Consider the following 115,343-nt stretch of genomic DNA (forward strand, 5'->3'; position numbering starts at 1 on the left):
TTAAGATTTCAAGAGATCAACAGGATGAATATGCTTTAAATTCACAATTCAAAGCAAAAAAAGCAATCGATGAAGAACTTTTTAAAAGTGAATTAATAAAAATTTCTGATCAAAATAATTCAATAATATTAGAAGAAGATGAACATCCAAGAACGGATTTAAAAATCGCTGATTTAAAGAAGTTAAGTACTGTTTTCAAAAAAAATGGAACCGTTACACCAGGAAATTCCTCAGGAATTAATGATGGTGCTGCAGGAGTAATTATAACTACAAAAAAAATAGCTGAGTCAAAAAATTTAGAAATATTAGGAAAAATTGTTTCTTGGAGTTCAGTTGGGGTTGATCCATCATTAATGGGCTTAGGACCAATTGATGCAATTAGAATTGCATTAAAAAAAGCTAATTGGAAAATTGAAGATGTTGATTTGTTTGAAATAAACGAAGCTTTTGCAGCTCAAAGTATTGCAGTTATCAACGTACTAAATTTAAAGCATGACAAAATAAATGTAAATGGTGGTGCTATTGCGTTAGGTCATCCAATAGGTGCTTCTGGAGCAAGAGTTGTTGTCACATTGCTACACGAAATGAAAAGAAGAAATGTTAATAAAGGTTGTGTTTCACTATGTATTGGTGGTGGTATGGGAATAGCGATGTGTTTTGAAAGAAATTAAAAGTTAAAAACTATTTTTGAATTTTTCTGTCAGTAAACTTTTTTGTATCCAAAATTTAGCGTCCAAAGTGTTAATTTTTGAATTCCATAATTTATTTAAGAATTTTTTTATCATTATTCTAATTTCTTTAGAAAGATTGTCAGAAAAATGTACAGATTGTGTTATATTTAGACACAATTAAAATTTAAAGTGTATAAATCTTTTCAAAATGAAGAATAAATTATTAGTACCAGACATTGGAGATTTTGAAAATGTTGAGGTTATAGAGCTCCTTGTTAAAGAAGGTGATCAATTAAGTGAAAATGATCCTGTTGTTACAATAGAAAGTGATAAATCAAGTGTAGAAATACCATCCACACTAAGCGGAAAAATAGAGGAAATAAATATAAAAATTGGTGACAAAGTTTCAAAAGGGGATTTATTATTAACATTAAGTTCATCTAATAAAAATAAAAAAAATGATGATGTTCCTAAAAATACTGAAAATTTAATTTTAGAAGCTGAAAAAGCTATTTCAAATGAAAACAATGAAAAAGAAAAAATTATATTAGAAAAAAATAATATAAGAGAAATCATTCAAGTTGTGAATGATGCTGATAACGATCCTTTAGAAACACAAGATTGGATAGAGTCACTTAATGCGGTGATACAAAAACAAGGAAATCAAAGAGCACATTATTTAATTAAAGAGTTAATCAACAAAGCTTATATGGAAGGCGCAAATATTCCATATACACAAAATACACCCTACATAAATACTATTCCAGCCAATGAAGAAAAAAAATCTAATGGTGATCAAAACATAGAGAGAAGAATTAGATCATTTATTAGATGGAATGCAGCTGCGATGGTTGTAAGAGCCAATAAGAAATTTCCAGAATTAGGAGGACACATAGGAACTTTTGCGTCAGCAGCTACACTGTATGATGTTGGTATGAATCATTTTTGGAGAGCTAAAAATAATAAATTTGGTGGAGACTTAGTTTATTTTCAAGGTCACAGTGCACCAGGCATGTATGCCAGAGCTTTTCTTGAAGGAAGATTAAGTGAAAAACAATTAGATTCTTTTAGACAAGAGGTAAAACCTGGTGGATTGTCATCTTATCCACATCCATGGCTAATGCCTGATTTTTGGCAATTCCCTACAGTCTCTATGGGCTTAGGACCAATGATGGCTATTTATCAAGCAAGGTTTATGAAATATTTGATTAACCGTGGATTAATTAAAGATGAAGGAAGAAAAGTTTGGGCTTTTCTTGGTGATGGTGAAATGGATGAACCAGAGTCTCTTGGCGCTATAGGTTTAGCTTCTAGAGAAAATTTAGACAATTTAATCTTTGTAGTTAATTGTAATCTTCAACGATTAGATGGTCCAGTTAGAGGTAATGGCAAAATTATTCAAGAATTAGAGGGAATATTTAGGGGTGCTGGTTGGAATGTTATAAAAGTTATTTGGGGATCTTATTGGGATCAATTATTAGCTAATGATAAAACAGGACATCTTGTAAAAATTATGAATGAGACTGTTGATGGTGAATACCAAGCTATGAAAGCTAGAGACGGTTCATACGTGAGAGAAAAATTTTTTGGAAAATATTCTGAAACATTAGATTTAGTTTCAAGTATGTCTGATAAAGATATTTGGAGATTAAATAGAGGTGGTCACGATCCTCATAAAGTATATGCCGCTTATGATAAAGCGATGAAGAGCAATGGAAAACCCACAGTCATTATAACTAAAACTATTAAAGGCTATGGAATGGGAAAATCGGGTGAAAGTGTAAATACTACACACCAAACAAAGAAATTAGATATAGATGACTTGATGTATTATAGAGATAGATTTGATGTTCCTTTAACAGATGAACAAGTTAAAAATATAGAATATTATAAACCCAGTGAAAATTCTCCAGAGATTAAGTACATAAAAGAAAAAAGAATGAAGCTAGGAGGTTTTATTCCTGAGAGAACTAGTTTTGCAAAATCTATTAAAGCACCACCCAAAAACATTTTTGACAATATGAAAGAGACAACTGGTGAAAAAGAAATGTCTACAACTATGGCTCTTGTCAGAATGTTAACAAGTATATTGAGAGATAAGAATGTTGCACCAAGACTAGTGCCAATTATTCCTGATGAAGCAAGAACGTTTGGTATGGAAGGTTTTTTTCAAAAAATAGGTATTTATGCGCATGAAGGCCAAAAATACGAACCAGAAGATGCTGCTCAGTTGAGTTCTTATAGAGAAGATAAAAGTGGTCAGGTTTTAGAGGAAGGTATTAATGAGGCTGGAGCAATGTCATCTTGGATTGCGGCAGGAACTTCTTATACAAATCATGATATCGAAATGATTCCTATTTATTTATTTTACTCAATGTTTGGATTTCAAAGAATTGGAGACTTGGCGTGGGCCGGTGCTGATAGTCAATCAAGAGGTTTCTTAATTGGTGCTACCGCAGGAAGAACAACGCTTGCAGGTGAAGGCTTACAACATCAGGACGGTCATAGTCATTTAATGGCATCCACAATACCAAACTGTATTTCATATGATCCTACTTATCATTATGAATTAGCTGTAATTTTCAGAGAAGGTCTTAAAAGAATGCATGAAAAGAAAGAAAATATTTTTTATTACATTACTACGATGAATGAAAATTACCCACATCCAGCCATTCCTAAAAATAAAGATTGTGAAGAGGGTATCTTGAAAGGCATATATAAAATTAAAGAATTTAACAAACATAAGAAAACAAAAATTCAATTTTTAGGCTCAGGTACAATTTTGAGAGAGATGATTGCTGGTGCTGAAATTCTTCAAAAAGAATATCAAATTGATAGTGAAGTATGGAGTGTTACAAGTTTTAATGAATTAAGAAGAGATGGCATGGAAACAGAAAGATTTAATTTACTTAATCCTGATAAAGATCAAAAAATTTCTTATGTTGAAAAATGTCTTGGAAAAACTGAAGGACCTATTTTAGCAGCATCTGATTACATGAGGGCAAACTCAGACCAAATTAGACCTTATATTGATAAAAGCTTTTATTCATTAGGAACAGATGGTTTTGGAAGAAGTGATACTAGGAAAAATTTAAGAAATTTTTTTGAAGTAGATAAAGAGCATATAGTTGCTTATGGTCTAAGTGTTCTATCTAGAGAACAGCTTATTGCTTCTAAATATGCGGCAGAGGCTATAAAAAAATATAAAATAAACCCAGATAAAAAAATCCCTACAAAATTATAATGTCACTAAATGAAATAAAAGTTCCAAATATAGGAGATTTTAAAGATGTTGAGGTAATTGAGGTATTAGTCAAAGAAGGTGATGAGATTAAAAAAAATGATCCTTTGATTACAATTGAAAGTGATAAATCTAGTGTTGAAATTCCAAGCACTATAGATGGTAAAATTATTAAGCTAAATTGTAAAATTGGTGACAAAGTTTCAGAGGGAGACAGTATTTTAAGTATTGAAAACAATACCAAATCTAATGAACAACCACTCAAAAGGGATGAACCAAAGAAAGAAAAAAAGATCATTCAAAAACAAACTGAAGAAGTAAAAGCAAGTTCAGTTGTAGAGTTAAATACGGATAGTGGTATCGTTTTAGCATCGCCAAAAACCCGGAAATTTGCCAGAGAACTAGGAGTAAACATTAACTTAATAAAAGGCAGTCAGTTAAAAGGAAGAGTAGATGAAACTGATATAAAAAAATTTATTTCATCTGGAAATAACAATTTAAATCGTGAAGAGAAAAAAAATAAAAAGTTAGAATTAGAATTTCAACATAATGAATTTGGGTCAATTGAAGTAAAAGACATTCCTCGAGTTAAAAAACTAGCATCTACCTACCTATCAAATTCTTGGTCTAATATTCCTCACGTAACAAATCATGATGAGGCAGATATAACTGAACTGGAAAATTTTAGAGCTTCTTTGACAGATATTTATACTGGAGAAAAAAAAAAGATAACTCCATTAGCGTTTATTGTTAAAGCCCTAACCGCATCATTAAAAAAATTTCCTAGTTTTAACTCTTCAATTGATGAAATTGAAAATGGAAAAATGACATTAAAAAAATATTTTCATATAGGTATTGCTGTTGATACTAAGCATGGTTTGATGGTGCCTAAATTAAGAAACGCAAATAACAAAAGTATATCTAATATAGCTGCTGAGCTAAAAAATTTGAGTGAATTATGTAAAAATCTTAAAATAGATAAAAAAGAATTATTTGGCGGATCTATGACCATTACAAGCTTAGGAGGTATCGGTGGTTCATTTTTTACTCCTATTATTAATTATCCAGAAGTTGCCATTTTAGGGATTGGTAAAGCAGAAAAAAAGCAGAAATTTATAAATGGAAAGTTTGAAACAAGAACAATTCTACCAATTTCACTATCATATGATCACAGAATAATTGATGGTGCTGAAGCAGCGAGATTTAATAATGATTTAAAAGAAAATCTTGGTAAAAATTTTGCGTATAAACTTGCTGTTTAAATGTCTAAATCAATATCTTTATTTAGTGCTTTATTATGTACCTTCATATGGGGAACAACATTTATTGCTCAAGACATTGGAATGGACGATATTGGTCCGTTCACATTCAACTCTGTAAGGTTTTTTGTAGGTTTTTTGGCTATTCTTCCATTGGTTTTTCTCTTCGAAACAAAAAAATATAGTTTTGAATTTAAAAAAGATAAAAAACTTCTTCTAAGATTAACTATTATAATTGGGTTTTCTTTATTTTTTGGTTCAGCTTTACAACAAGTTGCCCTGTTATACACAGATGTTGCAAATGCAGCTTTCTTTACAATATTTTATGTTCCTCTTGTTCCAATTATAGTTTTTTTATTCAGAAAGAAAAAAATTCATTGGAGTGTTTGGCCATCAGTTTGTTTATGTTTGATTGGAGGATATCTATTAACAAATTTTTTTGATGCAACTGTAAGACTTGGAGATAGTTTAGTAATATTAGGAGCGCTTTTTTGGAGTTTTCACATCATTTACACTGACATATTTATTAAAAAATTTAATTTACCTTTAACTCTAGGAGCTGCACAAACATTGATTGTAGCGTTGTTATCTTTTGTTGTTGGCTCAATATATGAAGAATTTATCTTAATAAATATCTTAAAGGAAATAGTACCAATTTTATATGCAGGAATATTGTCTGGTGGTTTTGCATTTGTTTTACAAATTTATGCACAAAAAAATATTTCCCCAGCACCTGCTGCAATTATATTTTCTTTAGAAGGAGTTTTTGCAACTATAGCTGCGTGGATTATTTTGAGTCAAATTCTTGAAATAAATAATATTCTGGGCTGTATATTTATTTTGTGTGGAGTTTTGATTTCACAACTTGTTCCTTTAATAAATCAAAAAAAGCAGAACCAAACCTAAAGTTATTCTATAAACAACAAATATATTCAAAGAAAATTTCTTTATAAATTCAAGAAAAAACTTCACTGTAATGAATGAAAAAAAGAATGATAAGACTATTGCTAAAATAACTAAATAATTAAACTCTACATTTTGTTTTAAAATATCATTAAAACTTAAAACACTAGCTCCACATAAAGCTGGTATTGATAATAAAAAAGACATTTTTGCAGAATCTATCCTGTTATATTTTAAAAACCTTGCACCAGTAATTACTATGCCTGATCTGCTAACACCTGGAATTAATGATAATACTTGAAATAAACCTATGATAAAAATTGATTTCATCGATAATTCTTTGTCAATTGATAATTCTAATTTATTTTTATCTGCAAAATATAGTAAAATTCCAAAAGTAATTGTTGTCCAGGCAATTATCTTTACATCTCTTAAAATCTCGATAACGCCTGTAATATAAATTACAAAACCGAACACTATTAAAGGCATTGAACCAAAAAAAATTAAAGAAAGAAATTTTTTATTTGTTTTAAAATTAAAAATATCGTTTTTATAAACGAACAGTATTGCAAACAAAGAACCAAGATGAAGACTGATGTCTATTAGAAGAGAACTTGATTTAAATTCGTATAATGTAGATACAATTATTAAATGTGAAGAAGAGCTAATGGGGAGAAATTCTGATACACCTTGAATTAGAGAGAGAATAAAAATTTCTATTATATTTTCTAACATTTAAAATTTTTCGTACCTTATAAAAATTTAATAACAACAATACAATTTAAGCATATTAGGTATGCAAAATTTAAATTAATCATATTTTTCAATAAAAAATGATTATTTTAAGTCAATAATATTGACCTTTATTTTACTTTATATTGAATTTTCAATGTATATGTTGCGCAGTTCAGGAATTTTTATGTCAGAAAAAATGCTAAAATTTGTAAAAATAGGTCAGCAAACTCCACCTAAAAGAGATGTAAATAATAGAAAAGATGATTTTAATGAGATCTACGATGAATTTATTTCTGATAAAGCCAAATTACAATCAAGTAGGTGTTCTCAATGTGGAGTGCCTTTTTGTCAAGTTCATTGTCCTCTAAGCAATAATATTCCTGACTGGCTTAAATTAACAGCTGAGGGGAGACTTCAAGAAGCATACGAATTATCTCAAAGCACAAACAACATGCCAGAGGTTTGTGGAAGAATTTGTCCTCAGGATAGATTATGTGAAGGTAACTGTGTAATCGAGCAATCTGGTCATGGAACAGTCACCATTGGTTCAATGGAAAAATATATTACAGATAATGCTTGGGAACAAGGTTGGGTTAAACCAATTAAAGTAACAAATGAAAAAAAACAAAGCATAGGTATTATTGGTGCAGGACCTGCTGGACTGGCAGCAGCAGAACAGTTAAGAAAAGATGGATATCAAATCACGGTATATGATAGATATGATAGACCTGGTGGTTTATTAATTTATGGGATACCAAATTTTAAATTAGAAAAGTTTGTTGTAGAAAGAAGAACTAATCTTCTTAAAGAAAGTGGAATAAACTTCGTATTAAATTTTGAAGTTGGGAAAGATTTAACGCTAGATCAATTAAGAAAAAAACATGATGCATTGTTAATTGCAACTGGAGTGTATAAAGCTAGAGAAATAAATATCCCTGGTAGTGATCTAGATAATATTTTTCCAGCTATGGATTTTCTAACAGCATCAAATAAAAAAGGTTTAGGTGATCAGGTTGAAGCTTTCGATAAAGGAACATTGAATGCAGAGGGTAAAGATATTGTAGTGATAGGTGGAGGAGATACAGCAATGGACTGTGTTAGAACATCGATAAGACAAAAAGCAAAATCAGTAAAATGTTTATATAGAAGAGACAAAGAAAATATGCCTGGGTCAGCTAGAGAAGTAGCTAATGCAGAAGAGGAAGGTGTAGAATTTGTGTGGCTCTCATCACCTAAAGAGTTTAAAGGTAAAAATAAAATTGAAAAAATTATAGTTGACCAAATTGAATTAGGCGAACCTGATGAGACAGGAAGAAGAAAACCCAAAATTAAAGATGGTTCACAATATGAAATAAAAGCAGATATGGTTATAAAATCTTTAGGTTTTGATCCCGAAGATCTACCTAATTTATTTGGTAACCCTAATTTAAAAGTTACACAGTGGGGAACTATTAAAGCTGACTTTGATACTTTAGAAACAAATTTAGATGGAGTTTTTGCAGCAGGTGATATTGTAAGAGGTGCATCACTAGTTGTTTGGGCGATTAAAGATGGAAGAGATGCGGCAGTATCAATCAAAAAATTTTTACAATCAAAAGAAGTTGAAAAAAATAAAGTTGCCTAATGAAAAATTATTTTAAAAATAAAGAATTATTAAAAAGCAACCACGTATACTCAGAAGAAATGGAGCATGATGCTTGTGGCGTGGGAGTGATTGCATCAACAGAAGGTAAAAAATCTAGATCAGTAGTTGAGTATGGCATAGAAGCATTAAAAGCAGTTTGGCATAGAGGTGCAGTTGATGCTGATGGAAAAACAGGCGATGGTGCTGGTATTCATGTTGAAATACCAAAAGATTTTTTTATAGAAAAAATTGAAGTAACAGGTCATCAGCACGATAACTCAGAGATTTGTGTTGGAATGATATTTTTGCCAAGAAATGATTATGGAGCACAAGAGGCTTGCAAAACTATTGTTGAGAGTGAGCTTACAAAAAATGACTTTAGTATTTACGGATGGCGACAGGTACCAGTTAATCCAAGTGTTTTGGGTGAAAAAGCCTTTTTAACGATGCCAGAAATAATTCAGGTTTTATTTAAATCAAACAATGAAAATTTAATTAATAAAGAACTTGAAAGAAAAATTTATGAAACAAGAAGAAAAATTGAAAATGAAGCAATTAAACAATCATTAAGCAATTTTTATATTTGTTCTCTGAGTTCTAAGTCAATTATTTATAAGGGTATGTTTTTAGCTGAGGGAATTGCAGATTTTTATTTAGACTTAAAAGATACAAGATTTGTATCTAGGTACGCAATTTTTCATCAAAGGTTCTCGACTAACACAGCTCCTAGCTGGAATTTAGCTCAACCTTTCAGAGCGATAGCTCATAACGGTGAGATTAATACATTTAGAGGTAACAAAAATTGGATGAAAGTTCACGAGCAAGAAATGAATAGTCCTTTATTTGACAATGTAAATAATTTAAAACCAGTTATTCAACAAGGAACATCAGACTCTGCTGCACTTGATAACGTTTTTGAATTATTAAATATCTCAGGTCAACCAGCACCTTTAGCTAAATTAATGTTAGTTCCAGATGCGTGGTCTAAAAAAAACAAAACACTGCCAAAAAATCATCAACAATTATTTAATTTTTTAAATAGTACAATGGAACCCTGGGATGGACCAGCCGCTATAGCAGGGACAGATAATGAATGGGTAATAGCAGCTAATGATAGAAATGGATTAAGACCCCTTAGATATGCAATCACTAAAGACAAACTTTTATTTGCAGGATCTGAAACTGGAATGATTGAATTAAATGAAAAAAGAATTGTTGAAAAGGGAAGATTAGGTCCTGGTGAAATTATTGGCGTTAGAATAGAAAAAGGCAAAGTATTTACCAACCAACAGATTAAAGATTACTTAGCTAAAGAATATAAACATTTTAATTCACAAATTGTAGATTTAGATGAAAAACTATCAATCTCTAACGAAAAAAATTGTTTCAGCGGACAAGATTTAAGAAAAAGACAACATGCTTTTGGTATTACATTAGAAGATATAGAATTAATTCTTCATCCAATGGCTGAGGATGCAAAAGAAGCAACAGGTTCAATGGGTGATGATACACCTTTGGCTGTGCTTTCAGATAAGTACAGACCTTTGTACCATTTTTTTAGACAGAATTTTAGTCAAGTTACAAATCCACCAATTGACTCGTTAAGAGAAAATAAAGTTATGAGTCTTAAAACAAGGTTTGGAAATTTGGGAAATATTTTAGACTTTGATACTCTAACAAAAGAGAACATTTATGTATTAAATTCTCCAATTTTATCTAATTCTCAATTAGATAAGTTCATTGATTTTTTTGGGAAAAATTCAACAATAATAGACTGTACTTTTTCAAAAGAAGAAAATCTAACAAGTGCAATAGACAGAATTCAAAAAGAAGCAGAAATTTCTGTTAGAAAAGGTGTTACTCAACTTATTTTAAGCGATAAAGAAATTTCATCAGATAAGCTTCCAATCCCAATGCTTTTGTGTGTTGGAGCAATAAATAGTTTTTTAATAGAAAAAAAACTAAGAGGCTACGTTTCTATAAACGTCCAATCAGGTGAAGCTTTGGATACCCATTCTTTTGCTACATTGATTGGCGTCGGTGCTACTACTGTAAACCCATATTTAGCTTTTGATGGCTTATATCAAAGACATGAAAAAAAACTTTTTGGACAATTCAGTTTTGATGAGTGTGTTGAAAGATACATTAAATCAGTTAACGCTGGTTTGTTAAAAATAATGTCTAAGATGGGAATTTCAGTATTAAGTTCATACAGAGGAGGGTGTAACTTTGAAACTGTAGGCTTAAGTAGAACTATTGTTTCTGATTATTTTCCAGGAGTTGTCTCGAAAATTTCAGGTATTGGATTAACAGGTATAGAAAAAAAAGTAAGACATATACATCAAGAAGCTTTTGAAAATTCTGAAAACATATTACCTATTGGTGGCATTTACAGATATAGAAAGAACGGCGAAACTCATCAGTATCAAGGTCGATTAATTCATTTACTACAAAGTGCAGTTGGATCAAATTCTTATGAGGCTTATAAAAAATATGCGGAAGGTATATATAACCTTCCTCCAATTAATTTAAGAGATCTCATAGATTTTAGAAAAAAGAAATTAGGACCACAAATAGATATTTCTGAGGTAGAGCCTATAGAGAATATTTTAAAAAGATTTGGTAGTGGAAGCATGTCTCATGGCGCTTTATCTAAAGAAGCTCATGAAACATTAGCTATGGGAATGAATAGAATTAAAGGTGCTTCATGTAGTGGAGAAGGTGGCGAAGATGCAAAAAGATTTAAAGTTCTAGATAACGGGGATAGCGCAAACTCAAGAGTTAAACAAATTGCTTCTGCAAGATTTGGGGTAACAGTAAATTATCTTAATAATTGTAACGAAATTGAAATTAAAATTGCACAAGGTGCAAAACCTGGAGAAGGCGGTCAATTACCTGGGTTTAAAGTAACTGAAGAAATTGCAAAACTACGTCATTCAACACCAGGTGTAACTTTAATTTCGCCTCCGCCTCATCATGATATTTATTCAATTGAGGATTTGGCTCAATTAATTTATGACCTAAAACAAATTAATCCTAAAGCCAGAATTGGAGTAAAACTTGTAGCTTCATCAGGAGTTGGAACAATTGCTGCTGGTGTAGCAAAAGCTAAAGCAGATATTATTTTAATTTCTGGTCATAACGGTGGTACTGGGGCCACTCCACAAACAAGTGTAAAATATGTTGGTATTCCATGGGAAATGGGATTAACGGAAGCTAATCAGGTTTTAACCCTAAATAATTTAAGACACCAAGTAACTTTGAGAACAGACGGTGGGATTAAAACCGGTAGAGATGTTGTTATGGCTGCAATGATGGGGGCTGAAGAATATGGGGTTGCAACGACTGCTTTGGTCGCCATGGGATGTATAATGGTTAGACAATGTCATTCTAATACATGTCCTGTTGGAGTGTGTACACAAGATGAAAAATTAAGAGAAAAATTTACTGGAACACCTGATAAAGTTGTAAATCTATTTACTTTTATTGCTACAGAAGTAAGAGAAATTTTAGCAAGCCTAGGATTTAAATCTTTAAATGAAGTAATTGGGAGAACAGATCTTTTAATGCAGGTAAGTAAAGCATCTCCAAACTTAGATGACTTAGATCTTAATCCTTTATTTGTACAAGCAGATCCAGGTAAAAATAAAAGATACTGTGAAACTCAAGAAATAAATGCAGTACCAAATACACTAGATCAAGAAATTTGGCCTATTATAGAAAAAAAATTAGATAATAAAGAAAAGGTTGATCAACTTTTTACAATTAAAAATACAAATAGAGCCGTAGGAACAAGAATTTCACATTATTTATACAATAAGTTTGGTTATGAAAAGTTAGATGAAGAATTTTTAACTTTAAATTTTAAAGGTTCAGCCGGTCAATCATTTGGTGCTTTTTCATCAAAAGGATTGAAGTTAGTTTTAGAAGGTGATGCAAATGATTATGTTGGAAAAGGATTATCTGGCGCAACAATTTCAATTAAACTTCCGGAAGAAAGTAATTTAATATCAAACGAAAATACCATAATTGGAAACACAGTTTTATATGGCGCAACATCAGGTAAATTATTTGCTGCAGGCCAAGCCGGAGAAAGATTTGCTGTACGTAATTCTGGTGCTACTGCAGTAATTGAAGGTTGTGACTCAAATGGATGTGAATATATGACTGGAGGAACAGTTGTTATTCTAGGTTCTGTTGGTGATAATTTTGGTGCGGGTATGACAGGTGGAATGGCTTTTGTTTATGACATTGATAAACAATTTGAAAATAAAGCAAATCCAGAGAGCATAATTTGGCAAAACGTAGAAACAAATTATTGGAGAGATTATTTGAAAAATCTTTTAGAAAAACACTCAAATGAAACTAATTCTAATTTGTCAAAAAAAATCTTAGAAAATTTTGATGGTGAGCTAGAAAATTTTGTTCAAGTTTGTCCAAAAGAAATGTTAGAAAAGTTGGATAACCCTATAACCTTAAAACCTTCGACTAAAGCTGTAAGTTAGAGCATTTGCTCAATTTCTTTTTTTATTATCTTTAAATTTTTTGGACTTGATAAACTATGATCACCATTTTTTATTACAATCAATTTTTTTTTGGCGTTATTGAATACTTTTAAAACTTTTCTAGAATAAGTTACAGGCACAGACTCATCTTTGCTTCCATGTATCATTGTGACCTTAATTTTTGAATTTATTTTTTTATTTAGAACTTTATTTTTTTTCCCATCTCTAATTAATTGTAATGCGATTGGATATTTATAACTTCCATGTTTGATATAGCTTATTTTCTTCTTTAATATTTCATTTTTTATTTTTCTTGGAAATTTTTTCCACATTAAATTTTCTAAAAATTCTGGAGCAGAGCCGATACCAACAAAACCTTTAATTTGATTTTTAAAGTGTTTAAATTGATTTAAAGAAATCCAAGCGCCCATACTTGAACCAACTAAAATAAAATTGTTATTTTTAACAATCTTTTTTATTAATAATTTTGTTTGATTTGACCATTTTGAAATATTGCCATCTATAAATTTACCACTTGATTTTCCATGACCAGAATATTCTAAAGCTAAAAATCCAACTTTATTTTTTTTGGCAAGTTTTAAAAATGATGAAGGTTTTTTTCCCTCTAAATCAGACATAAAACCATGAAGAAAAACAATATAAGTTTTACTTTTAGAAATATTTTTTAAATATCTTATTTTTGTATTTTTTGATGTATTGTAAAAACTAAAATTAGTCATAATTGTTTGTATGATATAGCTCATATATTATAATGAGTAAAATGACATCCAAATTTAATGTTCTACAAGTAATTCCTAAATTAGGTTATGGAGGAGCCGAAACTGGCTGTTATGATATTGCACATTATCTTCCTGAAAATAATTGTGGATCCTACATTGTAACCAGCGGTGGACCTTTAATAAATTTTATAGATAAAAAAAAAGTAAAACTTATTAGGCTTCCTGTTCAAAGTAAAAACCCACTTTTAATTTTAATTAATGCAATAATTTTAATTTTAATAATATTGATATTTAGAATTTCAATTGTTCATGCAAGAAGTAGGGCTCCTGCTTGGTCATGTCTATTAGCTGCAAAATTTACTGGCAGAAAGTATGTCACTACTTTTCATGGCACTTATAATTTCAAAAGTAACTTAAAAAAATTCTACAACTCTGTAATGTTAAGATCAGATTTGATAATTGCTGGATCAAATTTTATTTTTTCTCATATTCAAGAAAACTATTCAAAATATCTTAATTTGAAAAATAAATTATTAGTAATTTTTCGAGGAATAAATGTCGATTATTTTGATCCAACGACAAAACTTGAAAAGGAAGAGGATGAATTGTTAAAATCATGGGGTATAGAAAAAAAAAATAAAAAGATAGTTTTGTTGCCAGGAAGATTAACTTCCTGGAAAGGACAAGAATTGTTTATAGAAGCGATAAACAAAGTTAATATTGAACTTGGCTATGAAGCTTTTTATGCAATTATTCTAGGAAGTGATCAAGGAAGAGAATTGTATAAAAAAAAATTAATACGATTGTCTGAGCAATATAGACTAACTAATCAATTAAAATTTATTGATCATTGTAAAGATATGGCTTTGGCTTATAAAATCTCAGATATTGTTATATCATCATCAATAGAGCCTGAGGCCTTTGGGCGTGTTGCGGTAGAGGCACAATCAATGGAAAAAATAATAATAGCAAGTAATATAGGTGGCTCAAGAGAGACCGTTGAAAATGAAAAAACAGGTTTTTTATTTGAGTCTGGAAGCTCTTTATCATTGAGCAAAACAATTTTAAAAGTTTTGAATATTGACGAATCCACATTGAAATCAATAGGTATTGAAGGTAGAAAAAACATCAAAAAAAAATTTAATGTTGAAAAAATGTGCTTTTCTACTTATTCAGAATATAAAAAATTATTAAATTAAATGCCTAATATTACCCTACCAGATGGAAACAGTCTAAGTTTCCCAAAAAAAGTAACAGGATTAGAAATAGCTGAAAAGATTAGTAAGTCTTTGGCTAAACAAGCTTTAATAATCAGTGTAGATGGTGAACAAAAAGATTTAGATTATATTATTGAGAAAGATTGTTCAGTTAAAATTCACACATCAAAAGATAAAGAGGGTTTAGAAACAATAAGACATGATACTGCTCATATAGCAGCAATGGCAGTACAAGAATTATTTCCAGGAACACAAGTAACCATTGGTCCTATAATTGAAAATGGTTTTTATTACGACTTTGCTAGAAAAGAACCTTTCACTGAAGAAGACTTAGAAAAAATAGAAAAAAAAATGAAAGAAATAGTAGATAGAGATGAAATTACAAAAAGAGAAGTTTGGGAAAGGAATAAAGCTGTAAAACATTTTAAGGATAAAGGTGAAATTTATAAAGCGGAGTTGATTGAGAGCATTCCTGAAGGTGAAGATGTATCAATTTATTTTCATGGAGAATGGCATGATCTTTGTAGAGGCCCTCATTTGTCTTCCACAGGAAAAATTGGAAAATACTTTAAATTAATGAAAGTGTCAGGAGCTTATTGGAGAGGCGACTCTAACAATGAAATGCTTCAAAGAATTTATGGAACTAGTTGGTCTAGTCAAAAAGATTTGGATAATTATTTAAAAAGATTAGAGGAAGCTGAAAAAAGAGATCACAGAAAACTTGGTAAAGAAATGGATTTATTTCATTTCAGAGAGGAAAGTCCAGGTTCAGTTTTTTGGCATGAAAAAGGTTGGGCTCTTTTTCAAAAATTAATAAATTACATGCGTGGTAGACAAAATGAAGCCGGATACAAAGAAGTTAATACTCCAGAAATTTTAGATAGATTATTATGGGAAAAATCAGGTCATTGGGAAAAGTACGGAGAAAATATGTATACATCTGAAACTCCAGATGAAAAAGTTTTTGCAATAAAACCAATGAATTGTCCAGGTCATATACAAGTTTTTAACCAAGGTTTAAAAAGTTACAGAGACCTACCATTAAGAATAAGTGAGTTTGGAAAAGTCCATAGATATGAACCTTCTGGTGCACTACATGGTTTATTGAGGGTAAGAGCCTTTACACAGGATGATGCACATATCTTTTGTTCGGAGGATCAGATAGCAAGTGAGTGTTTAACTGTTACTAATTTAATTTTAGATATTTACAAAGAATTAGGTTTTGAAAATGTAATACTAAAATATGCTGATAGACCGGAGGTGAGAGTTGGAAGTGATGAAGTTTGGGATAAAGCAGAAGCATCTTTGTTAGATGCGGTTAAGGCTTCAAAGTTAGAATATAGTATTAATAAAGGTGAGGGTGCTTTTTATGGACCAAAGATTGAATTTGTCTTAAGAGATGCAATAGGAAGAGATTGGCAATGCGGTACACTCCAAGTTGATTTAAACTTACCAGAAAGATTAGGTGCATCCTATGTTGATAAAGATGGAGTTAAAAAAATTCCAGTAATGTTACATAGAGCTTTATTTGGATCACTAGAAAGATTTATAGGTATTCTAATTGAACATTATGCAGGTAAATTTCCTTTTTGGATATCACCATTACAAACAGTAGTAATACCTATTTCAGAAGATTTTAATGATTATGCAACTCAAGTTTCTACTAAACTAAAAAATGCTGGTATCTCTTCTATTACAGATTTAAAAAATAATAATTTGAATTATAAAATACGGGATCATTCTTTAGCAAAAATACCTCTTTTATTAATTTGTGGTAAAAAAGAAGTTGACTCTAATTCAGTAACTATTAGAAGATTGGACTCTAACAAACAAGAAAATATGGATTTAAATTCTTTTATAAAAACATACTCTGCTTTAAATAAAGCATCTTCAAATTAAGTGGCAGATTTCAAACAAAACTATTTCCAGAGAAGAACTAAAGATCGTGGTCCTAGATCAAATAATAGGATTACATCTCCAGATGTGCAGGTAATTAATAGTGATGGAGAAAATTTAGGTGTAGTTAACACAAATGAAGCAATATCAATGGCAAGAAATCAAGGGTTAGATTTAATTGAAATCGCTCCAAACGCCAATCCTCCTGTTTGTAAAATTATGGATATGGGTAAATTTAAATATGATGCCCAAAAAAAAGCTAACTTAGCAAAAAAGAAACAAAAAATAATTTCTTTAAAAGAAATAAAAATGAGACCTGTAACAGAAACACACGATTATGAATTTAAAGTTAAAAATGCGAAAAAATTTATAGCCAAAGGTGATAAAGTTAAATTTACAATTCGTTTTAAAGGTAGAGAATTACAGCATTCACACTTGGGGAACGAACTAATGAACAAGATCAAAGAAGACATGAAAGATATAGGAAAAGTTGAGTTAAATCCTAAGTTTGATGGAAAACAAATGATTATGGTGATTCAACCCCTATAATAAAGCCATATTATTGTTGTAAATTTTTTACATTCTTTGTATAACACCGCTCAATTATGCCAAAATTAAAGACCAAAAGCTCAGCAAAAAAAAGATTTAAAATCTCTGCAAAAGGCAAAGTGATTTCTGCTCAAGCAGGAAAACGTCACGGCATGATAAAAAGAACAAATTCACAAATTAGAAAATTAAGAGGCACTACATCTTTATCAAAACAAGATGGTAAAATAGTTAAATCGTACATGCCTTACAGTTTAAGAGGATAAAATGGCAAGAGTAAAAAGAGGTGTAACTAGCAAAGCAAAGCACAAAAAAGTTTTAAAAGCTGTCAAAGGTCAATGGGGCAGAAGAAAGAATACTATTAGAGTTGCTAAGCAAGCAATGGAAAAGGCTATGCAGTATGCATATAGAGATAGAAGAAATAAAAAGAGAGACTTTAAATCTTTATGGATACAAAGAATTAATGCTGGCGTAAGAGCTGAAGGATTAACTTACTCAAAATTTATTAATGGCCTAAATAAGTGTGGAATTACAATAGATAGAAAAATTCTGGCAGAAATAGCTTATGATAGTCCTGAAGCGTTTAAAACTATCGTTCATAAAGCACAATCAGCTTTAAATTAATCTTCTCTATTGTTTTTATTTCTTAAGGAAATAATCTAACATTATGTCAGACTTAAAAAATATTCATAAAGAATATATTTCAAAACTTAATGAAACTTTAAACGAAGAACAAGTTAATCAGATTAAATCTGAATTATTTGGGAAAAATGGACTTATATCCTCTCAGTTTAAAAAACTAGGGTCACTAGATGAAAATGAGAGAAAACAATTTGCTTCTGAATTAAACAAAATCAAAGATGAGTTACAAAATATAATTACAAACTCACTTAAAGATATAGAGCTCAAAAAAATTAATGAGAAATTAGAAAATGAAAAAGTAGATATCACTCTACCAGAGAGACCAATAACCAGAGGTAAAATTCATCCAGTTTCACAAACTATAGATGAAATATCATCTATATTTTCAGAAATTGGGTTTAGTGTTGAAGAAGGACCGGATATTGAAAATGAATATAATAATTTTTCAGCATTAAATACCCCAGATCATCACCCAGCAAGAGATATGCATGACACTTTTTATCTTGATGAAAAAAAAGAAATACTACTTAGAACTCATACATCCCCAGTTCAAATAAGAACAATGATAAAGGATAAACCTCCATTTAAAATTATAGCACCAGGCAGAACATATAGATCTGATAGTGACCAAACACATGCACCAATGTTTCATCAAGTTGAAGGCTTACATATAGATAAAGATGTAAATATGGGTCATTTAAAGGGATGCTTAAATTATTTTATAAAAGAGTTTTTTGAAGTTGATAAAATTAAAATGAGGTTTAGACCAAGTCATTTTCCTTTCACAGAACCATCTGCAGAAGTAGACATTGGTTATGAAATAAAAGATGGCAAAATTGTTATTGGTGAGGGCGATCAATGGTTAGAAATTTTAGGGTGTGGAATGGTACATCCTAATGTTTTGAAAAATGTAAAAGTTGATCCTGAAAAATTTCAAGGATTTGCTTTTGGTATAGGTATAGATAGGCTTGCAATGCTTAAATATGGAATTAATGATTTAAGAGCATTTTTTGAATGTGATTATAGATGGCTAAATCATTTTGGTTTTGATCCTTTGGATGTTCCATCAAATTATAGAGGATTAAGTCGATGAAAATAACCTATGACTGGTTAAAGGATCATTTAAAAACAAATCATCCTGAGAAAAAACTATTAGATCAACTGACAAACGTTGGTTTGGAAGTTGAAAGTGTTGAGAGCATATCTGAAGGTTCAGATTTATTTAAAGTTGCTAAGATATTAAAAACGGAAAAACATCCAGATGCTGATAGGTTAAAAGTTTGTGATGTAGATGTTGGTGAAAAAGATACAAAAAAAGTTGTTTGTGGTGCTCCAAATGCAAGAGAAGGCTTATTAACAATCTATGCGCCACCTGGAGCAAAAATACCTAAAAGTGGATTAAAATTAGTAGTGGCCAAAATTAGAGGTGTAACCTCTTATGGTATGCTTTGTTCTGAATCTGAACTTAATCTCTCGGATGAAAGTGAGGGTATAACAGAGCTTCCTGCATCAAAATACTCAAAAAAAATTGGAGAAAGTTATTTTGAAAAACCAAGTTCAAACTTAATTGATCTATCAATCACGCCTAATAGACCAGATTGTTTAGGAATAAGAGGAATAGCTAGAGATCTGGCAGCATCTGGTTTTGGAAATTTAAAAGATATAAAAATAAAAAGAATAAAACCTACCAATAAACGAAAAATTAAAATTTCTGTAAAAAAAGAAAAAAATCAGGCATGTTCAGTTTTTGGAAGCTGTTTGATAACGAATGTTAAAAATACAGAAAGTCCTGATTGGTTAAAGCAAAAATTAATTTCAATTGGTCAAAAACCTATTTCAGCAATTGTAGATATAACTAACTATATGATGTTTGATAACAATAGACCTTTGCACGTTTTTGATGCAGATAAAATTGAGAATGAATTAATAGTAAGAAATTCTAAAAAAGGTGAAAAATTTGATGCGTTAGATAATAAAATATACAATTTAGATGAAAACATGTGTGTAATTAGTGATGATAAAGGACCACTGGCACTTGGTGGAATAATGGGCGGTATAAGATCAGGAACACAGATGGATACAAAGAATGTATTGATCGAGTCTGCTTATTTTGATCCAACAATCACAAGAAAAACTGCAAAAAAACTTAATATCGATACAGATGCTAAATTTAGATTTGAGAGAGGTATTGATCCTTTATCGATTGAGGAAGGACTTATGAGATCAGCAAGTCTGATCCAAGATATATGTGGCGGTGAAATTGGCAAAATTGAATTAAAGAAAAATGAAAATTTTAAAAATACTGAAATAAATTTTGATCAAAAATTATTTGAGAAAATTATGGGTGTCAAAATCTCAAATTCAGAGGTTTTGAAAATTTTAAAAGATCTTGGATTTAAAATTAAAAAGAATAAAAAATTTTTAAAATTAATAGTACCTTCATGGAGACCAGATATATCACAAGCAATAGATATAGTAGAAGAATTAGCAAGAATAAAAGGTTATGATAAGATTGAAACTATTGAGCCTAAAAGAATAAGATCAAAACCAACTTTAAATAATACTCAAAAACTTTTCCATTTTTTACAAAGAGCTGTAGCATCAAAAGGTTATCATGAAGTTGTAACATGGTCTTTCACAGACTCTAAATTTAATGATTTGTTTAGAGCTGACAAAAAAGAAATTAAAATTATTAATCCAATTAGTTCTGATTTAAGCGTTTTAAGAAACTCAGTTTTTTCTAATTTGGTTATGTATTTGAATAAAAATATAGATAGAGGTTATAAAGATATTTCTTTATTTGAAATTGGACCTGCATTTACTGGAAGAAATCCTGGTGATCAAATAACAGTTGTATGTGGAATAAGTACAGGAAAAAAATCAAGACTGTCTTGGATTGAGAAGGAGAGAGATATTGATGTTTTTGATATTAAAAGAGACGTAATTCAAACACTATCAGAAGCTGGTTATAAACCAGAAAAATTTGTAATAGATGACGAAACACCAAATTACTATCATCCAGGAAAATCAGGAAGAATATTTTTAAACGCTGGAAAAGATAATGTAGCAGCTTATTTTGGTGAGTTACACCCAAGTATAATGAAAAATGTAGATATGAAAACGAATGTTCTTCTTGGCTTTGAAATTTTCTTAGAAAATTTAAAACAACCAAAAAAATCATTAAATGATCAAAAAACAAAATATTCTGTTTCTGATTATCAAAAATCAGAAAGAGATTTTGCATTTATAATTGATAAAAAAATAAAGGCACAAGAAATTATAAAATTAATTTCTAACATAAATAAAGATTTAATTCAGAGTGTTAAAATTTTTGATGTTTATGAAGGAGAAAACATTCCAGATAATAAAAAATCTATAGCCTTAAATGTTACAATTCAATCAAGCGAAAAGACTTTAAAAGATAAAGATCTTGAGGATTTAAATAATTTGATAATTAAATCTGTTGAAGAAAAAACTGGTGCCAAAATTCGTTCTTAAAATAAATGAGCACAATTGATCACATAAGAAATTTTGCAATTATTGCTCATATTGATCATGGTAAATCTACTATTGCTGATAGAATTATCCATCTTTGTGGAGGATTGACTGAAAGAGAAATGAAAGCACAAGTTCTAGATTCCATGGATATTGAACGAGAAAGAGGAATTACAATTAAAGCTCAAACAGTTAAATTAAATTACAAAGCTAAGGATGGAAAAAATTATATTCTTAACATTATAGATACACCTGGACATGTTGATTTTAGCTATGAAGTTAGTAGATCACTCTATGCTTGTGAAGGATCGATTTTAATTGTTGATAGTACGCAAGGAGTAGAGGCTCAAACATTAGCCAATGTTTATCAAGCATTAGATATAGATCATGAAATTATACCTGTATTAAATAAAATTGATCTACCAGCTTCTGATTTGGATAGATCAAAAAAACAAATTGAAGATGTAATTGGAATTGAAACCGATGATGCTGTTCCTTGCTCAGGAAAAACAGGAGAAGGTGTAGATTTAATATTAGAACAAATAGTAAATAAATTACCAAGCCCAAAAGGTAATCTTAAAGAAGATTTAAAATGTTTGTTGGTTGATAGTTGGTACGATACTTATCTAGGTGTAGTCATTTTAATTAGAGTGATTAATGGAAAAATTAAAAAAAATATGAAAATTAAAATGATCTCAACTAATAGAGAATACATAGTTGAAAAGGTAGGTGTCTTTACGCCTAAGCCAAAAGATTTAGAAGAATTACAAGCAGGAGAAATAGGCTTTATTATTACTGGTATTAAAGTCTTATCAGAGACAAAAGTGGGAGATACTATTTGTGACTCGTCTAAAACTGATGTTGAACCTTTACCAGGGTTTAAACCAAGTAAACCAGTGGTATTTTGTGGTTTATTTCCAGTTGATAGTTCTGAATATCAAAAATTAAAAGATGGTTTAGCAAAGTTACAATTAAATGATGCAAGTTTTTCATTTGAGGCTGAATCTTCTTCTGCATTAGGATTAGGATTTAGATGTGGTTTTTTAGGATTATTACATCTTGAAATAATAACAGAAAGATTAGAAAGAGAGTTTGATGTAAACTTATTAACAACTACACCAGGCGTTGTTTATAAAGTTCATTTAAACAAAGGGGATATTATTGATTTACAAAATCCATCAAGTTTACCTGATCCAACTCTTATCAAAACTATCGAAGAACCTTGGATAAAAGCTACTGTAATTACTCCAGATGAATATTTGGGTTCAATTATTAAACTGTGTCAGGATAAAAGAGGGATACAAACAAATTTAAGTTATTCAGGTAATAGAGCTGTTTTATCTTATGAGTTACCTTTAAATGAAGTTGTTTTTGATTTTAATGATAGAATTAAATCAATGACAAGTGGCTATGCAAGTTTTGATTATGAAATTATAGGTCATAGAGAAGGAGATCTTGTTAAATTAGGAATTTTAGTAAACGGAGAACCAGTTGATGCATTGGCTATGATGATACACAAAGATTTCGCTCAAAGAACTGGAAGAGAAGTTTGTGAAAAACTAAAAGACTTGATTCCACGACATAATTTTATGATACCTGTTCAAGCAGCCATAGGAGGAAAAATTGTTGCAAGAGAGACAATTAAAGGTTTTAAAAAAGATGTATTAACTAAAATCCATGGTGGAGGAGCAACAGATAGGAAAAGAAAATTATTAGAGAAACAAAAAAAAGGTAAGGCAAGATCAAAACAGTTTGGAAGAGTAGAGATTCCACAAGAAGCATTTATAGGAGTTTTAAAAATTAATAAAGAATAACTGGATGGAAAAAATAAATTGGGGAATAATTGGCCTTGGTGATATTGCTAATGCTCATTTAAATTGTTTTAGTAAATCAAGTAATTTCAAATTAAAAGGCATAGCAAGTAAAAATTTGCAAAATTTAAAAAAATTTAAAGATAATTTAGATATCGAAAACCGATTTTGTTTTAATAATTACGAAGATTTAATTCGAAATCCAGAAATAGACATTATTTATATCGCATTACCTAATTCTTATCATCATCAATGGATTAATAAGTGTATAGATTTTAATAAGAGTATTTTAGTTGAAAAACCAATTACAGAAAACTTTTTTCAACTTGAAAATATTAAGACAAAACTAATACATAAAAATTTAAAAATCTCAATTTATGAAGGTTTCATGTACAAACATCACGCTCAAATAAAAAAAGTCTTGGAATTAATATGCGATGATGAAATAGGTGAAATATTAAAAATTGATTCAAGCTTTGGTATAAATTTACTTACAAAAAAAAAATTTTGGTTTTTTCAGAAAAAAAAAAAAATTAATAAAAATGGAAGACTTTTCAACAAAGATCTTGGTGGTGGTAGTATATTAGATTTAGGTTGTTATCCAGTGTCTCTAATTACTATGTTAATGGAAACTTTAGGCTATACTACTTTTGATATGTATGAAATTTTTAAAAAAAATATTGAACTTGGAGAAACAGGTGTTGATATCGACTCTAAAATTGAAATGAAAATAAATAATAAAATTCATATAACATTATCATCATCTTTTAAAAAAAATATTGGAACATTGACAAAAATAGTCGGATCTAAAGGAATTATTGAAATACCAAATTTATGGTTTGGTTCTTCTGATATAATTCTTAAAAAAAATAAGTCAGAACATATAATTAAATTTGATAAAATCGATGATCCATATTTCAATCAAATAAATGAAATTTCAAACAACCTTCTGGAAAACAATATTAATCAAAACTTGGACAATATGTTGTTAAACATGAAAATAATTGATCAATGGTTAAACTAAGAAAAAATAAGCTGTTAGATTGTGTTACATTTTTTGATAATAATTTTATGTTTCAAATTAGGTATAATATTTTAGTTGATTATGTTGATTTTTTCGTAATCTGTGAATCCTTGTTTGATCACAAAGGCAAAGAAAAAAAACAAAATTTTATTTGGAAAGATGAGTATAATAGAGACAAAATTAAATATTTTTTATTAGAGGAACCCTTTCCAACAAATAATAATCCTTGGGATAATCAAGCAATACAGAGAGAATATCTCTTAAATTGTACCGATTTTGCAAATGAAGATGATTATATTTTTTTTTCAGATCCAGACGAAATAATTAGACCTGAATTATTAATCAATTTTGAATTAAAAAAAAAATATGGAATTTTTTTGCATGATTGTTTTAATTACAAGTTCAATTTATATAATTCCTACGAATCTCCTTGGGAAGGAACTAGAGTAGTTAAAAAAAAACACCTTAAATCAATAGATTATATGCGTCAAAAAATTAAAACAAAGAACTTAGATTATTCTTTTTTTAGAATTGATAAAGAAAAAAATATTGAAGTTTTTGAAAAAGGAGGATGGCATTTTAGTAATATTATGTCAGCAGAAAATATTTCTCTAAAATTAAAAACTTTCGCACATGAAGAATACTCTGATGAAAAATATTCATCAACAAATATTATCCAAGAAAAAATTGAAAAAAAATTAGATTTATTTGGCAGGGGACATACTTATAAAAAAATAGAAATTGATGAAAATTTTCCTGATTATATAAAAAAAAATTTATATAAATTTAATAAATATATTATCTAATAAAATAATTTAAATTTTAAATATGCACTAAGTCTTGCATAATATCTTGTAAAATTTACAATATTAAAAGTAAATAAACATAAAAAAATCTTAATTAAATAACTTTTAACTTTCGACTCTAGGGTATTTATTTTATTTTTGTTAATATTTTTAAAATAAATTAATTCATCCAAAGTATAGTAAAATTCCCTCAAATAAATTCCTTTAATTTTATTTCTAACTTTACTAATTCCATGAATATGAATAGATTTTGAATTGAAAACTTGCACTATATGTTTATTAATGCCCTTAATTTTTTTGCATAAATCGTAATCAGAAAAAAAAATGAATAAGTTTTCATTAAACATTCCAATTTTTTTAAGATCTTCTGTTTTCAAAAACATAGATGAACCTAAAACTTTTTCTACACAAACATTTCCCTCAATATTTAAAACTTCATTTGTATTTCCATTTTCTGGTAGCGTACCAGAATTATAGCTAAGATTTCCATACTCGTCGTAACTTGTTGGAGATACTAGACCACACATTTTATTTTTTTTGATATAATAATAAAGTTCAGCAATATTATCTTGATTAATATAACAATCTGCATTTTTTATGAATGCATATTCTGTTTTACAAAAACTTATAGCTTTATTAAATCCTTTAGAAAAGCCAAGATTTTTATTACTTAAATAATATTTAGTAATTTTGAACTTACTTAAAATTTTATCTTTTAACTTTTTATTGTTTTTATTATCAACAATAATAATTGGAAATTTTTTTATTTCTTCTAAAGTTCTAAAAATAATTTCTTCTGGCTCATCATAAAGAACCATCAAAATTGATATTTCAGAGATATAATTCATCAAATTTTTTTATAAATAGTACCAGTAGTCCTTGCAGAGCGATATTAATCCGATAATATTAAAAATCATGGAAATTGTAAATAAAAGACAATGGAAAATAAATAAAATACTTTATTATCTATTTAAAGAGAGATTTAAAAAAAAAATTAATTTTGATTTTCCAAATAATTTGAATCGTTGGGATTTAATTAATCAAGTAATAAATCAAAAAAAATTTAATTCTTATTTAGAAATAGGTTGTGACGATGATTATGCGTTTTCTCAGATAAAATTAAAAGATAAAATAGGAGTAGATCCAAGTTCTGGAGGTAACTTTAGAGGGACAAGTGACGAGTTTTTTCAAAAAAATAACAGAAAATTTGATTGTATTTTTATTGATGGCCTACATGAGTACGATCAAGTTAACAAAGATATAATAAATTCATTAGAAAATTTAAATGAAAATGGAATTATATTGTTGCATGATTGTTTACCTAAAAGCTTAAATCAACAGGCAGTGCCTAGATATCAATGGGTTTGGAATGGCGATGTTTGGAAATGTATCGTAAAATTTAGATGTAGAGAAGATTTAGACATAGTTACATGTAAAATTGATCATGGAATTTCTATAATAAGAAAAATTAAGAATAAAGATAAGCTTAATTTAATAATAAATGATTTTAAAAAACTAAAATTTGAAAATTTTTATTACAATCACAAAGAGTATATGAGAATTATGGAATATAATGAGGTGTTAGAGTATATTAAGTCTTAATTATTTTATCTAATTTCATTAAATCAACAAAAATGTCTCCATTTTCTTTATTAAGATATTTTTTTTTTGATACAATTGAATTATAATTTAGCTGGTTAAGTTTTGATATAGTTTGAAAATATTTTCCAATGTGCCCAAAAGGTTTGAATTCAATTACTTTTGTTTTGGGTCTACAAAAAACTAAATTAGTTAATCCTGCACCGTGAGCTCCAATAACAAAATTTGCATTCCAAAATATAAAGATCTGTTTTGAAAAGCTAAGATTTGATAGTTTTACTATTTCAAATTTTTTTTTAATTAGATATTTTTTTAACTCTAAATTATTAATTATCTGACAGTGCGAAAATTTAGAATCAGATCTATCTATGTAAATTTTCTTACTAATTTTAAATTTACTTTTAAATTTAATAAATTTTTTTTTTAGCCAAAAAACTTGCCATTTGGGAAGATTTAGAGAGTGATCATGGAATTTACCCTTTGTATACCATGGATGTGTCACAAAAAATAATTTTTTAGCAAGAATATGTTTATATTTCCTGCTATTTATTATTTGACTACTTTTTATACCAATGTATTTCAAACTTTGTCTTTGAGATAAAGTAAGTCTACCCAGGTAAAAATAGTCAATTTGACTAATTGGAAATTTAGAAGAAAAGATTTTTATTTTTGGCAATATATCCATTAACCAATGAAAATAATTTTCTGTGCTAGCACCTTGTACCAAGGAAAGCACATTACCGTTATATGTTTTTCTAAAATTAGTTAATCCAGTTCTTAGAACAGGACTATATTTAGGTGAAATAATTTTGTCTTTACTATGTATGAATGATGGCTTGATATGCAATTTATTATTATTAATTACAGATACATTTTGAACGTTATCTGTATAAACTATTCCGTTATCAAGTAAGTATACAGAATATTTTTTTGAGTTAAATAATTTATTTATTACTTTAAATTCTGTAATTGAGTTAGGATTTTTGTTTAATTGAATATGACCATATATACTTTTGAAAATTTTTATAATTATTATTTTATAAAATTTTTTTAAAATATACTTCATCTGTAATAAAAATTATTCTTTAAGCTTAAAAGCAATTAAAACATTTCCATCTTCTACTAGATTAGGGTAACCTTTTTTTAAAGTACTGCCACCACTAGAATGTAAAACAAAATACTGCTCACCTTCATAAAGATACGTTGATGGGGGCGCTGATCCAATAAATGGCAATTTTTTTTGAAATAAAATTTCACCGTTTTTACTGTCAAAAACGTATACTTTTTTATCTAACGTACCAGTTGCAATTGCTATGTTGCCTGCAGTTGCAGTTACACCACCAAAATTTTCAGTTCCAGTTTTTGGAATACCTAGTTTTTTAAGATAATCAAATTCTCCAAATGGAACTTGCCAAATAATTTTTCCGTCATTTAAATTTAAAGCTGTAAGAGATCCCCAGGGTGGTTTTATTACAGGATAGCCATTTATATCTAATGCTCTGGTAAAATTACTAGAATAATTTGGTATAAGACTTTTGTTATCTTCAATTTCAGTAATTCCGGTCTCCCATAATGTATTATTACTGGTAACATACATTATACCCTTAGCATGATCTATTGATCCTCCCATCCATTCAGCGCCACCGTTAAAATTATATTGGAGAGTTTTTTTTTGTAGAGAGTAAGGTTCATAAAAGCCAAAATTAAAATTCTTATATTTTTTATTTATTTCTTTTTGATAACCAAGATCGTAAGACCATAAATCGTCTTTCTTAAATATATTTCTACCAAATGGTTCTGGTATCTCCAAATCTGGTTGATATCTACTTGTTTTTTCCCCTGGTAACTTTGACTTTGGTGCTTTTCGTAGTCTAAAATCAAAAATTGGTTCTCCAGTTATCCTATCAAGTATTAATGTATTTGATCGTTTTGTTGGGGTAACAACAACATCAATTTTTTTATTATTTTTAGTTATTGAAGTTAAAATTGGTGGAGCTGGTAAATCAGAATTCCATATATCATGGGATGTTTCTTGAAAACTCCAGAGAATTTTCTTCTTCTCTAAATCTATCGCAATCAAACTACATGAATTTGGATTACTCCCCGGTCTTTGAGTGCCATCAAAATAATAATGAGGATTACCGGTAGTAAAATATAATATTCCTCTATTTTCATCTAAAGAAATTCCACCCCAAGAATTTGAACCGTCATTATTAAATTTTTTCCCCCCATATCTTTTTGATATTTCTTTTAAATATTTGAATTTCCACTTAGTTTTGCCAGAGTATAAATCGTATACTTCTATAGCTCTGTCCCAAGTAACAATAATAATATTATCTTTATATATAACTGGTGTAGTAACATTAAGACCAGTTCTAACCTGACCATCGCCATCAAAAGATTTAATAAATTTACCATTGTCAGCATTTAAAGAAATTAATCTTTCTCTATTAGAAAAAATTAATCTTGGGATTTTGTCATCTTGATTTTTATGATAAACCAAGCCTCTTCTTGCTACGGAACTTGTAAATTTATCTGATTTCCAAATTAATTTTCCAGATTTTCCATCAATAGCAACAATATAACCACCAGCTATTGGTGTGTATATGATACCATCTACAATTATAGGATTGGCCTGAATATCTCCTTTGTGTTCTTTCATCTCAAAAGTCCATGCAATTTCTAGATTTGATGCATTTTTATTATTAATTTTTTTTAAATTTGAAAATCTATTAGAAAAATTGTTTCCATGACTTCTTTCCCAATTATTAGTATTTATTGGATTAATACCATTACTTACTGTAAGTTTTTTCTTTCTTTCAACAAATTTATATTCTGGAAACTTATCATCTTTACCCTCAACTAAATTCCAATAGTTTTTGTGTGTTTCAAAATAGGATACTAAAATATTTTCTATAGTCTGATTATATAATCTGTGAATTTTTTTTAAAAAATTGCTATTAACATTTTTTATGTCATATGTGACTTTACTTTGATTAACAAAGTAAATATCTATTTTTTTATAATCTTTAAAAATCCAATAAAAAATATAAAGTATTAAAAATAAAAAAATTTTTTTTTTATTTTTATTTATTTTTTTTAAGAATTTCATTTATGTAATAAAATACTATATGATGATTATATAACAAGACATCTATGGAGAGGTGGCCGAGTGGTTGAAGGCGCACGCTTGGAAAGCGTGTAAAGGGGCAACTCTTTCGCGGGTTCGAATCCCGCTCTCTCCGCCATCAAATAACTATTGATACACAACCATTATTTAACCTTAAATTTTGAAAAAGGCCTGAAATAAAAAACATATTTTAAAAAAAAATGATATAATTTTGTTTTCCATAAATAAAAAAAATGACAAACAAAAATAATTATCAAGCAGATTCCATTAAAGTTTTAAAAGGTCTTGAAGCGGTAAGAAAAAGACCCGGAATGTATATCGGTGACACAGATGATGGCACTGGTTTGCATCATATGGTCTATGAAGTTGTTGATAATTCAATTGATGAAGCTTTAGCAGGACACTGTAAAAAAATTGAGGTAACACTTAATTCTAATGGGACAGTAACAGTCAAAGATGATGGCAGGGGAATTCCCGTTGATATGCACAGGGGTGAAAAGAAATCAGCTGCTGAAGTTATTATGACCCAATTACATGCTGGTGGAAAATTTGATCATGATTCTTATAAAGTTTCAGGTGGGTTACATGGTGTTGGAGTATCAGTAGTAAATGCTTTATCAGAAAGATTAGAACTAGAAATTCATAGAGATGGAAAAAAACACTTTATAAAATTTAAAGATGGTGAAGCTGAAGCACCTTTAAAAACTGCAGGTAAATCAAAAGATACTGGAACTCAAATCACTTTTCTTCCATCAAAAAATATATTTTCATCAATAAAATTTAGTGGAAATATTTTGATAAAAAGAATGCGTGAATTAGCGTTTTTGAATAAAGGAATTAAAATTATTTTTACTGACGTTAATCAGAAAAAGGAAAAAAAGACTGAGTTTAAATTTGATGGCGGAGTTTTAGAATTTGTAGATTTTCTTGATGAAAAAAGAGAAAAACTTCAAAATAAGAATGGAAATGATTTATTTAAAAAACCTATATATATTGAAGGAAAAAAAGGAAATATCGAAATAGAATGCTCATTAAAATGGAATGCTAGTTATTCTGAAGATGTATATCCTTACACTAATAACATCTTTCAAAAAGATGGAGGAACGCATTTATTAGGTTTTAGAAGCGCATTAACAAGAGTTGTTAATAAGTATGCAAATGAACATAATTTATTAAAAAAAAATAAGCTAACAATTTCAGGTGACGATATAAAAGAAGGACTAACTTGTGTTCTGTCTACAAAGATTCCTGATCCAAAATTTTCTTCACAAACAAAAGATAAACTTGTTTCTTCAGAAGTAAGAATGATAGTGGAGACTATTGTAAATGAAAAATTATCAATATGGTTTGATCAGAATCCATCAGTAGCAAAAATAATTTTAGCAAAAGTAATTCAAGCAGCCTTAGCAAGAGATGTAGCGAGAAAGGCAAGAGAGAATGTTAGAAGAAAAGGTGCTTTAGAATTAAGTGGTCTTCCTGGAAAATTAGCAGATTGTCAAATTGGCAAACAAGAGGGAACTGAATTGTTTATTGTAGAGGGGGACTCAGCTGGTGGTTCAGCTAAGCAAGGAAGAAACAGATCCAATCAAGCTGTATTGCCATTAAGAGGAAAAATTCTGAACACTTATGTTGAAGATGTAAGTGCAAAGAAAAAAAATGGAAATGGATCAGATCAAAGAACAAAAGCTTTGTCAAAAATGATTTCTTCAAATGAGATTCTTACCTTGATCAATGCACTTGGTTTAGATCCAAAGTCACAAGAAATTGATATTAAAGACTTAAGGTATGGAAAGATAATTATAATGACCGATGCTGATGTTGATGGTTCTCACATCAGAGCTTTGCTATTAACTTTTTTCAACAATAAACCATTTAGTAAGTTGATTGAAAATGGAAATATTTATTTAGCCCAACCTCCGTTATTTAAAATTAATAAAGGATCAAAAGGTATCTACATTAAAGATGAGTCCGAATTAGAAAAATACATTGTTGAAAACAGCAAAGAACTTAAAAAATATAAAAAAGGATCAAAAGATTATCTAAAAGCAATTGATGATGAAAAATCAAAAATGAATATTCAAAGATTCAAAGGTTTAGGTGAGATGAATCCAGAAGAATTGTGGAACACAACTTTGAACCCAGAAACAAGAAATTTGTTACAAGTACAATATTCAAAAGATACAAAGAAAGATCAAAGCCTAATACATACTCTAATGGGTAATGATGTTGGATTAAGAAAAGATTTTATTACATCTAATGCGATAAATGTAAAAAATCTTGATATTTAGTGAATAGTTTATTTGAAACATCTAAATATTTTACTCTTAAAAAATCTACATATGTATTTTTAAGGTGGATAGGTATTTTAGGACAATTATTTTCAATAAGTTTAGTTTATTTTATCTTTGATTTTAAATTCAATTTTTATGCGTGTTTTTGGATAATATTTGTTGGAGGATTAAGTAACTTATATTTAGATTTTATTTATAAAAAAGTTCAAATTTCAGAACAAAGTTCCTTCTTATTTTTATTTTTCGATACTTTGCAACTTAGTGTTTTAATATATTTTACTGGAGGAATAACTAACCCTTTTATTATCTTCTTAATTATACCCAGTGTATTTTCTTCAGCAAATTTAGGGTTTAGAATTAACCTCAGTTTAGTAGTGATCACATCGATTATAATATTATTTTTGACATTTAATTATCAACCACTTCCTTCGCCCTTAAATCTTGATAATAACCTTAATCAATATGCTTACTATGCAATTCCAATTTCTTTAATTATTGCATTATTTTTTTTAAACTATTTTGCACTTTCTTTTGTTAAAGATTCTAGAATTAGGAAAGAAGCACTTCATAGAATGGAAGAAGTAATGGCCAAAGAACATGAGCTTTTATCACTTGGTGGACAAGCCGCCGCCGCCGCTCATTCTCTTGGAACGCCGTTATCTACAATTAAATTAATTTCGCAAGAATTATCTAAACAACTAAAAAAAGATAAAGAAGTAAGTAAAGACATTGAATTACTCTCAAGTCAAATTGAAAGGTGTGAAGAAATTCTTCAAAAATTAAGTATAAACCCATCTGAAGAAGTAGAGTTTATCGATGATGATTTAAATATGCGAAAATATTTAAGTGATGTAACAAAAAGTTTAGAAGAAATAGGTGATAAAAAATTTGTTTTAAATTTTGATCAAGACTCTAACCCAAAAAAAATATCTAAATCAATTGAAATTGTTTACGGGTTAAAAAACTTTATTGGAAATGCTTATAAATTTTCTAAAGAGACAGTGTTTATAAATTTAAAAAGTGATAGTCGTATGACTGAGATAACAATTGAAGATGACGGCAATGGATATCCCAAAGACGTTTTACCTAAAATTGGAGAACCCTATTTAAAAACTTCTAATATAGAAAATAAAGATAAAGCAGGATTAGGGTTGGGCATATTTATTGGAAAAACGTTGTTAGAAAAAAATTTTGCTAAAGTAATATGCAGAAATTCTAAAACACGTTCTGGTGCTGAAGTTTTAATAAAGTGGAATAACAGAGAATTATTTAATATTTAGTGAAATCTTTTTTTTGTTTCAAATAAAGAATTTAATTGTGATACCATTACATCACCCAACTCGTTTACATCAGTAATTTTTATTGCTCTATTATAATATCTTGAAACATCATGACCAATTCCAATTGCAAGTATTTCTATATCAGATTTATCTTCAATAAACTTGACCATTTTTTTTAAATGTTTTTCCAGAAAATCACCTGAATTAACCGAAAGCGTTGAGTCATCAACTGGAGCACCATCAGATATAACCATTAAAATCTTTCTTTCTTCTTTCCTTTTTTTAATTCTATTAAAAGCCCATTGTATAGCTTCTCCATCAATATTTTCTTTTAACAATCCTTCTTTCAACATTAAACCAAGATTATTTTTTGCTTGTCTCCAGTGAGTATCTCCTCCCTTATAAATAATATGTCTAAGATCATTTAGTCTGCCCGGTGTTTTAGGTTTTTCTTTTTTATTCCATAATTCTCTACTTTTACCACCCTTCCAATTTTTTGTGGTAAATCCTAAAATTTCTACTTTAACTGAACATCTCTCAAGAGTTCTTGATAAGATATCTGCACATATAGCGGCTATTGTAATTGGTCTTCCTCTCATAGAGCCTGAATTATCAATCAATAAAGTTACTATAGTGTCTTTAAATTCCTGATCTTTCTCTTTTTTAAAAGATAAAGAATTATATGGATCCATAATAATTCTTGGTAATTTAGAGCTATCTAGTAGGCCTTCTTCTAAATCAAAATCCCAAGCCCTGTTTTGTTTTGCAAGAAGTTGACGCTGTAATTTATTGGCAAGTTTTGTAATCACATCTTGAAAACCAACCAATTGCTGATCAAGAGTACGTCTTAATTTAGCTGACTCTTCAGCATTTTCTAAATTTTCAGCTTTAATTACCTCATCAAATTGATTTGTGAAAACTTTATATTCAAGACTTAAGTTTTTATGATTAGTTTTTTGAATAACTTGCTCCGAACTTTCTTTATCTGAGTCAGTATCAACAAGCTGTTCGTCCATTTTATATTCATCAATATCATAATCAGAATCCAAACTAGTTTCAGTTTCTTCATCTTTAGTTTGTTCTTTTTGATCTTCAGATTCTGACTCTTCATTTTCATTTGAAGGATTATCTTGTCCTTCATCATTATTTTCCTCTTTTTGCTCATCATTTTCTTCAGTATCAAAAATATCCATATTTTGAAGAATTTCTGAGAATTTAGACGAGTATAAATTTTGATCTTCAAGATTTTCTTTTAAAAAATGAATGTGTTCTTTAACAGAGCTATCAAAATCTTTTTCCCAAAATTCTAACATTCTTGCAGTTAATGAGTTTAGTTTAATGTTATGAAAGTGTTTAAGCATATATAGTTCAAATGCTTCTGCTACTGATACATCTTCTTTTGTTTTTAGTTGATCTTTTCTTTTGAGATTAATTATCTGTTCGTAGTTTTGATTTAAATTTTTTTCAATACCTTTGAGCATTTTAAATCCAAGTTGCTCGTATCTAATTTTTTCTGCAATAGTATAAAGAGATTTACAAGATGAATTTGATGGTGAATTTTTTCTAAAAACTAAATCATCAGAAAATTTTTTTTTAAGAGCTGTTGAATCAGCTTCAGCTCTTAACCTTACAAAATCCCTTGGACCTGAGAGGTTGTCGATTTCAAAAAAATCAAACTTTTTTGAGCTTTTATTTTTGTCTAATTTTTGATCTATTTTTAAATCGTCTGATATAACTCTTACAGTAGAGGAAAGAGCTTGTTTGAGTTTTTCTTTAAGAGAAGCTTCCTTGTTGCTCATTTAAATTTGAATATTTACTAAAGATTCCGGAAGTTCTTCACCAAAACATCTTTGATAATATTCAGCAATAGTATTTTTTTCTAATTCATCACATTTATTTAAAAATGTAACTCTAAATGCATATCCCGTGTCTTTAAATATTTCAGCATTTTCTGCCCAGTGCAATACTGTTCTTGGACTCATTACAGTTGAAATATCACCAGCTATAAATCCTTTTCTTGTTAAAGATGCAACCTTGATCATATTTGATACTTTTTCTTTTCCTTTTGCATTATTTAGATTTTTATTTTTAGCTAGTACGATATCCATTTCACGCTCAAGGCTTAAATAGTTTAATGTTGTAACGATATTCCACCTATCCATTTGGCCTTGATTAATTTGTTGAGTTCCATGGTATAAACCTGTGGTATCACCTAATCCAACCGTATTAGATGTTGCAAATAATCTAAAATATTTGTTTTGTTTAATAACTTTGTTTTTGTCTAATAATGTAAAATTTCCTTCAGCTTCAAGTACTCTTTGAATTACAAACATCACATCAGGTCTTCCTGCATCGTATTCATCAAATACTAACGCAACTGGATTTTGTATTGACCATGGTAATATTCCTTCATTGAATTGAGTAACTTGTTTTCCATCTTTTAAAACAATTGCATCTTTTCCTATAAGATCAATTCTACTTACATGACTATCCAAATTAACTCTCACGCAAGGCCAATTTAATCTTGCAGCAATTTGTTCAATGTGAGTTGATTTACCTGTTCCGTGATATCCTTGAACTAAAACTCTTTTGTTAAAAGCAAATCCAGATATTAAAGCTAGTGTGGTGTCTTTATCAAACTTATAACTCTTATCTATTTCTGGCACATATTCAGATTTCTCTGAAAACGCATCAACTTCCATATCAGAATCTATTCCGAATGTATTTTTAAGAGATAATTTAATGTCTGGCTTTATGTTTAAATTAGGTGTCAATTTTTTCCCTGTAAGTGTTTTTTAGCTGCGTATAAGCTAAAGTAATAATTTTAAGTTTTTCCTCGTATTTTTTGTTGCCGGAATTAATATCAGGGTGAAATTTTTTGACAAGAGATTTAAATTTTTCCTGTATTTTCTGCCATTTTAGTCCAACTGAAACACCTAATACGCTAAATGCCTTTATATCTTGATGGGTAAATTTAAATTTACTCATATGATTATAGTCACTTTTAAATTTATCTTTATCTAACTCGTCTTTTAAAGTGTCGTTCCATAAAACTTTAAAAAAATTATCAGAAGAACTGAAATTTTGAGTTGGTTTATGCCAAGTCATATCAGATTTTAAAAAATCCATTATTTGATCATCATTCATACCTGAAAAATAATTCCAATTTTTATTGAATTCTTTGACGTGATCTAAACAAAGCATTCTATACTTTCTGCTATTATCTTTTTCAACTGGAGCTTTATATTCTCCAATTTCATTACAATTATTCCAATCACAAATATTTTTCATGTTATAAATAAACTTATGGAGATAAATAATTTAATTTCAATAATAAAAGAAAAAATATCCAATAATATTAAATGTGAAGATTTAAAAATTGAGGATAAAAGTTTTTTACACAAAAATCATAAAGGTAATGATGGTTCAAAATTCCATATTAAACTTACTATTAAATCTAATGAATTAAAAAATTATTCAATGATAGAAAGAAATAAAAAAATTTACAAAATTTTAGATGCAGAAATGAAAAATGTTATCCATTCATTACAAATATTAATTATTTAATAGATTAATAAAAAATTGATTTAACTTTTGAATTTTGAATTTACCTTTGAAATTTACATTCCCAATTGATTTAATTAATATTAAATTTATTTCATTAGAGAGATTTTTTTTGTCATTTTGAATAAACCTTAATAACTTTTTAATGTCTTTAGTTGAAAAGTACTGTTTAATATCAGAAGGTAAATTTGTTTTTGAATAATGATTAAAAATCTTTTTATAGTCATTTTTGTTCATTATTTTTAAATTATTGCTAAAGTTAATTGCTGAAATCATTCCTAAGAGTACAGCTTCGCCATGATTTAACTTTTTTGAATAATTTAGTGTGGCTTCATAAGCGTGAGCAAAAGTGTGGCCAAAATTCAAAATTTTTCTCAAACCATTTTCTTTTTCATCTCTTTGAACCACATCTTGTTTTATTTTACAACTCTCTACAATAGCTTTTTCAATGTAGGGTGATTTAAGATTTAATATTTTATAAACGTTTTTGTCTAAATAATTAAAAAAATTTCTATTTTTAATTATTGCATGTTTCAATATTTCACCATAACCACAGACAATCTCTCTTTTTGGAAGTGTTTTTAAAAAATCAGTGTCGCTTACAACGATCTCTGGTTGATAAAAACTTCCAATTAAATTTTTTCCATAAGAAGTATTAATTCCAGTTTTACCTCCAACAGATGAGTCTACCTGAGCAAGTAATGTGCTTGGAATATTTATGAATTTTAAACCTCTTTTAAAAAGACTGGCAGCAAAGCCTCCTGTATCACCTGTAATACCCCCGCCAATAGCAATTAAACAATCATTTCGATTAAAATCTTCTTTTTGTAAAATTTCTAATACTTTAATTATTGTATTAAAGTTTTTACTTTTTTCACTTGGATTGAAAAAAAATAATTTTGATTTTTTTTTAAAAGGATTGATTATTTTTCTTAATTTTTTTTTGCTTATATTTTTATCAATAAATAATAAACATTTATTAAATTTTATATTATTCTTTTTAAATATTGATAAAAGCTTTTCAGAAATTTTATCACCAACAATAATTGGATATTTTTTTGTGTTAGTGTTAATTAATAATTTGTAGTTTTTCATTAAATTTAATTATTTTATCAATTATTTCTTGTTTAGTTAATTTATCACATTTAATTTTAATATGGGCTTTAGAATAAACTTTTGATCTATCTTTTATAAGTTTTTTAAGTTCATCTTCATTAAGTTTGCTGGCTACAGGTCTTTTTTTGCTATTTTTTATTCTTTTAATTAAAGTAGATTCTTCCCATTTTAGCCAGACAGATAAATGATTATCTAAAATTTCCTTTTGAATATTTTTATTTAAAAAAGCTCCTCCACCTAGAGAGATTAGCCCATCATTTTTCTTTAAGAAAGATAGGGTTATTTTCTCTTCTAACTTTCTAAAAAAAACTTCACCTTTTTTTTCAAAAATAGCTTTAATTGTTTGTTTTGTCTTTTTTTCTATCTCGTAATCAATATCATGAAATTCTTTACCTAGTTTTTTTGAAACTAACTTACCTATAGTAGTTTTACCTGATCCCATCATGCCCAGAAAAACAATATTTTTAATTGAATTCATTTAGTTATTTATTGAAAAAACACAAATATGTCTTATTTTGAAAATAATTCATAGGATATATGCAATTACAAAAAAAAACAAGATCAGGTAGTTTTAATATATTAGGTATTTCAATAAAATTATCTATCGTAATTTTAATTTTCTTTGGCGTAGTTTTTTTATTAAATAAAGTAGATTTTCCATCACCAAAAAAAACAATTGAAAAAATAATTCCTAATGAAAACTTCAAAATTGTTAAATAAAAAAAACAGTTTTTTTATAATTCTGTTTTTGTTTTTTTCCTTCAGTTCGTTTGCTGAAGATGAACCCGTTGATATTTGGAATATTGAAAAAACAAATGATGAAGAAGTTAAAATTGAAGAAAATGAAACCACAACAGAGGTACAAGAAGAAATTGTTGAGCAACAAGAAATTAATACAGAAGATTTAAAAATTGAAAATGAAATATTATTAGATCAGAAACTTGTTTCTAAAGATATAAAAATACTTGGCTTATATGATCCATCTGAAAATGGATTAAGTATGCAAATGTGGCGCAATACAAATGGAAATGATTTAAAAAAAATTTTTGCAAAATTAGACAATGTTGATTTATCGAAAGATGCAAATAATTTAATTGAAATTTCACTTTTAACTAATGCTAACCATCCAACAAAAGATATTACTTTGGAAGAGTTTATAAATATCAAATCAAGTTGGATGATTAAGAATTCAAATTTAGATCTAATTGAAAATTACTTATTAAGTAACGATTTATTAAATGAAAATCCTGAATTAGTTAATCATTTAATAAATGAACATTTATCTCAATCAAACTTAGAAAAGGCTTGTGAAATATTTAAAAAATCTAAATCTTCACCTGAGGACGAATATTTATTTAAATTTAAACTATATTGTTTAATTAATTCTGAGGAAGTTGAACAAGCGCTATTAATTTATGATTTAAGAAAAGAACTTGGATTTAAAGATCTATATTATGAAAACAAGATAAATTATTTATTGGGTTTTTCAGATGAGGTGTCAGATGAAATATCAGAAAAATCAATTTTAGATTTTCATTTAGCTCATAGAACAAATCCAAACTTTGAATTTGAGCCTAACCAAGATACTTCAAATGCTATATGGAGTTACTTATCTTCATCAAATTTATTATTTAAAGCAGATCAAATCGATATTGCTGATATAGAAAAAATTTCTGTTATTGAAAATGCAACACATAATCAAAATTATTCAGAAAAAGAATTATATGAAATTTATAAAAAATTTCAGTTCAATATTAATCAATTATTAACGATTAAAGACTCTTATAAATTACTTCCTAAAACCGAGGGAAGAGCTCTAGTTTACCAAGGAATTTTACTTACAACTGATATTTCAAAAAAAATTGAATTAATGGAAATACTAAAAGATTCATTTCTTGAAGAAAACATTGGCAATGCATTCAATAAAGAACTAAATAATTTTTTAATCAATATTGAAGAAGAAGATGTTCCTTCAAATTTTACGACCTTTTATAATTCAAATACTAATAATAATATTGCTAATGAAGAATATGAAATCAAATTTAATAATAAAGTTCTTCATCAATCAAAATTAATCAACTACTTCGAAAATGGATATAAAATTAAAGAGATTGAAAAAGAGTTAGAAAACTTTTTAAAAAAAATTAAGAAAAATAAAAAATATTTTTTATCTAAAAAAGATATCATTTTTATTGAAGCTTTAAAATCTGATGGTGTACAAGTTTCTGAAAGATATGATGATTTGTACAAAATTGATGACAATAAAGAAATACCTACAGATATCCAAAATATGATAATCAAAGAAGATGTTGGTGGAGCTTTATTAAGAATTGCAGAAGTCATTGGTCAGGATAATATTGAGAAAATAGATGATGATACAATATACTTTATTATCAGCACATTGAATAAATTAGATATTGATCCAATAAGAAACAGGATACTTTTAAAAGTTCTACCTTTAAAAGTTTAAAAATTAGACTAAAATAAAATCATGACTGTAAGAACCATTTTAACTGAGCCAAATAAAATTCTAAGACAAATTTCAAAACCTGTAGAAAATGTTGGCAAAGAAGAGCAAGCATTAATGGATGACATGTTAGAAACTATGTATGCAGCTAATGGAATAGGTTTAGCAGCTATACAAATAGGAGTTCCTAAAAGAATAATTGTTATGGACATTAGTAAAGATGAAAATAAAAAAGAACCTAGATATTTTGTAAATCCAGTTATTAAAAATAAAAATCCAATTAAATCTGCGTATGAAGAAGGATGTTTATCAGTTCCAAATCAATTTGCAGAAATTGAAAGACCAAGCAAATGTGATATTGAGTTTTTAGATTATAATGGCGATAAACAATTGATTAATGCTGATGGATTATTAGCAACTTGCATTCAGCATGAAATGGATCATTTAGAAGGTGTTTTATTTATTGATTACTTGTCAAAATTAAAAAAATCGATGATTTTAAAAAAGCTTTCAAAATTAAAATCTAATTCAGCAGTGCTATAATTGATGCTTAAAAAAATTATTTTTATGGGCACACCCATGTTCTCAGTGCCAATTTTAAAGTCGCTTTATCAAAATGGATATCCAGTTACTTGCGTTTATACACAGCCACCTCAAAGATCTAAAAGGGGTCAGAAAGTAAATAAATCACCTGTACAAGGTATCTCTGAAACTTTGAATATAGAGTATAGAGCTCCGGAGACACTAAAAGATAATCAAGAAGAATATGAATACATCAAAAATCTAAAGGCTGATCTTGCTATCGTGGTAGCTTATGGTCAAATTATTCCAAAAAATATTTTAAGCCTTACAAAAAAAGGTTTCATAAATATTCACGCATCTTTGTTACCCAAATGGAGAGGAGCGGCACCTATCCAAAGATCAATTATGAATTTAGATAAAGAAACAGGTATTAGTATTATGAAAATTGATGAGGAACTAGATGCAGGTGCTGTGTCAAATCAATACAAATTGGAAATTGGAGATGAAAATGCAGAAGAAATTTCTGAAAAGTTGTCATTATTAGCAGCAGAAAAAATACTTGATGAAATAGATGATGTTTTGGATGATAAAGCAAATTTTATAGAACAAGATCATTCCAAAGCAACGTATGCTCCTAAAATAGCAAAATCTGAGGGAAGAATTAACTGGAATGAAAAAGCCGAACAAATATTAGGAAAAGTTAATGGTCTTTATCCAGTTCCTGGTGCGTGGTTTAATTTTGATGGAGAAAGGTATAAAATTTTAAAGGCAAAAATTGGCAATGCAGTTGGAAAAGTTGGTGAAGTTTGTTCTGATCAATTAGAGATAATTTGTGGAGATAATAAATCTCTTAAAATAGTTGAAATACAAAGACAAGGCAAAAGAGTGCAATCAATAAATGAGTTTATGCTTGGTTCCAGAATTAAAAAGGGCATGATCTTACCTAATGAATAGATATCAAATTCTAATCGAATACGTTGGCACTAAATTCAAAGGTTGGCAGATTCAAAAAAAAGGAATTACTGTTCAGGGTTTGTTGCAGCAAGAAATATCTAAAATTTTAAAAGAGAAAATAAAAGTTTATGGATCAGGGCGAACTGATGCAGGAGTTCATGCTATACAACAATCAGCTCATTTTGATTGTTCACATGAAATTAAAGATTTGAAAAAAATATTTAATTCGATTAATTTTTTTATAAATCCGTATCAAGTAACATTATTAAAATTAATAAAAAAAAATTCTAACTTTCATGCTAGATTTTCTGCAAAAAAAAGACTTTATAAATATGTAATAATTAATCGAACAGGTGTGCCAGCTATTGATAAAAAAAGATCTTGGCATGTAAGAAAAGATTTAGACTTAGGTTTAATGAAAAAGGGTGCCTTAAAATTATTAGGTAAAAAAGATTTTTCAACTTTTAGAGCTTCAAGCTGTAATGCAAAAAGCCCCATTAGAACTATGGAGAAAGTTACCGTCACTAAAAGTAAAAATAAAATTATAATAAAGTTTCAATCTCAATCATTTTTACAACAACAAGTAAGATCTATGGTTGGTTGTTTAAAATATGTTGGCGAACAAAAATGGACATTAAATCAGTTCGTCAAAGTAATTAAGTCAAAAAATAGAAAACTTTGTGCACCACCTGCACCGGCTGAGGGATTATTTCTTGAGAGAGTTTTTTATTAGATTTTTTTTATTACCCATTGCGAATTTCTTATTTATTCTCCATCTAGACTCAGCTCTTACAATGTAACCACAACAATTTTTTGATTTACATCTACACGGGAACTGTTTGTAATTTTCATCAAATCCAAATCCATAATCACAAGTGAATTCTTCACCTTTTTTAATATCTTTAATTGCTTTGACCCATATTTTTAGTCCCTTGCCATCATAGTCACAATTATTATCACATGAATGGTTTATTAAACCTGCTGTGTTCCACGGGAAATCTCCATCAAGATCATATTTTTTATTTATAGTGAATAAATAAATTGGTTTACTGTTATCGTATTTATCAGATTCTTCAGTTTGTTTTTTTGTGATTAATTTGCCTTTGTAATCAATTATTTTAGTACCAGCTTTTATATCTTTAGTGGCGTAAAGCCCTCTGCCTTTTTTATCAATTTTGGATTTGTTTATTCTATAAAGTTTCATTTCTTGATCTCTTTATTAGGAAAAAAATAATTATCAATTAAATTCTATTAAAGCATCCACATGTCTTTTAGTACAATCTCTTAATGCATTTAAATCATATCCACCTTCTAAAATTGAAACCACTTGGCCATTACTATATTCTTTTGCAAGTTGTAACGTTCTTTTAGTGATCGTATGAAAATCTTCAGTTTCTAATTTTAATTGCGCTAGAGGATCATTTTTATGCGCATCAAATCCAGCAGAAAACAGTATAAATTCAGGCTTAAATTCTTTTAGCTTGTTAAGAGCATAATCATAAGCGTTTAAATATTGTTCTGAGTTTGTGCCTGCCTCTAAGGGTAGATTAAAAACATTATTGAATTTACCTTTTTCGCTTTCAGATCCTGATCCTGGATAATAAGGAAATTGGTGAGTGGAAATATAAAGAACTTTTTCGTTATCATAAAATATATCTTGTGTTCCATTACCATGGTGAACATCAAAATCTATTATTGCTACTCTTTTGAAGTTAAATTTTTCTATTAGATAGGTAGCCCCAACTGCAACATTATTATAGATACAAAAGCCCATCGCTTTATCTTTTTCAGCGTGGTGACCAGGTGGTCTTACTGCACAAAAAGCATTTTTGTATTTCTTTTCAATCACACCATCTATTGCTGTTATTATTGAGCCAACAGCGTCTGTCGTAGCATCTTTGCTACCTGGTGAAACTATTGTATCTCCATCTAAAAATTCCAAACCTTTTGAAGGAAATGAGTTCCCTACAAAATCAATATAATCTGAGGTATGAGTTGATTTTAAGAGGTTTAAATCAAATTTTTTTGATTTTTCCCAAATTAGGTTTTGATTATTAAGTTTTTTGAAATTGTCTATGACTACTGAAACCCTATCTATTTTTTCTGGATGTCCATTACCCGTGTTGTGATTTTGATAAGTATCAGTTGTTATTAATCCAGTTTTCAATTGAAATAATTTTTTAGGATGGTTTCGTAGATTTTAGTAAGTTTTTTTAAATCAATTATTGAAACTGCTTCATCAACCTTATGCATTGTTTTACCAACTAATCCAAACTCAAGACAAGGAGTAATTTTTCTTATAAATCTTGCATCAGAAGTTCCACCAGTCGTAGATAGTTTTGGATTAATTTTAGTAATTTGTTTCACAACATCTCTTATCATAAAAGTAGTAGAGTTTGGTTTTGATAAGAAAGCTTCACCAGAAACCCTGTAATTAATTTCAGATTTTACTTTATCTTTTGATGTTATTTTCTTGATAACTTTATTAAGTTTATTTTTTATAGAATTAGATGTGTGTTTATTATTAAATCTAATATTAAAAGTAGCCGAAGCTGTTGCAGGAATTACATTTTCAGCGTGATTATTTATATCCATTTTAGTTATTTCTAAATTTGATGGCTGAAAATCTTTTGTTCCTGTATCGAATTTTATATTTTTAAATTCGTTTAATATTTTTATTATTGATGTAACAGGATTTTTTGCTCGATGTGGATATGCTACATGTCCTTGAACTCCATGAATTGTAAGTTTTCCATTCATACTTCCTCGTCTGCCAATTTTAATCATTTCACCTAATTTGTTTGGATTGGTAGGCTCACCTACAATACAAAAGTCTATTTTTTCTTTTTTTCTTTTGAGATAATCGACAACTTTTTTTGTACCGTTTACAGCAATACCTTCTTCATCACCCGTTATAAGTAAACTAATTGAACCGTTAAATTTATTTTGTGAAACATATTTGCTAATAGCAGAAACAAACGCTGCTATAGAGCTTTTCATATCATTTGCACCTCTTCCAATTAAATGACCTTTTTTAATTGCAGGTTTAAAAGGATTGATTGTCCAATCTTTTGTATTGCCTGGGGGAACAACATCTAAGTGGCCAGCAAAACATAGATTGGGACTTTTGTTTCCAAGTCTTGCATATAAATTCTTCACTGGTTTTGTGTTTTTTTCAGTAAAAGTTAAAATTTTAGTTTTAAAGCCTAAAGATTTTAATTTTTTTTCTAAGTATCCCATAACTCCAGCATCAGTCGGTGTGATAGATGGAAATCGAATTAGCTCTTTAGCTAACTGTAGTTCATCAATTTTTGGCATCTTAGTCTCTTAAAAGATCGTTTACAGATGTTTTTGATCTAGTTTTTTCATCAACTTGTTTGATGATTACTGCACAATATAAAGAGGGTGCAGCAGGGTTATTTTTATCTGGTAATGAACCTGGTACAACCACTGAGTAAGGTGGGATTTTCCCAAATGTAACTTCGCCAGTTTTTCGATTTACAATTTTAGTTGATTGTCCAATATACATCCCCATACTTAATACTGATCCTTCACCGACTATTACGCCTTCAACTACTTCAGACATAGCACCCACAAACACATTATCCTCAATAATTGTTGGTAAAGCTTGAGCTGGCTCTAATACACCACCTATACCTGTTCCAGCAGAAATATGACAATTTTTTCCAATCTGACAGCAACTACCAGCTCGACTAAAAGTATCCATCATAGTTCCTTCATCTATATAAGCACCTACATTTATATAGCTAGGCATTAAGACTACATTTTTTGCAACATAAGAACCTTTTCTCATCGCTGTATTTGGCACCATTCTAAATCCTGCTTTTTCAAAATCATCATTCGTCCATCCTGCAGTTTTTCCTTTTAGTAAATGTGCTTTATCTCTCCAAGCAGAATACGGACCATCTAAAGTTTCCATTCCATGAATTCTAAAACTTAGCATGATTGCTTTTTTAAGATGTTGATGTGTTACCCATTCACCATTTATTTTTTCAGCAACTCTAGATTTGCCACTATCTAAATCTTCAATTACTTGATTGATAGTATCTTTTAATTTTTGATCAGAGTTTTGATTTACTTGATCTTTATTTTCCCATGCTTCGTTTATAATATTTTCTATAGTCATAATTTACTGGTTTTTTAATAACCTTATTTCTTTTAAAAATAAAGTAAGATTTTCTATTTTATAATCAATATAGTCTTTATCAGATTCTTTTTTCCCCCATTCTTCATCGTTTATTAACCAAGCTGTTATTGTTCCTCTTTCCTTACCTATTGAAAGATTTTTTGCTATATCTTCAATGTATAAAGTTTCTTTTGGGTCTATTTTAAATTTTTCTATCATCAAATCAAAAGCCTTAGCTTCAGGTTTTGGATGATATTCTGCATCAACAATATCAAATATACCTTCAAATTGATCCTCAATACCAAGAGTTGAAGTTATATGTTTTACATGGTCATAACTACCGTTAGTAAAAACAAACTTTTTTAAGTTAATATTTTCTAACTCATACCTTAGAGCTGTGTCTTTCTCTAAAAATGATAAATCAATATCATGAACAAAATCTAAAAACTCTTTTGGATCTATATCATGATGGATCATTAATCCATTAAGGCTTGTATTATATTTATGAAAATAATTTGTTTGAAGTTCTTTAGCTTTTTTTAAATCTACATTAAGTTTATTTGAAATGTATTCGGTCATTTTTCTACTAACTTGACCAAAAACTGCTTCAAGGTCTTGGTATAAAACACCATCACAATCAAAAAGAATGTTTTTTATATTCTTAATTTCCTTCATTTTCTTATTAAAGTCCCTGAGCCCTGATCAGATAAAAGTTCAAATAAAACTGAATGAGTCTTTCTTCCGTCAATTATACACACACCTTTTACGCCATTTGAAGCAACATCTAAACAATTATTAATTTTTGGTATCATCCCACCGGTAATAACCTCTTTTTGAATTAATTCTTCAGAGGTTACTGAATTTATTTCACTAATAAGTTTACTTTCTTTATCCAGAACTCCTTCAACATCACTCAATATTAATAATCTTCTTGCATTTAATGATTTGGCAATTGCACCTGCAGCTGTGTCTGCATTTATATTATAAATGTTATCTTGATTATCCTTACCCAAAGGAGCAATAACCGGAATTCTGTTTGCTTTAATTGAGTCTTGAATTTTTGAATTTTCTATATTTTTTGGTAAGCCAACATAACCAAGTTCATCATTTTCTTTTGTAGCTTCAATTATTGAATTATCTTTTGATGTAAATTGTTGTGCCTTTATTCCTGTTTGTTCTAATGATTTTACTATTTCATGATTAAAATTTGATAAAACACTTTCAACTATTGTTATTGTTTTCTCATCTGTAATTCTTAAACCATTTATAAATTTAGACTCGATATCTAATTCTTTTAGTTTTTCAGTAATTCTTTTTCCTCCACCATGGATAATGACTGGATAAAACCCTAATTTTCTTAGAGTTGAAATATCATTAATCAAATGATTGTATAAATCAGGATTAGTTAATACACTTCCACCACATTTAATAACAATATATTCATCATTATATTTTTCTAAGTATTTCTTTACTTGTTCTATTGAAGGTCCAGATTTAGGAATTATAGAATTAATCTCTGCATCACTTAAAGAGGACATCTATGTAGTAGTTTTTACAGTAGTTCTCTTCATTATGAACAGTTGTTGTGCCATTGTTAAAATATTATTTACTGTCCAGTAAATTACCAATCCAGCAGGGAATGGCGCCAAGATTACAGTTAAAAATAGTGGAAAGAATGCAAAAATTTTAGCCTGCATTGGATCAGTAGGGGCAGGATTTAATTTTTGTTGTACCCACATTGAAACACCCATTGCAATTGGCCAAGCACCAATAACTAAAAATGACGGTACATCATAAGGAAGTAGTCCAAATAAATTAAATAAACTAGTAGGGTCACGTTCACTTAGATCTTGTATCCATCCATAAAATGGCATTTGTCTCATCTCGATCGTTACAAATAAAACTTTGTATAAAGCAAAAAATACAGGGATCTGTATCATTATTGGTAAACAACCTGACATAGGGTTTACTTTTTCTTTTTTATAAAGAGCCATCATTTCTTGCTGTAACTTCATTTTGTCTTCTTTGTGCAATTCTTTAAGTCTTGTCATTTCAGGAGTTAAAGCTTTCATCTTCGCCATACTTCTGAATGAAAAGTTTGCAAGTGGAAAGAAAACCAATCGAATGCAAATGGTAACTGCTATTATCGCTAATCCATAATTACCTAACAATTTAAAGAAGTAATCAATTGCATAAAATAAGGGCTTAGTTATGAAGTATAAGAATCCCCAATCAATCACTAAATCAAATTTATCAATATTAAGTTCTGCAGCATAACCATCAATTGTATCAACTCTTTTTGCAGCAACAATTATTTGCATATTGTCCTCTATTGAGGAATTGCTACTTAATTCCATCGGTTCTGTGGATATATAGTTTGCTCTAAACTTATTTTTATAATCAAAAGTAGTTTTAAATTCCTTATTTCTTGGAGGAACTATTGAGCTAATCCAGTATTTATCTCCTACACCAAACCATCCCTTTTGTGCAGTCATTGAAAATTTTTCTTCTTCAATATCATCATAATCCTGCTCGATTAGCTCACCATTTAATGCAGCTAACATTCCTTCATGCAGAATATAAAAATTAGATAACCCTTCTGGAATTTTATTTCTTATAATTTGGCCGTATGAGTAAAAGTCGTATTTTTTATCAGTAGAATTAATTACTTTTTGATTAATTGAAAATAAGAACTTGTTATCGATAGATATTTCTTTCTCAAAAGTTATCCCTTGATCATTAGTCCAAGCAAGTTTAACAGGATTTCCTTCTCTAAGTTGGTTATTGCCAATTACAGACCAAACAGAATCAGAATTAGGTATATCAATGTTTTTATCAGTAGTAACAAAACCACTTTCAATAAAGTATCCATCTTCAATATTTCTGGGATTTAATAATGTAACATTGATGTCACTCTCTAAGGAAGTATCATAATTTTTAAATGTCAAATCATCAATAATTGCACCTTTGAGTGAAATTGAACCAATGATATTTTCATTTTCAAATTGTATTCTTTCATTTTGATCAATTGCTTCTTCTCTTGAAATTTTAACTAAATTTTCTTTTTGATCTAAACTAGGTGCATCAGAATTTTGTTCTACTTTGTCTTTTTCTGACAAATTTTGATTTCTTGGTTGAGGTTCAGGAGCAAAAAATAATGAATAGAGAATTATAACTGCTGCTGATAAAGAAATAGCTGCTACTACGTTTTTTTGATCCATTATTTTTTAACCTTAATTTTTTTGTTAACAGGATCAAAACCTTCACCACCCCCTAAAAATTTTATTGGATGACATGATAAAATTCTTTTTAAGCTTAAAAATGTACCTTTGAATAAACCATAAGTTTTTAAAGCTTCAATGCTGTATTCAGAACAAGTTGGTAAATATCTACATGAAGGACCAAGTAAAGGGCTAATTAAATATTTATATCCTTTAATAAAATAAATTAATCCTTTAGTAAAAACATTCATTATTTAATTCTCTCAAAATCTTTAAACAGAGTTTCTTTTATATTTAAGTAGTCGTTATTTAGCATAGTTGGCTTAGCAATAACAAGAAATGAATAGTTAAAGTTTATGGACACTTTTTTAACTGCTTCATTAGTTATATTTCTTAATCTTCTCTTAATTTTGTTCCTTTTAACAGCATTTCCAATTTTTCTTTTTGTAACAAAGCTTATATTAAGTTTTTTGGTATCTTTACCTAAAAGTTTACCAAAAAAAATTGTAACAAATTTATTGCTGACTTTTCTTTTCTTTAGAAGTGATTTGAAATCTTCATTTTTAGAAAGAGCAAGAATTTTGCTTTTCATTAAATAGATTTATTTCCTTTTTCTTTTAACTGTCGAAGATACTGTTAAATCTTTTCTTCCTCTAGCTCTTCTTCTCTTTAAAAGTTTCTGACCACCTTTAGTTTTCATTTTTGAACGAAAACCGTGTTTCTTTAGTCTCTTCTTCTTTTTTGGCTGCCAAGTTCTTTTCATATGTATAATTCGATTAGATTTTTGTTAAAATTTGGCTCTTTATATTAACTAAATTTATAAATAGCAATTAGAAGATTTAAAATTTATTATTAATATTCATGGAAAAAACAAAAAAAGTCAAAATTTTTATAGCTTTATTCTATGTTTCAGCAGTTTTATTATTTTTGTATTTTTTCTTCTCAAAGTTTACTCTTCAAGAGCTGACAAGTTATGATTTTATAAAAAATAACAGAGATTATTTTTTTGAGTTAAGACAATCTAATTTATTTTTTATAGGTTTTTTGTTTTTTGTATTTTGTATTGTTTGGACACTTGCTTCTGGTTTTGCAACACCCATAGCATTATTTGGAGGATTTGTTTTTGGAAAATGGCTAGGTACGCTTATTGTTGTAGTAGGAATGTCTATTGGTGCAACAGGTGTTTACTTGTTTGCTAACTATTTCTTAAAGGAAATTATAAGAGAAAAGTTTTTGAATAAATTTCAAAGTTTAGAAGAAAAATTTAAAAAATCAGAACTTAATTATTTGTTAGTTTATCGTTTTGTGGGTGGTATCCCATTTGCGATTTCAAATGTTTTACCTTGTATATTTAATGTAAAGACAGTTAATTTTTTAATAGCAACTTTAATTGGAATTGTACCTCAGGTATTTATTTGGGTATCTCTTGGAAGCGGGTTAGAAAAAATAATTGATCAAAATGAAGAAGCGCCAAACTTTACTAAATTGATTACTTCACCGGATATTTATATTCCAATAGTTGCTTTTATTATTCTGGTAATTGTTACAATTATAGTTAGAAAAATATTCTATAAAAAATAGTGGTGCCCCCACCAAGAATCGAACTTGAAATTTATCCTTACCATGGACACGTTATGCCATTTAACTATGGGGGCGTTAAAAAGTTTTTGTAATTTATTGATAATAAAGCATTTTTTACAAATTATTGCCTTAATTTTTTTGGAAAATTGATTTATATCTACCTAAGGATTTTTTTTATGGGCATTCATTACGATTATAAATCTACTAAAGGAAATAAATTAATGGAGAAGCAAGCTAAGCGTGAGAGAAAGCTTGCGGAAAAAAAAGCAAAAAAATTAGCCAAAGAAGGTCCAAAAAAAGAAGAACCTAAAGCTAAACCATTGGATCCAAACAAACCTATATCTTTAGATTTTCTTACAAACCCAGATAAGGAATGACCACTAAGGATAAAAATGAGCGTTTAAGTTTAGCTCTTAGAAAAAATTTAAAGAAAAGAAAACTATTTCAAAAAAAAAATAAAAAAAAATCTAAATAATGTCTATTCAGCCTGATTCATGGATTAAGAAAATGTGTAAAGAATACAACATGATCGAGCCTTTTTTAGATCATCAAGTTTCTGAAGGGAAAATTTCATTTGGTTTAAGTAGTATGGGCTATGATGTGAGAATTTCAGATGAGTACAGAATTTTTACAAATGTAAACAATTCATTAGTAGATCCAAAAAATTTTTCTGATGACAATTTTATAGAGCGAAAAGGCCCACATTGTATTATCCCACCTAATTCTTTTGTTTTAGCAAAAACGGTAGAGTATTTTAGAATTCCAAAAGATGTTTTGTGTATTTGTGTTGGTAAAAGTACTTATGCAAGAACAGGTATAATTTGTAATGTTACTCCTATTGAAAATGAATTTGAGGGAAATATTGTAATTGAGCTCTCTAATACAACACCTAATCCAGCTAAGATTTATTCTCATGAAGGAATAGCTCAATTTTTATTTTTTAAATCTGAAACACAACCAGAGACAACTTATAAATCAAAGAACGGTAAATACCAAGGTCAGACAACTATACAAGTTGCTAAAATAAAATAGTTTTATGGATAAATTTTTGATTGATGGTCCTTGCCGACTTAAAGGCCAAGTTAAGATATCTGGATCTAAAAATGCTTCTTTACCAATATTAGCAGCTACATTATTATTTGATAAATCTGTCACGATAAAGAACTTACCAAGAGTAAGAGATATAGATACAATGTTAAGTCTATTAAAATCTCTAGGCTCAAAAATTAGTCTCTCTAAAGACAAAAGAACGGCAAGAATTCAGAATAAAAAAAATATGAAAACTTTTGCAAGTTATTCCCTTGTTAAAACTATGAGAGGATCAATTCTTGTTCTAGGACCATTGGTTTCTAAATTTCAAAAATCAATTACCTCATTACCAGGGGGTTGTTTAATTGGTGCTCGACCAGTTAATTATCACTTATCAGCATTAAAAAAGCTGGGCATGAAATATAACATTAAAAAAGGATATATTCACGCAAAGTCCAATGGAAAATTGAGAGGAACAACAATTACATTTTCAAATATAAGTGTTGGAGCAACAGAAAATACAATCATCGCAGCTTGTTTAGCTAATGGCAAAACTGTTTTAAAAAACTGTGCTGTTGAACCTGAAATAAAAGACTTAACAAATTTTTTAAACACAGCTGGAGCAAACATTAAATGGAAAGGCAGAACTTGTGAAATTGTAGGAGTTAAATCTCTGAGTGAAACAGAATATTCTGTAATGGCAGATAGAATAGAAGCTGGCACTTTTTGTGTTGCTGCAACATTATCAAGAGGAGAATTAGAGGTAAAAAATTTAGATTCAAAAATCATTAATACTGAATTAAATTTACTAAAAAAAGTTGGTGCTAAAATCAAAACTTCAGAAAATAAAATTCTAATTAAAGGACCAGACAAAATTAAACCAATAAAAAATATAAAAACAAAAGAGTATCCAAGTTTTCCAACTGATCTTCAGGCTCAATTCATGGTTTTATTATGTAAGGCAAATGGCAAAAGTAGCATTACTGAAAGTATTTTTGAGAATAGATTTATGCACGTTGCAGAGTTACAAAGACTGGGTGCAAAAATAGTTATTAAAAATAATAAAGCTATTATAGAAGGTAAAACAGATTTCAATGGAGCAGAATTAATGTCGAGTGATTTGAGAGCCTCTGTTGCACTTGTATTAGCCGCTATAATTGCTAATGGAAAATCGACAATAAACAGAATTTATCATTTAGATAGAGGGTATGAGAATATTGAGAATAAATTGAAAAAAATTGGTGTTAAAATAAAAAGAATAAAATGAGTGAAAAAAAATATTTAGCAAAAATTATTGCAGTAGATAATGAGGGGCTTCAAATGATATCAGCTTGTTGCTCTGGAGCTAAAACAAATGTTGCAAACATAAAATATCTCAAAGAAAACAAAGTATTTTTATTATCCATTGAAAGAACCAAAGTTGAAGCTGGAGAAGAAGATAAAAAAGTTAGCAGTATATGTAAATTTGATTTTGTGAGCAGTGTAAAATCGAAAAACATAGATCAAAAAAACCAAGAACAACCACTTGAATTAATTGGTATAAATTATTTGAAAAAAAATGATGAATACGAGATTGATTTAATCTTTAATAATAATGCTCTTATATCTCTTGGCACTGAAGCAATAGAAGTAAGATTAGAAGATCAAACAAATTAAGATGAAATCCTTAAATTTTAAAAGTAAAAATTTTGATAAATCGCTAGAAAGCTTGTTAAATCAAAGAAGAAAAAAATTACAATCAATCAGTGTTTCTGTAACTAACATCATTAAAGATGTTAAAAATAATGGAGATAAAGCTTTATTAAAATATGAAAAAAGATTTAACAAAAATAATGTAATTGTCCCAAGTTCAAAACAAATAAGTAATTCTATTAAATCATTAGATAAAAAAGTTAAGCAAGCAATCGATGCTGCATATAACAGAATTTATAAATTTCATTCCTTACAAAAATTTAAAAATATTTCATACACTGATAAGTATAAAAACAAGATTGATTATAAATATGTACCATTAGAGTCTGTTGCAATTTATGTACCTGGATCCACAGCCTCATATCCATCAAGCGTTTTAATGAATGCAATTCCAGCAATTGTTGCTGGTGTAAAAAGAATTGTCATGATCAATCCTGGTTATAAAGGTAAACAAAATCCTGCAGTTTTGTATGCAGCTAAAAAATGTAAGATAAAAGAGATCTATTCAATTGGTGGTCCCTCTGCAATTGCAGCTGCTGCTTATGGAACAAAAAAAATTAAACCAGTCAATAAAATCGTAGGCCCAGGCAACTCTTATGTTGCTGCAGCAAAAAAAGAAGTATTTGGTGATATTGGAATTGAGGCAATGACTGCCGGTCCATCTGAAATTTTAATTGTTGCTGATAAAACTTCAAATCCTGAATGGATTGCTAGTGACTTACTTGGTCAAGCAGAACACGATCCACTTGCACAATGTATTTTAATTTCTAAAGATCAAAAAATTTTAGAGCAAACTAAAAATGAAATTACAAAACAGTTAAAAGAATTACCGAGATTATCAATTGCAAACAAAAGCTTAACCACAAATGGAATACTTATGTTTATTAACTCTGATACAAAGATTATAGAGATAATAAATAAGATTGGACCAGAACACCTGGAGTTAAATACAAAAAATTATAAATCTTTAATACCAAAAATCAAAAATGCAGGTTCAATTTGTTTAGGAAAATATGCGGTTATGGCGATGACAGATTATGGAGTGCCAGGGACAAACCATGTGTTACCAACAAATAAAACTAGCAAATACTCCAGTGGACTAAGTGTTTCAGAGTTTGTTAAAAAAATCTCTTATATAAACTTATCAAAAAAGGGTATTGAAAGTCTTGGGCCATCAGCTATAACACTTGCAAATTATGAGAGATTAGAGGGACACGCTCAATCAATCATAAAAAGAATTAGGAGAAAATAAATTTGTCAAAACAAGATCTACTTGAATTCAAAGGTAAGGTAACCGACTTATTACCTAACGCAATGTTTAGAGTTCAATTAGAGAATGGTCATATCGTAACTGCACATACCGCTGGAAAACTTAGAAAGAATAGAATTAGAGTTTTACAAGGCGATAATGTTACGGTTGAGATGACACCTTATGATCTTACTAAAGGCAGAATAATCTTTAGAGGATAATTTAAGGCTGAGTAGCTCAGGAGTAGAGCAGAGCCCTGAAAAGGCTTGTGTCGGAGGTGCGAATCCTTCCTCAGCCACCACCCAAAGTTTTTTAAATTATACTTGCTATTCCTATTAAAAAAACTACTTTCTCGGCTTTATAAATAACAAAAGGACTAAGAAATAAAATGAGTACATTAAAAGGTAAAGTTAAGTGGTTTAACGGTAAAAAAGGTTACGGTTTCATCGAAAGAGAAGATGGTGAAAAGGATGCCTTTGTTCATGCTAGTGCAGTAAAAGATGCTGGTTTGAGATTTTTAAATGAAGGAGACTCACTTGAGTTTACTTTAGAAGATGGTCCAAAAGGCCCAAGCGCAGTTAACTTGGTAAAACAAGAAGGCTAATAAATTTTACAAAATTTTGAAAGGGGGTTTGCGAAAGCAAACTCCCTTTTTTTTTCTTGTAATAATCCAAATTTATTCTAGAAGTTGCCTATGATCAAAATAGCTTTAACAATTGAGACTAACAGAGCTACGCATAGACATATCAATCATGCTGGCTAAGGCTAGCTATTTTCAAACATAAAATAATTTTAAATTCACTAAAAAATAATATAAAACTATAAATATAAGCTTTGGTGGTGAAATAGTATCACGTCGGTTTGTGGATCCGAAGTCGTAGGAGCGTAACCTACCCAAAGTACCACTAAAATGGAAAAAGAAAAAAAACTCAATCCTTCGCTACCATCTGGGTTTGAAGATCGTTGGGACAAAAAGTTAGTCTTAAAAAAACAACTTTTAAAAGAGATTGAGAATAATTTTATTAAATTTGGCGCTGAACCATTAGAGACACCCTCTTTTGAAATCAGTGAAAATATTGGATCGTTTTTAGCAGAAGACGAGGCCAATCCTATGTCTGATGTATTTAATTTTAAAGACGGTGATAAAAGTATTACTTTAAGATATGACTTATCAAGTCCATTAGCTAGATTTGTTGCACAAAATAATCAAGAACTTCCATCTGTTTATAAAAGATATGCCATTCAAAATGTCTTTAGAAATGAAAAATCAGGTAATGGTAGATACCGAGAATTTATGCAGGCAGATTTCGATATTATTGGAAATACAAATCCTGCCCAAGCAAATGCAGAACTTTGCAATTTAATTACTAATACTTTATCAGACTGCGGATTAAATAAAGAACAATTTACAATCAATGTAAGTAATAGAAAGATAGTTCAAGGACTAATTAATGAACTTAATATTTCTGAGGAAAAACAATTAAAAGTTATTAGAGCAATTGATAAATTAGATAAACCAGGATTTGGTTTAATGGGCGTAGAAGCATTATTAAAAAAAGAGAGAAAAGATGCATCAGGAGCTGTTACCAAAGGTGCAGATTTAAATGATGATCAAGTTAAACAAATATTAGATTTTTTAAAAATCAAAGATTTAAAAGAATTAAAACAAAAACTAACTAATAAATTATCGCAAGAAGGAATTAAAGAATTAGAAGATTTCTTTGAAGTAATTGGTTTTGGTAATGCAAAAGACCAGGTTCAGACTAATTTTACAATTGTTAGAGGCCTTGCATATTATGATGGGTTTATTGTTGAGACTAATTTAAATTTCAAAGTAACAAACAACAAAGGTAAAGAAGTAGATATTGGAAGTATTTGTTCTGGTGGAGCTTACGCAAAACTTATCTCCAGATTTAAAGGTGTAGATATACCGGGTACAGGTATTAGCTTTGGTGTGGATAGATTGTTATTTGCCTTAAATCAATTAGATCAGATTAAGATTAAAGAACAAAAACCTGTTCTTGTATGTGTTATGGATCAAAAATATTTAAAAAATTATTATGAATTAGTGGATGAATTAAGATCTAACAATATTAATTCTGAAGTGTTTTTAGATACCAAAAAGAACTTAGGAAAACAGCTTACATATGCAAATAAACGAGGATTATTGTTAGCAATTATTTGTGGTGAAAATGAATTTAAAGATAACACTGTAACTATTAAAGATCTTCAAGGCACTAAAGGTGAAAATAATAAAACTATTTCAAGAAAAGAACTAATCGATGAAGTCAAAAAATTTATCTGAAAATATCCTTAGATCAGTAAAGTCTAAAGGATATAAATATATCAATTTACCTTCGGTAATTGAGGCAGATCATATTGTCCAAAGATCTGGTGAAAATTTTAGAAAGTTTATTTTCTCATTTCATGATCAAGATGGAACTGAACTTTGTTTAAGACCGGATCTAACAATTGCATCTTGCTTACGGTATTTAGATAATGATTTAAAAGGTAAACAAAAAATTTTCTATAGTGGTCAAGCGTATAGAAAAAATAATGATAAGAAAAAATCTATCATTAGAGATCAAATAGGATTTGAAATATTAGGATCAAAGGATGAAAAAAATGATGATAAAGAAATCATAAATACCTCTCTTAAATCTCTAAAAAATATTAAATTTTTATCTGGAACTTTAACCATTGGTAATGTTGAGATATTTAAATTACTTATAGATAAACTTGAAATTCCATCACGTTGGAAATTAAGATTAATTAGACACTTTTGGAGGGAAGATTATTTTAATGATCTATTAAAAAGATTAGAGACTAACGCTGATATTGATCCAACTGTAGTAGATCTAGATAAAAAACTTTATCTGAATTTATTAAAAAAAGATCCAAGTGCTTTAGTTGCTGGAAGATCTTACGGAGAAATTTTAAAGAGATTTGATGAAAAAATTAAGAACCCTAGAAAAGCTAGTGAGGGCAAAAAAGTATCTAAAATAATAAAAGAATTTTTAAAGATTAAATGTCCAATCAACAAAGTAGCTGATCAATTAAATAAATTTTTTAAAAAAAATAGAATTAATCTTGCAGTTGACCAAAGATATTTTCCTCTTTCATCAAATAAAATTTCAAAATTAAATGTAGTATTTTCAGCCTCATTTGGCAGACAGCTTGAGTATTACACAGGAATGGTTTTTAGAATTGATGTGAAAGTAAATTCCAAACAAGTTCAATTAATATCAGGTGGGAGATATGATAATTTAATTTCTGATCTTGGTTCAAGCAAAAAAGTAAATGCGGTAGGAGCAGCTATTAATCTATGAGCCAGATAATTAAAATAGGAATCCCGAGTAAAGGAAGACTGAGAAAAGATGTTTTAAATATCTTTAAGAAAAATAAATTAAAATTAATCTCAGAAAGAGGCGATAGAGATTTATTTGGTTCAGTAAAAGGTAAAAAAAATATTCAAATCATTTATTTACATGCAAGAGAAATAATAGAGAGACTTGCAGATAAATCATTAGATCTAGGGTTTTCTGGTTTTGATTTATTAAAAGAAAGCGAAATAACTGCTCAAAATAAAATTAAGGTTGAAAAGAAATATCCATTTGGACAAGCAACATTAGTAGTTGCGGTGCCTCAAAATTGGTTGGATGTATTTTCTATGGCAGATTTAGAAGAAATTGCTTTTGAATTTAAAGAAAAGAAGAAGAAAAGATTAAGAGTATCAACAAAGTATCCAAGACTAACAAGAGAGTTTTTCTACAATAAAGGTGTTACTCAGTTTTCATTAGTAAAATCACATGGAAGTACAGAAGTTGCCCCGTTTACAGACTCATCTGAGATCATTACAGACATAACAAGCACTGGCGCCACTCTTAAAGCTAACAATCTTAGAATTATAAATGATGGTTATATTTTAGAGTCTGAGCTTTGTATGATGGTTTCGAAATCGTCAAATAAAAGTAAAGATTTTAATAAATTAACTAAATTACTTACGAAGTATTAAGTCTTTAAAATACACCAAGATAATTTTAACTATATCAAGATTTCTTAATAAAGCATAGGCTCCAACAAGCAGACTTATTACAATTGCAACCTTAAATAAGAAAATTAAATCCATAAAATACAATTATCTAACTAATAAAATTATTCAATTAATTTTTTTTAACAATTGAAAATATAAGATATATGAAATAATCAAAAGATATGAAGTTTATCGCTAAATTTAATTATCCAAGTTCAGTTCGTGCTCTTTATAACGGCAAGCGACTTTATGATGTAAATAATGAGAAACTTCCAAGTGTCACAACAATTTTAAATGAAACACAAAGCGAAGAGAAAAAAGCATCTTTGCAGGCTTGGAAAGATAGAGTTGGGCACAAACAAGCGGAATTAATTTCTAAAGAAGCAACTAATAGAGGAAGCTCTATGCATGATTATTTAGAAAAGTTCTTACTTGGCAAATTAAACTTAGATTTATTAGGTGATAATACTAGAGAAAGATTAATGGCTGATCAAATTATTGAAAATGGTTTGAGAAACAAATTAGATGAAATTTGGGGATGTGAGGCAACTTTATATTATCCTGGAAAATTTGCAGGAGCTGCTGATTGCATTGGTGTATATGAAAAAAAAGAAACAATTATAGATTTTAAACAAAGTAATAAACCTAAAAAGGAAGAATGGATTGAAGATTATTATTTGCAATGTGCAGCTTATTCTTTAGCTCACAATGTTGTTTATAACACGAATATTAATCAAGCTGTGATATTGCTTTGTACCAAAGATATTGTATTCCAAAGGTTCATTGTCGATGGTGATAAATTAAAAATGTATCAAGATAAGTTTTTACAAAAAGTTGAGCAATACTATGCTCAAAGGAGAGCAAGCTGAGTTACGTAATTTGGGATATCGAAACAGACTCTGCCCAAACTGATTGGGCAACAATCATCGAGCTTGGTGCAATTTTATTAGATGATAATTTTAACGAAAAAGATAGATTTTCTGTTCGATGCAGGATGCCTCAAGATAGAGTTCCCTCTGCTACAGCATTATGCATTAATAAATCAAATGTAGATTTAATTACTAAAGGAAATTTGAGCCATTATGAAATGTTGGTTCAAGTCGATAAAAAATTTAGAGAATGGTCTCCAGCAACTTTTCTTGGGTACTCAAGTATTAACTTTGATGATGAAGTTTTAAGAAAAGAATTTTTTAAATCATTAAAAAAACCTTATCTGACTAACACAGAAGGAAACGCAAGGCATGATGCTCTAAATATAGTAAAAGCAGCATTTGCAATTGATGAGAATATTCTTGAAACAGAGCTTAACGATAAAGGAAATAAATCAATGAAGTTAGAATCGTTAGCAAGATTAAATGGATTTGAATCATCTGGAGCTCACTCCGCATTATTTGATACAGAACTTACTGTAAAAGTGCTTGGATTAATTAAAGAAAAACAACCTGAACTTTGGAGAGAATATTTAAATACTAGCACAAAAGTAGTTGTTGAGAACATGATGCAACAAGAAAAGATGTTTTCAATAAACGAGAATTACTTTGGCAAAAACTATTTATTCTTAGTTGCTCCTTTGCACCCAAACTCATTTATGCATCCATCATATAAATGGTGTCAGGCAGTAAATTTATCTGAAAATATAGAGGAATTGCAAAAGTTAAATTATCAAGATTTAAAAAAGGCGATGAAAAAATCACCAAGATTTTACAAAACTATAAAAGCAAACAAAGCACCAATAATTTTAGATAAAAGTTATGCAATGAAAGTTGATCCATACAAAAAAATAGATCCAAATTTATTAAATAAAAGAGCAGAATTAATGAAAACTAATGAAAAGTTTTCTCAAGATATTTGTCGCGTTTTAAAAGAAGCAGCTGATGAGAAAGCAGAAACTTCATCACAAGTTGATCTTGAACCTGAAGAAACGATTTATTCAGGAGGATTTGATAAATTAAACAATGATGCAAAACTTTTTCAAAAGTTTCACGACTCTGATTGGAAAGGAAAATTTGCAATGTTAGATAAGTTTACTGATGATAGATTGGTTACTTTTGGTCATACTCTAATTTACAACGAAGCACCTGAAATTTTACCTAAAGATATACATAGAAAAATTAAGAGAAAAATAGCATCTAGAATTTTAAGTACCAATAAGGAGAAGTGGTGGACAGTTTCTGCGTTTTATTCTGAGTGTGATGAGATAAGAGAAAATGAAGATAAAATGTTTGCATTCAAAACAGTTGATGAAAAGCTGAAATTTTTGGATGGAATTAACGATTATGTGATGAATTTAGAGCAAAAATACTCTGATGCATAATTTGATAAATATCTCTTAAAGTATAAAATTAACACAATAGAATCGGATATGATTGAACAAATAGCATATATATCTTTAGGTGCTCTAATCACTTTAGTTGGAGCAATTGTTTATTATTTAAAGGTTTTAAAACCATCAATAAATAATGATGATAAACAGCAAGAGTTAGACGCAAAAGATAAAGAGATCGTAGAAGCTCACCATCAAAAAGAACTATTAGAAAAAGAATTAGAAAGTGTTAAATCTAATTATGACACAGTGAAAGATAGTCTTGAGAGTGAAAAAGATAGAAGCAAAGAACAGCTTTCAACTTTAAAACAAGTAGATCAATTTAAAACAGCTGTTACCGGAGATGTTGGTGAATATAAAAAGTTCTTAAAAGATCAACAAGAATTTATAGATAAACTGACAGGTAATTCAAAATTTCAAGGAAACTTTGGTGAAAAGTTTTTAGAGCAGTTATTGCAAATGCATGGGTTTAAAGATGGCATTAATTATACAAAACAAAAAAAAGAAGAGGTGTATGATTTAGATAGCGATAGTTCAGCTTCAACTAATCCAGATATAATGATCAATTTAACAGATAACAGTTATTTAATTTGTGACTCAAAAGTTTCATTAGATAATTGGAAAAGGTTTGTGACAGAAAAAGATGATCCTCAAGAAAGAGATCGACAATTAAAGAAACATGCAGATTCTGTAAAATCTCATATCGATAAATTATCTAAAAAGGATTACATCAAAAACTTAAAGAAAAATGTTTTTCCAAAAGTGGTGATGTTTATGTGTCATGAGGCAGCCTACCTTTCAGCCTTAGAGTGTTACCCAGATTTATATGAGTACGCTTATATGAAAAATGTTCTATTGGTTGGCCCTGGAAATATATTGGCTGTTATTAGTATTATTGAAACAATTAAGGCTAAAGAAAAACAAATTGAGGGTGTAAAAGAAATTACCGAAACAGCTAAAAATCTTTATGATAAATTTGCAGTTCTCAAAGGTCATTTGAAAAAGACAATAAATACTTACAATTCACATGGTACAAATTTACAGCAAGTTATTAATAATGCATGGGCTGGAAAATCTAGCTTAGAGAAAAGAATTGAAAAACTTAAGCAAGATCATGGTCTTAATGCTACAAAAACTATCGAAAAAACTACACCTGTAGATGATAGAATTACAGAAATAAACGATAGTGAAGAAACTAAGAGTGTTAATTAAATAAAATTAAATTTTTTTGATGGTTGAATAATTAATTCAATTAACTATATCTCAATTATGCTTATTGATTTTAAAGACGAAGATTTTGATAATAAAATTAAAAATGAAGATGTATCTGTAATTCAGTTTAGTGCTGCATGGTGTGGTCCGTGCAAAGCATTAAAACCTGTGATGGATAAATTAGCTGGCGAGTATAAAGATAAAGCTGGTTTTTATTATGCTGATATTGAAGATGGTGGTATCAACACAGGAAGCGCAGCGGGTATAAGAGGAGTTCCAACAGTTATCGTCTACAAAAAAGGTGTAGAGGTGGATAGAAAAGTTGGTGGTGTACCTGAAGGCGATATGAAAGAATTTTTAGATAAAAATATTTAATTTATATTTAAAACTTCACCAGCCAAATATAAAGATCCAGTAATTAAGATTATATCTCCTTGATTAGGTTTTATGGTTTTTATAGCGTTTTCTATACTATCTGCGTAGCTGGTATTATTTATATTTTTAAACTTTTCTTTTAACTCTTTGCCACTGATTGAATTAGGTTGGTTTGGTATATCAATTGTTATTAAGGAACTTAAACCTTTAAAATAACTTATATATTTTTCATGTTCTTTGTTGGCCATCATACCAATGATAATATGCTTATTACAATTAAGGCTGTTTAAGTAATTATTGAGTGCTATCGAACCATCTTCATTGTGACTGCCATCAACTAAAAGAGTATTGTTTTTAACTAAATCTTTTAGTTTTCCAGATGTAATTTCCTGTAATCTAGCAATATTTTTAATATTTTGAATTCCTTGTTTAAAATGATCGTCATAAATATTTAGTTTTAAAGCTCTTAAAGTTGCAATAGCAGATGATATATTTTCTAGTTGAAACTGACCCAAAACATTAGGCGAAGGTAACTTTAGTCCACCAAATTTATCTTCATAATAAAAAAAACCATTTTCTCCTTCAGAATAACTAAAATCTTCATTAAAGAAAAACTTTTGAGATTTATTGTCTGATATAGTTTTCTTAATTAAATTTGAAGTTTCAATATCTCTTTGTTTAGCAACAATTATATTAGAATTTAATAGGGCAGAGGTTTTTTCAAATACTATTTTTTCAACATTCCGTTTATCTTTTGGGAGCCAATCTAAATGATCTAATGAAATAGAAGTAACAATACTTGCTAAGTTATTCTTAAGTATGTTGGTTGCATCAAATCTGTGAAATAAACCAGTTTCAATTAAATTAATATTTTCAGGATATTTTGCTGCTTCATAAAAATAACAAGCTGTTAAAATTTCAAAAAAAGTAATTGGTTCATTTGAATTTGCTTCCTCTATAGTTTCAAATAATGATGCTAATTCATCATCATTCAATTCTTTATTATTATATACAAATCTCTCATTTATTTTTTGAATATGAGGGCTTGTGTAAACATTACAATTAAAACCAGCTGATTTGAGAATTGTAAAACACGCTTGAATAGTTGAGTTCTTTCCATTGGTTCCAACTACAGATATAGCTTTTATTTTATCTTGAGGATTATCTAATTTTTTACAAAGATTAATAATACGATCTAAACTTAGATCTATTTCTTTAGGATGCAGCTTTTGTAAGCGGTTGACTACTTTCTGAAGTTTCATTTTCCTCAGAATTTATATCAGAATTCTTTTTTAATAATATTGATAATAAAATTCCTAATTTGTTCGTTAAGTCTTTTCTCTCAACTATTAAATCAACAAAACCAGTTTTCTCTACATATTCACTTCTTTGGAAACCTTCTGGCAGTTGTTCTTTTACAGTTCCTTGAATTACTCTTGCACCAGCAAATGCAATTAGTGCACCAGGCTCAGCAATATGTAAATCTCCAAGCATTGCATATGAGGCTGTGATACCTCCAGCTGTTGGATCAGTAATTAAGACTAAATAAGGTAATTTATTTTTCTTTAATTCATTAATTGCTAAAGTTGTTCTTGTCATTTGAGAAAGAGAAATCAAACTTTCCATCATTCTCATTCCACCACCTGCGCTTATGCATAAAAATGGAGTTTTATTTTCTATAGCATGCTGAATTCCATACAAGAAAGCTTCACCTTCAGCAGCTGCCATAGAGGCTCCTAGAAAATCAAAATCAGATGCAACAGCTGTAATTTTAATGCCATCTATTGTGCCTGATGCAACCATCATTCCACAATCCATACCAGTTTTTTTTCTAGCACTCTTAAGTCTGTCTTTATAAGATTTTGAATCAGTCCAGTTCAGTGGATCATCATTTGGAATAGGAGTTTTAAATATTTCATAGTTTCCTTTACCAAATAAATAGTCAAATCTTTGTTTAGGTTTTATTCTGTGATGCCTATTACAATCTGGACATACCCACATATTGTTTTCAAAATCAACTTTAAGTCTTGGTCCCTTACAGCAAGACATCCAATCACTATTAGCGATGTCTTCTTTAGAAGCCCTTTTGTGGAGGGATTTTTTAATATTCTTTCCCGCCTCTATTATTTTATTTATCCAATTGACCAAGTTATAATTCCTTTACAAAACTATTAATAAATTTACCTAAATTTTGTGGTAAATTTTTGTCTTCGAGATTATCTTGAATATATTTCACAAATGCAGTTCCCACAATAACCCCAGATGGCCCGGTGTTAGCCATCTTTTTAGCATCATCAGGAGTTTTAATTCCAAATCCAGTACAAACTGGAATATTTGAAATATTTTTAATTTTATCAATAAAGTTTTTAACTGTGCTTTCATCTGCAGATTTCTGGCCAGTCGTACCAGTTACTGTAACTTGGTATAAAAAGCCTGAGGATATTTTGATGATATCTTTTAATCTTTGGTCATTAGTTGTTGGAGCTACAAGTTTTATCAGTGATAAATCATTTTTATTTAGACATTCTCTTAAAATATTTTCCTCTTTTAACTCGTGAGGTGCATCAACCACAAGGACAGCATCAGCATCAGCATTTTTAATATCCTCAACAAATTTTGGAATAGGGTACTTGTATAAATTTGCAATATAACCCATTAATACTATTCCAACCTCAGAATTATAGTCTCTAATTTTTTTAATAAGCTCTATTGTATCTTTCAAAGTATAATTTTTACTTAATACATGATCGTGAGCTTTTTTAATTATTGGTCCTTCTGCTGAAGCTTCACTAGTGCAATAACCAATTTCAAGAATTGAAACACCGTTGTCTATTGCTTGTTTTATCAATTCAAAGCTTTTATCTGGAGCAGGGTAACAACCTACAAAGTAACTCACCAATTTAGTTTTAGGTGAGGTCGATTGAAATATTTTTTCAAGTCTTTTACTCAAAATCCTTACCAATATGTTGTTCAAGAGTATCTAGATCTTTTTCTCCTCTACCGCATAATGATAGACAAATTAAATAATCTTTTGGTTTATCTTTGGCTATTTTAATTAAATGAGCTGCCGCTGCCATAGGCTCAAGCGCAGATGATATTCCTTCATATTTAGCAATCATTTTGTACGCATTTAAAATTTCTTCATCAGTGGCAGACGTGTAAGTTACGGCTTTTTGATCATGTAAATAACTGTGAAGAGGTCCAACGCCAAAATATTGAATTCCAGCGCCCAAGCTATTTCCCCCAAGTGATTTTGCACCATCTTCAGATTGTAATAAATAAGTTTTCATTCCTTGCATTATTCCAGGTGTTCCATTTGATAATGCTGCTGTCTCAGCTGCTTCAACACCAACTTTCTCAACTTCTTTATCATCTAAAAATTCATAAATTGCACCAGCAAAGTTCGAGCCTCCACCAACACATCCAATTATCATGTTTGGAATTTTACCCTCTTGTTCCAATGATTGTTCTCTTATTTCTCTTCCAATAATGCTTTGTGCAAAAGCTACAATTTTAGGAAAAGGATGTGCGGATACAACAGACCCACAAATATAAGCGCTATCAGGATCAGATGTCCAAGTTTTAATAGCTTCGGTAATTGCTTCTTTTAATGTTCCTGGTACAGCTTTTAATTTTGCACCATAATGTTTTGCTTTAATAATATTCTGATTTACTCTTTGAACATCAACATCACCCATTATACCAACTAAAGGTAATCCAAACTTAGCAGCAACAGCAGCTGTTGCTGAATAATGTTGACCTGCACCACTTTCACATAATAAATATTTTTTACCCATTCTCTTTGCCAACAAAACTTGGAACAAAGAATTATTGATTTTATGACTTCCAGTATGATTTAAATGTTCTTGCTTAAATAATATTTTAGCACCTCTAAGTTCTGCAGTTAAATTTTCAGCAAAATATAGTGGAGAAGGTCTGCCTATATAATGTTTGCAGTAATAAGCATATTCATCTAAAAAACTTTTATCTTTTATAGCATCTTCAAAACCTTGATTTAGTTCATGAAGAGCTGGCATCAAGGTTTCACCAACAGCAATACCTCCCATGGCATTTTCACCCTCACCATAATAACCAAGTTCATCAGGTCCTGTTTTTAGTGAATTTTTTGTCATATTAATTTTAAGAAGATATATTATGGACTGAATTTAAAAACTTATCAATTTTATTTATATCTTTGACACCTTCTGTCTCAAGTCCACCGCTAATGTCTATATAAAAGTTTTTATTTTTAAAGTTTTTTAAATCTTCAATTTTTATATCACCTGCAATCATTACAGGTAGTTTTGTTTCTATATTTTCTAAGTGAGTATGGTCGAAAGCTATAGATTGATGGTAACCCTTTGAGTCAAAAAGTATTAATTCAGAAAGATCTTCATATTTTTTATATTTTTCAACATCTTCTTTGCTTGATATGGTAATTACTGAAATAATCTTTATTTTATATTTATCTCTAATTTTTTTTATTTGATTTGGTTCACAATCATAAATTTGATAATAGTCAAAAGGAAGATCTTTAATTTTCTCCAATATGTCATTATTTGGATTAACTAGTACTGCTACAAATTTAGATTGTTTTTTATCAACATTTAATAATTGTTTTAGATCCTCATGATTTACAAATCTTTTTGATTTAGGCCAATTACATATAAAACCAATCATCTTAGGAGGATAATTGTGATTGATAATATAATCTAAGATTTGTGGATCTTTAACACCACAAATTTTACAATTTTGAATCATTTTTTAAATGATTGATTAAATGTTTAATATTGTTTTTTATATTTCCCTTAGTAATTGGCCTACCTATTACTAAACTTGTTGCTCCAGCTGCAAATGCATTTTTTGGGGTCATTACTCTCTTTTGATCATCGTTACTTGAGCTAAATCTTATTCCAGGTGTGATAATTTCTTTTTTAAAAACCTTCTTAACCATTTTTACTTCTTTAGCACTACAAACTATTGCATCTAATTTAGCTTTTTGTGCAAGTTTTGCTTGTTGGTAAACTAATTTTTTAACATCAGATTTGTATCCTATTTCTTTAAGAGCTTTATTGTTTAGAGATGTAAGTATTGAAACACCAATTAATTTTGTTTTACCAGAAACTTTCTTAGCTGCTTTCAAAGCTTCTAAACCTGAACTGATATGAATAGTGATATAATTAAAGTTTAAATCTTTAACAGCTTTTATTGTTGATGCGCAAGTATTTGGTATGTCTGCAATTTTATAGTCACCAAAAGTTATTTTATGTTTTAGAGAAGAAACAAATTTTCTGCCATTTTTTGAATTTAGAAATTCTAAACCAAATTTATAACCAAAACTTATTTCTGAATTTTCGGTTTGTTTAATTATATTTTTTATTTCTGAAATTTTTGTTGTATCACAAGCGATAAATATTTTTCTTTTAGTCATCAGAATTATTCAGTTTATTAAACATTTCTTTAGACATTTTCCACTGAATAGTTTTCTTCTCACCAACTTCAACTTTTTCTCCTGTTCTAGGATTTCTTCTAACTGATTTTTTTTGAATATTTGTATAAAAAACACCAAAACCCCTCAATTCAACACGTTCACCATTTTTGAGAGCCTGTTTGATTTCTTGAAAAATTATATCGGAAAATTTTTCTAAGTCTTTTTTAAGAAAGTTTGGATAATTTTTACTGAACTGCTTTAAAAGTTTTGATTTAACAACCAAATATTTCTTCTCTTATTTTTTGTCTTTATTTTTTAATTCTTCTGAAAGATTAGAGAATGGTAAATTCTTACCAGAGTCTTCGCTTCCATATTTTTCTAATGCTTCTTTTTTCTCAATTTCTTCAAGAAGTCTCATACTAAGACCAACTTTTCTTTTTTCTAAGTCTAGTTCAGAAATGGCAACGTCCACTTTTTCACCACCCGTAAATCTTGTAGGTCTTGCATCAGCACTATTAATAGCAATCTGTGATTTTTTAATAACAAAATCCATCTCACAATTTTCAGGTCTAACAACTAAACCTTTGTTGTCAGTGGAAACAATTTTAACAGTTATTGTTTGGTTTACCTTTTTATCTTTGAAAAAATCTAACGGATCTGGACTTAATTGTCTTAAACCAACTCTAATTTTTTGTTCTGAAGATTTAATTTCTAAAACTTTAACCTTAATGGTGTCACTTTTTTTATATTTTGTTAGTTCTTCCTCAGAATTATTCAAATAAGTTAAATCATTACAATGTAAAAAGGCATCAACTGGTGTGTCTTCAATATTTACAAATAATGAGTATTCATTTTTACTAATAATAGTTCCTGTTACAGTAGAACCAACAGGATATTTTTTCTCAAATGTCTCATATGGATTATCTTGTGTAAGTCTATGTGAGATTGCAATTCTTCTTTTTTCTTTATCGATCTCTGTAATCACACAATCAATTTCATCTCCCACTTTTAACATTTTCTTAGGTGAAACATTTTTTTTGTTCCAACTAATTTCACTTGAATGTAGCAAAGACGTAAGACCAGGTTCTAATTCACAAAAAGCTCCAAAGTCCATAATTTTCATTACTTTAACTTTGTAAATTTTATTTAATTCATAATTTGAAATATGTTCGAATGGATCTGGTGAAAGTTGTTTTATAGAACAACCAACCTGTAGTTTTTCTTTATCTACTGAAATTACTTTCAAATCATGTTTTTGACCAATCTCAAAAACCTCATCAGGATGATTTATTCTACTATAACTAATTTCCTGAAGATGAACCAATACATCTAATTCATTATTCACATTAAAGAAGCATCCAAATGAACTGTAACCTTTGACTTCTGCATTCTTAATGATGTCACCAACTTTATATTTTTCAATTATTTTTGCCTTATCCTCTTTTTTAAATGATGAAATTATCTCTCTTCTTGAAACACATGCATTACCTCTCACTTTATCAAGTTTAATTAATGCAAACTTTTGTGGTTCGTTCATTAAGTGACTAATGTCTTTTAATGGTTTGTCAGAGATTTGTGAGCCAGGTAAAAACATTAAAGAACCCGTATCAATGTGTTCTACTATGCATCCACCTTTACATTTTGATGTAATTTTTCCCATTACTGGTTCATTTTTTTCGTAGGCTTCAACTAACTTATCCCAGCCTTTAATTTTCTGCGCTTTACTTGCAGATACAACTACTTCTCCATTTTTATCTTCAATTTTTTCTAATAATACAGGAATAGTTTCCCCAACTTTAATTTTTTCAGATAATCCCATGCTCTTGAGTTCATTTATATCTAGAACAGGTTCAGATTTTAGACCTGGAATAAATAAGAAAACAAATTTTTCAGTTATTTTGTTTATTTTACCTTCGATTATTTTACCTTCTTCGATTTGGGACTTAGATAGTTGGGAGTTTAGTAGCTTTTCAAATTCTTTTGTTTCTGGAGTGTTCAGTTCTTTGTAAATTTGCATTATTTATTAATTTTCCTGTCTATAATTTTTTTTATTTTTAAAAAACACGCTCTTTTAGTTAAATTTGTTGTGTTAATCAATACTGAATCTTTGGTTTTCTTTAAAGGAGATACTTTACGATTATAGTCGCTTTTATCACGTTTTTTGATGCTTTTTAAAACTTCTGCGAAAGTTATGTCTTTTTTTAAAGATTTGAGTTCCTTATATCTTCTCAATGCTCTTGTTTTTACATTTGCATTGATGAAAAATTTAAAATTTGCATCTGGTACAATATTATAAGTTATATCTCTGCCGTCTAAACATGAGCCATTATATTTCTTTGGAGGATTGTAAGCTAAATTGACCTGAAAATTATGTACAATTTTTCTGATACTTTTCTTTTTTGCAATAATAGATGCTTCAACTCCTATTTTATCAGTAAGAAGTTCTTTGTTATTTAGATCTTTCAACTTTAGATTATTAATTTTTTTCTTCAAAAATTTTAAGTTAAATTTTTTTGGAAATTTTACTTTGTATAAAGCGATTAACCTATATGCTTTTCCCGTATCAACGTGAAGTAAATTATAATGTTTTGATATTGCCTTTGCAATTGTTCCTGCACCAGCAGCAGCTGGTGAGTCGATTGCAACTTTAATTCTTTGATTATTTTTTTGCATTATTTTTAATTTGATTAATTATTTTTAAAAAATTAGGAAAAGATGTATTAATTGAGTTTTTATCATGAATTACCCATTCCCCACCAAATGATAATGCGGCAATTACAGATGTCATAAATACTCTATGATCTTTTAAATAATCTTTTATTATAATCTTCTTGTTAATAGTTAATTCAGGATTTCCATAAATTCTAATTGAATTGTTATCTACCTTATTTTTTATCCCCATAAGATTTAAAATTTTTGCACCCCATTTGAGTCTAGGGCTTTCTTTTTGATTTAGCTCCTCTAAATCTTTAAAATATGAAACACCATTAGCTTTAGCTGCGAGTAAAAAAATTATCAAAAATTCATCTATGGCACCACTGTTGAATTTTGTTGGGCAATTAATTGGTTTTATTTTGTTAGAGCCATGCACTTCTATATTTGCTATTTTTTCTCCTTTGTAATTTTTTATATTTTTCAACATAATTCTAATACCCATTTTTTTAAAAATCTGAATTATGCCAATTCTAGAAGGATTGATATTTACATTTTTAATTAAAATTTTTGAACCAGTATTCATTGCAGCCAAAGCAATAAAAAATGCACTAGAGCTAATGTCACCTGGAATATTATAATCAAATGGTTTTATTGATCTAACTTTATTTATCTCAATAAAATCATAATTTCTATTTTTTTTTATCTTTATTGGAATATTTAAATATTTGAAAAGAAGTTCAGTATGATTTCTAGATTTTTTTGCTTTTATTTTTGTAATTCCATTTGCGTTTAGCGCAGCCAGCATTACAGCGCTTTTACACTGTGCTGAGCCTCTTTTTTCTAAATAATTTATTGGCTTTAAATTTGAGTTCCCTTTAATGATAAGTGGTAGAGTTTTATTGTTTGTAAGTTTAAATTTTACACCAAATTTATTTAATGGATCAGCAATTCTTTTAAAATCTCTTTTAGATAAACTTTTGTCTCCAATAAGTTTTATTTTGTTTTCATATGAGGAAAGAAGACCCAAAACTAATCTTCCACAAGTACCAGAATTTTTTGCATCTAAAACAAGATTTCGTTTTACATTATATCCATTTATTCCATTGCCAAAAATTATAAATTCATTATTTTTTTTTTTAACTTTTATTCCAAGTTTTTTTATTATTTCAATTGCAGCCAAAACATCTTCAGATAATAACAAATTTTTAGATTTGGATATTCCTGATGCTATTGATGCTAATAAAACCCATCTAATACTTAAGCTTTTATCACCAGGTACAATAATATTTTCATTAAATTTTTGAATTTTATTTTCTATTACAATTCTTTGAGACATTAAATATTAGCTAATTTTAAACGAGTCACCAAAATAGGCATTACGCGCTTTTGTGTCGTGTATTAAATCTGATGGAGTTCCAGTTGCTATTATTTTACAATTTGAGAGAATTATAGCAATATCTACGCAGCTTAATAAATCTCTTGCCTGATGATCACAAAGTACAATTGATATATTATTTTCATTTTGAAGATTTACAATTATTTCTTGAAGAGACTTGATTGTCATAACATCTAAGGCAGCGAAAGGCTCATCCAGTAATAAAATTTTTGGATTTCCCAAAAGAGCCAATGATATCACTAGTTTTTTCTTCTGCCCTCCAGATAAATGTTTTGCTTTTACATCTCGAATTGTTTCCATTTCAAATTTTGAGATTAATGAATTAATTTTTTCAGAACAAATTTTGTTATTACTAATCAAAATTTCACCAACTGCTTTTAAATTTTCAAAAAGTGTTAAGTCACCAAAATACCCTCCATATTGTGGAACATAACCAATTTTAAACATGACTGTCCTTTTATAGATAGGATAGTCATTAACTTTTTTTGAATTAATAATTACGTCACCAAAGTCAGGTTTTATTAAACCTGTTATAATGTTAAAAATTGTAGATTTACCAACTCCATTTGGTCCCAGTAAGCCAAGTATTTGACCTTTATTAATTGAGAAATTTATACCATCTAGAATTTTTCTACTACCAAATGAAAGGCTTAATTTTTTTACTTGGATAATTGGATCAACTTTTTTAAAAGATTTTATACGAAATTTTTTAATTAGAGCCATTTAAAATTTACTTTTACCTTTAACCTTATTATCTGGGTCGTACATAAAAATTTTTGAATTTTTTGTAATTAAATCGATAACGACTTTATCTGCTATCAAATTTGTTTCAGGATTATTGTATATCACTTTTTCATAAAGTGATACTTTATTGTTATCCAAATCTAAATCTAAATATTGCGCCTTTATATTGTTGACTAAATAATTTAATTCAACATTAGAACTGAATTTTGTATCTAAACTTATTTTATTGTAGATTGCTTTATCCGATTTTATCTCAATATTTTCATTATTTTTATTTTTAATTATAGAATTAACGTTTTTGAGATTAATAATATTATAATTTTTCACGTCAATTATTCCTTCTTCAGCAGTAATTAAATATGAATTGCCATTTTTATCTTCAGTAACGTATCTGATATTTTTGATAACATTGTTATTTACAATTTTCTCTTTGTTTGTAGAGTTTTTAGTATTTTTCTCTATTTTTTCTTTTTTAAAATATTTAGAATAAGTGATATAAAAAATTAAACATATAATAAATATAATGAAAATTTGAAAAATTGTTTTTTTCATTAGCAACTTAAAATGAAGTGTTTTCTAGAACATTGTGAATGTGAATAAATCCAATCGTTGTTCTTATCTTATTTTGAGAGTGAACACATAAAGAGGTTATTTTTTTCTTATTCATCAAATCTAGAGCATTAGTAGCAAGTGTGTTTTTATCTATTGAAATTGGATTCTTTGTCATGACAGATTTTACTTTTAAATTATGAACATTTTCTTTCCGTTGATTGATCCTTCTAATTTGACCGTCTGTAATTATTCCACTAGTTAAATTCTTTTTATTTCTAACCAATAAAACACCTAGTTTTTTTTTTGTAATTATTTGAAGAGCTTGTTTCATATTTAGATTTTCATTAACAAAAGGGATTTGTTTACCTTTAAGCATAAAATCCTCAACTGTTTTAAGTTTTATACCTAGGCTTCCTGCGGGGTGAAATCTTTTAAAGTCCACATAACTAATATTTTTTTGTTTTAAACAGGCTACTGCAAGAGCATCTCCAATTGCTAATTGATTTGTAGTACTTGATGTTGGCACAATACCTAAGCCTGCTTCTTTTACTTCAGGTATTAAAAGTTTTATATTTGCAGCTTTATATAAAATTGAATTTTTTTTTGAGACAATTCCAATTAATTTTATTTTATATCTGTTTGCATAATTGATAATATTTTTGAGTTCAGATGAGTTTCCAGAATTACTAATAAGTATAAGTAAATCAGATTTATTTATTGAACCCAAGTCACCATGAGAACAGTCCATTGCGGAAACAGAATAAGATGGACAACCTACTGATGAGAGTGTTGATGATATTTTTGAAGCAATTAAACCACTCTTACCCACACCACATAAAATTATTTTTGATTTACATTTTGTTATTGCTTGAACAGCTTTATTAAATGTTTCGTCTAAATTATTTTTGAGTTTTTGTAGGGCGTTAATTTCAGTTTGAATTACAGTTTTTGCAATTTGGGTAAAATTTTTTTTTTTCATTAATGTGACCAGATATCTTCCTTAAAAGAAGCTAAGTCTAATTCTACTCTAACATTTAAAAATTTTAAACATTCATAGTAAAGATTATCTCTACCTTCTCTTTTGAGTATGTCTTCTAGCTTGTTGTGAATTTCGTGAAGATACAGAACATCATTAGCACAATACTTTAGTTGTGCTGGACTCAGTTCTCCACCAAAATCTGAACTTTGAAATTGTTTACTAATATCAATGTTTTTAAATTCTTTGATTAATGTTTTTAGCGAATGATTGTCAGAATATGATCTTGCTAGTTTTGATGCTATTTTAGTATCTCTAATATTGTTGGTATTCGCTCTTAGATAATATTTAATATGAGCTAAATCAGCTCTTCCGTAGTGAAAAATTTTTATTATTTTTTCATCCTCTAAAATTTTCTTTAAATTTGGAGCATTATAATTTTTTCTATCTAATTGAACTATATGTGCATCATTATTGCCACTAGAGAGTTGAATGAGGCATAACGGATCTCTTTTAACATCCAAACCCATAAATTCCCCATCTATAGCTATTTGATTGCCTAATTGTAAATCATTTGGTAAATCGTTTTGATGAAGTTTAATTTCACTATTCATAAAAGAATATATATATGAAAGCAAAAAATTGTCTAATTTTTGGCGGTACAGGAAATATTGGTAAAAGCCTAATAAGGAAACTAGCTAAAAACAATTTCAAAGTAACCATTGTTACTAGAAATTTACACCAAAAAGGTAATTTTATTAAAACTCAGGCAAATGCTGGATATATTGAAATAATAGAGGCCAATCCATTTGATGTTGACCAGATCTCTAAAATTTTTAAGAAAGCTGATATCTGTATTAATTTAGTAGGAATACTATATGAAAGTTCTAAAAACACCTTTCATAATATTCATGTAAATTTTGCATCTTTTTTAGCAGAGTTATGTAAAGAAAATAATTTGGATCAATTTATTCATCTTTCCGCATTAGGTTTGGAGGATGCAAATGATTCTGAATATGCAAAAAGTAAAATTCTAGGTGAAAAAAAAATAAGAGAAATATTTTCCAAAAGTACAATTTTAAAACCTTCTGTGGTTTTTTCTGTTGATGATAATTTCACTACGACATTCATGACTTTGCTTAATAGACTTCCTGTATTTCCAATCTATTACGAAGGGAAAACAAAATTTACTCCTATACATAGATCTGATTTAACTGATTTAATTTTACACATAATGAAGAGCGAAATTACTGAAAAAACAGTTGAATGTGTGGGACCAGAGATAATTACTTTTAAAGATATAATTAAAAATTTATTAAATTTGATAGATAAAAAAAGATTGATTTTACCAATGCCATTATTTGCTGGGAAAATTGTAGCCAGAATAATGGAATTAACTCCAAAGCCACTATTGACCAGAGATCAATTAAAGCTTTTAAGTTATGATAATGTTATTTCTAATAAATATGAAACAAATTCAAGTTTAGGAGTTCCACCAAAAAAATTCTTTTTAGAAGAGGTTAAAAAATATTCTTTTATGTGGAAAGATGGTGGTCAGTTCTCAACAGAAAAATATCTCGAAGATTAATTCAATACTATTTTGATTGAACTTTTTTTTCTATAAATTCAGGCACTTCTTCATTTGAAGTGACCTCTTCTTTTTTATTTTTTGGAGTGTATGCATATAAAAGATGAAGTTTACAGTAACTAAAATCTTTTAAAGAAGTTCTGCCACAAAAATAAAATCCACTTTCATCAGGGTGTCCGTTAGGCCACTTACAAGAATTTTCATCAAGTTCTTCAAGTTGTTTTGGATTTTCTGGTTCAAAGTCGCTTTCAATTACTAGAGATTTGAACTTACTTTTTCTTCCACGTCTTTGATTTATAACACTGCCAGAGTTAAGACTTGCATCATTTTTGAAACTTGTAGATCTAGTTTTAATTTTCGCAGATAAGTTTAATCTGTGAGCTTTACCTATTACCGCATTCCTGCTTACTCCACCTATGATTTCTGCAATCTGACTTGCAGTGTTTCCTTTTCCCCAAAGGTCTTTTAATTTTTCTACTTTTTCAGGAGTCCAACTCATTATATCTATATATAGTGTTAATATTTTTATTTATAACAATATAAGGATAAATTTTTAAATTTAACAACATGTAATTAAAAGTTATTAACATTCTTAATTTCAATTTAAAATTGTATAAAAAAGAATTAAAAAATTATGAGTTATCTAGTTAAAAATTATAACAGAAAAAAAATCTCCTTCTTCAGAGGAAAAGGTAGTTATTTATTTTCAACTAATGGAAAAAAATATTTAGATTTTGTTCAAGGTATAGCAGTTAATTCATTAGGTCATGCTAATCCAAAATTGGTCCAAGTATTAAAAAATCAATCTAAAAAAATTTGGCATGTCTCAAATGCATTTATAATTCCAGAGGGAGAAATGTTGGCAAAGAAAATTGCAAAAAAAACATTTGCTGACTTTGTAATGTTTCAAAATTCTGGAGCAGAAGCTACAGAAGCAGCAATTAAATGTGCTAGACGTTATTTTTACTCTATTGGAAAACCAGAAAAAAATAAAATTTTATGTGTAAAAAATTCATTTCATGGAAGAACTATTGCTGCGATTCATGCGAGTGGCTCTAAAAAAATGACTGAAGGTTTTGGTCCAAAAGTTAAAGGTTTTGATCACTTTGTTTTTGGTGATCATAAATCTTTTTTAAATAAAATTACAAAAAATACAGCTGCAATTATGATAGAAACTATAATGGGAGAAGGTGGTATTAAAGTCGTACCAGATTGGTGCTTAAAAGAGATAAGAAAAATTTGTGATAAGAAAAAAATATTATTAATCCTTGACGAAGTTCAATGTGGGATTGGTAGAACTGGTGATTTTTTTGCATTTGAAAAGTCAAAAGTTAAACCAGATATTGTCCCTATAGCAAAGGGTATTGGTGGTGGTTTTCCAGTTGGTGCAGTCTTAATGAATAAAAAAGTTGCCTCAGCCATGACAGCTGGAACGCATGGTACTACTTTTGGAGGAAATCCTTTAGCCATGAGCATAAGTAATAAAGTTTTTGATATTATTTCAGATAAAAAATTTTTAAAAAATGTAAGGTTAAGATCTACATATTTTCATGATGAACTAAGAAAATTAAAAAACAAATATCCTAAAATTATTGATGAAATAAGAGGTAGAGGTTTTCTAATAGGTATAAAATTGGTTGTTGATCAAACCAAATTTATTAAAAAATTAATGGATAATAGACTACTAACGATAAGAGCTGCAGAGAATGTTGTGAGAGTTTTACCACCATTAAATGTTAATAAAAAAGAGATAGATCAAGCAATTAAAATTATTGAAGTAGTTTGTAAAACTTTTTAATTTTATGAAGCATTTTATTCATCTTAAAGATATTCCATCCAGAGATTTAAGAAAAATTCTTCTTGATGCAAAAAGGAGAAAAAACTCAAGGAAAAAGCTAAATACATTAGATATAGATAAAGACAAACCTTTAAGAGGTAAATTCTTAATTCAAATGTTCGAAAAATCTAGTTTAAGAACAAGATTAAGTTTTAATCTAGCAATTAAACAATTAGGTGGTGGAACGATTACTTTAAGATCTAATGAGTTACATCTTGGGCAAGGTGGAGAAAGTCTTGAAGATACTGCAAAGATTTTATCTACTTATGGAGATGGATTTATGCTTAGAACTGATGATGATAAGAAAATAGATAATTTTGCTAATTATTCTAACATACCTGTAATTAATGGATTAAGCCCATCTTCACATCCTACACAAATTCTTTCAGATGTATTTACTGTGGAAGAATTAACTAAAAAAAATATTTCAAGTCTTAATATATGTTGGATTGGTGATTCTAATAATGTTTTGAATAGTTTAATTGCTGCTTCAGTTAAATTTAATTTTAAACTAAACATAGGTTGTCCAAAAAATTATACTCCTAATAAAAATATTTTTAATTGGGCAAAAAAAATGAATAAAGATTTAAAAATTTATCATGATCCTAAAATTGCTATTCAAAATGCCGATGTTATTTTTTCTGATAAAGTAATATCTCTCAACGACAAAGTTGATAAAAAAAAGAAGTTAGAAGCTTTTAAAAAGTTTAAAATTACAAGCTCGCTTTTGAAAAAAGCAAAAAAAAATTATATTTTTCTTCACTGTCTTCCTAGAGGAAGTGAAGTTGAGGACAAAGTATTTCAAAGTAAGAATTCTCAAGTATGGTTACAGGCCCTGAATAGAGTACACGTTCAAAAAAGTATTTTATTATATTGTTTTGGAAAATTAAGGTAATGGTAGTGGATTATCTGAATTTGCATTCAAATATTTTATAACAGACGCTCTATCTGCTTCTTTTCTTAATCCAGCATAAGCCATTTTTGTACCTTTAATATGTTTTGCCGGTTTAATTAAAAATCCGTTTAGTTCTTCAAAAGTCCAATCTTTCTCATAAGCTGCAAGTGCTTTAGAATATTTATAATCCTCTACACCACCAACTTTTCTACCAACTACATTATAAAGCGCTGGTCCAATTTTATGTTTACCACCTTTATTAATTGAATGGCAAGCAGCACATTTCTTAAAAATTTTTTCACCACTTGTTACATCGCCTAGTGCCATTAAGGCAGCTATATCAATTACTTTCTCTACTGCCTCTGTCGTTGAAATAGAGCTAGTTGAAACCTGCTCAACTTCAACTGCATATCCTGGTGTTTTTGGTTTTTCCACATGGAATATAACATTTGAAACTTTCCCAATACCAATGATTAGAAGTGCCACTAGTAGAACTGCAGCTATAATTTTATTTAATTCAAATGAATCCATTTTGTAATATTTTAAAGTACGTATAACATGGAAACATAAAAATAAACTTATTTTAACTGGATAACTTTGCCTCTGTAACATTCTAAAAATAATGAAAACACTTGTAATTATACCCTCTAGAATGTCAGCAACTCGTCTGCCAGGAAAACCACTTTTTAAAATTAATGATATATCAATTATTTCTACTGTTTATAAAAAAGCTGTTGAAGCAAATATTGGAGATGTAATAGTTGCAACTGAAGACCAAGAAATTATAGATGATGTAAAATTAAATGGTGGCAACGCTATCTTAACTGATAACACACATAAAACTGGTACAGATAGAATATTTCAGGCTTTTGAAAGGTATAACGAAAAAAATATTGATTTAGTAATGAATCTACAAGGTGATGAACCTATGATTAATATTGAAGACATAAAAAATTTAAATGACAAATCTTGTTCAGAAAAGTCAAATATGAGTACATTAGCAGCCAAAATCAAAAGTAAAGAAGATTATAAAAATTCCAATGTGGTAAAAGTTGAAACTTATGAAGAATTAAATAATAAAAACTTTCCTACAGCAGTAAATTTTGAAAGAATTATCAACCAAAATATAGAAAATATTTACCATCATTTGGGCATATATTGTTATTCAGTTGATACCTTGCAAAGGTTTATTGATTTAAGTCAATCTGAAAGAGAGAAAAATAGCAAACTTGAACAACTAAGAGCTCTTGATAATGGAATAAAAATAAATGTATCTCTTGCTAAAAATACTCCAATAGGAGTTGATACTATGGAAGATTATATGGCTATAAAAAAAATTTTGGAATATAAAAATTAATATGAAAAAAATTTATTTTCAAGGAACTTATGGAGCGTATTCTCATATTGCAGCAAAAAATATCGATTTAGATGCTGAAGTTATTCCATGCAAAACTTTTGATGAATGTTTTGAAAAGGGATCAACAGATCCAAATTCTAAAATAGTTGTTCCAGAATCAAACAGAATTACTGGAAATATTGGTATTGAGTATTTAATTTTTAAATACAGGCTAAATATTTATGCCGAATATTTTCAAAAAATAGAACATAATTTGCTAGGTACTTTAGATTCTAAAATTGAAGACGTTAAAGATGTGTATTCTCATGCACAAGCATTGTCTCAATGTTCTAAATTCATAAAAAAAAATGAATATATAGAGCATGTAAGAGCTGATACAGCTGGTTCAGCAGAAATGATAGCTGATTTAAAAGACAAAAGTAAAGCAGCTATAGCCTCAGTCTTAAGTGCAGAAACTTATAATTTAAAAATTTTAGAAAAAAATATTGAGAACGAAAAAGGAAATCTTACAAGGTTTTTAGTCATGGGTAAAAATATTTATCAACCTGACTTTAATAATGAAAAATATATAACTTCTTTCTTATTTAAACTAAAAAGCAAACCAGCAGCTTTGTATCAATCACTAGGTGGGTTTGCAATTAATGGAGTTAATTTGACAAAATTACAAAGTTATCCAGAAAAAAATACTTTTGATTCATATTTTTTTCTTTGTGATTTAGATGGACATATAGAAGATGATAAAGTTAAAAAATCTTTAGAGGAACTTGGTCTGCATTGTGAGGATTTTCATATTCTAGGCGTTTTTGAAGCATCAAAATACAGAAGTTAAATAAACTTTTCTTGAAGAAAATAAAATTTTACTGCTATAATAGTCTTGGAGGCTAGAGGTGGGTGCTGCTTGAACCCGACCAGATCTTAACGGAAGCAGTCGTAGAGACAGTTATTCAGGTTCTAGTCTCCTATAATTTATGAACAAAGATAGTAAAGTTTTAGCGTTAAAATATAGACCATCTTCTTTTGATGAACTAATTGGACAAGAAGTGATGGTTGAAACTATTAGAAACTCTATTCAATCAAATAAAATTCCAAATGCATATTTATTTACAGGTATTAGAGGAGTTGGAAAAACAACAACCGCAAGGATTGTTGCAAAAGCTCTAAATTGCTTAAATGGCGTAGAGAAAATTTGTAGAGACAAATTGTGTGAAAATTGTGAGGCTATTTCTAACTCTAATCACATTGATGTACTTGAAATGGACGCAGCAAGTAAAACAGGCGTAGATGATGTCAGAGATTTAATCGAATTCTCAAGATATGGGCCCACTTCATCAAAATATAAAATTTTTATCATTGATGAAGTACACATGTTAAGTAAACAAGCTTTTAACGCTTTATTGAAAACACTTGAAGAGCCACCTGAATATTTAAAATTTATTTTTGCTACAACAGAAATTAAGAAAATTCCAATTACAGTTGTCTCTAGATGTCAAAGGTTTGATTTATCTAGAATTAAATCATCTCAATTATTTCAATTCCTTAAAGATATCTCAATAAAAGAAAAAGGGTCAATCTCTGAAGATGCTTTAAAATTGATTGTGAAAATTTCAGAGGGATCAGTTAGAGACTCATTGTCATTGTTAGATAGAGCATTGTTATCAAATATAGATAATAAAGAATTAACGCTTGAAAAAGCTCAAGAAATATTTGGTTTTTTTGATAAATCAAAACTAATTGAACTGTTTAAATTTATTTTTGAGGGACAAGAAGACAAAGTTTTAGATCTTTATAGAAAAATTTATGATCAAGGTATAGACCCAAAAGTGTTTATCAATGACTTTTTGGAACTCTTATATTATTTCAAAAATATAAACTCACTCACTGTTGAAAGTACAAACTTTACACTTAATGATGATGAATTTAATACAATTAAGGATATTTCAGAAAATATAGAAAACAAAACTTTTTTATTGTTTTGGCAATTTACAATTAAAACATTGAACGAACTAGATATTGTTTCCAATCAAAATATTGCAGTTGAAATGTTTTTATTAAGATTAATTTATTTATCAGACATCAAAAGAGTTAATCACAATGAAGAAAAGAGCAGAAGTAATGTAAGCGAAAATGTTAAGTTGCCAGATATAGAAAATAAGGATAACTCAAAAAATGAGACAATAAATCAAATTAAAAATATTTATCAAAGCAAAGAAGTAATCGAACCCAAAAAAAATCTAATTGATGTAGAAGGTATCAATAAAATAAAAATTATTTCATTTGATGATCTAATTAAGACTTGCAATGAAAAAAAAGAAGTAAAGTTGAAATATGAATTAGAAAATAATGTAAATTTAGTTAAATTTGAAAATTTGAGGATTGAAATTTCTTTTAATGATAGATTAGACAAGAACTTTATAAAAGATTTAACTTATAAGCTAAATGAATGGACTGGTGAAAGATGGATTATTACCTTAAGTAAGGTTGAAGGAGATATTTCATTAAAAGATAAACTTAAAAAAGAAAAAAGTGAAAAAATTGAAATAATAAAAAAATCTAAACTATTTCTAGATCTAAAAGAAAAATTTCCTGATATTAAATTGGTTGATATAAAAAAAATAACTGAGGAAAACTAATGACTGATTTTACAAAAATTTTAGATAAGGCCAAAGAACTTGAAGCCAAAATGAAAGAAAGCCAAGAAAAAATAAAAAATATTAAAGTAGAAGGCTCTTCTGGATCGAATTCAGTAAAAATTACTTTAGATGGCGAAGGTGAAATGAGTAAAATAGAATTATCAGATAATATTCTGAAAGAAGAAAAAGGTATAATTGAAGATTTAATATTAGCAGCTCACAACAATGCTAAATCAAAACTTAAGTCTAAAACTAGTGAAGAAATTTCAAAAGCAGCAGGAGGATTTAATATTCCTGGTTTTAAATGGCCATTATAATTAATGCAAAACATTAACGAGATAGAAGAATTAATAAAAGTAATTTCAAAATTACCAGGATTAGGGCCAAAATCTGCAAAAAGAATAGTGTTAAAATTAATTAACAATAAGGATGAACTCGTAAAGCCAATGGCTAATGCACTTGCTCAAGTTTACAAAAATGTTAGTAGATGTCAGTCTTGTGGATCATTAAAATCTAATGTGTCAGGGTGTTTAAACTGTGAAAATATTCAAGAAAAATTAAACAAGATATGTGTAGTCGAGGACATAGCTGATAAGTGGTCAATTGAAAATTCCAATATATTTAAAGGTTATTATCACATTCTCGGAGGAACACTTTCATCAGCTGGTGTTAATAAAGAGGAGCTTCTTATAAATTCCTTAATTCAAAGAGTTAAAGAAGAAAATATAGAAGAGGTAATAATCGCAACTAGTGCTACTGTAGAGGGACAAACAACGGCTTATTATATTCAAGATAGTTTAAAAAATACATCAGCAAAAATCACAAAGTTAGCACAAGGGTTGCCTGTTGGTGGTGAAATTGAAAGTTTAGATGATGGGACTTTATACTCTGCCTTTAAATTCAGATCTGATCTGTAGATTAATTCAGATTTGACTTAATCTTTAATCTATTTTGATGTAACAAAGGCTCAGTATAACCAGAAGGTTGCTCAGTACCTTTGAATATTAATTCACAAGCAGTATTAAAAGCAATTGAATTATTAAAATTATCACTCATTTTAACATAATTAGGATCATTTTTGTTTTGTTCATCGACTACTTTTGCCATCTCTTTCATAATTTCCGTGACTTGAATTTTTGTGGTAATTCCATGATGTATCCAATTTGCTATATGCTGTGAAGAGATCCTTAATGTAGCTCTATCTTCCATTAGTCCTATATTATTTATATCAGGAACTTTTGAACACCCAATACCTTGATCAACCCACCTAACTACGTAACCTAAAAGTGTTTGAGCTGAGTTAGATATTTCAGCATTAATTTCATCAACTGACCAATTAGGTCTATCAGCAACTGGGATTGATAACAAATCATCAAGTTTTGCTTTTTCTCTTTTTGCAAGTTCTTTTTGAACATTAAATATATTAATTTCATGATAATGAAGGGCGTGAATTGCAGCAGCTGTTGGCGATGGAACCCAAGCACAATTAGCTCCCGCTTTCAGATGATTAGTTTTTTGATCTAACATATCTTTCATTTTATCAGGCATTGCCCACATCCCTTTTCCAATTTGTGCTTTTCCAGAAAAACCACATGACAACCCTATATCAACGTTTCTATTTTCATAAGCTTGTATCCATTTCGATGATTTCATGTCACCTTTTTTTATCATTGGTCCAGCTTCCATAGATGTATGCATTTCATCACCCGTTCTATCTAAGAAACCAGTGTTTATAAAAAATACTCTGTTCTTTAATGATCTAATACATTCTTTTAGATTTGATGAAGTTCTTCTCTCTTCATCCATTATACCAATTTTACAAGTATATTTTTCTAATCCTAACACTTCCTCAACTTTAGTAAAAATCTCATCAGTAAAAGCTGTTTCATCTGGGCCATGCATTTTAGGCTTTACAATATAAACTGAGCCAGTTCTAGAATTACCTTTTCTAGTAAAATCATGAAGAGCTGCAGCAGTTGTAATAAATGCATCCATTAATCCCTCAGGTATTTCGCTCCCATCCTTTAAAAGGATAGAAGGGTTTGTCATTAAGTGACCTACATTTCTAACCAGCAACAAACTTCTTCCATGAAGTTTTAAACCTTTACCATCTTTAGAAATATAGCTTCTATTTGGGTTAAGTTTTCTCTCTAATGTTTTTCCATCTTTTTCAAATCGACTGATTAGATCACCTTTCATCAGACCTAGCCAATTTTTATAACACAACAACTTATCCTCAGCATCTACAGCTGCAACACTATCTTCATTATCACATATTGTAGAGACAGCAGATTCTAATATGATATCACTTATTCCAGCGTGATCTTGTTGAGCACTGAATGCTCTTGGATTTTTTAATATTTCTATGTGTAGATTATTATTTTTTAATATTACAGCCGAAGGGTAGTCTGCTTCACCTCTATGTCCAATAAATTTTTCTTTATCCTTAAGTGTTGTTACATCAACACCTTTTAGAACTTTTAATTCACCATTTTGTACTGCTATACCTGTAATTTTTTTCCAACTAAAATCGTTTAAGGTGAAATGTGTATCTAAAAATTCTCTACCATATTTTATAACAAGTTCGCCTCTCTCAGGGTCATATCTTTGGGACATACTATCTTCCGACTCTTCAATTACATCAGTACCATAAAGAGAGTCATACAAACTCATCCATCTTGCATTTGCAGCATTCAATGCATAACGTGCATTCATTATCGGTACAACTAGTTGAGGACCAGCAATTGAGGTAATTTCATTGTCAACATTTTTAGTTTGAATTTTAAAGTCAGGACCTTCTTCTCTTAAATAACCAATTTCTTTTAAAAAATTTTTATAATCTTCTAAATTTATTTCATTTCCTTTGTTTAGTTTGTGCCAATTGTTAATCTTATTTTGTAGATCTTTTCTAAGATCTATAAGTTCTTTATTTTTAGGAGCTAATTCATGGACAACCTTATCAAATCCTTCCCAAAACTTATCAGGGGCTAAATTGGTACCGTTTAATAATTCTGTGTTTACAAAATTTGCTAAATTTTGTGAGACTTTTAAATTACCGATATTTATATAAGAATTAGTCATTAATTAGAGCTGATATATGTTTAGTTTAATCTAATTCAATCATTTTATTGCCTTTTTTTAATATTATGTGACTATATTCACATTAATTATGAAAAATTACTTAAGTTTTGAGACTGATATTAAAAATCTAGAATCTGAATTAGATAAACTCAAAGATCCTTATAATAAAGAAGATGGAATATCAGAAGTAAACACCTCAAAAATTACTGATACTCAAAATGAGCTAAATGAAAAATTAAAAGAAATTTATTCAAATTTAGATCCTTGGCAAACAACGTTAGTTGCAAGACATGAAGATCGACCAAAGTCAAAATATTTTATAGATAATTTATTTGATGATTTTATTCCTCTCTCTGGCGATAGATATTATGGAGAAGACAAATCTGTGCTTGCGGGATTTGCAAAATTTGATGGTAATTCAGTTTTAGTTATTGGTCAGGAAAAGGGTGATAACCTTGAAAGTAGAATAGAAAGAAATTTTGGAATGATGAGACCAGAAGGTTATCGAAAAACAATAAGATTGATGGAATTAGCTAATAAATTTAATATTCCAATAATTTCTTTTATAGATACTCCAGGGGCATATCCAGGCGTAGGAGCTGAAGAAAGAGGTCAAGCCGAAGCAATTGCAAAATCAATTGAATGCTGCATGAAATTAACAGTCCCAACAATATCAATCGTAATAGGCGAAGGTGGCTCTGGTGGAGCAATAGCACTTGCATCTGCAAGTAGAGTTGTCATGTTAGAAAATGCTATATATTCAGTCATTTCACCAGAAGGGTGTGCAACTATTTTATGGAGAGATCCAAAAAAAATGTTAGATGCAGCTAAGGCAATGAAATTATCTGCAAAAGATTTATTTGATTTAAAAGTAATTGATGAAATTATAACGGAGCCTGTTGGTGGAGCACATCGTGATAAAGAGAAGGTTCTGCAAAATGTTTCAGAGAGTATTAAGAAAAATTTAAATTACTTTAGAGATATGTCCTCTGAACAAATTTTAGAAGATAGAAAATCAAAATTCTTAAAAATTGGTAGAGGTAATGGTTTTATGAGTGATACAACCGAATTAAGCAATTTGAATAAATCAGATAATAATTTTCAATCTATTATATTTAATCTAAAAAACTCGAAAAAATTTATTTTTGGATTTGGAATTACAATAGTTTTAGCAATAGCAGCAATCTTTTATTTGTTATAAAGCTCCACAGCAGTTTTTATATTTCTTGCCTGTAGCTTCACATCTCTCATTTCTAGAGATTTTTTCATTTTTTTTTAAAAGTAATAAGCATTTAGGGTCATTAGAAACACTTTTAGAGATATCAGGTTTTTCTTGTGTTTGTCTCACTACCTTTAAATTTAAAAGTAGAGTTATAAAATCAATTTTAAGTTTATCAAGTAACACCTCAAATAAAGTAAATGCTTCTTTTTTATATTCGACCAAAGGATCTCTTTGTCCGTAAGATCGAAGTCCAATTACTTGCCTTAATTGCTCAAGATATTGTATGTGGGATTTCCAATTTATATCAATTGATTGTAAGAAAATTCTTTTTTCTATTTCTTTTGCTTGTTCTTCACCAATTTCTTTTATTCTATCATCCCTTGACTGGTTGAATTGATTTATAATTTCTTTTTTCAAATAATCATCAGACTTTGATAAAAATTCTTTTATTTTTTCGTCATTTATATTTTTTCCCAATAATCCTTTTAATTTATTTTCAAATTCTAAATTCTTGATATCTGTATTTTTTTTGAATTTAAGTTTTATACAATCATCAATAATTTCATTTAAGAAGTCATTAGAATATTCAAAAACATCATTGGAGTTCATGGCATTTTTTCGTTGAGAAAAGATTACATGTCTTTGATCATTCAAAACATTATCAAATTTAATCAAAGTTTTTCTAATATCAAAATTTCTTGCCTCAACTTTTTGTTGTGCTCTTTCGAGTGCTTTATTAATCCATGGATGATCAATACTTTCTCCATCTTTTAATCCAAGTTTTTCTAAAATACTATTCATAGACTCTGAGCCAAATATTCTCATTAAATCATCCTCTAAACTTACATAAAAAACTGAGCATCCCTCATCACCTTGTCTACCTGCTCTTCCTCGTGCCTGATTATCTACTCGTCTAGACTCCATTCTTTCAGTTCCTATTACAAATAATCCTCCTAGGCTCTTAATTTTATCTTTTTCTAATTTTAAACTTTCTTCATTTGTTGAATCTCTTTTTCCACCCAACTGAATGTCAACACCTCTACCAGATATGCTGGTGGTTATAATTACTGATTTTTCTTTTCCTGCATTTGCAATAATTTCAGCTTCATTTGCATGATTTTTTGCATTTAAAACTACATGATTAATATTTTCTTTCTTAAGTAGTTCAGAATATATTTCTGATTTATTAATGCTAGATGTGAATACTAACTGAGGCTGCCCTTTTTCATAACATTCTTTAATTTGTTGAATTATTGCAATATTTTTTTCTTTTTCTGTTCGAAATATTTGATCATTAAAATCTTTCCTAATCATTGGTTTGTTAGTTGGAATTACAACTACATTTAAATCATAAATTTCAAAAAATTCTTGTGCCTCTGTTAAAGCTGTTCCCGTACATCCAGATATTTTTGAGTAAAGTTTAAAATAATTTTGATAGGTAATTGATGCTAAAGTTTGATTTTCAGCCTGAATTTCAATTTTTTCTTTAGCTTCTAATGCCTGATGAAGTCCATCACCATATCTTCTACCTTCTAAAATTCTACCCGTTAACTCATCAATGATTTTTAATGATCCATCTTTAACAATGTAATCTTTACCTTTAGAGAATAAATGATTTGCTCTTAATGCTTGGTTTACATGATGAACTAAAGTTAAATTAGCTGGATCATAAAAGTTATTATTTTTTAAAATTCCAGCATCTGAAAATAGCTTTTCAACATTATTAATTCCTGAGTTAGTTAACAAAATATTTTTTTCTTTTTCATCTATATCAAAATCTTCAGAATTAAGTTGTCTAACTAATCTATCTATTGCAAGATATTGGTTTGTTCTATCCTCTGCTGCGCCCGATATTATTAGAGGAGTTCTTGCTTCATCAATTAAACAAGAATCTATTTCATCTACAATTGCAAAATTATGCTCTCGTTGAACCATTTCTTCATGAGAGAATTTCATATTATCTCTTAGATAATCAAAACCAAGTTCACTGTTAGTTGCATAGGTTATGTCGCAATTATAATTTTTCTTTCTCTCAAAATCATCTTGGTCATTGTTAATATAACCCGATGTCATTCCTAAAAAATTATAAACTAAACCCATTTCAATTGAATCTCTCTTTGCTAAATAGTCATTCACAGTTACAATATGAACTCCATTGCCACTTAAAGCGTTTAGATAAGCTGCAAGAGTTATGGTTAGAGTTTTTCCTTCACCAGTTCTCATTTCTGAAATTTTCCCTTCATGCAGAACCACACCACCAATTAACTGAACATCATAATGTCTTTCATTTCTTGTTCTTTTTGAAGCCTCTCTTACTAGAGCAAAAGCCTCAGGCAATATTTCATTAAGACTTTGACCATTACTAATTTTTTCTTTGAGTTCTAAAGTTTTCTTTGGGAAATCTTCGTTATTCAATTCACCTATTTTATTTTCAAGTTCATTTATTTTTTTTACAATCAATAATATTTTGTCTAATTCCTTTTGATTTCCAGATTTAAAGAGTTTTGATACTAATTTTAGAGGGTTTAACATTATATTTTGATTTAATATTATTTAATAAACATTAATATAATTATTAAATTTACAATTTAAATACAATGGGAATAAATTTTAAAAATCTATTTACCTCTCAAAAAAATAAGTCAAAGATGGGTGATTATCAAAACCTAGATCATATTGATGGTGTAGCAATTTCATCAATTTCAGCAAATTTATATAACAATTCTCGAGATGATTTAGTTATGTTTTATTTTAGAGATGGGGCTAATCATGCATCAGTTTATACCCAGTCTAAAATTATTTCTGAGAATATAAAGTGGAACTTAAGCATTAAGAATGAAAAAGTTTTTTCACTTTTAGTCAATACTAGAAATGCCAATGCATTTACAGGTCTAAAAGGATTTCAAAGTATGCAAAAACTTGCTGAATTAGTATCTTTAGGGCTAACTGAAAAACAAAAAGAAGACGATAATAATCCTTTTGAAATTACTTCAGATCAGATCTTATTTGGTTGTACAGGCACTATAGGTGAACCTTATCCATTTGAGAAAATTAAAAAAAAGTTACCAGAACTTTTTGATCAAATAAAATATACACAAAACAAGTATATTTGGACAAAAGCAGCTTTGGGTATAATGACTACAGACACTAAACCAAAATTAGCTATGGCTGAATGCAATATAGGAAGTTCTAGAGTAAAAATTTACGGAGTTGCAAAAGGATCAGGTATGATTCAACCTAATATGGCAACAACATTATGTTATATTTTTACAGATGCTAAAATATCAAATGATATTTTGAAAAAACTTCTAGTCAAAAATATTTCTAATACATTTAATGCAATTAGTTGTGACGGAGATACCAGTACTAATGATATGGTTGCTATTTTTTCAACTAATAAAGCTACCAATCAAAAGATTAACAGCATAAGTGATAAAAAAATTTTAGAATTTGATGAAAATCTTAACCAAGTATTGTTAGACTTAGCAAAAAGAGTTGTTGCAGATGGTGAAGGTGCATCAAAATTTGTTACTATTAATGTAAATAACTGTTCCACTGAAAGTGATGCAAAAAAAATTGGCTTTTCTATTGCAAACTCACCTTTAGTTAAGACAGCTATAGCAGGAGAAGATCCTAATTGGGGCAGGATAATTATGGCAATAGGTAAATCTGGTATTGATTTAGATTTATCAAAATTATCAGTAAAATTTGGTGAGCATAAAATAATTATTAATGGAAAACTTAATGATAAATATGAAGAAAATGATGTTAAAGAATATATGAAAAATTATGCAATTGATATCCACGTAGGTATTTCAACCGGCAAAAAAAAATTTACTACTTATACAATGGATTTGACTAAAAAATATATTGAAATCAATGCAGATTACAGAAGTTAGTTACTCTTGAAAAAAAAAAATATTAATTAATTCAAATCAAATGATTAAATACCAATTAAATTGTAAAAAATGTCATAAAAAATTTGATAGTTGGTTTTCATCTTCTAACGAATATGAAAGATTGAAAAAAAAGAAATTATTGAATTGCATTAGTTGCGGATCAATTAAAGTTGAAAAATCTTTAATGTCGCCAAACTTTTTTTCAAAAAATAATAAAATTACAACTCAAGATGAAAAAAAAGTATTAGAAATAAGAAATAAACTTAAAGAATATAAGAAATTTGTTGAAAAAAATTTAGATTATGTGGGAGATGATTTTGCATACGAAGCAAGATCCATTCATTATGGAGGCAAGAAAAGAAAAAAAGGTATTTATGGAAAAGCTTCAAAAGAGGAAATTAAAGATCTTTCAGAAGAAGGAATTGAAACCCAAGTGATACCTTGGTTAGAAGATAAAGAAAATTAATTTTTTAAATATTTTGCAATATAGTTAACAGAAGTATCTTTGCTTAAACTCCACTTATCTAAAATAGGATTATATTTCACTCCATCTGTTTTAATCATTTCCATTTTAAATTTTGATAAGATATTTCTTAAATTTTCTGGCGTGATAAATTTATCCCATTCATGAGTGCCAATTGGCAACCATCTCAAAATATACTCTGCTCCTATAATTGCAAAAAGGTAAGATTTAAGAGTTTTATTTAATGTAGCAACAAACATTAGTCCATTCACATTTAAAAGATTTGATGAAGTCTCTAAAAATAATTCAACATTTTCTACATGTTCAACAATTTCCATGTTTAGGATTACATCAAATTTTTCTTTTTTCAAATTTTCAGGTGATGAACATTTGTAATTGATATTTAAATTATTTTTTTTGGCATGAATTTTTGCAATCTCTATATTTTTTTTAGATGCATCAATACCAGTTACATTAGCACCCAATCTATGCATTGGTTCAGATAATAATCCGCCACCACAACCTATATCTAATATATTGATGCCTTTTAAAGGATACTTTTCATCATTTTTAAGTTTAAAATTTTCAATAATACTGTCTTTAATATATTTAATTCTTATAGGATTAAATTTATGTAGTGGTTTGAATTTACCTTCAATATCCCACCATTCTTCAGCCATCTTAGAGAATTTTTCTATCTCATTTTTATTTATAGTATTCATTTATTATAAGTTGTTGACATAATTGATTAGATGTATTTTATCAAATATTTAAAATTATAATTTTATTTATCAATGAAATCAAAAACATTAGTTCTCAAATTTGGTGGAACATCCGTAGGTTCTATTGAAAGGATTAAGGTAGTAAGTAAAATAATTCTTTCTCATAAATCAAAAAATACTAAAATAGCAGTTGTTTCATCTGCTATGAGTGGTGTTACAAATGAATTAATAAAAAAATCTAAATCGATAAGTAATAATTTTGATAGTGCGGAATATGATGCATTATTGTCTACGGGTGAACAAGTTGCTTGTGCCCTAATAGCTGGAAATCTAAAAGCTTTAGGTCATAATTCAAGATCATGGCTATCATGGCAATTGCCTATTATGACAGAAGGACAGCATTCAAATTCAAGAATTTCAAACATAAAGACTACAGAATTAAAAAAATTTATGAATAAAGGTGGCATACCTATCATTACTGGCTTTCAAGGAATTAATACAAATTTTAGATTAACAACAATTGGAAGAAGCGGCTCTGATGCATCAGCTATAATGCTGGCAAAATTTTTGAACGCAGATGAATGCATAATCTACACTGATATAGACGGCGTATATACTACTGATCCAAGAAATAATAAAAAAGCAAAAAAGATAAAAAAGATTTTTTATGATGAAATGCTTGAAATGTCTTCACTTGGTTCAAAAGTTATGCAACCAACTTCAGTACAAGATGCAAAATTAAACAAAATTGATATCACCGTCAAATCATCGTTTATAAGAAAAAAAGGAACATTAATTACTGGTAGTAAAAAATCTTTTAGTGATCAAATCATAACAGGAATATCATCAACGAAAGATGATGCAAAAATAACTATAGTTGGAGTTAAAGATAAACCTGGTGTTGCAGCAGCAATATTTAAACCGTTGTCAGACAATTCTATTAATGTTGATATGGTTGTTCAAAATATTTCATTAAATAAAAAAGAAACTGATATTACTTTTACAATAAAAGCCGAAGATCTGAGAAAAACTGAAAAATTGATTAAAAAAAATAAAAAAATTCAATTTAAAAAAATATCATTCGACAAAAATTTATCTAAAGTGTCAATTATTGGTGTTGGTATGATTACAACACCAGGCATAACTTATAGAATGTTTAAAGCATTAGCAAAAAAGAAAATAAATATAATGGTAATTTCAACATCAGAAATTAAGATATCTGTATTAATTTCCAACAAAGATATAAAAAAAGCTGTTGCATGTTTGCATACTGAATTTAACCTAGATTAACAATAATGAGCATAAGACCCTTCAGAGAGATTAAAAGAAGAAAAACGAAAACAATTAAAGTTGGTGATGTAAAAATTGGAGGAGATAATCCAATTTCTGTTCAAACAATGACAAATACCTTAACTTCTGATGCAAGCGCAACTATAAAACAAATTTTACAAATTCAAGAAGCTGGAGCAGACATTGTTAGAGTTTCATGTCCGGATAAAGATTCAACAAAAGCTTTGAAAGAAATAAAAAAAGAAGTGCAAATACCAATTGTAGCTGATATTCATTTTCATTATCAGAGAGCAATTGAAGCGGCAGAAAATGGAGCAGATTGCCTTAGGATCAATCCTGGCAATATTGGAGATGAAAAAAAGATAAAAGAAGTAGTTGATGCTGCTGTTTCTAATAATTGTTCAATTAGAGTTGGTGTAAATGCTGGTTCACTAGAGAAAGATATATTAGAAAAATATAAAGAGCCATGTCCAGAAGCTCTAGTTGAAAGTGCTATAAGAAATGTAAAAATTTTAGAAAATCAAAATTTTTATAATTTAAAAGTTAGTGTTAAATCCTCAGATATTTTTCTTTCAATTTCTGCATATGAACAATTATCTGAGAAAATCAATTATCCTCTCCATCTAGGAATAACAGAGGCAGGGGGATTTATTTCTGGCAGCATCAAATCATCAATAGGTATGGGAAAACTTTTATTAGCAGGTATTGGTGATACAATCAGAGTTTCATTATCAGATGATCCTGTTGAGGAAGTAAAAATAGGAAACGAAATTTTAAAATCTTTAAATTTAAGAAATAGAGGAGTAAAAATCATATCTTGCCCTTCTTGTGCACGACAAGCCTTTAAAGTTATTGATACAGTTAAGATTTTAGAGCAAAAATTAGCTCACATAAAAGAGCCTGTCACACTGTCAATTATTGGGTGTGTAGTTAATGGCCCTGGTGAGGCAGCCATGACAGATGTTGGAATTACTGGAGGCGGTAAAGGAAATAATATGCTATACTTATCTGGCGTTCAGTCCGAAAAAGTTATTTCAGAAGATATAATATCAAAAGTAGTTAATAAAGTTGAAGAAAAAGCCTTAGAGATAAGAAATAATAAATAAAAAAATGATACCAAAAAAAAATGTTGAAGATTTAATTTTAAAACATTCTAATTTAGAGAAAGAACTTGCTTCAGGTGAATTAGAAAATAAAGTTTTTGCCGAAAAATCAAAAGAATATTCAGATTTAAATGAAATAATTAATGATGCTAAAAGCTATATTTCTTTTGATAATGATCAAAAAGATTTAGAGAAAATTATAAATGACAAAGAAAGTGATAACGAAATTAAATTAATGGCAGAACAAGAGTTATCTGATTTAAAATTGAATCACAATAAAAATGAAAAAAAATTAAAATTTTTTCTTTTACCTAAAGATGAGGCTGACAAAAAAAATGCAATAATTGAAATTAGAGCTGGTACAGGAGGTTTAGAAGCCAGTCTGTTTGCAGGTGACCTTTTTAAAATGTATGAAAAAGTTTGTCATAAAAAAAAATGGAATTTAGAAATAATTTCTATTTCAAAAAGTGAAGCTGGAGGTCTTAAAGAAGTAATAGCAACAATTAGAGGAAATAATATTTACTCAACCTTAAAATATGAAAGTGGAGTACATAGAGTACAAAGGGTTCCAGATACAGAAACTCAAGGTAGAGTACATACCTCAGCTGCTACTGTAGCAGTTTTGCCAGAAGCAGAAGAAGTAGATGTAAAAATTAATGAAACAGATTTAAGAATAGATGTTTTCAGAGCTGGTGGACCTGGTGGACAATCAGTTAATACCACTGATAGTGCTGTAAGAATTACTCATATCCCAACAGGAATTTCTGTCTCTCAGCAAGATGAAAAATCTCAGCATAAAAATAAAGCAAAAGGTATGAAGATTTTAAGATCTAGAATATATGAATTAGAAAGGTCAAGAATAGAACAAGAAAGATCTCAAGACAGAAAAACTAAAATTGGATCTGGTGATAGATCAGAAAGGATCAGAACATATAATTTTCCTCAAGGAAGGGTTACAGATCATAGAATTAATTTAACTTTGCATAAATTAGAGGAATTTTTAGAAGGTGAAGCCTTTGATGAAATGATAGAAACTTTAACTCTTCAAGCCCAAGAAGAAAGCTTAAGCAGCTTATGATTATAAGAGACGTTATTTTAGAAGGATCAAATTTATTAAAAAAAAACAAAATTTTATCAGCATGTTTAGACTCTGAATTATTAATGAGTAATTTAATAAATAAAGACAGAAATTATTTATTAATGAATGATAATGATTCAATCAAAAAAGAGACATATTATAAATTTATTAAATTAATTGAAAGAAGATCATTAAATGTTCCTATCTCTTATATCATAAACAAAAAATTTTTTTGGAAACATGAATTTTTTGTAAATCAAAATGTCTTAATACCTAGGCCAGACACAGAAATTGTTGTTGAACAAGTATTAAGAGTAACAAAAAAGAAAGATAAATTTAAGATTTTAGAAGTAGGTGTAGGAAGTGGGTGTTTATTATTATCAATTTTAGATGAAAGAAGATGCTTTGAAGGTGTTGGTATAGATAAATCAGTTGAATGTTGTAAAATAACAAAAATTAACGCTGAAAAATTAAAATTAAGAAATCATATAAAAATTTTCAAAACTAGCATTGACAATTTTAATTTAGGAAAATATGATCTTATAATATCTAATCCACCTTATGTTAATAAAAGTGAGATATTAAGCTTAGATGTCGGTGTGAGAAAATTCGAGCCTAAACTAGCTTTGGATGGTGGTTACAATGGATTGTGTAATTTTATTAGTTTAATTAAAAAATCAAAAAAACTTTTAAATAAAAGAGGAAAATTGGTTTTAGAAATTGGTTACAAACAAAAAAAAAGTGTATCTAAAATTTTAATTGATGAAGGTTTTATTAATATCAAATGTGTTAAAGATTACGCTAATAATGACAGATGTATCGTCAGTACGAAAGGTTAATTAAATATGGTGACATTTAGAAGTAATAATTCACGTAGAGTAAAAAGAAACGATAGACCATTCAAAAATAATGGAGAAAGAAAATTTGGGAATAATTTTGCTAGCAATAACAATTTTCAAAGAAAATCACCAGGTAGGAATAATCACAACGCGCCAAAATTAATTGAGAAGTATATAAATCTGGCTAGAGAAGCTTTGTCTACAGGAGATAAAATTTTATCAGAAAATTATTTTCAGCATGCTGATCATTTTACAAGAATATTGAATGAACAAGAGAATTTTAGAAACAAAAAATATTCAAACTCAAATAATAAAGAAGATGGCTTCGAAGATAAAAATTTAGAAGATAATGAAAAAAAAGATACCAGTATAAACGATGATACTCTAGAAAAAGTTTCTTAAAATTAGTTCATTCTCATAATTTTCTCTGCCTTTAAAACATCAATTTTAATTTTTTCAGTTTCAAACTCTTTTCTAATATTTTTTGTTAAAATTTTACCTGATGGTAATTTTAGTTTTTGTGAATTTACTCTCTTTCCATTAATTATGACTTCATAATGTAAGTGTGGTCCAGTAGATTTTCCTGTCGATCCCACATAACCAATTGTTTGACCTTGTTTTACTCTCACACCTTTTTTAATGTTGCTCGCAAACTTTGACATATGAGCATAAACTGTTTGATATGTTTTATTATGTTTTATTTTCACACAATTTCCACCACCACCACACCATCCAGCTTTTAATATCACTCCATCACCTGATGCCATTATAGGTGTACCTGTAGGTGCTGCAAAATCAGTTCCTTTATGCATTTTATTATATCCATCTATCGGATGTTTTCTCATGCCAAAAGATGAAGATAATCTAGCACCATTTATTGGAGTTTTCATTAGAGCTTTTTTAATGCTTTTACCATTTTTATCATAATGGCCAGTGAAATTTTTCTTATCAAAAAAATACAACGAGTTATTTTCACTTTGTAAAATTAAATTAGCAAATATTATTTCACCTGTTTCTTGGATTTTGTTTTTTTCATTTACAAAAACCTCATATAAAATTTGAAAAGCATCATTTTTTTTGATATCTCTTTGAAAATCTACTTGAAAACCATAAATTCTCGCAAACTCTATTAATATATTAGCTGGGACATTGTTTTGATTAACAGCTGAATTGTATAAACTTTTTAAAATTATATCTTCAGTATAAATTATTTTTTTTTCTAATTTAGTAATAACATTGCTAGCTTCCAATGTACCTTGAGAAATATTTTTTTTTAAATAAAATTTTTCTGATTTTGAGATTGGATAAGTTAATTCTGTTATTTCGTTATTAGTTTGATCGATTATGACCGATATAATTTGATTAGGTTTAATATTTGAAACATCTATTTTTTCACTTAATTTTTTTTTTATTAATTCTATTTGAATATTATCTATATTAAGTTCAGATAAGATTTTACTTAGGGTATCACCTTTTTGAACTTTATATTTAATACTTTTAAATTTTGGATCTAAGGTATTGATTAAACTTTTTGCAGTCTTTTGGAAATAAACATTATTTATCAAACTATCATAATTATTTAATAAAGTTTTTGCTTTATGATTTTTAAAATTTATAAGTAAAACTGAAAAGAAAATTAGAATAATAAAAAATATTATTTCAGGTCTACTTTTTAAAAATCCTTTGATACTAATGATCATATATTGAAGAATTCATCTAATTTATTAAATATGTGAAAAAAACAAGTAAAAAGAACCTTTTTTTTATAATTTTTTTTTAAATTTGCTTGATTTCCTTTAATTTTGGCCTATAAGCATCGAACTTTCTCTGAAAATTATTGTTTTTACAATACTTTTGTGAGGATTTTTGGGCTTTTTTTAAGCTCTAGATATTTTAAAAGTTTATATTTTAAGAAGAGAAGTGTGGACGGTTAAGGTTACCAAAATTTGTCGTACACACTTCAAAACACATATGCATCTATTAATTTAGATATATATGGAAGCTAGTGTGCGCCGTTTTTAAACTTGAGAGTTTGATCATGGCTCAGAACGTACGCTGGCGGCACGCCTAACACATGCAAGTCGAACGAAGTAGCAATACTTAGTGGCAGACGGGTGAGTAACATGTAGGTATCTTCCCTTTGGCCTGGAATAACACGAGGAAACTTGTGCTAATACCGGATAAGTCTTTACGGAGAAAGCTTTATGCACCATTGGATGAGCCTGCACTTGATTAGTTTGTTGGTAGGGTAATGGCCTACCAAGACTGTGATCAATAGCTGATTTGAGAGGATGATCAGCCACATTGGGACTGAGACACGGCCCAAACTCCTACGGGAGGCAGCAGTGGGGAATATTGCACAATGGAGGAAACTCTGATGCAGCGATGCCGCGTGAGTGAAGAAGGCCCTTGGGTTGTAAAGCTCTTTCGTCGGGGAAGAAAATGACTGTACCCGAATAAGAAGGTCCGGCTAACTTCGTGCCAGCAGCCGCGGTAATACGAAGGGACCTAGCGTAGTTCGGAATTACTGGGCTTAAAGAGTTCGTAGGTGGTTGAAAAAGTTGGTGGTGAAATCCCAGAGCTTAACTCTGGAACTGCCATCAAAACTTTTCAGCTAGAGTATGATAGAGGAAAGCAGAATTTCTAGTGTAGAGGTGAAATTCGTAGATATTAGAAAGAATACCAATTGCGAAGGCAGCTTTCTGGATCATTACTGACACTGAGGAACGAAAGCATGGGTAGCGAAGAGGATTAGATACCCTCGTAGTCCATGCCGTAAACGATGTGTGTTAGACGTTGGAAATTTATTTTCAGTGTCGCAGCGAAAGCGATAAACACACCGCCTGGGGAGTACGACCGCAAGGTTAAAACTCAAATGAATTGACGGGGACCCGCACAAGTAGTGGAGCATGTGGTTTAATTCGAAGATACGCGCAGAACCTTACCAACACTTGACATGTTCGTCGCGACTTTAAGAGATTAAAGTTTTCGGTTCGGCCGGACGAAACACAGGTGCTGCATGGCTGTCGTCAGCTCGTGTCGTGAGATGTTGGGTTAAGTCCCGCAACGAGCGCAACCCTCACTTTTAGTTGCCATCATTAAGTTGGGCACTCTGAAAGAACTGCCAGTGATAAGCTGGAGGAAGGTGGGGATGACGTCAAGTCCTCATGGCCCTTACGTGTTGGGCTACACACGTGCTACAATGGTATCTACAACAGGAAGCAAGACGGCGACGTCAAGCAAATCCTCAAAAGATACCTCAGTTCGGATTGCACTCTGCAACTCGAGTGCATGAAGCTGGAATTACTAGTAATCGTGGATCAGCGTGCCACGGTGAATGCGTTCCCGGGTCTTGTACACACCGCCCGTCACACCATGGGAGTTGGTTCTACCTTAAGGCAAGGTTTCAAACCCTTGACCACGGTATAGTCAGCGACTGGGGTGAAGTCGTAACAAGGTAGCCGTAGGGGAACCTGCGGCTGGATTACCTCCTTTCTAAGGATGAATAAAAGTAAAATTTTATTCTAAATAATTTACAGGATAATGTTGACCGTCCTCATTTCTCTTCTTAAAGTTAAGTGTTTCTCTTGAATGGGGGCCGGTAGCTCAGTTGGTTAGAGCACACCCTTGATAAGGGTGGGGTCGAAAGTTCGAGTCTTTCTCGGCCCACCAATAAGAAAATTAAGGGGGATTAGCTCAGCTGGGAGAGCGCCTGATTTGCATTCAGGAGGTCAGCGGTTCGATCCCGCTATCCTCCACCAAACACTTAGTTATATTAAATCGTAAATAAAAATTATTAATATCAATATCTATATCCGAACATTAACAATGTTGTTATCAAGTTAATGTTCAAACAAAAATTTAATTCAACACAGAATTTTTTTCTGTGCATAAATTAAGCGTTTAAGGGCGTGTGGCGGATGCCTTGGCACTGAAAGCCGATGAAGGACGTGATATACTGCGATAAGTTTCGGGGAGCTGTATGTAAGTTTTGATCCGAAAATTTCCGAATGGGGAAACCCACCACTTTATGTGGTACTTTAAACTGAATACATAGGTTTAAAGAGACAACCTGGAGAACTGAAACATCTAAGTAACCAGAGGAAAAGAAATCAATTGAGATTCCGTTAGTAGTGGCGAGCGAAAACGGACTAGGCCAGCAATTATATTAAAAAAATTTGAATAGTTTGGAAAAGCTAACCAGAGAGGGTGATAGTCCCGTATGAGTAATGTTTAATATAATTCTTGAGTAAAGCGGGACACGTGAAATCCTGCTCGAATATAGGGGGACCACCCTCTAAGCCTAAATACTCTTCAGTGACCGATAGTGAACTAGTACCGTGAGGGAAAGGTGAAAAGAACCCCTATTAGGGGAGTGAAATAGAACCTGAAACCGCATGCCTACAATCAGTCGAAGCTCTTTTTAGAGTGACGGCGTACCTTTTGTATAATGGGTCAGTGACTTAATTTATTAAGCAAGCTTAAGCCATCTAGGTGTAGGCGCAGCGAAAGCAAGTCTTAATAGGGCGAATAGTTTAATGAATTAGACCCGAAAACGAATGAGCTTACCATGAGCAGGTTGAAAGTAAGGTAACACTTACCGGAGGACCGAACCAGTTGACGTTGAAAAGTCTTTGGATGACTTGTGGTAAGGGGTGAAAGGCCAACCAAATTCGTAGATAGCTGGTTTTCCGCGAAAACTATTTAGGTAGTGCGATGAATAAAAAGATGCTTAGAGGTAGAGCACTAAATGGGCTAGGGGGAAGAGATTCTTACCAAACCTAATAAAACTCCGAATGCTAAGTATTGTTCTTCATCAGACAGACTGTGGGTGCTAAGGTCCATGGTCGAGAGGGAAAGAGCCCAGACCACCAGATAAGGTCCCCAAATTATGATTAAGTGTGAAAGGATGTGGAAATTCCTTAACAGCCGGGAGGTTGGCTTAGAAGCAGCCATCCTTTAAAGATAGCGTAACAGCTCACCGGTCTAATAGAGTTTCTGCGCCGAAGATGTAACGGGGCTAAAATCATATACCGAATCTGTGGGTTTATAAAGTTTTAGAACTTTATAAGCGGTAGCGGAACGTTCTGTAAGCCTGTGAAGGGGTACCCGTGAGGGATCCTGGAGGTATCAGAAGTGCGAATGCTGACATAAGTAACGATAAAAGAAGTGAAAAACTTCTTCGCCGAAAATCCAAGGGTTTCTGCGCAAGGTTAATCCGCGCAGAGTTAGTCGGCACCTAAGGCGAGGGCGAAAGCCGTAGTCGATGGAAATAAGGTTAATATTCCTTAACCAGATGGTAGTGACGGATCTTGTAAGTTGTGAGTTCTTAATGGATTGAGCTTGCCGCGAAAAGGTTCCAAGAAATAGCTCCATCATTAGACCGTACCCTAAACCGACACAGGTGGATTAATAGAGTATATTTAGGCGCTTGAGAGAATGATGTTGAAGGAACTCGGCAAAATGCTTCCGTAACTTCGGAATAAGGAAGACCTTTTAGTAGGCAACTATTGGAGGGTGGCACAAGCCAGGGAGAAGCGACTGTTTATCAAAAACACAGGGCTCTGCTAACACGTAAGTGGATGTATAGGGTCTGACGCCTGCCCGGTGCTGGAAGGTTAATGCGATGGGTGCAAGCTCATTTCTGAAGCCCCAGTAAACGGCGGCCGTAACTATAACGGTCCTAAGGTAGCGAAATTCCTTGTCGGGTAAGTTCCGACCTGCATGAATGGCGTAACGATTTCTCCGCTGTCTCCAACATCAACTCAGTGAAATTGAATTCTCCGTGAAGATGCGGAGTTCGCGTAGTTAGACGGAAAGACCCCGTGCACCTTTACTGCAACTTTACATTGGTATTAGGAAAAACATATTTAGTATAGGAGGGAGACATTGAAGCAAAGGCGTCAGCATTTGTGGAGTCGACAGTGAAATACCTCTTTTGTTTTTCTTGGTATCTAACTGATTGCCGTCATCCGGCATCAAGACATTGTATGGTGGGTAGTTTGACTGGGGCGGTCGCCTCCCAAATAGTAACGGAGGCGTGCGAAGGTAAGCTCAGAACGGTCAGAAATCGTTCGTAGAGTGCAATGGCATAAGCTTGCCTGACTGTGAGACTGACAAGTCGAGCAGAGTCGAAAGACGGTCATAGTGATCCGGTGGTTCTGAGTGGAAGGGCCATCGCTCAACGGATAAAAGGTACGCCGGGGATAACAGGCTGATACTGCCCAAGAGCTCATATCGACGGCAGTGTTTGGCACCTCGATGTCGGCTCATCACATCCTGGGGCTGGAGCAGGTCCCAAGGGTTTGGCTGTTCGCCAATTAAAGTGGTACGTGAGCTGGGTTCAGAACGTCGTGAGACAGTTCGGTCCCTATCTGCTATGCGTGTAGAAGAATTGAGAGGAGTTGACCCTAGTACGAGAGGACCGGGTTGAACATACCACTGGTGGACCGGTTGTAGCGCCAGCTGCAGTGCCGGGTAGCTAAGTATGGACGAGATAACTGCTGAAAGCATCTAAGCGGGAAACTCACCTCAAAACTAGTTCTTCCAATAGAGCCGTGGTAGACCACCACGTTGATAGGCTGGATGTGGAAGCGCAGTAATGCGTGCAGCTGACCAGTACTAATAGCTCAATTGGCTTAATTTATGCACTGAAAAAAATTTTTGTTATTTATAAATAATTATATAAAAAATTATTGTTCTAATTCTCAATAAGAATTTCTAAGATATCCTTATCATTAATACTGACTGGATTATTACCAAGTCTTAATGTATTTATACCCCGCATTATATTTTCAGAGTTCTTTTTTATATTGATATTCAACTTCATAAAGTCATCTTCTAAGTTAGCTTTTTTTTTAATCAAAGATATTTTAGAATTAAAATCGTTTATATTTTTTACATCAAATAAATGAAATATTAAATCAAATCTCTTTTTTAAATCAAATGAAGTCTCTGATCTTTTTAAATTATCGAAGTTAAATTTGAAGAATTTTTCAAAAAACAAACTAACAGCATGCCCATGACTAATATTAAATAAAGATGTAAAAGGATATGATGTTGCATGTGGTGCAGTAGTTTTAGATATACTAATTGCTTTACCTGCTAAATTTGAAGCTATACTCATCTCAGTTGCGTTATTTATGTTTGGATCATTAATAAAAGATATAAAACTGTTAACAGAAACTCTTAAAGATTTCGAGGCATATTCAACACTTTTTTCATTAGATTTTCTCGATACTAAAGACTCTAAAGCTTGAGCGATAGCATCAAAACCCGCTGATGCTTTTATTTTATCTGGCGCAGAAATTAAAAATTCAGGGACAAGAAAAAAATAATCTGGGATTAACAATTCACTTTCAAACGAGTGTTTTATCCCGTCCACATAAATAACAGCATTAGACGTAACTTCAGCGCCAGAACCTGCTGTAGTAGGAATTGCTGCTAATTTTGTAAATTTTTTTTTAAATGGATATGAGTAATTTACAATTAATTCTGAAAGATCAGGTCTAATATCGATTAAATTAGCGATCTTAGCATAATCAATGACTGCTCCTCCGCCTATAGCTAAAAATAAATCAGGCTTAAAATCTTTCAACTCTTTAATAATTTCTATCAATTCTTCTAGTATTGGAATTTCAGATTTTTTATAAAATAATTTTATTTCTTTATTGATAATTTTTTTAAAAAAGTTTTTAGCTCCAGAATTTGCAAATGAATTTTTTCCACACAAAATTAAAATTTTTTTAAAACTTTTGTTGTTAACAAAATTTGAAATATCTTCTAGTGATGTAATCATTAATTCATAAATTCTTTTTTTATTTTGATTAGATCTTTGGGTCTAGGCAATTTTTTTATTTTGCTATTAGTTACTTTAACTTCCATAAATGATGCTGCCTTAATATTTAAAAAATTCTTTATTTTTTTTTCTAAATTTTTATGATTATAAACTGTATAAGATTTTTTAAAACCGAGACTCTTAGAAAGTTTTTCAAAATTAATATTATCAGCATAAGTGCTTTGTCCACCCACAGAATCATGCGTATTATTATTAAGTAATATGTATTTAAAATTATTTTTTGCAAAATATCCTGCTGTCTTTAGAGCACCTAAATGCATTAGTAAAGATCCATCACCATCAATACAAATAATTTTATTTTTACTAAATAATGAATAGCCAAGAGCCACTGAAGAGGTGTGTCCCATCCCCCCGACCATATAAAAATTATAAGTTTTATTTAACTTATACTTATTCACTAAATACATTATTTCTCTTGAATTATAGCCTGTACTTGAAATAATTTTTGAATTTATTGGTATATTTTGAAGCATAATTTTAAGGAAAGCTTCTTTATCGAGCTTATAATAATCTTTTCTAGAATTTTTTTTGATATCTTTTTCTAAAGTTCCTTGTTCTATTAAGCAAGCTACAATTGTTTTATTTTTTTTTGCAAACTTTATTTGCTTATCAAATTTATTTAAATCTTTATTAGTCCTAATAATAGTATGCTTAATATTTAATAAATTTAATAATTTTTGTGTAATTTCCCCTTTTACTTTATGCTGTGGTTCATCTTTAATTCTAGGCGATCCTCTCCAGCCGATAACTAAAATTAACGGTATGGAATAGACTTTTTTATGAGCTATTGAAATTAAAGGATTCAAAGCATTAGATAAGCCAGAATTTTGCATATATACACACGGAATTTTTTTAGTAGCTAGATAATAACCTATACCAAGTGAGATAGCTGCACCTTCATTAGTTGCAATGATATGATTTTTTTTATTCTTTAAAATTGAGCAAAACTCTTTTAGTACACTATCAGGCACACCTGTATAAAAGTCAGTATTATTTTTCTTTAAAAAGCTAATTAAAGCGTCAACTTTAATCATTTTTTATTAAACTAATTATTTCTTTTATTGAGATTATTTTTTTATCAACTTCAAAGGCACGACCTTGTTCCAAAATTGATTTAGCAGCATTTTGCATTGCTGGATATGCGGCTCTCAATAATTGATTGGCATAAATAACCATACTAAAACCATTCTTTATTAAATCTTTTTCATAAACTTTTGAATAAGTAGATGGTACACAAACCAAAGGAATAAAATTTTTACTTTTTCTAAATTTTTGAGCAAAAGCAAATATTTCTTTTGGTGTTTTTTCTTTGCTGTGAATAAGTATAGCATCAGCACCTGCTTTAGAATATATATCAGCTCTTTTTAGAGCATCATTAAGTCCCTTACCTAAAATAAAGCTCTCTATTCTCGCAATCACCATAAAATCATTAGATTGTCTAGAATTACAAATTTTATTTATTTTTTTTGCAAAAATATTAGGCTTATCCTGTTTTGTGCCTTTTTGATTTTTAAATAAAGAATTTTTTTTCAATCCAATTTTGTCTTCAATTATAACAGCTGATGCACCTGACCGTTCTAAAGATCTTATTAGAAATGGTATATGTTCTATCTGACCTCCATTGTCAGCGTCAAAAACCAACGGTTTTGTTGTGGAGTCCATCATATCATTTAAAGACGAAATACGGGCTGAAAAATCTAAAGATGAATTATCTGGTTTACCTTTTGTGGCCGAGTCTGTTAAACTTGAGGACCACATTCCATCAAACTCTACATCGATATTATTTTTTTTAATTTTGAGTTTTTCAATAATTAATCCTGTAAGTGAATTGTGTGACTCTAAAATACGAACTATTTTTTTTGATGAAAGAAGTCTTTTTAGTCTAGACACTCTATTTTGTGGTAGTGAACCAATTTCTAAGATTTTATTTTTAATAATTGTTGATGAAATATTTTTAGTATATTTTGGTTCAATTAATTTTCCAGACCATTTTTTTAAAGTTTTTATAACATCACTTCTAGTTTTTTTTTGAACACCAATTTTCCAATCATCTCCATGAACTACAAAATCGGGTTTTATAATATTCAAATTCGGGACATAACTTAAAGTATTTTGTGGAATAACTTTTTTAACGAATTTAATATTTTGAATTATAATTTTTCTTCTGTTATAATTTAAATGAGGTATATTTTTATATGAAGCTATTGCTTCATCTGTCAAAAGTCCAACTATAACATCACCAAGCTTATTTGCTATCTTTAATATATTTATATGACCTTCATGAATTATATCAACTGAAAGCCCAACATATACTTTTTTTTTATTTTTCATTAATTATTTAAAGATAATTATTTTATATATAAAAAAAAAAATATATCATCAATATTATAAGCTTTTTATTTATCAACTAGTGCTTTCGAAGTATTTTTACTTTTTTCCTTGTCATTAAAATATTGATGATACTTTGAACCATATTTACTTAATGAATATGTATAATATAGAACTCTTCTATTATTTTTAGTCTCATTTTTTTTTGATCTATGTGGACAAGTGTTTGAAAAAACTACAATATCTCCAATATCTAAATTTATTAAATTAAATGAAGTAATAGATTCTATCTGTTCTTTTAATGCAGGCGTACCATTATTTTTTGTATTTTTTATAAGTTCGTCAAAATTTCCATAATGTGCCTTAGCCAATTCTAAAGAACCGTTTTCTTTAGTACACTTATCAAGAGCAATTAATACATTGATAAAATAATCACCATATTCATACCAACCTTTTCTTTTTTTATTATCAGTGTCTATAAAATGAAAAATTCCGTCATAATGTGCAAAAAAACCTTCCCCACCAGGTGGCTTAGCATTAAATTTATCTTTAAATATTAGAAAATTTTTATCAAAAGTAACGTTTAAAAAATGAATAATTTTATTATTTAAATTATTAAGCTGGGTACCTTTGTCATAAAGTTTCTCAATGCGTCTAAGATTGTTATCTTTATCATAATATTTAATTGTATTTTCTGATTTTTCTATTTCATTAATTAATTGAGATATAAAAGATTGAGAAAAAAAATTTTTTAATAAAAAGTAACCATTCAAAGAGTATTGTTTTTGCAAGCTTAAAACTTCATTTACCATATTTTTTCTTTTTTAATAATTTGTTTATTTTCCATTTTAGCTCATATTCAAGACTAATCAGATTTTTACTAAATGTATTTTCAATAATTATGTCAGGTTTTTTTGGAAACTGTGGTTTGATACTTATACCTACTATATCTTTTTTATTTCTATATATTTTTTTTTTATTTTTACTAATTATTTTTTTTACGTTTGATTTTATATATATTTCAATATATTTTTTGATATTTCTCCTGTTCCAGTTCCTTGGTTTATCCATGAGTCCAACCAAAGAAAAAACGACATTTATTCCTTGATCAGTTAAAAATTTTGCAATTTTGGTAAATTTTTCTGAATTTGAAATTCTATCTTTGAATGAATATCCATGTAAATTTAAAATTTTCCTTAATGTATCTCCATCCAGGTGTACAGAAGGTCCACAATTTTTTAATATGTGAGGAAATAATTTCTTTGCCAATGTTGTTTTCCCTGAGCCAGAAAGTCCAGTTATCCAAAAGAGGATACCTTTTTTTTTAATAATCTTCATCTTTTACAATTAGTACTTTTCATGAGTAAAAAAAAGACTTAAAATTTCAAATATATAATATTTATAAACTAATAATTATACTAATATAGTTTTCGATCAAATGTGATCAATATATTTTGAGTAATTCAAATCGAATTTTTTTTTAAATAACTAGTAAGTTGCTAGAGATAATTATTATCTCCTTTAAAATAAATTTTTTTTTGATTATGTTCCTTGAAAAAAAATATCATTCATATATTTCTATACATAGATGATTTTTATTTCAGAAATTGGCTTAAATTATAATAATAATTTTAATCTTTGTTATGAATTGATAAAGCAATCAAAACTGTCTGGAGCTGATATAGCAAAGTTTCAGCTTGGATGGAGAGGAAAGCCGGAGGAAATAAATTTTTTAGATCAAAATAGAATAGCCCAATTATATGATTGGGCAGATTATTTTGAAATTGAGCTTATGTTTTCGGTATTTAATTACGATTCTTTAAATTTGATAAAAAAATTTAAACCAAAAAAAATTAAGATAGCATCAAGGACACTCATTGATGACATAAAACTTTGCCAAAAAATTCTAGATTTGGATATTAAAACTTTTATCTCATTAGGCATGTGGGAAGACCTAGAGAATTTACCATTCATAAATAAAAACATTATTTATTTATGGTGCAAATCAACATATCCAAATTCTTTAAATGATTTAAAAGAACTTCCAAAAAAGTTTGATGCTTTAAATCATGAAAAAATTCAGGGTTTTAGTGATCATAGTATAGGTATCGAGACAGCCTTAATTGCTATTTCTAGAGGAGCAACTGTCATTGAAAAACATTTTACATTAGATAAGTCAAATACCTTTATTAGAGATCACTCTCTTTCTGCTTCCCCAGATGAGTTTAGACAAATGGTAAATTTGGGAAAAGATATCCATAAAAAAATAAAAAATGGCGTATAAACCCAAAGTTGTACTAATAACAACTGATACCCTACATCATAGATATTTAATAAAAACCATAAATAGTAATAGTAATATTGAGCTAATAATTTTCTTTATTAAAGAGGAAAAAATTTTTTTTAAAGATAAATTTTCAAGAGCAGAATTTAAATTTGAAAACAAATTTTTTTTTAAAAATAAAAAATACGATATTAAAACTAATTATTTTTATTTCAAAAATGTAAATTCAAATAGATTAAAAATGAAAATTAAATCATTAAAACCCAAATTAGGAATCTTATTTGGAACCAAAAAAGTTAATATGAATTTAATAAATATTTTTGAAAAAAAATTAATAAATATACATAGAGGTATTATGGAAAAATATAGAGGACTGGATTCTGAATTTTGGGCATGTTATTTTAAAGATTATAAAAATATAGGTTCAACAATACATTTTGTTAATGCAGAATTAGATAAAGGAAGAATAATTTTTCAAAAGAGATTAAGAATAAATAAAAATATGAAAGCCTATCAATTAAAATCTTTAACAACCGAAATTGTATCCAAAAAAATAAACAATATTATTAATAATATTTTATCAAAAAAAATTACTACAAAAAAAAATCAAAAAATCGGAAATTATTTTTCTAAAATTGATATTCATTTAAAAAAAAAGGCCATAATAAATTTCAATTCATTTTGTCAAAATTTAATTAAATGATTTTTTTATGCTATCATGGTGTTACTAAACACAAATCAAAAAATATCGAAAATTTTTCAGGCAAACATTTAGATAAAGAAATTTTTCGTAAACAAATGGAAATATTAAAGAAAAAATGTAAAATTATAGATATCCACTCAATTTATTATCATTTAAAAAACAATATACCTTTTGAAAAAAATAGCGTTGCAATTTCTTTTGATGATGGCTTTGAAAATAACTTTTCGCAAGCAGTTCCAATTTTGAAAAAATTAAAAATCCCTGCTATTTTTTATATTTGTCCTCAGAATATTGAAAAAAAACAAATGTTTTGGGTTGATAAAATTGAATCCTTAATAATAAATACAGTGAGAAAGAGTATTTACTTAAAAAGTTTAAGAAAAAATTATTTGTTAAAAAATAATATCGATAAAAAAAAAGCTATTTTAGCAATAAAAAAATTTTGCAAAAGTCAATCTGTGAAAAAAAAAGATGATATTATTAATGAATTATATTTTGTCACTAAAAAAAAAAATTCATTAAAATTAATAAAAAATTATAAAATTGCATCATGGTCACAGATAAAGTCTACAGCTGAAAATCATCTATTCGAAATAGGAGGACACTCTATGGAACACAATATTTTTACCAAAATACCAAAAAATAAATTGTATAGTGAAATAAAAAATTGCATAAACTTAATTAAAAAAAGAACTGGAATAAGAGTAAAGCATTTTTCTTATCCAGAGGGAGAATACAATCAAAAAACAATTGATATTTTAAAACAGTTCAATATTTTAAGCTGCCCAATAGCAACAGGATTCTTAAATGATAAAAATACAAATTTATTTAAAATTAAAAGAGTTATGGTGGGATTTGACAAAACCAAATTTCCAAAGTTTTGATTTTTGAACCTTTCAGATTTTAATATTATACAAAAAAAATGAATAATAATAAAAAAGAAATTTCAAAAATATTAAATCTACCAATTTTAGTAATATCTTCTAATGCGCATAATGGATTGGATTGGGTACATAGTCTTTTAGATGGTCATAAACAAATAGTGATTCTTCCAGCATTTAGTTATTTTAGATTTTTAATTAGAGAAAAGATTAATTTAAAACTTTTTAAAGAAAAAAAAAAATTAATTAGACTAATTTCAAATACCTTACATAAAAAAGATTCTTATAATGTACCTAGAAGAAAATTTTTCAATAATACAAAAGAAAAAAATTTATTTTCTAAATTTTTATCAGAATTTTTTTATTTAAAAGAAATTAATTATGCAACCCTGTTTTACGGAATTCATTATGCATTTTTAAAAATGAAAAATGAGAATATTCAAAAAAAAAAGTTAATAATTTCCCACGAGCATATGACATGGAATCATGAAAATTACTTTATTTTTGATGATATAAAATTTCTATTTGTCATAAGAGATCCAAGAGCAGCATTTGCAGGTAGTATTTTACAAATGAAAAAAATTAATAAACTTAACTTTTTATATAGTCATCAAATGAATAAAATATTATTAAATTTTATTTATGGTTGGGATTTTATAAAACAGCAAAAGAAAAAAAATTTAAAAAATATTTATTTTTTTATAAATGAAAAAATGAATAAAAATCTAAAGTTTGAAATACTCAAGTTTTGTAAATGGAGCGGTTTAAGTTTTGATTCTAAAATGTTAATTTCTACTTTTAATAACAAGAAATGGAAAGGAGAATCCTCTTATCTTATGAAAGATAAAATTGACTTAAAAAAAAAAATACCAAAAAATTTTTATAAATTAGAAAATGTAAAAAGACGATGGTTAAATGTGCTTTCTACAAATGATATTAAAATAATTGAATCTTTATGCTATGAATACATGGAATTATTTGGTTATAAATCCTTATATATTAAGTCAAGATTACAAAAAATAATAAATTTACCAAAAATTGTATTATTTTATGTATTGCCCAGATCAGAAGTAAAAAAAACTCTAATTTTACAGTATCTAAAAAATATAATTAAAAGATTTTTTGTTGTTTTGTTAACAAAAAAATCTATTAAAGTTCTTTCTATTAAATAATAATTATGAAAATACTTGTTACTGGAAGTGCCGGATTTATAGGATTTCATCTATGTCGGAAACTACTTAAAAATGGACATAATGTAATTGGTGTTGACAATTTAAATAAGTACTATGATGTAAACTTAAAAAAAAGAAGAGTACAAATTTTAAAAACTAATTTTAAAAATAAATTTATTTTTAAAAAAATAGATATTTCCAAAAAAAAAGAATTTAAACCCCTAGTAAAAATTAAATTTGATATTATAGTCAACTTAGCAGCTCAAGCTGGAGTAAGATATTCTTTAGAAAACCCCCAAGCATATATAGATGCAAATCTTATTGGTTTTTTTAATGTCCTTGAATTTTCTAAAATGAAAAAAATAAAACATTTACTTTATGCAAGTACAAGTAGCGTCTATGGAGCAAATGAAAACTTTCCCTATAAAGAGAGAAATTCAGCAGATAATCCAATTCAATTGTATGCAGCAACAAAAAGATCGAATGAATTAATGGCTCACAGTTATAGTCATTTATTTAATTTACCAACAACTGGGTTAAGATTTTTTACAGTATATGGACCATATGGAAGACCGGATATGGCACTTTTTAAATTTACAAAAAACATATTAAATAATAAAAAAATTGAAGTTTATAATTATGGAAATCATTATAGAGATTTTACTTATGTAGATGATTTGGTTGATACTATAGCTGCACTCATAATTGAAATTCCCAAGAAAAAAAAGTGGAATAAAAAGAAACCTGACCCATCTTCAAGTACAGCACCATTTGAAATATACAATATAGGTAACAATAATCCTATTAAGCTAACTAAGTATATTGAAATTTTAGAAAAAGTGCTCGGAAAAAAAGCAAAAAAAAAATATTTAAAATTACAAGCCGGGGATATTAAAAAAACTTTTGCAGATAATACTAAAATAAAAAAAATATATTCAAAAAAATTTACTGATGTAAATGAAGGAATAAAAAAATTTGTGACATGGTATAGAGAATATTATAATGAGTAGAATTAATGAAATCATAGGTGTAGTAGGTTTGGGATATGTTGGATTACCATTGGCGGTAGAATTGGGTAAACATTTTAAAGTTAAAGGATATGATATAAGCCAAAAAAGAATTGAAGAAATTAAAAAGAACAAAGACTCAAATAATGAAATTCCAAAGTCAGAATTTGTAAAGTCAAAAAAACTCTTAGTTTTTAAAGATATAAAGGAATTAGTGGACTGTAGTGTAATTATTATAACAACTCCCACACCAATTGATTTCAAAAATACTCCAGATTTAAAAATGCTTAAAAACTCTACAATTAAAGTTGCTTCTATTTTAAAAAAAAAAAAGATAGTTGTATACGAGTCGACAGTTTATCCTGGTTGTACCGAAGAAGTTTGTGTTCCTTTATTAGAAAAATATTCTAAACTTAAATATAATAAGGATTTTTACTGCGGGTATTCACCGGAAAGAATAAATGTAGGTGATAAAAAACATAAGTTAGTAAATGTAAAGAAGATCGTAAGTGGTTCAAACCAAAAAACACTTAATTTATTAAGTAAAATATATTCAAAAATTATCAAAGCAGGCATCTATAAAGCCACATCTATTAAAGTTGCAGAAGCAGCAAAAGTTATTGAAAATGTCCAAAGAGATTTGAATATTGCGTTGATGAATGAAATATCAATCATTTTCAGTAAATTAAAGCTTAATACAAAAGATGTTATAGATGCAGCTGCAACAAAATGGAACTTTCATAAATATCATCCAGGACTAGTAGGAGGACATTGTATAGGAGTTGACCCATATTATTTGACTTATAAGTCTAAAAAAGTTGGATATGATCCAAAAGTAATATTATCAGGGAGAAAGATAAATGATTTAATGTATTTGGAAATTATTTCTAAAATTAAAAATAATCATAAATATAAAAAAATGAGAAAAAAAAAAAAAATTTTGATCTTAGGACTTGCATTTAAAGAAAATTGCAATGACATTAGAAATTCAAAAATTTTTGATGTAGCAAAATATTTTATCAAAGAAAATAATGAAGTTCATGCTTTTGATCCTAAAGTAAGTAGTAATATTTTTGAAGACAAAATGATAATTCACAATAAAATTGATAAAAAAAATTTTTTTGACATTATAATCATATCAGTACCTCATGATGAATTTATTGAATTAGGAATTAAAAAAATTAAGAAATTTGGAAAAAAAAATTCTATTATTTTTGATATCAAAAATACTTTTAACAATAAAAAACTTATTGATGAAACTTTATAAAATATGGCTATTAATAAAAAAAAAGTATTAGCTGTAATTCTTGCAAGAGGTGGTTCAAAAGGAATTAAATTAAAGAACATAGTGGATTTAGCTAATAATCCATTAATAAGTTATACAATTGAAGCTGCAAAAAACTCTAAATACATTGATGAAATAATTGTTTCAACTGACAATAAAAAAATAGCAAAAGTAGTAGTTGAGTATGGAGCCCAAGTACCTTTTTTTAGAGAAAAAAAGTTAAGTGGTGATAAAATAAGCTCAGTTGATGCTCTTCACGACGCTGTATTTAGATACCAAAAATTAAAAAATTGCTTTTATGATTATATAATAGAATTGCCATGTGTTTCTCCTTTTCGAGGACCCAATCATATAGATGAAGCTTTAGAAATATTGGCTAAAAGCAACAGAAATAAAATTGACAGTGTTACTGCTTATGTGAATACAGGTGAAAAACATCCAACTAGACTAAAAAGAATAAATAAAAGTACTATTTCAGATTTTTGTAAAGAGTATCCAGAAAAAAATCAAATTTCTAGAAGGCAAGATTTTGAACCATGTTATATAAGAAATGGATCTATTTATGCAATGACAAATGATTGTTTATTAAATCAAAGGAGTAGGCATGGTAGATATATGAAGCCCTATATAATGTCTCCCTTACATTCAATAAATATAGATGAAAAATTTGATCTTGTATTAGCAGATTCTTTAATTAAAAATGGTTATGCAGTTAATTTTCCAAAAAAAATTCAAAAAATAAAAATTTCTAGGCTAAGAAATAAAAAGAAAATTAAATTATTAGTTTCTGCTAATTTAGATTTTATACCAGAAATTAAAAAAAAAATGATTGAAAACTACAATTGTATTTTCATAAAAAATGATGCACATGCTACAAATATAAAAAAGGAAATAGCAGATGTAGATGGATGGATATGCTCACCATGTCCATCTTATAAAATTGATAAGGCAATTTTAACAAAGGCAAAAAAAATTAAATTTATTATAACCCCATCTACTGGTACCACTCATATTGACTTAGAATATTTAAAAATAAAGAAAATAAAAATAAAAAGTTTAAAAAATACTAAATTAGTTAATCAAATTTATGCATCATCTGAATTTACTTTTTTAATGCTAATGAATGCTTTCAAAAATTTTTATAATGGAGCTTTAAATGTTAAAATG

The 115,343-nt window shown here is 28.8% G+C and carries 108 protein-coding genes, 5 tRNA genes and 2 rRNA genes (2 of these 115 cut by a window edge); 69 read left to right on the top strand and 46 right to left on the bottom strand.

Annotation, left to right across the window (positions count from 1 at the left end; genetic code table 11):
* The 4 genes from ACTT9U_RS02960 to ACTT9U_RS02975 all read left to right on the top strand — a co-directional run.
* Positions 1–671: the 3' portion of an acetyl-CoA C-acetyltransferase gene (locus ACTT9U_RS02960; RefSeq protein WP_440931701.1), read on the top strand. It extends 499 nt beyond the left edge of the window; the window shows 671 of its 1,170 coding nt (coding positions 500–1,170); the start codon falls outside the window, past its left edge; its stop codon occupies positions 669–671.
* Between the two features lie 208 nt (positions 672–879).
* Complete coding sequence (gene aceE, locus ACTT9U_RS02965; RefSeq protein ID WP_440931702.1) at positions 880–3,915, top strand: pyruvate dehydrogenase (acetyl-transferring), homodimeric type; 3,036 nt, start codon at positions 880–882, stop codon at positions 3,913–3,915.
* The gene (locus ACTT9U_RS02970) at positions 3,915–5,174 is read left to right on the top strand and encodes a 2-oxo acid dehydrogenase subunit E2 (RefSeq protein WP_440931703.1); all 1,260 of its coding nucleotides are present in this window, start codon (positions 3,915–3,917) and stop codon (positions 5,172–5,174) included. Before aceE ends, ACTT9U_RS02970 begins: the two co-directional genes overlap by 1 nt.
* A complete protein-coding gene (locus tag ACTT9U_RS02975; protein WP_440931704.1) occupies positions 5,175–6,077 on the top strand; it encodes a DMT family transporter in 903 nt (300 codons plus the stop codon). It begins immediately after the preceding gene.
* Here ACTT9U_RS02975 and ACTT9U_RS02980 read toward each other — a convergent pair.
* Positions 6,045–6,809, bottom strand: coding sequence for an undecaprenyl-diphosphate phosphatase (locus ACTT9U_RS02980; RefSeq protein WP_440931705.1), 765 nt, complete (start codon positions 6,807–6,809; stop codon positions 6,045–6,047). The two genes, ACTT9U_RS02975 and ACTT9U_RS02980, sit on opposite strands and share 33 nt — an antisense overlap.
* 184 nt (positions 6,810–6,993) lie before the next feature.
* Between ACTT9U_RS02980 and ACTT9U_RS02985 the strand changes: the two genes are divergently transcribed.
* Together ACTT9U_RS02985 and gltB are read left to right on the top strand one after the other, a co-directional pair.
* Complete coding sequence (locus ACTT9U_RS02985; RefSeq protein ID WP_440931706.1) at positions 6,994–8,433, top strand: NAD(P)-dependent oxidoreductase; 1,440 nt, start codon at positions 6,994–6,996, stop codon at positions 8,431–8,433.
* A complete protein-coding gene (gene gltB, locus ACTT9U_RS02990; protein ID WP_440931707.1) occupies positions 8,433–12,938 on the top strand; it encodes a glutamate synthase large subunit in 4,506 nt (1,501 codons plus the stop codon). Before ACTT9U_RS02985 ends, gltB begins: the two co-directional genes overlap by 1 nt.
* Here the strand turns inward: gltB and ACTT9U_RS02995 are convergent.
* A complete protein-coding gene (locus tag ACTT9U_RS02995) occupies positions 12,935–13,678 on the bottom strand; it encodes an alpha/beta hydrolase (RefSeq protein ID WP_440931708.1) in 744 nt (247 codons plus the stop codon). The genes gltB and ACTT9U_RS02995 overlap by 4 nt on opposite strands.
* Positions 13,679–13,710: 32 nt before the next feature.
* On the opposite strand from ACTT9U_RS02995, the gene ACTT9U_RS03000 reads away from it, so the two are divergent.
* The 10 genes from ACTT9U_RS03000 to ACTT9U_RS03045 are packed head-to-tail and all read left to right on the top strand — an operon-like array spanning position 13,711 to position 25,115.
* The gene (locus ACTT9U_RS03000) at positions 13,711–14,877 is read left to right on the top strand and encodes a glycosyltransferase family 4 protein (RefSeq protein ID WP_440931709.1); all 1,167 of its coding nucleotides are present in this window, start codon (positions 13,711–13,713) and stop codon (positions 14,875–14,877) included.
* Positions 14,878–16,794 carry a threonine--tRNA ligase gene (gene thrS, locus ACTT9U_RS03005; protein WP_440931710.1) on the top strand — a complete coding sequence of 639 codons (1,917 nt, stop codon included), beginning with the start codon at positions 14,878–14,880 and terminating at the stop codon, positions 16,792–16,794.
* Positions 16,795–17,340, top strand: a complete 546-nt coding sequence (gene infC, locus ACTT9U_RS03010) for a translation initiation factor IF-3 (protein ID WP_440931711.1) — start codon at positions 16,795–16,797, stop codon at positions 17,338–17,340.
* 56 nt (positions 17,341–17,396) lie between these two features.
* Positions 17,397–17,603 carry a 50S ribosomal protein L35 gene (gene rpmI, locus ACTT9U_RS03015; protein ID WP_014953846.1) on the top strand — a complete coding sequence of 69 codons (207 nt, stop codon included), beginning with the start codon at positions 17,397–17,399 and terminating at the stop codon, positions 17,601–17,603.
* Position 17,604: 1 nt separating this feature from the next.
* Positions 17,605–17,961, top strand: a complete 357-nt coding sequence (rplT, locus tag ACTT9U_RS03020) for a 50S ribosomal protein L20 (RefSeq protein WP_014953845.1) — start codon at positions 17,605–17,607, stop codon at positions 17,959–17,961.
* 43 nt (positions 17,962–18,004) lie between these two features.
* Complete coding sequence (gene pheS, locus ACTT9U_RS03025) at positions 18,005–19,072, top strand: phenylalanine--tRNA ligase subunit alpha (protein ID WP_440931712.1); 1,068 nt, start codon at positions 18,005–18,007, stop codon at positions 19,070–19,072.
* Complete coding sequence (pheT, locus tag ACTT9U_RS03030; protein WP_440931713.1) at positions 19,069–21,477, top strand: phenylalanine--tRNA ligase subunit beta; 2,409 nt, start codon at positions 19,069–19,071, stop codon at positions 21,475–21,477. Before pheS ends, pheT begins: the two co-directional genes overlap by 4 nt.
* Positions 21,478–21,482: 5 nt before the next feature.
* Positions 21,483–23,288 carry a translation elongation factor 4 gene (gene lepA / locus ACTT9U_RS03035; protein WP_440931714.1) on the top strand — a complete coding sequence of 602 codons (1,806 nt, stop codon included), beginning with the start codon at positions 21,483–21,485 and terminating at the stop codon, positions 23,286–23,288.
* A 4-nt stretch (positions 23,289–23,292) separates the two neighbouring features.
* Positions 23,293–24,309, top strand: a complete 1,017-nt coding sequence (locus ACTT9U_RS03040; RefSeq protein WP_440931715.1) for a Gfo/Idh/MocA family protein — start codon at positions 23,293–23,295, stop codon at positions 24,307–24,309.
* On the top strand, positions 24,297–25,115 hold the full coding sequence (locus ACTT9U_RS03045; RefSeq protein ID WP_440931716.1) for a glycosyl transferase family 17: 819 nt from the start codon (positions 24,297–24,299) through the stop codon (positions 25,113–25,115). The genes ACTT9U_RS03040 and ACTT9U_RS03045 overlap by 13 nt, the downstream gene beginning before the upstream one ends.
* On the opposite strand, the gene ACTT9U_RS03050 is transcribed toward ACTT9U_RS03045, so the two are convergent.
* Positions 25,112–25,963, bottom strand: a complete 852-nt coding sequence (locus tag ACTT9U_RS03050; RefSeq protein WP_440931717.1) for a glycosyltransferase — start codon at positions 25,961–25,963, stop codon at positions 25,112–25,114. The two genes, ACTT9U_RS03045 and ACTT9U_RS03050, sit on opposite strands and share 4 nt — an antisense overlap.
* A gap of 67 nt (positions 25,964–26,030) precedes the next feature.
* Here ACTT9U_RS03050 and ACTT9U_RS03055 point away from each other — a divergent pair, with 67 nt between their 5' ends.
* The gene (locus tag ACTT9U_RS03055) at positions 26,031–26,717 is read left to right on the top strand and encodes a class I SAM-dependent methyltransferase (protein WP_440931718.1); all 687 of its coding nucleotides are present in this window, start codon (positions 26,031–26,033) and stop codon (positions 26,715–26,717) included.
* Here ACTT9U_RS03055 and ACTT9U_RS03060 read toward each other — a convergent pair.
* Both ACTT9U_RS03060 and ACTT9U_RS03065 read right to left on the bottom strand, forming a co-directional pair.
* Positions 26,707–27,780 (bottom strand): glycosyltransferase family 61 protein, encoded by a 1,074-nt coding sequence (locus ACTT9U_RS03060; protein ID WP_440931719.1) that lies wholly within the window; start codon positions 27,778–27,780, stop codon positions 26,707–26,709. The genes ACTT9U_RS03055 and ACTT9U_RS03060 overlap by 11 nt on opposite strands.
* Before the next feature lie 12 nt (positions 27,781–27,792).
* Positions 27,793–29,826 (bottom strand): outer membrane protein assembly factor BamB family protein, encoded by a 2,034-nt coding sequence (locus ACTT9U_RS03065; protein WP_440931720.1) that lies wholly within the window; start codon positions 29,824–29,826, stop codon positions 27,793–27,795.
* A 46-nt stretch (positions 29,827–29,872) separates the two neighbouring features.
* Between ACTT9U_RS03065 and ACTT9U_RS03070 the strand changes: the two genes are divergently transcribed.
* The 3 genes from ACTT9U_RS03070 (at position 29,873) to ACTT9U_RS03080 (ending at position 33,415) form a co-directional block, all read left to right on the top strand.
* A tRNA-Ser gene (locus ACTT9U_RS03070) sits at positions 29,873–29,962 on the top strand.
* Positions 29,963–30,077: 115 nt separating this feature from the next.
* On the top strand, positions 30,078–32,132 hold the full coding sequence (locus tag ACTT9U_RS03075) for a DNA gyrase subunit B (protein ID WP_440931721.1): 2,055 nt from the start codon (positions 30,078–30,080) through the stop codon (positions 32,130–32,132).
* Entirely contained in the window at positions 32,132–33,415 is a 1,284-nt protein-coding gene (locus tag ACTT9U_RS03080; RefSeq protein WP_440931722.1) for an ActS/PrrB/RegB family redox-sensitive histidine kinase, read from the top strand. The genes ACTT9U_RS03075 and ACTT9U_RS03080 overlap by 1 nt, the downstream gene beginning before the upstream one ends.
* Here ACTT9U_RS03080 and ACTT9U_RS03085 read toward each other — a convergent pair.
* Genes ACTT9U_RS03085 through ACTT9U_RS03095 form a run of 3 tightly spaced genes read right to left on the bottom strand, consistent with a single transcriptional unit; the run spans position 33,412 to position 36,706 of the window.
* Positions 33,412–35,214, bottom strand: coding sequence for a cobaltochelatase CobT-related protein (locus tag ACTT9U_RS03085; RefSeq protein WP_440931723.1), 1,803 nt, complete (start codon positions 35,212–35,214; stop codon positions 33,412–33,414). The two genes, ACTT9U_RS03080 and ACTT9U_RS03085, sit on opposite strands and share 4 nt — an antisense overlap.
* The gene (cobS, locus tag ACTT9U_RS03090; protein ID WP_440931724.1) at positions 35,215–36,189 is read right to left on the bottom strand and encodes a cobaltochelatase subunit CobS; all 975 of its coding nucleotides are present in this window, start codon (positions 36,187–36,189) and stop codon (positions 35,215–35,217) included. It lies immediately after the preceding gene.
* A complete protein-coding gene (locus ACTT9U_RS03095) occupies positions 36,179–36,706 on the bottom strand; it encodes a J domain-containing protein (RefSeq protein ID WP_440931725.1) in 528 nt (175 codons plus the stop codon). The genes cobS and ACTT9U_RS03095 overlap by 11 nt, the downstream gene beginning before the upstream one ends.
* 15 nt (positions 36,707–36,721) lie before the next feature.
* Here ACTT9U_RS03095 and ACTT9U_RS03100 point away from each other — a divergent pair, with 15 nt between their 5' ends.
* Positions 36,722–36,982 (top strand): BolA/IbaG family iron-sulfur metabolism protein, encoded by a 261-nt coding sequence (locus tag ACTT9U_RS03100; RefSeq protein ID WP_440931726.1) that lies wholly within the window; start codon positions 36,722–36,724, stop codon positions 36,980–36,982.
* Here the strand turns inward: ACTT9U_RS03100 and aroB are convergent.
* Positions 36,971–38,074, bottom strand: coding sequence for a 3-dehydroquinate synthase (aroB, locus tag ACTT9U_RS03105; RefSeq protein WP_440931727.1), 1,104 nt, complete (start codon positions 38,072–38,074; stop codon positions 36,971–36,973). The two genes, ACTT9U_RS03100 and aroB, sit on opposite strands and share 12 nt — an antisense overlap.
* The gene (locus tag ACTT9U_RS03110) at positions 38,049–38,573 is read right to left on the bottom strand and encodes a shikimate kinase (RefSeq protein WP_440931728.1); all 525 of its coding nucleotides are present in this window, start codon (positions 38,571–38,573) and stop codon (positions 38,049–38,051) included. Before ACTT9U_RS03110 ends, aroB begins: the two co-directional genes overlap by 26 nt.
* A gap of 59 nt (positions 38,574–38,632) precedes the next feature.
* Between ACTT9U_RS03110 and ACTT9U_RS03115 the strand changes: the two genes are divergently transcribed.
* Genes ACTT9U_RS03115 through truA form a run of 5 tightly spaced genes read left to right on the top strand, consistent with a single transcriptional unit; the run spans position 38,633 to position 42,771 of the window.
* Positions 38,633–38,815 (top strand): hypothetical protein, encoded by a 183-nt coding sequence (locus ACTT9U_RS03115; RefSeq protein ID WP_440931729.1) that lies wholly within the window; start codon positions 38,633–38,635, stop codon positions 38,813–38,815.
* Positions 38,790–40,565 carry a hypothetical protein gene (locus ACTT9U_RS03120; protein WP_440931730.1) on the top strand — a complete coding sequence of 592 codons (1,776 nt, stop codon included), beginning with the start codon at positions 38,790–38,792 and terminating at the stop codon, positions 40,563–40,565. The genes ACTT9U_RS03115 and ACTT9U_RS03120 overlap by 26 nt, the downstream gene beginning before the upstream one ends.
* 21 nt (positions 40,566–40,586) lie before the next feature.
* Positions 40,587–41,105, top strand: coding sequence for a peptide deformylase (gene def / locus ACTT9U_RS03125; protein ID WP_440931731.1), 519 nt, complete (start codon positions 40,587–40,589; stop codon positions 41,103–41,105).
* 3 nt (positions 41,106–41,108) lie between these two features.
* Positions 41,109–42,038, top strand: a complete 930-nt coding sequence (fmt, locus tag ACTT9U_RS03130; protein ID WP_440931732.1) for a methionyl-tRNA formyltransferase — start codon at positions 41,109–41,111, stop codon at positions 42,036–42,038.
* Positions 42,031–42,771, top strand: coding sequence for a tRNA pseudouridine(38-40) synthase TruA (truA, locus tag ACTT9U_RS03135; RefSeq protein ID WP_440931733.1), 741 nt, complete (start codon positions 42,031–42,033; stop codon positions 42,769–42,771). Before fmt ends, truA begins: the two co-directional genes overlap by 8 nt.
* Here truA and ACTT9U_RS03140 read toward each other — a convergent pair.
* From ACTT9U_RS03140 to rpmH, 10 genes are read right to left on the bottom strand one after another with little or no spacing between them, the layout of a single operon-like run.
* Complete coding sequence (locus tag ACTT9U_RS03140) at positions 42,745–43,242, bottom strand: SET domain-containing protein (RefSeq protein ID WP_440931734.1); 498 nt, start codon at positions 43,240–43,242, stop codon at positions 42,745–42,747. The two genes, truA and ACTT9U_RS03140, sit on opposite strands and share 27 nt — an antisense overlap.
* Positions 43,243–43,275: 33 nt before the next feature.
* A complete protein-coding gene (locus ACTT9U_RS03145) occupies positions 43,276–44,205 on the bottom strand; it encodes a histone deacetylase family protein (RefSeq protein WP_440931735.1) in 930 nt (309 codons plus the stop codon).
* The gene (dapE, locus tag ACTT9U_RS03150) at positions 44,202–45,356 is read right to left on the bottom strand and encodes a succinyl-diaminopimelate desuccinylase (protein WP_440931736.1); all 1,155 of its coding nucleotides are present in this window, start codon (positions 45,354–45,356) and stop codon (positions 44,202–44,204) included. The genes ACTT9U_RS03145 and dapE overlap by 4 nt, the downstream gene beginning before the upstream one ends.
* A 1-nt stretch (position 45,357) precedes the next feature.
* Positions 45,358–46,185: a 2,3,4,5-tetrahydropyridine-2,6-dicarboxylate N-succinyltransferase gene (gene dapD / locus ACTT9U_RS03155; protein ID WP_440931737.1), complete on the bottom strand. Its 828-nt coding sequence runs from the start codon at positions 46,183–46,185 to the stop codon at positions 45,358–45,360.
* Between the two features lie 3 nt (positions 46,186–46,188).
* Entirely contained in the window at positions 46,189–46,860 is a 672-nt protein-coding gene (locus ACTT9U_RS03160; protein ID WP_440931738.1) for a pyrimidine 5'-nucleotidase, read from the bottom strand.
* Entirely contained in the window at positions 46,857–47,723 is an 867-nt protein-coding gene (argB, locus tag ACTT9U_RS03165; protein WP_440931739.1) for an acetylglutamate kinase, read from the bottom strand. Before argB ends, ACTT9U_RS03160 begins: the two co-directional genes overlap by 4 nt.
* Complete coding sequence (yidC, locus tag ACTT9U_RS03170; RefSeq protein WP_440931740.1) at positions 47,724–49,406, bottom strand: membrane protein insertase YidC; 1,683 nt, start codon at positions 49,404–49,406, stop codon at positions 47,724–47,726.
* A complete protein-coding gene (yidD, locus tag ACTT9U_RS03175) occupies positions 49,406–49,657 on the bottom strand; it encodes a membrane protein insertion efficiency factor YidD (protein WP_440931741.1) in 252 nt (83 codons plus the stop codon). Before yidD ends, yidC begins: the two co-directional genes overlap by 1 nt.
* Complete coding sequence (rnpA, locus tag ACTT9U_RS03180; RefSeq protein ID WP_440931742.1) at positions 49,657–49,998, bottom strand: ribonuclease P protein component; 342 nt, start codon at positions 49,996–49,998, stop codon at positions 49,657–49,659. The genes yidD and rnpA overlap by 1 nt, the downstream gene beginning before the upstream one ends.
* A 9-nt stretch (positions 49,999–50,007) precedes the next feature.
* Positions 50,008–50,169 carry a 50S ribosomal protein L34 gene (gene rpmH, locus ACTT9U_RS03185; protein ID WP_440931743.1) on the bottom strand — a complete coding sequence of 54 codons (162 nt, stop codon included), beginning with the start codon at positions 50,167–50,169 and terminating at the stop codon, positions 50,008–50,010.
* A gap of 98 nt (positions 50,170–50,267) precedes the next feature.
* Here rpmH and ACTT9U_RS03190 point away from each other — a divergent pair, with 98 nt between their 5' ends.
* On the top strand, positions 50,268–50,987 hold the full coding sequence (locus tag ACTT9U_RS03190) for a TVP38/TMEM64 family protein (RefSeq protein WP_440931744.1): 720 nt from the start codon (positions 50,268–50,270) through the stop codon (positions 50,985–50,987).
* Here the strand turns inward: ACTT9U_RS03190 and ACTT9U_RS03195 are convergent.
* Positions 50,988–51,061, bottom strand: a tRNA-Thr gene (locus tag ACTT9U_RS03195). It lies immediately after the preceding gene.
* A gap of 102 nt (positions 51,062–51,163) precedes the next feature.
* On the opposite strand from ACTT9U_RS03195, the gene ACTT9U_RS03200 reads away from it, so the two are divergent.
* From ACTT9U_RS03200 to ACTT9U_RS03270, 15 genes are all read left to right on the top strand, one after another.
* Positions 51,164–51,364, top strand: coding sequence for a hypothetical protein (locus ACTT9U_RS03200; RefSeq protein WP_440931745.1), 201 nt, complete (start codon positions 51,164–51,166; stop codon positions 51,362–51,364).
* Positions 51,365–51,461: 97 nt separating this feature from the next.
* A complete protein-coding gene (dcd, locus tag ACTT9U_RS03205) occupies positions 51,462–52,019 on the top strand; it encodes a dCTP deaminase (protein ID WP_440931746.1) in 558 nt (185 codons plus the stop codon).
* A 4-nt stretch (positions 52,020–52,023) separates the two neighbouring features.
* Positions 52,024–53,283, top strand: coding sequence for a UDP-N-acetylglucosamine 1-carboxyvinyltransferase (gene murA / locus ACTT9U_RS03210; RefSeq protein ID WP_440931747.1), 1,260 nt, complete (start codon positions 52,024–52,026; stop codon positions 53,281–53,283).
* Entirely contained in the window at positions 53,280–53,672 is a 393-nt protein-coding gene (locus ACTT9U_RS03215; protein WP_440931748.1) for a DUF2948 family protein, read from the top strand. Before murA ends, ACTT9U_RS03215 begins: the two co-directional genes overlap by 4 nt.
* 1 nt (position 53,673) lies before the next feature.
* Positions 53,674–54,960 carry a histidinol dehydrogenase gene (gene hisD / locus ACTT9U_RS03220; RefSeq protein WP_440931749.1) on the top strand — a complete coding sequence of 429 codons (1,287 nt, stop codon included), beginning with the start codon at positions 53,674–53,676 and terminating at the stop codon, positions 54,958–54,960.
* Between the two features lie 2 nt (positions 54,961–54,962).
* Positions 54,963–55,178: a translation initiation factor IF-1 gene (gene infA / locus ACTT9U_RS03225; RefSeq protein WP_075519823.1), complete on the top strand. Its 216-nt coding sequence runs from the start codon at positions 54,963–54,965 to the stop codon at positions 55,176–55,178.
* A 5-nt stretch (positions 55,179–55,183) separates the two neighbouring features.
* Positions 55,184–55,258 (top strand) — tRNA-Phe (locus ACTT9U_RS03230).
* Positions 55,259–55,345: 87 nt separating this feature from the next.
* Positions 55,346–55,561 (top strand): cold-shock protein, encoded by a 216-nt coding sequence (locus ACTT9U_RS03235; RefSeq protein ID WP_014953801.1) that lies wholly within the window; start codon positions 55,346–55,348, stop codon positions 55,559–55,561.
* A 306-nt stretch (positions 55,562–55,867) separates the two neighbouring features.
* Positions 55,868–57,262 carry a histidine--tRNA ligase gene (hisS, locus tag ACTT9U_RS03240; protein ID WP_440931750.1) on the top strand — a complete coding sequence of 465 codons (1,395 nt, stop codon included), beginning with the start codon at positions 55,868–55,870 and terminating at the stop codon, positions 57,260–57,262.
* A complete protein-coding gene (locus ACTT9U_RS03245; RefSeq protein WP_440931751.1) occupies positions 57,240–58,286 on the top strand; it encodes an ATP phosphoribosyltransferase regulatory subunit in 1,047 nt (348 codons plus the stop codon). Before hisS ends, ACTT9U_RS03245 begins: the two co-directional genes overlap by 23 nt.
* Entirely contained in the window at positions 58,283–58,972 is a 690-nt protein-coding gene (gene hisG / locus ACTT9U_RS03250) for an ATP phosphoribosyltransferase (RefSeq protein WP_440931752.1), read from the top strand. The genes ACTT9U_RS03245 and hisG overlap by 4 nt, the downstream gene beginning before the upstream one ends.
* Before the next feature lie 200 nt (positions 58,973–59,172).
* Entirely contained in the window at positions 59,173–59,859 is a 687-nt protein-coding gene (locus ACTT9U_RS03255) for a hypothetical protein (RefSeq protein WP_440931753.1), read from the top strand.
* 17 nt (positions 59,860–59,876) lie between these two features.
* Positions 59,877–61,304, top strand: a complete 1,428-nt coding sequence (locus ACTT9U_RS03260) for an exonuclease domain-containing protein (RefSeq protein ID WP_440931827.1) — start codon at positions 59,877–59,879, stop codon at positions 61,302–61,304.
* Positions 61,305–61,352: 48 nt separating this feature from the next.
* Positions 61,353–62,525 carry a DNA recombination protein RmuC gene (locus ACTT9U_RS03265; RefSeq protein ID WP_440931754.1) on the top strand — a complete coding sequence of 391 codons (1,173 nt, stop codon included), beginning with the start codon at positions 61,353–61,355 and terminating at the stop codon, positions 62,523–62,525.
* Between the two features lie 57 nt (positions 62,526–62,582).
* Positions 62,583–62,900 carry a thioredoxin family protein gene (locus ACTT9U_RS03270; RefSeq protein WP_440931755.1) on the top strand — a complete coding sequence of 106 codons (318 nt, stop codon included), beginning with the start codon at positions 62,583–62,585 and terminating at the stop codon, positions 62,898–62,900.
* Here ACTT9U_RS03270 and ACTT9U_RS03275 read toward each other — a convergent pair.
* The 14 genes from ACTT9U_RS03275 to ACTT9U_RS03340 all read right to left on the bottom strand — a co-directional run bounded on the left by ACTT9U_RS03275 (position 62,897) and on the right by ACTT9U_RS03340 (position 75,268).
* A complete protein-coding gene (locus tag ACTT9U_RS03275) occupies positions 62,897–64,162 on the bottom strand; it encodes a bifunctional folylpolyglutamate synthase/dihydrofolate synthase (protein WP_440931756.1) in 1,266 nt (421 codons plus the stop codon). The two genes, ACTT9U_RS03270 and ACTT9U_RS03275, sit on opposite strands and share 4 nt — an antisense overlap.
* Entirely contained in the window at positions 64,116–64,949 is an 834-nt protein-coding gene (locus ACTT9U_RS03280; protein ID WP_440931757.1) for an acetyl-CoA carboxylase carboxyltransferase subunit beta, read from the bottom strand. The genes ACTT9U_RS03275 and ACTT9U_RS03280 overlap by 47 nt, the downstream gene beginning before the upstream one ends.
* 100 nt (positions 64,950–65,049) lie before the next feature.
* Positions 65,050–65,874, bottom strand: a complete 825-nt coding sequence (gene trpA / locus ACTT9U_RS03285; protein ID WP_440931758.1) for a tryptophan synthase subunit alpha — start codon at positions 65,872–65,874, stop codon at positions 65,050–65,052.
* The gene (gene trpB / locus ACTT9U_RS03290; protein WP_440931759.1) at positions 65,843–67,033 is read right to left on the bottom strand and encodes a tryptophan synthase subunit beta; all 1,191 of its coding nucleotides are present in this window, start codon (positions 67,031–67,033) and stop codon (positions 65,843–65,845) included. The genes trpA and trpB overlap by 32 nt, the downstream gene beginning before the upstream one ends.
* A 7-nt stretch (positions 67,034–67,040) precedes the next feature.
* The gene (locus ACTT9U_RS03295; RefSeq protein ID WP_440931760.1) at positions 67,041–67,661 is read right to left on the bottom strand and encodes a phosphoribosylanthranilate isomerase; all 621 of its coding nucleotides are present in this window, start codon (positions 67,659–67,661) and stop codon (positions 67,041–67,043) included.
* The gene (pyrF, locus tag ACTT9U_RS03300) at positions 67,645–68,331 is read right to left on the bottom strand and encodes an orotidine-5'-phosphate decarboxylase (protein WP_440931761.1); all 687 of its coding nucleotides are present in this window, start codon (positions 68,329–68,331) and stop codon (positions 67,645–67,647) included. Before pyrF ends, ACTT9U_RS03295 begins: the two co-directional genes overlap by 17 nt.
* The gene (locus ACTT9U_RS03305; RefSeq protein WP_440931762.1) at positions 68,324–68,614 is read right to left on the bottom strand and encodes an HU family DNA-binding protein; all 291 of its coding nucleotides are present in this window, start codon (positions 68,612–68,614) and stop codon (positions 68,324–68,326) included. The genes pyrF and ACTT9U_RS03305 overlap by 8 nt, the downstream gene beginning before the upstream one ends.
* 12 nt (positions 68,615–68,626) lie before the next feature.
* Positions 68,627–70,348, bottom strand: coding sequence for a S1 RNA-binding domain-containing protein (locus ACTT9U_RS03310; RefSeq protein WP_440931763.1), 1,722 nt, complete (start codon positions 70,346–70,348; stop codon positions 68,627–68,629).
* Positions 70,348–71,004 (bottom strand): (d)CMP kinase, encoded by a 657-nt coding sequence (locus tag ACTT9U_RS03315; protein WP_440931764.1) that lies wholly within the window; start codon positions 71,002–71,004, stop codon positions 70,348–70,350. The genes ACTT9U_RS03310 and ACTT9U_RS03315 overlap by 1 nt, the downstream gene beginning before the upstream one ends.
* Positions 70,991–72,322, bottom strand: coding sequence for a 3-phosphoshikimate 1-carboxyvinyltransferase (gene aroA / locus ACTT9U_RS03320; RefSeq protein ID WP_440931765.1), 1,332 nt, complete (start codon positions 72,320–72,322; stop codon positions 70,991–70,993). The genes ACTT9U_RS03315 and aroA overlap by 14 nt, the downstream gene beginning before the upstream one ends.
* 6 nt (positions 72,323–72,328) lie before the next feature.
* The gene (locus ACTT9U_RS03325; RefSeq protein ID WP_440931766.1) at positions 72,329–73,105 is read right to left on the bottom strand and encodes an ATP-binding cassette domain-containing protein; all 777 of its coding nucleotides are present in this window, start codon (positions 73,103–73,105) and stop codon (positions 72,329–72,331) included.
* Positions 73,106–73,678 (bottom strand): LPS export ABC transporter periplasmic protein LptC, encoded by a 573-nt coding sequence (gene lptC, locus ACTT9U_RS03330; RefSeq protein ID WP_440931767.1) that lies wholly within the window; start codon positions 73,676–73,678, stop codon positions 73,106–73,108. It abuts the gene before it with no gap.
* 7 nt (positions 73,679–73,685) lie between these two features.
* Positions 73,686–74,657, bottom strand: a complete 972-nt coding sequence (locus ACTT9U_RS03335; protein ID WP_440931768.1) for a KpsF/GutQ family sugar-phosphate isomerase — start codon at positions 74,655–74,657, stop codon at positions 73,686–73,688.
* Positions 74,657–75,268 (bottom strand): ribonuclease D, encoded by a 612-nt coding sequence (locus ACTT9U_RS03340; protein ID WP_440931769.1) that lies wholly within the window; start codon positions 75,266–75,268, stop codon positions 74,657–74,659. Before ACTT9U_RS03340 ends, ACTT9U_RS03335 begins: the two co-directional genes overlap by 1 nt.
* Positions 75,269–75,282: 14 nt before the next feature.
* Between ACTT9U_RS03340 and ACTT9U_RS03345 the strand changes: the two genes are divergently transcribed.
* Positions 75,283–76,242, top strand: coding sequence for a complex I NDUFA9 subunit family protein (locus ACTT9U_RS03345; RefSeq protein WP_440931770.1), 960 nt, complete (start codon positions 75,283–75,285; stop codon positions 76,240–76,242).
* Between the two features lie 7 nt (positions 76,243–76,249).
* Here ACTT9U_RS03345 and ACTT9U_RS03350 read toward each other — a convergent pair whose 3' ends face one another.
* Positions 76,250–76,741 carry a GcrA family cell cycle regulator gene (locus ACTT9U_RS03350; RefSeq protein ID WP_440931771.1) on the bottom strand — a complete coding sequence of 164 codons (492 nt, stop codon included), beginning with the start codon at positions 76,739–76,741 and terminating at the stop codon, positions 76,250–76,252.
* 135 nt (positions 76,742–76,876) lie between these two features.
* On the opposite strand from ACTT9U_RS03350, the gene ACTT9U_RS03355 reads away from it, so the two are divergent.
* A complete protein-coding gene (locus ACTT9U_RS03355) occupies positions 76,877–78,040 on the top strand; it encodes an aspartate aminotransferase family protein (RefSeq protein ID WP_440931772.1) in 1,164 nt (387 codons plus the stop codon).
* A 4-nt stretch (positions 78,041–78,044) separates the two neighbouring features.
* Positions 78,045–78,974 (top strand): ornithine carbamoyltransferase, encoded by a 930-nt coding sequence (gene argF / locus ACTT9U_RS03360; protein ID WP_440931773.1) that lies wholly within the window; start codon positions 78,045–78,047, stop codon positions 78,972–78,974.
* Here argF and ACTT9U_RS03365 read toward each other — a convergent pair.
* Positions 78,966–79,505, bottom strand: a complete 540-nt coding sequence (locus tag ACTT9U_RS03365) for a c-type cytochrome (protein WP_440931774.1) — start codon at positions 79,503–79,505, stop codon at positions 78,966–78,968. The genes argF and ACTT9U_RS03365 overlap by 9 nt on opposite strands.
* A 91-nt stretch (positions 79,506–79,596) precedes the next feature.
* Between ACTT9U_RS03365 and kdsB the strand changes: the two genes are divergently transcribed.
* The 5 genes from kdsB (at position 79,597) to recR (ending at position 83,878) form a co-directional block, all read left to right on the top strand.
* Positions 79,597–80,331 carry a 3-deoxy-manno-octulosonate cytidylyltransferase gene (gene kdsB / locus ACTT9U_RS03370; protein WP_440931775.1) on the top strand — a complete coding sequence of 245 codons (735 nt, stop codon included), beginning with the start codon at positions 79,597–79,599 and terminating at the stop codon, positions 80,329–80,331.
* Position 80,332: 1 nt separating this feature from the next.
* Complete coding sequence (locus ACTT9U_RS03375; protein WP_440931776.1) at positions 80,333–81,160, top strand: prephenate dehydratase; 828 nt, start codon at positions 80,333–80,335, stop codon at positions 81,158–81,160.
* A 139-nt stretch (positions 81,161–81,299) separates the two neighbouring features.
* Positions 81,300–82,961 carry a DNA polymerase III subunit gamma/tau gene (dnaX, locus tag ACTT9U_RS03380; protein WP_440931777.1) on the top strand — a complete coding sequence of 554 codons (1,662 nt, stop codon included), beginning with the start codon at positions 81,300–81,302 and terminating at the stop codon, positions 82,959–82,961.
* Positions 82,961–83,278 (top strand): YbaB/EbfC family nucleoid-associated protein, encoded by a 318-nt coding sequence (locus ACTT9U_RS03385; RefSeq protein ID WP_440931778.1) that lies wholly within the window; start codon positions 82,961–82,963, stop codon positions 83,276–83,278. The genes dnaX and ACTT9U_RS03385 overlap by 1 nt, the downstream gene beginning before the upstream one ends.
* A 3-nt stretch (positions 83,279–83,281) precedes the next feature.
* Positions 83,282–83,878 (top strand): recombination mediator RecR, encoded by a 597-nt coding sequence (gene recR, locus ACTT9U_RS03390; RefSeq protein WP_440931779.1) that lies wholly within the window; start codon positions 83,282–83,284, stop codon positions 83,876–83,878.
* Position 83,879: 1 nt separating this feature from the next.
* Here the strand turns inward: recR and ACTT9U_RS03395 are convergent, their stop codons facing one another.
* The gene (locus ACTT9U_RS03395) at positions 83,880–86,042 is read right to left on the bottom strand and encodes a malate synthase G (RefSeq protein WP_440931780.1); all 2,163 of its coding nucleotides are present in this window, start codon (positions 86,040–86,042) and stop codon (positions 83,880–83,882) included.
* An 88-nt stretch (positions 86,043–86,130) separates the two neighbouring features.
* Here ACTT9U_RS03395 and ACTT9U_RS03400 point away from each other — a divergent pair, with 88 nt between their 5' ends.
* Complete coding sequence (locus tag ACTT9U_RS03400; protein WP_440931781.1) at positions 86,131–87,243, top strand: acetyl-CoA carboxylase carboxyltransferase subunit alpha; 1,113 nt, start codon at positions 86,131–86,133, stop codon at positions 87,241–87,243.
* On the opposite strand, the gene secA is transcribed toward ACTT9U_RS03400, so the two are convergent.
* Complete coding sequence (gene secA, locus ACTT9U_RS03405; protein WP_440931782.1) at positions 87,238–89,796, bottom strand: preprotein translocase subunit SecA; 2,559 nt, start codon at positions 89,794–89,796, stop codon at positions 87,238–87,240. The two genes, ACTT9U_RS03400 and secA, sit on opposite strands and share 6 nt — an antisense overlap.
* Positions 89,797–89,861: 65 nt before the next feature.
* Here secA and argJ point away from each other — a divergent pair, with 65 nt between their 5' ends.
* A complete protein-coding gene (gene argJ / locus ACTT9U_RS03410; RefSeq protein ID WP_440931783.1) occupies positions 89,862–91,163 on the top strand; it encodes a bifunctional glutamate N-acetyltransferase/amino-acid acetyltransferase ArgJ in 1,302 nt (433 codons plus the stop codon).
* A 40-nt stretch (positions 91,164–91,203) separates the two neighbouring features.
* On the top strand, positions 91,204–91,629 hold the full coding sequence (locus ACTT9U_RS03415) for a DUF1178 family protein (RefSeq protein ID WP_440931784.1): 426 nt from the start codon (positions 91,204–91,206) through the stop codon (positions 91,627–91,629).
* Here ACTT9U_RS03415 and ubiG read toward each other — a convergent pair.
* Positions 91,626–92,348 carry a bifunctional 2-polyprenyl-6-hydroxyphenol methylase/3-demethylubiquinol 3-O-methyltransferase UbiG gene (ubiG, locus tag ACTT9U_RS03420; protein WP_440931785.1) on the bottom strand — a complete coding sequence of 241 codons (723 nt, stop codon included), beginning with the start codon at positions 92,346–92,348 and terminating at the stop codon, positions 91,626–91,628. The two genes, ACTT9U_RS03415 and ubiG, sit on opposite strands and share 4 nt — an antisense overlap.
* Positions 92,349–92,420: 72 nt before the next feature.
* On the opposite strand from ubiG, the gene ACTT9U_RS03425 reads away from it, so the two are divergent.
* The 5 genes from ACTT9U_RS03425 to ACTT9U_RS03445 are packed head-to-tail and all read left to right on the top strand — an operon-like array spanning position 92,421 to position 97,060.
* Positions 92,421–93,638, top strand: coding sequence for an aspartate kinase (locus tag ACTT9U_RS03425; RefSeq protein ID WP_440931786.1), 1,218 nt, complete (start codon positions 92,421–92,423; stop codon positions 93,636–93,638).
* A 5-nt stretch (positions 93,639–93,643) separates the two neighbouring features.
* Complete coding sequence (gene ispG / locus ACTT9U_RS03430; protein ID WP_440931787.1) at positions 93,644–94,744, top strand: flavodoxin-dependent (E)-4-hydroxy-3-methylbut-2-enyl-diphosphate synthase; 1,101 nt, start codon at positions 93,644–93,646, stop codon at positions 94,742–94,744.
* Between the two features lie 4 nt (positions 94,745–94,748).
* The gene (prfA, locus tag ACTT9U_RS03435) at positions 94,749–95,819 is read left to right on the top strand and encodes a peptide chain release factor 1 (RefSeq protein ID WP_440931788.1); all 1,071 of its coding nucleotides are present in this window, start codon (positions 94,749–94,751) and stop codon (positions 95,817–95,819) included.
* Positions 95,816–96,658 carry a peptide chain release factor N(5)-glutamine methyltransferase gene (gene prmC / locus ACTT9U_RS03440; RefSeq protein ID WP_440931789.1) on the top strand — a complete coding sequence of 281 codons (843 nt, stop codon included), beginning with the start codon at positions 95,816–95,818 and terminating at the stop codon, positions 96,656–96,658. The genes prfA and prmC overlap by 4 nt, the downstream gene beginning before the upstream one ends.
* Before the next feature lie 6 nt (positions 96,659–96,664).
* On the top strand, positions 96,665–97,060 hold the full coding sequence (locus ACTT9U_RS03445) for a DUF4167 domain-containing protein (RefSeq protein WP_440931790.1): 396 nt from the start codon (positions 96,665–96,667) through the stop codon (positions 97,058–97,060).
* 2 nt (positions 97,061–97,062) lie between these two features.
* Here the strand turns inward: ACTT9U_RS03445 and ACTT9U_RS03450 are convergent, their stop codons facing one another.
* Complete coding sequence (locus ACTT9U_RS03450; RefSeq protein WP_440931791.1) at positions 97,063–98,358, bottom strand: peptidoglycan DD-metalloendopeptidase family protein; 1,296 nt, start codon at positions 98,356–98,358, stop codon at positions 97,063–97,065.
* 320 nt (positions 98,359–98,678) lie between these two features.
* On the opposite strand from ACTT9U_RS03450, the gene ACTT9U_RS03455 reads away from it, so the two are divergent.
* The 4 genes from ACTT9U_RS03455 to ACTT9U_RS03470 all read left to right on the top strand — a co-directional run bounded on the left by ACTT9U_RS03455 (position 98,679) and on the right by ACTT9U_RS03470 (position 103,304).
* Positions 98,679–100,153, top strand: a 16S ribosomal RNA gene (locus tag ACTT9U_RS03455).
* Positions 100,154–100,253: 100 nt separating this feature from the next.
* Positions 100,254–100,330 (top strand) — tRNA-Ile (locus ACTT9U_RS03460).
* A gap of 13 nt (positions 100,331–100,343) precedes the next feature.
* A tRNA-Ala gene (locus ACTT9U_RS03465) sits at positions 100,344–100,419 on the top strand.
* 132 nt (positions 100,420–100,551) lie between these two features.
* Positions 100,552–103,304 (top strand): 23S ribosomal RNA (locus tag ACTT9U_RS03470).
* Together the 16S and 23S rRNA genes with 2 tRNA genes alongside form the textbook arrangement of a ribosomal RNA operon.
* Before the next feature lie 54 nt (positions 103,305–103,358).
* Here ACTT9U_RS03470 and ACTT9U_RS03475 read toward each other — a convergent pair.
* From ACTT9U_RS03475 to ACTT9U_RS03495, 5 genes are all read right to left on the bottom strand, one after another.
* A complete protein-coding gene (locus tag ACTT9U_RS03475) occupies positions 103,359–104,456 on the bottom strand; it encodes an iron-containing alcohol dehydrogenase (protein ID WP_440931792.1) in 1,098 nt (365 codons plus the stop codon).
* Entirely contained in the window at positions 104,456–105,550 is a 1,095-nt protein-coding gene (gene aepY, locus ACTT9U_RS03480; protein ID WP_440931793.1) for a phosphonopyruvate decarboxylase, read from the bottom strand. Before aepY ends, ACTT9U_RS03475 begins: the two co-directional genes overlap by 1 nt.
* Entirely contained in the window at positions 105,543–106,847 is a 1,305-nt protein-coding gene (gene aepX / locus ACTT9U_RS03485; protein WP_440931794.1) for a phosphoenolpyruvate mutase, read from the bottom strand. The genes aepY and aepX overlap by 8 nt, the downstream gene beginning before the upstream one ends.
* Positions 106,848–106,912: 65 nt before the next feature.
* Positions 106,913–107,656, bottom strand: a complete 744-nt coding sequence (locus ACTT9U_RS03490; RefSeq protein ID WP_440931795.1) for a phytanoyl-CoA dioxygenase family protein — start codon at positions 107,654–107,656, stop codon at positions 106,913–106,915.
* Positions 107,646–108,182: an adenylyl-sulfate kinase gene (locus tag ACTT9U_RS03495; RefSeq protein WP_440931796.1), complete on the bottom strand. Its 537-nt coding sequence runs from the start codon at positions 108,180–108,182 to the stop codon at positions 107,646–107,648. Before ACTT9U_RS03495 ends, ACTT9U_RS03490 begins: the two co-directional genes overlap by 11 nt.
* Before the next feature lie 250 nt (positions 108,183–108,432).
* Between ACTT9U_RS03495 and ACTT9U_RS03500 the strand changes: the two genes are divergently transcribed.
* The 7 genes in view from ACTT9U_RS03500 to ACTT9U_RS03530 are tightly spaced (at most 38 nt apart) and all read left to right on the top strand, a layout consistent with a single transcriptional unit that may run on beyond the window.
* Positions 108,433–109,128 (top strand): N-acetylneuraminate synthase family protein, encoded by a 696-nt coding sequence (locus tag ACTT9U_RS03500; RefSeq protein ID WP_440931797.1) that lies wholly within the window; start codon positions 108,433–108,435, stop codon positions 109,126–109,128.
* Positions 109,118–109,831, top strand: a complete 714-nt coding sequence (locus ACTT9U_RS03505) for a formyltransferase family protein (protein WP_440931798.1) — start codon at positions 109,118–109,120, stop codon at positions 109,829–109,831. Before ACTT9U_RS03500 ends, ACTT9U_RS03505 begins: the two co-directional genes overlap by 11 nt.
* A complete protein-coding gene (locus ACTT9U_RS03510; protein ID WP_440931799.1) occupies positions 109,828–110,715 on the top strand; it encodes a polysaccharide deacetylase family protein in 888 nt (295 codons plus the stop codon). Before ACTT9U_RS03505 ends, ACTT9U_RS03510 begins: the two co-directional genes overlap by 4 nt.
* Positions 110,716–110,753: 38 nt before the next feature.
* Positions 110,754–111,884, top strand: coding sequence for a hypothetical protein (locus ACTT9U_RS03515; protein WP_440931800.1), 1,131 nt, complete (start codon positions 110,754–110,756; stop codon positions 111,882–111,884).
* Between the two features lie 5 nt (positions 111,885–111,889).
* Entirely contained in the window at positions 111,890–112,894 is a 1,005-nt protein-coding gene (locus ACTT9U_RS03520; RefSeq protein ID WP_440931801.1) for an SDR family NAD(P)-dependent oxidoreductase, read from the top strand.
* Entirely contained in the window at positions 112,887–114,158 is a 1,272-nt protein-coding gene (locus ACTT9U_RS03525) for a nucleotide sugar dehydrogenase (protein WP_440931802.1), read from the top strand. The genes ACTT9U_RS03520 and ACTT9U_RS03525 overlap by 8 nt, the downstream gene beginning before the upstream one ends.
* A gap of 3 nt (positions 114,159–114,161) precedes the next feature.
* A protein-coding gene (locus ACTT9U_RS03530; RefSeq protein ID WP_440931803.1) for an NAD(P)-dependent oxidoreductase crosses the window boundary here: on the top strand, positions 114,162–115,343 show its 5' portion. It continues 573 nt past the right edge of the window; the window shows 1,182 of its 1,755 coding nt (coding positions 1–1,182); the start codon lies at positions 114,162–114,164; the stop codon falls past the right edge of the window.

Origin of the sequence: Candidatus Pelagibacter sp. (assembly GCF_052049975.1) — a bacterium.
Lineage (GTDB): Bacteria > Pseudomonadota > Alphaproteobacteria > Pelagibacterales > Pelagibacteraceae > Pelagibacter.

Bases quoted from the DNA above. Each gene is read 5' to 3' on its own strand.
- aceE (WP_440931702.1), top strand. From the start codon at position 880: ATGAAGAATAAATTATTAGTACCAGACATTGGAGATTTTGAAAATGTT.
- ACTT9U_RS02970 (WP_440931703.1), top strand. From the start codon at position 3,915: ATGTCACTAAATGAAATAAAAGTTCCAAATATAGGAGATTTTAAAGAT.
- ACTT9U_RS02975 (WP_440931704.1), top strand. From the start codon at position 5,175: ATGTCTAAATCAATATCTTTATTTAGTGCTTTATTATGTACCTTCATA.
- ACTT9U_RS02980 (WP_440931705.1), bottom strand. From the start codon at position 6,809: ATGTTAGAAAATATAATAGAAATTTTTATTCTCTCTCTAATTCAAGGT.
- ACTT9U_RS02985 (WP_440931706.1), top strand. From the start codon at position 6,994: ATGTCAGAAAAAATGCTAAAATTTGTAAAAATAGGTCAGCAAACTCCA.
- gltB (WP_440931707.1), top strand. From the start codon at position 8,433: ATGAAAAATTATTTTAAAAATAAAGAATTATTAAAAAGCAACCACGTA.
- ACTT9U_RS02995 (WP_440931708.1), bottom strand. From the start codon at position 13,678: ATGACTAATTTTAGTTTTTACAATACATCAAAAAATACAAAAATAAGA.
- ACTT9U_RS03000 (WP_440931709.1), top strand. From the start codon at position 13,711: ATGAGTAAAATGACATCCAAATTTAATGTTCTACAAGTAATTCCTAAA.
- thrS (WP_440931710.1), top strand. From the start codon at position 14,878: ATGCCTAATATTACCCTACCAGATGGAAACAGTCTAAGTTTCCCAAAA.
- rpmI (WP_014953846.1), top strand. From the start codon at position 17,397: ATGCCAAAATTAAAGACCAAAAGCTCAGCAAAAAAAAGATTTAAAATC.
- rplT (WP_014953845.1), top strand. From the start codon at position 17,605: ATGGCAAGAGTAAAAAGAGGTGTAACTAGCAAAGCAAAGCACAAAAAA.
- pheS (WP_440931712.1), top strand. From the start codon at position 18,005: ATGTCAGACTTAAAAAATATTCATAAAGAATATATTTCAAAACTTAAT.
- pheT (WP_440931713.1), top strand. From the start codon at position 19,069: ATGAAAATAACCTATGACTGGTTAAAGGATCATTTAAAAACAAATCAT.
- lepA (WP_440931714.1), top strand. From the start codon at position 21,483: ATGAGCACAATTGATCACATAAGAAATTTTGCAATTATTGCTCATATT.
- ACTT9U_RS03040 (WP_440931715.1), top strand. From the start codon at position 23,293: ATGGAAAAAATAAATTGGGGAATAATTGGCCTTGGTGATATTGCTAAT.
- ACTT9U_RS03045 (WP_440931716.1), top strand. From the start codon at position 24,297: ATGGTTAAACTAAGAAAAAATAAGCTGTTAGATTGTGTTACATTTTTT.
- ACTT9U_RS03050 (WP_440931717.1), bottom strand. From the start codon at position 25,963: ATGAATTATATCTCTGAAATATCAATTTTGATGGTTCTTTATGATGAG.
- ACTT9U_RS03055 (WP_440931718.1), top strand. From the start codon at position 26,031: ATGGAAATTGTAAATAAAAGACAATGGAAAATAAATAAAATACTTTAT.
- ACTT9U_RS03060 (WP_440931719.1), bottom strand. From the start codon at position 27,780: ATGAAGTATATTTTAAAAAAATTTTATAAAATAATAATTATAAAAATT.
- ACTT9U_RS03065 (WP_440931720.1), bottom strand. From the start codon at position 29,826: ATGAAATTCTTAAAAAAAATAAATAAAAATAAAAAAAAAATTTTTTTA.
- ACTT9U_RS03075 (WP_440931721.1), top strand. From the start codon at position 30,078: ATGACAAACAAAAATAATTATCAAGCAGATTCCATTAAAGTTTTAAAA.
- ACTT9U_RS03085 (WP_440931723.1), bottom strand. From the start codon at position 35,214: ATGAGCAACAAGGAAGCTTCTCTTAAAGAAAAACTCAAACAAGCTCTT.
- ACTT9U_RS03095 (WP_440931725.1), bottom strand. From the start codon at position 36,706: ATGAAAAATATTTGTGATTGGAATAATTGTAATGAAATTGGAGAATAT.
- ACTT9U_RS03100 (WP_440931726.1), top strand. From the start codon at position 36,722: ATGGAGATAAATAATTTAATTTCAATAATAAAAGAAAAAATATCCAAT.
- aroB (WP_440931727.1), bottom strand. From the start codon at position 38,074: ATGAAAAACTACAAATTATTAATTAACACTAACACAAAAAAATATCCA.
- ACTT9U_RS03110 (WP_440931728.1), bottom strand. From the start codon at position 38,573: ATGAATTCAATTAAAAATATTGTTTTTCTGGGCATGATGGGATCAGGT.
- ACTT9U_RS03115 (WP_440931729.1), top strand. From the start codon at position 38,633: ATGCAATTACAAAAAAAAACAAGATCAGGTAGTTTTAATATATTAGGT.
- ACTT9U_RS03120 (WP_440931730.1), top strand. From the start codon at position 38,790: ATGAAAACTTCAAAATTGTTAAATAAAAAAAACAGTTTTTTTATAATT.
- def (WP_440931731.1), top strand. From the start codon at position 40,587: ATGACTGTAAGAACCATTTTAACTGAGCCAAATAAAATTCTAAGACAA.
- fmt (WP_440931732.1), top strand. From the start codon at position 41,109: ATGCTTAAAAAAATTATTTTTATGGGCACACCCATGTTCTCAGTGCCA.
- truA (WP_440931733.1), top strand. From the start codon at position 42,031: ATGAATAGATATCAAATTCTAATCGAATACGTTGGCACTAAATTCAAA.
- ACTT9U_RS03140 (WP_440931734.1), bottom strand. From the start codon at position 43,242: ATGAAACTTTATAGAATAAACAAATCCAAAATTGATAAAAAAGGCAGA.
- dapE (WP_440931736.1), bottom strand. From the start codon at position 45,356: ATGCCAAAAATTGATGAACTACAGTTAGCTAAAGAGCTAATTCGATTT.
- dapD (WP_440931737.1), bottom strand. From the start codon at position 46,185: ATGACTATAGAAAATATTATAAACGAAGCATGGGAAAATAAAGATCAA.
- ACTT9U_RS03160 (WP_440931738.1), bottom strand. From the start codon at position 46,860: ATGAAGGAAATTAAGAATATAAAAAACATTCTTTTTGATTGTGATGGT.
- argB (WP_440931739.1), bottom strand. From the start codon at position 47,723: ATGTCCTCTTTAAGTGATGCAGAGATTAATTCTATAATTCCTAAATCT.
- yidC (WP_440931740.1), bottom strand. From the start codon at position 49,406: ATGGATCAAAAAAACGTAGTAGCAGCTATTTCTTTATCAGCAGCAGTT.
- yidD (WP_440931741.1), bottom strand. From the start codon at position 49,657: ATGAATGTTTTTACTAAAGGATTAATTTATTTTATTAAAGGATATAAA.
- rnpA (WP_440931742.1), bottom strand. From the start codon at position 49,998: ATGAAAAGCAAAATTCTTGCTCTTTCTAAAAATGAAGATTTCAAATCA.
- rpmH (WP_440931743.1), bottom strand. From the start codon at position 50,169: ATGAAAAGAACTTGGCAGCCAAAAAAGAAGAAGAGACTAAAGAAACAC.
- ACTT9U_RS03190 (WP_440931744.1), top strand. From the start codon at position 50,268: ATGGAAAAAACAAAAAAAGTCAAAATTTTTATAGCTTTATTCTATGTT.
- ACTT9U_RS03200 (WP_440931745.1), top strand. From the start codon at position 51,164: ATGGGCATTCATTACGATTATAAATCTACTAAAGGAAATAAATTAATG.
- dcd (WP_440931746.1), top strand. From the start codon at position 51,462: ATGTCTATTCAGCCTGATTCATGGATTAAGAAAATGTGTAAAGAATAC.
- murA (WP_440931747.1), top strand. From the start codon at position 52,024: ATGGATAAATTTTTGATTGATGGTCCTTGCCGACTTAAAGGCCAAGTT.
- ACTT9U_RS03215 (WP_440931748.1), top strand. From the start codon at position 53,280: ATGAGTGAAAAAAAATATTTAGCAAAAATTATTGCAGTAGATAATGAG.
- hisD (WP_440931749.1), top strand. From the start codon at position 53,674: ATGAAATCCTTAAATTTTAAAAGTAAAAATTTTGATAAATCGCTAGAA.
- ACTT9U_RS03235 (WP_014953801.1), top strand. From the start codon at position 55,346: ATGAGTACATTAAAAGGTAAAGTTAAGTGGTTTAACGGTAAAAAAGGT.
- hisS (WP_440931750.1), top strand. From the start codon at position 55,868: ATGGAAAAAGAAAAAAAACTCAATCCTTCGCTACCATCTGGGTTTGAA.
- ACTT9U_RS03245 (WP_440931751.1), top strand. From the start codon at position 57,240: ATGAAGTCAAAAAATTTATCTGAAAATATCCTTAGATCAGTAAAGTCT.
- hisG (WP_440931752.1), top strand. From the start codon at position 58,283: ATGAGCCAGATAATTAAAATAGGAATCCCGAGTAAAGGAAGACTGAGA.
- ACTT9U_RS03255 (WP_440931753.1), top strand. From the start codon at position 59,173: ATGAAGTTTATCGCTAAATTTAATTATCCAAGTTCAGTTCGTGCTCTT.
- ACTT9U_RS03265 (WP_440931754.1), top strand. From the start codon at position 61,353: ATGATTGAACAAATAGCATATATATCTTTAGGTGCTCTAATCACTTTA.
- ACTT9U_RS03270 (WP_440931755.1), top strand. From the start codon at position 62,583: ATGCTTATTGATTTTAAAGACGAAGATTTTGATAATAAAATTAAAAAT.
- ACTT9U_RS03275 (WP_440931756.1), bottom strand. From the start codon at position 64,162: ATGAAACTTCAGAAAGTAGTCAACCGCTTACAAAAGCTGCATCCTAAA.
- ACTT9U_RS03280 (WP_440931757.1), bottom strand. From the start codon at position 64,949: ATGTCTTGCTGTAAGGGACCAAGACTTAAAGTTGATTTTGAAAACAAT.
- trpB (WP_440931759.1), bottom strand. From the start codon at position 67,033: ATGACAAAAAATTCACTAAAAACAGGACCTGATGAACTTGGTTATTAT.
- ACTT9U_RS03295 (WP_440931760.1), bottom strand. From the start codon at position 67,661: ATGATTCAAAATTGTAAAATTTGTGGTGTTAAAGATCCACAAATCTTA.
- pyrF (WP_440931761.1), bottom strand. From the start codon at position 68,331: ATGACTAAAAGAAAAATATTTATCGCTTGTGATACAACAAAAATTTCA.
- ACTT9U_RS03310 (WP_440931763.1), bottom strand. From the start codon at position 70,348: ATGCAAATTTACAAAGAACTGAACACTCCAGAAACAAAAGAATTTGAA.
- ACTT9U_RS03315 (WP_440931764.1), bottom strand. From the start codon at position 71,004: ATGCAAAAAAATAATCAAAGAATTAAAGTTGCAATCGACTCACCAGCT.
- aroA (WP_440931765.1), bottom strand. From the start codon at position 72,322: ATGTCTCAAAGAATTGTAATAGAAAATAAAATTCAAAAATTTAATGAA.
- ACTT9U_RS03325 (WP_440931766.1), bottom strand. From the start codon at position 73,105: ATGGCTCTAATTAAAAAATTTCGTATAAAATCTTTTAAAAAAGTTGAT.
- lptC (WP_440931767.1), bottom strand. From the start codon at position 73,678: ATGAAAAAAACAATTTTTCAAATTTTCATTATATTTATTATATGTTTA.
- ACTT9U_RS03335 (WP_440931768.1), bottom strand. From the start codon at position 74,657: ATGAAAAAAAAAAATTTTACCCAAATTGCAAAAACTGTAATTCAAACT.
- ACTT9U_RS03340 (WP_440931769.1), bottom strand. From the start codon at position 75,268: ATGAATAGTGAAATTAAACTTCATCAAAACGATTTACCAAATGATTTA.
- ACTT9U_RS03345 (WP_440931770.1), top strand. From the start codon at position 75,283: ATGAAAGCAAAAAATTGTCTAATTTTTGGCGGTACAGGAAATATTGGT.
- ACTT9U_RS03350 (WP_440931771.1), bottom strand. From the start codon at position 76,741: ATGAGTTGGACTCCTGAAAAAGTAGAAAAATTAAAAGACCTTTGGGGA.
- ACTT9U_RS03355 (WP_440931772.1), top strand. From the start codon at position 76,877: ATGAGTTATCTAGTTAAAAATTATAACAGAAAAAAAATCTCCTTCTTC.
- argF (WP_440931773.1), top strand. From the start codon at position 78,045: ATGAAGCATTTTATTCATCTTAAAGATATTCCATCCAGAGATTTAAGA.
- ACTT9U_RS03365 (WP_440931774.1), bottom strand. From the start codon at position 79,505: ATGGATTCATTTGAATTAAATAAAATTATAGCTGCAGTTCTACTAGTG.
- kdsB (WP_440931775.1), top strand. From the start codon at position 79,597: ATGAAAACACTTGTAATTATACCCTCTAGAATGTCAGCAACTCGTCTG.
- ACTT9U_RS03375 (WP_440931776.1), top strand. From the start codon at position 80,333: ATGAAAAAAATTTATTTTCAAGGAACTTATGGAGCGTATTCTCATATT.
- dnaX (WP_440931777.1), top strand. From the start codon at position 81,300: ATGAACAAAGATAGTAAAGTTTTAGCGTTAAAATATAGACCATCTTCT.
- ACTT9U_RS03385 (WP_440931778.1), top strand. From the start codon at position 82,961: ATGACTGATTTTACAAAAATTTTAGATAAGGCCAAAGAACTTGAAGCC.
- recR (WP_440931779.1), top strand. From the start codon at position 83,282: ATGCAAAACATTAACGAGATAGAAGAATTAATAAAAGTAATTTCAAAA.
- ACTT9U_RS03395 (WP_440931780.1), bottom strand. From the start codon at position 86,042: ATGACTAATTCTTATATAAATATCGGTAATTTAAAAGTCTCACAAAAT.
- ACTT9U_RS03400 (WP_440931781.1), top strand. From the start codon at position 86,131: ATGAAAAATTACTTAAGTTTTGAGACTGATATTAAAAATCTAGAATCT.
- secA (WP_440931782.1), bottom strand. From the start codon at position 89,796: ATGTTAAACCCTCTAAAATTAGTATCAAAACTCTTTAAATCTGGAAAT.
- argJ (WP_440931783.1), top strand. From the start codon at position 89,862: ATGGGAATAAATTTTAAAAATCTATTTACCTCTCAAAAAAATAAGTCA.
- ACTT9U_RS03415 (WP_440931784.1), top strand. From the start codon at position 91,204: ATGATTAAATACCAATTAAATTGTAAAAAATGTCATAAAAAATTTGAT.
- ubiG (WP_440931785.1), bottom strand. From the start codon at position 92,348: ATGAATACTATAAATAAAAATGAGATAGAAAAATTCTCTAAGATGGCT.
- ACTT9U_RS03425 (WP_440931786.1), top strand. From the start codon at position 92,421: ATGAAATCAAAAACATTAGTTCTCAAATTTGGTGGAACATCCGTAGGT.
- ispG (WP_440931787.1), top strand. From the start codon at position 93,644: ATGAGCATAAGACCCTTCAGAGAGATTAAAAGAAGAAAAACGAAAACA.
- prfA (WP_440931788.1), top strand. From the start codon at position 94,749: ATGATACCAAAAAAAAATGTTGAAGATTTAATTTTAAAACATTCTAAT.
- prmC (WP_440931789.1), top strand. From the start codon at position 95,816: ATGATTATAAGAGACGTTATTTTAGAAGGATCAAATTTATTAAAAAAA.
- ACTT9U_RS03445 (WP_440931790.1), top strand. From the start codon at position 96,665: ATGGTGACATTTAGAAGTAATAATTCACGTAGAGTAAAAAGAAACGAT.
- ACTT9U_RS03450 (WP_440931791.1), bottom strand. From the start codon at position 98,358: ATGATCATTAGTATCAAAGGATTTTTAAAAAGTAGACCTGAAATAATA.
- ACTT9U_RS03475 (WP_440931792.1), bottom strand. From the start codon at position 104,456: ATGATTACATCACTAGAAGATATTTCAAATTTTGTTAACAACAAAAGT.
- aepY (WP_440931793.1), bottom strand. From the start codon at position 105,550: ATGATTAAAGTTGACGCTTTAATTAGCTTTTTAAAGAAAAATAATACT.
- aepX (WP_440931794.1), bottom strand. From the start codon at position 106,847: ATGAAAAATAAAAAAAAAGTATATGTTGGGCTTTCAGTTGATATAATT.
- ACTT9U_RS03490 (WP_440931795.1), bottom strand. From the start codon at position 107,656: ATGGTAAATGAAGTTTTAAGCTTGCAAAAACAATACTCTTTGAATGGT.
- ACTT9U_RS03495 (WP_440931796.1), bottom strand. From the start codon at position 108,182: ATGAAGATTATTAAAAAAAAAGGTATCCTCTTTTGGATAACTGGACTT.
- ACTT9U_RS03500 (WP_440931797.1), top strand. From the start codon at position 108,433: ATGATTTTTATTTCAGAAATTGGCTTAAATTATAATAATAATTTTAAT.
- ACTT9U_RS03505 (WP_440931798.1), top strand. From the start codon at position 109,118: ATGGCGTATAAACCCAAAGTTGTACTAATAACAACTGATACCCTACAT.
- ACTT9U_RS03510 (WP_440931799.1), top strand. From the start codon at position 109,828: ATGATTTTTTTATGCTATCATGGTGTTACTAAACACAAATCAAAAAAT.
- ACTT9U_RS03515 (WP_440931800.1), top strand. From the start codon at position 110,754: ATGAATAATAATAAAAAAGAAATTTCAAAAATATTAAATCTACCAATT.
- ACTT9U_RS03520 (WP_440931801.1), top strand. From the start codon at position 111,890: ATGAAAATACTTGTTACTGGAAGTGCCGGATTTATAGGATTTCATCTA.
- ACTT9U_RS03525 (WP_440931802.1), top strand. From the start codon at position 112,887: ATGAGTAGAATTAATGAAATCATAGGTGTAGTAGGTTTGGGATATGTT.